This window comes from Mycobacterium ahvazicum (assembly GCF_900176255.2).
GTDB classification, from domain to species: domain Bacteria; phylum Actinomycetota; class Actinomycetes; order Mycobacteriales; family Mycobacteriaceae; genus Mycobacterium; species Mycobacterium ahvazicum.
Map to the genome: position 1 here is coordinate 1,071,487 of NZ_FXEG02000002.1, position 113,200 is coordinate 1,184,686.

The 113,200-nt window shown below is 65.2% G+C and carries 111 protein-coding genes and 1 pseudogene (2 of these 112 running past the window's edge); 58 read left to right on the forward strand and 54 right to left on the reverse strand.

The genetic code is table 11. The annotated features are described in order from the left end of the window. The 4 genes from MAAFP003_RS07380 to MAAFP003_RS07395 form a co-directional block, all read right to left on the reverse strand. A protein-coding gene (locus MAAFP003_RS07380) for an NDMA-dependent alcohol dehydrogenase (protein ID WP_096285727.1) crosses the window boundary here: on the reverse strand, window positions 1-276 show its start. It extends 840 nt beyond the left edge of the window; only the first 276 of its 1,116 coding nucleotides appear in the window; it begins with the start codon at window positions 274-276; its stop codon lies off the left edge, out of view. Further along, window positions 273-473 carry a ferredoxin gene (locus tag MAAFP003_RS07385; RefSeq protein WP_096285729.1) on the reverse strand — a complete coding sequence of 67 codons (201 nt, stop codon included), beginning with the start codon at window positions 471-473 and terminating at the stop codon, window positions 273-275. Before MAAFP003_RS07385 ends, MAAFP003_RS07380 begins: the two co-directional genes overlap by 4 nt. A gap of 3 nt (window positions 474-476) precedes the next feature. Beyond that, a complete protein-coding gene (locus MAAFP003_RS07390) occupies window positions 477-2,825 on the reverse strand; it encodes a CaiB/BaiF CoA transferase family protein (protein WP_096285731.1) in 2,349 nt (782 codons plus the stop codon). Between the two features lie 209 nt (window positions 2,826-3,034). Beyond that, window positions 3,035-3,724 carry a TetR/AcrR family transcriptional regulator gene (locus MAAFP003_RS07395; protein WP_096290936.1) on the reverse strand — a complete coding sequence of 230 codons (690 nt, stop codon included), beginning with the start codon at window positions 3,722-3,724 and terminating at the stop codon, window positions 3,035-3,037. A 342-nt stretch (window positions 3,725-4,066) separates the two neighbouring features. On the opposite strand from MAAFP003_RS07395, the gene MAAFP003_RS07400 reads away from it, so the two are divergent. From MAAFP003_RS07400 to MAAFP003_RS07435, 8 genes are all read left to right on the forward strand, one after another. Continuing rightward, a complete protein-coding gene (locus tag MAAFP003_RS07400) occupies window positions 4,067-5,293 on the forward strand; it encodes a cytochrome P450 (RefSeq protein ID WP_207768478.1) in 1,227 nt (408 codons plus the stop codon). Window positions 5,294-5,513: 220 nt separating this feature from the next. Beyond that, window positions 5,514-6,719: an amidohydrolase family protein gene (locus tag MAAFP003_RS07405; protein WP_096285733.1), complete on the forward strand. Its 1,206-nt coding sequence runs from the start codon at window positions 5,514-5,516 to the stop codon at window positions 6,717-6,719. A gap of 23 nt (window positions 6,720-6,742) precedes the next feature. Continuing rightward, window positions 6,743-8,266, forward strand: coding sequence for an aldehyde dehydrogenase family protein (locus MAAFP003_RS07410; protein ID WP_096290938.1), 1,524 nt, complete (start codon window positions 6,743-6,745; stop codon window positions 8,264-8,266). A gap of 67 nt (window positions 8,267-8,333) precedes the next feature. Beyond that, on the forward strand, window positions 8,334-9,506 hold the full coding sequence (locus MAAFP003_RS07415) for a CaiB/BaiF CoA transferase family protein (RefSeq protein WP_096285735.1): 1,173 nt from the start codon (window positions 8,334-8,336) through the stop codon (window positions 9,504-9,506). A gap of 109 nt (window positions 9,507-9,615) precedes the next feature. Further along, complete coding sequence (locus MAAFP003_RS07420; RefSeq protein WP_096285737.1) at window positions 9,616-10,866, forward strand: MgtC/SapB family protein; 1,251 nt, start codon at window positions 9,616-9,618, stop codon at window positions 10,864-10,866. 191 nt (window positions 10,867-11,057) lie between these two features. Continuing rightward, the gene (locus MAAFP003_RS07425; RefSeq protein ID WP_207768479.1) at window positions 11,058-11,363 is read left to right on the forward strand and encodes a hypothetical protein; all 306 of its coding nucleotides are present in this window, start codon (window positions 11,058-11,060) and stop codon (window positions 11,361-11,363) included. A gap of 80 nt (window positions 11,364-11,443) precedes the next feature. Then, window positions 11,444-11,899, forward strand: coding sequence for a hypothetical protein (locus MAAFP003_RS07430; protein WP_133160829.1), 456 nt, complete (start codon window positions 11,444-11,446; stop codon window positions 11,897-11,899). A gap of 201 nt (window positions 11,900-12,100) precedes the next feature. Then, on the forward strand, window positions 12,101-13,027 hold the full coding sequence (locus MAAFP003_RS07435) for a DUF1295 domain-containing protein (protein WP_207768480.1): 927 nt from the start codon (window positions 12,101-12,103) through the stop codon (window positions 13,025-13,027). A gap of 6 nt (window positions 13,028-13,033) precedes the next feature. Here MAAFP003_RS07435 and MAAFP003_RS07440 read toward each other — a convergent pair whose 3' ends face one another. From MAAFP003_RS07440 to MAAFP003_RS07450, 3 genes are all read right to left on the reverse strand, one after another. After that, window positions 13,034-13,894 (reverse strand): pyridoxamine 5'-phosphate oxidase family protein, encoded by an 861-nt coding sequence (locus MAAFP003_RS07440; protein WP_096285741.1) that lies wholly within the window; start codon window positions 13,892-13,894, stop codon window positions 13,034-13,036. Window positions 13,895-13,941: 47 nt separating this feature from the next. Beyond that, window positions 13,942-14,634 (reverse strand): PAS and ANTAR domain-containing protein, encoded by a 693-nt coding sequence (locus MAAFP003_RS07445; protein WP_096285743.1) that lies wholly within the window; start codon window positions 14,632-14,634, stop codon window positions 13,942-13,944. Between the two features lie 150 nt (window positions 14,635-14,784). Continuing rightward, window positions 14,785-14,970, reverse strand: coding sequence for a hypothetical protein (locus MAAFP003_RS07450; protein WP_096285745.1), 186 nt, complete (start codon window positions 14,968-14,970; stop codon window positions 14,785-14,787). Window positions 14,971-15,157: 187 nt separating this feature from the next. Between MAAFP003_RS07450 and MAAFP003_RS07455 the strand changes: the two genes are divergently transcribed. The 3 genes from MAAFP003_RS07455 to MAAFP003_RS07465 all read left to right on the forward strand — a co-directional run bounded on the left by MAAFP003_RS07455 (window position 15,158) and on the right by MAAFP003_RS07465 (window position 17,219). Then, window positions 15,158-16,036: an HpcH/HpaI aldolase/citrate lyase family protein gene (locus tag MAAFP003_RS07455; protein ID WP_096285747.1), complete on the forward strand. Its 879-nt coding sequence runs from the start codon at window positions 15,158-15,160 to the stop codon at window positions 16,034-16,036. Continuing rightward, complete coding sequence (locus MAAFP003_RS07460; RefSeq protein ID WP_096285748.1) at window positions 16,033-16,839, forward strand: SDR family oxidoreductase; 807 nt, start codon at window positions 16,033-16,035, stop codon at window positions 16,837-16,839. The genes MAAFP003_RS07455 and MAAFP003_RS07460 overlap by 4 nt, the downstream gene beginning before the upstream one ends. Before the next feature lie 173 nt (window positions 16,840-17,012). After that, complete coding sequence (locus MAAFP003_RS07465) at window positions 17,013-17,219, forward strand: long chain fatty acid-CoA synthetase Faa4p (protein WP_096290940.1); 207 nt, start codon at window positions 17,013-17,015, stop codon at window positions 17,217-17,219. 46 nt (window positions 17,220-17,265) lie between these two features. Here the strand turns inward: MAAFP003_RS07465 and MAAFP003_RS07470 are convergent, their stop codons facing one another. Next, on the reverse strand, window positions 17,266-19,701 hold the full coding sequence (locus MAAFP003_RS07470) for a glycogen/starch/alpha-glucan phosphorylase (protein ID WP_243393941.1): 2,436 nt from the start codon (window positions 19,699-19,701) through the stop codon (window positions 17,266-17,268). A 423-nt stretch (window positions 19,702-20,124) separates the two neighbouring features. Here MAAFP003_RS07470 and MAAFP003_RS07475 point away from each other — a divergent pair, with 423 nt between their 5' ends. Next, window positions 20,125-20,958: an alpha/beta fold hydrolase gene (locus tag MAAFP003_RS07475; RefSeq protein ID WP_096285752.1), complete on the forward strand. Its 834-nt coding sequence runs from the start codon at window positions 20,125-20,127 to the stop codon at window positions 20,956-20,958. On the opposite strand, the gene MAAFP003_RS07480 is transcribed toward MAAFP003_RS07475, so the two are convergent. Beyond that, the gene (locus MAAFP003_RS07480) at window positions 20,955-21,665 is read right to left on the reverse strand and encodes a cysteine peptidase family C39 domain-containing protein (protein WP_096285754.1); all 711 of its coding nucleotides are present in this window, start codon (window positions 21,663-21,665) and stop codon (window positions 20,955-20,957) included. The two genes, MAAFP003_RS07475 and MAAFP003_RS07480, sit on opposite strands and share 4 nt — an antisense overlap. Window positions 21,666-21,860: 195 nt before the next feature. Further along, entirely contained in the window at window positions 21,861-22,199 is a 339-nt protein-coding gene (locus MAAFP003_RS07485; RefSeq protein ID WP_096285756.1) for a DMT family transporter, read from the reverse strand. A gap of 53 nt (window positions 22,200-22,252) precedes the next feature. On the opposite strand from MAAFP003_RS07485, the gene MAAFP003_RS07490 reads away from it, so the two are divergent. Further along, on the forward strand, window positions 22,253-22,672 hold the full coding sequence (locus tag MAAFP003_RS07490) for a DoxX family protein (RefSeq protein ID WP_096285758.1): 420 nt from the start codon (window positions 22,253-22,255) through the stop codon (window positions 22,670-22,672). 3 nt (window positions 22,673-22,675) lie between these two features. On the opposite strand, the gene MAAFP003_RS07495 is transcribed toward MAAFP003_RS07490, so the two are convergent. Further along, window positions 22,676-23,311 (reverse strand): HD domain-containing protein, encoded by a 636-nt coding sequence (locus MAAFP003_RS07495; protein WP_096290941.1) that lies wholly within the window; start codon window positions 23,309-23,311, stop codon window positions 22,676-22,678. 179 nt (window positions 23,312-23,490) lie between these two features. Between MAAFP003_RS07495 and MAAFP003_RS07500 the strand changes: the two genes are divergently transcribed. The 4 genes from MAAFP003_RS07500 to MAAFP003_RS07520 all read left to right on the forward strand — a co-directional run bounded on the left by MAAFP003_RS07500 (window position 23,491) and on the right by MAAFP003_RS07520 (window position 26,899). Further along, window positions 23,491-24,291 carry an SDR family NAD(P)-dependent oxidoreductase gene (locus MAAFP003_RS07500; protein ID WP_096285760.1) on the forward strand — a complete coding sequence of 267 codons (801 nt, stop codon included), beginning with the start codon at window positions 23,491-23,493 and terminating at the stop codon, window positions 24,289-24,291. Continuing rightward, window positions 24,291-25,250 carry a phosphotransferase family protein gene (locus MAAFP003_RS07505; RefSeq protein ID WP_096285762.1) on the forward strand — a complete coding sequence of 320 codons (960 nt, stop codon included), beginning with the start codon at window positions 24,291-24,293 and terminating at the stop codon, window positions 25,248-25,250. Before MAAFP003_RS07500 ends, MAAFP003_RS07505 begins: the two co-directional genes overlap by 1 nt. Window positions 25,251-25,782: 532 nt before the next feature. After that, the gene (locus MAAFP003_RS07515; protein ID WP_096285766.1) at window positions 25,783-26,421 is read left to right on the forward strand and encodes an MspA family porin; all 639 of its coding nucleotides are present in this window, start codon (window positions 25,783-25,785) and stop codon (window positions 26,419-26,421) included. 58 nt (window positions 26,422-26,479) lie between these two features. After that, window positions 26,480-26,899 (forward strand): nitroreductase family deazaflavin-dependent oxidoreductase, encoded by a 420-nt coding sequence (locus MAAFP003_RS07520; RefSeq protein WP_096290942.1) that lies wholly within the window; start codon window positions 26,480-26,482, stop codon window positions 26,897-26,899. 7 nt (window positions 26,900-26,906) lie between these two features. Here the strand turns inward: MAAFP003_RS07520 and MAAFP003_RS07525 are convergent, their stop codons facing one another. From MAAFP003_RS07525 to MAAFP003_RS07545, 5 genes are all read right to left on the reverse strand, one after another. Beyond that, window positions 26,907-28,199 (reverse strand): acyl-CoA dehydrogenase family protein, encoded by a 1,293-nt coding sequence (locus MAAFP003_RS07525; RefSeq protein ID WP_096285768.1) that lies wholly within the window; start codon window positions 28,197-28,199, stop codon window positions 26,907-26,909. Between the two features lie 3 nt (window positions 28,200-28,202). Further along, window positions 28,203-29,345, reverse strand: a complete 1,143-nt coding sequence (locus tag MAAFP003_RS07530) for a CaiB/BaiF CoA transferase family protein (protein ID WP_096285770.1) — start codon at window positions 29,343-29,345, stop codon at window positions 28,203-28,205. Next, window positions 29,342-30,136: an enoyl-CoA hydratase/isomerase family protein gene (locus MAAFP003_RS07535; protein ID WP_096285772.1), complete on the reverse strand. Its 795-nt coding sequence runs from the start codon at window positions 30,134-30,136 to the stop codon at window positions 29,342-29,344. The genes MAAFP003_RS07530 and MAAFP003_RS07535 overlap by 4 nt, the downstream gene beginning before the upstream one ends. Window positions 30,137-30,143: 7 nt before the next feature. Further along, complete coding sequence (locus tag MAAFP003_RS07540; RefSeq protein WP_207768520.1) at window positions 30,144-31,352, reverse strand: acetyl-CoA C-acetyltransferase; 1,209 nt, start codon at window positions 31,350-31,352, stop codon at window positions 30,144-30,146. 149 nt (window positions 31,353-31,501) lie between these two features. Beyond that, entirely contained in the window at window positions 31,502-32,521 is a 1,020-nt protein-coding gene (locus tag MAAFP003_RS07545) for an AraC family transcriptional regulator (protein WP_243393943.1), read from the reverse strand. 286 nt (window positions 32,522-32,807) lie between these two features. Here MAAFP003_RS07545 and MAAFP003_RS07550 point away from each other — a divergent pair, with 286 nt between their 5' ends. Next, complete coding sequence (locus tag MAAFP003_RS07550) at window positions 32,808-33,989, forward strand: acyl-CoA dehydrogenase family protein (protein ID WP_165796327.1); 1,182 nt, start codon at window positions 32,808-32,810, stop codon at window positions 33,987-33,989. Window positions 33,990-34,035: 46 nt separating this feature from the next. Then, a complete protein-coding gene (locus MAAFP003_RS07555; RefSeq protein WP_096285778.1) occupies window positions 34,036-35,619 on the forward strand; it encodes an AMP-binding protein in 1,584 nt (527 codons plus the stop codon). A 48-nt stretch (window positions 35,620-35,667) separates the two neighbouring features. Here the strand turns inward: MAAFP003_RS07555 and MAAFP003_RS07560 are convergent, their stop codons facing one another. The 5 genes from MAAFP003_RS07560 to MAAFP003_RS07580 form a co-directional block, all read right to left on the reverse strand. Then, window positions 35,668-36,495, reverse strand: coding sequence for an oxidoreductase (locus MAAFP003_RS07560; RefSeq protein WP_096285780.1), 828 nt, complete (start codon window positions 36,493-36,495; stop codon window positions 35,668-35,670). A gap of 52 nt (window positions 36,496-36,547) precedes the next feature. Then, window positions 36,548-37,426, reverse strand: coding sequence for a polyphosphate kinase 2 (gene ppk2, locus MAAFP003_RS07565; RefSeq protein WP_096285782.1), 879 nt, complete (start codon window positions 37,424-37,426; stop codon window positions 36,548-36,550). Between the two features lie 151 nt (window positions 37,427-37,577). Further along, the gene (locus tag MAAFP003_RS07570) at window positions 37,578-39,101 is read right to left on the reverse strand and encodes an Hsp70 family protein (protein WP_096285784.1); all 1,524 of its coding nucleotides are present in this window, start codon (window positions 39,099-39,101) and stop codon (window positions 37,578-37,580) included. A 37-nt stretch (window positions 39,102-39,138) separates the two neighbouring features. After that, window positions 39,139-41,406 (reverse strand): carbon starvation CstA family protein, encoded by a 2,268-nt coding sequence (locus MAAFP003_RS07575; RefSeq protein ID WP_096285786.1) that lies wholly within the window; start codon window positions 41,404-41,406, stop codon window positions 39,139-39,141. A gap of 36 nt (window positions 41,407-41,442) precedes the next feature. Further along, on the reverse strand, window positions 41,443-42,972 hold the full coding sequence (locus MAAFP003_RS07580) for an ATP-dependent DNA ligase (protein WP_096285788.1): 1,530 nt from the start codon (window positions 42,970-42,972) through the stop codon (window positions 41,443-41,445). Between the two features lie 112 nt (window positions 42,973-43,084). Here MAAFP003_RS07580 and MAAFP003_RS07585 point away from each other — a divergent pair, with 112 nt between their 5' ends. Further along, entirely contained in the window at window positions 43,085-43,843 is a 759-nt protein-coding gene (locus MAAFP003_RS07585; RefSeq protein ID WP_096285790.1) for an SDR family NAD(P)-dependent oxidoreductase, read from the forward strand. Window positions 43,844-43,979: 136 nt separating this feature from the next. Continuing rightward, entirely contained in the window at window positions 43,980-46,145 is a 2,166-nt protein-coding gene (locus MAAFP003_RS07590; RefSeq protein WP_096285792.1) for an acyl-CoA dehydrogenase family protein, read from the forward strand. Window positions 46,146-46,153: 8 nt separating this feature from the next. Here MAAFP003_RS07590 and MAAFP003_RS07595 read toward each other — a convergent pair whose 3' ends face one another. Then, window positions 46,154-46,828 (reverse strand): winged helix-turn-helix transcriptional regulator, encoded by a 675-nt coding sequence (locus MAAFP003_RS07595; RefSeq protein ID WP_096290944.1) that lies wholly within the window; start codon window positions 46,826-46,828, stop codon window positions 46,154-46,156. A 153-nt stretch (window positions 46,829-46,981) separates the two neighbouring features. On the opposite strand from MAAFP003_RS07595, the gene MAAFP003_RS07600 reads away from it, so the two are divergent. Beyond that, window positions 46,982-47,806, forward strand: a complete 825-nt coding sequence (locus tag MAAFP003_RS07600) for a class I SAM-dependent methyltransferase (RefSeq protein ID WP_096285794.1) — start codon at window positions 46,982-46,984, stop codon at window positions 47,804-47,806. Window positions 47,807-47,810: 4 nt separating this feature from the next. Here the strand turns inward: MAAFP003_RS07600 and MAAFP003_RS07605 are convergent, their stop codons facing one another. Beyond that, window positions 47,811-48,155, reverse strand: a complete 345-nt coding sequence (locus MAAFP003_RS07605; protein ID WP_096285796.1) for a Zn-ribbon domain-containing OB-fold protein — start codon at window positions 48,153-48,155, stop codon at window positions 47,811-47,813. A 132-nt stretch (window positions 48,156-48,287) separates the two neighbouring features. Here MAAFP003_RS07605 and MAAFP003_RS07610 point away from each other — a divergent pair, with 132 nt between their 5' ends. The 3 genes from MAAFP003_RS07610 (at window position 48,288) to MAAFP003_RS07620 (ending at window position 52,088) form a co-directional block, all read left to right on the forward strand. Continuing rightward, window positions 48,288-49,481: a thiolase family protein gene (locus MAAFP003_RS07610; protein WP_096290945.1), complete on the forward strand. Its 1,194-nt coding sequence runs from the start codon at window positions 48,288-48,290 to the stop codon at window positions 49,479-49,481. Between the two features lie 21 nt (window positions 49,482-49,502). Next, on the forward strand, window positions 49,503-50,966 hold the full coding sequence (locus MAAFP003_RS07615) for a FadR/GntR family transcriptional regulator (protein WP_096290946.1): 1,464 nt from the start codon (window positions 49,503-49,505) through the stop codon (window positions 50,964-50,966). A 156-nt stretch (window positions 50,967-51,122) separates the two neighbouring features. Continuing rightward, on the forward strand, window positions 51,123-52,088 hold the full coding sequence (locus MAAFP003_RS07620) for an anti-sigma factor RsbA family regulatory protein (RefSeq protein WP_096290947.1): 966 nt from the start codon (window positions 51,123-51,125) through the stop codon (window positions 52,086-52,088). 478 nt (window positions 52,089-52,566) lie between these two features. On the opposite strand, the gene MAAFP003_RS29885 is transcribed toward MAAFP003_RS07620, so the two are convergent. The 3 genes from MAAFP003_RS29885 to MAAFP003_RS29100 form a co-directional block, all read right to left on the reverse strand. Then, the gene (locus MAAFP003_RS29885) at window positions 52,567-52,698 is read right to left on the reverse strand and encodes a hypothetical protein (RefSeq protein WP_279304386.1); all 132 of its coding nucleotides are present in this window, start codon (window positions 52,696-52,698) and stop codon (window positions 52,567-52,569) included. Between the two features lie 94 nt (window positions 52,699-52,792). Next, the gene (locus tag MAAFP003_RS29890) at window positions 52,793-52,918 is read right to left on the reverse strand and encodes a hypothetical protein (protein ID WP_279304387.1); all 126 of its coding nucleotides are present in this window, start codon (window positions 52,916-52,918) and stop codon (window positions 52,793-52,795) included. A 217-nt stretch (window positions 52,919-53,135) separates the two neighbouring features. Beyond that, window positions 53,136-53,312, reverse strand: coding sequence for a hypothetical protein (locus MAAFP003_RS29100; RefSeq protein WP_165796328.1), 177 nt, complete (start codon window positions 53,310-53,312; stop codon window positions 53,136-53,138). A gap of 495 nt (window positions 53,313-53,807) precedes the next feature. Between MAAFP003_RS29100 and MAAFP003_RS07635 the strand changes: the two genes are divergently transcribed. Next, entirely contained in the window at window positions 53,808-54,317 is a 510-nt protein-coding gene (locus tag MAAFP003_RS07635; protein WP_096290948.1) for a 2-isopropylmalate synthase, read from the forward strand. Window positions 54,318-54,335: 18 nt separating this feature from the next. On the opposite strand, the gene MAAFP003_RS07640 is transcribed toward MAAFP003_RS07635, so the two are convergent. Continuing rightward, the gene (locus MAAFP003_RS07640) at window positions 54,336-55,817 is read right to left on the reverse strand and encodes a cytochrome P450 (protein WP_096285800.1); all 1,482 of its coding nucleotides are present in this window, start codon (window positions 55,815-55,817) and stop codon (window positions 54,336-54,338) included. 115 nt (window positions 55,818-55,932) lie between these two features. Between MAAFP003_RS07640 and MAAFP003_RS07645 the strand changes: the two genes are divergently transcribed. Continuing rightward, the gene (locus MAAFP003_RS07645) at window positions 55,933-56,574 is read left to right on the forward strand and encodes a TetR/AcrR family transcriptional regulator (RefSeq protein WP_096285802.1); all 642 of its coding nucleotides are present in this window, start codon (window positions 55,933-55,935) and stop codon (window positions 56,572-56,574) included. Window positions 56,575-56,611: 37 nt separating this feature from the next. Further along, window positions 56,612-57,517: an SDR family oxidoreductase gene (locus tag MAAFP003_RS07650; protein WP_096285804.1), complete on the forward strand. Its 906-nt coding sequence runs from the start codon at window positions 56,612-56,614 to the stop codon at window positions 57,515-57,517. Here MAAFP003_RS07650 and MAAFP003_RS07655 read toward each other — a convergent pair. Further along, the gene (locus tag MAAFP003_RS07655) at window positions 57,479-58,522 is read right to left on the reverse strand and encodes a DNA polymerase IV (RefSeq protein WP_096290949.1); all 1,044 of its coding nucleotides are present in this window, start codon (window positions 58,520-58,522) and stop codon (window positions 57,479-57,481) included. The genes MAAFP003_RS07650 and MAAFP003_RS07655 overlap by 39 nt on opposite strands. A gap of 10 nt (window positions 58,523-58,532) precedes the next feature. Next, complete coding sequence (locus tag MAAFP003_RS07660) at window positions 58,533-59,147, reverse strand: TetR/AcrR family transcriptional regulator (protein ID WP_096290950.1); 615 nt, start codon at window positions 59,145-59,147, stop codon at window positions 58,533-58,535. A gap of 82 nt (window positions 59,148-59,229) precedes the next feature. Between MAAFP003_RS07660 and MAAFP003_RS07665 the strand changes: the two genes are divergently transcribed. The 4 genes from MAAFP003_RS07665 (at window position 59,230) to nrdE (ending at window position 63,234) form a co-directional block, all read left to right on the forward strand. Next, window positions 59,230-59,796: an NAD(P)H-dependent oxidoreductase gene (locus MAAFP003_RS07665; RefSeq protein ID WP_096285806.1), complete on the forward strand. Its 567-nt coding sequence runs from the start codon at window positions 59,230-59,232 to the stop codon at window positions 59,794-59,796. A gap of 518 nt (window positions 59,797-60,314) precedes the next feature. Next, window positions 60,315-60,554 carry a redoxin NrdH gene (locus tag MAAFP003_RS07670; protein ID WP_096285808.1) on the forward strand — a complete coding sequence of 80 codons (240 nt, stop codon included), beginning with the start codon at window positions 60,315-60,317 and terminating at the stop codon, window positions 60,552-60,554. A gap of 65 nt (window positions 60,555-60,619) precedes the next feature. After that, window positions 60,620-61,099, forward strand: coding sequence for a class Ib ribonucleoside-diphosphate reductase assembly flavoprotein NrdI (nrdI, locus tag MAAFP003_RS07675; protein ID WP_096290951.1), 480 nt, complete (start codon window positions 60,620-60,622; stop codon window positions 61,097-61,099). Continuing rightward, a complete protein-coding gene (gene nrdE / locus MAAFP003_RS07680) occupies window positions 61,069-63,234 on the forward strand; it encodes a class 1b ribonucleoside-diphosphate reductase subunit alpha (protein WP_096285810.1) in 2,166 nt (721 codons plus the stop codon). The genes nrdI and nrdE overlap by 31 nt, the downstream gene beginning before the upstream one ends. 116 nt (window positions 63,235-63,350) lie before the next feature. On the opposite strand, the gene MAAFP003_RS07685 is transcribed toward nrdE, so the two are convergent. After that, on the reverse strand, window positions 63,351-63,965 hold the full coding sequence (locus MAAFP003_RS07685) for a dihydrofolate reductase family protein (protein ID WP_096285812.1): 615 nt from the start codon (window positions 63,963-63,965) through the stop codon (window positions 63,351-63,353). 164 nt (window positions 63,966-64,129) lie between these two features. On the opposite strand from MAAFP003_RS07685, the gene MAAFP003_RS07690 reads away from it, so the two are divergent. The 3 genes from MAAFP003_RS07690 (at window position 64,130) to MAAFP003_RS07700 (ending at window position 67,129) form a co-directional block, all read left to right on the forward strand. Next, complete coding sequence (locus tag MAAFP003_RS07690; protein ID WP_096290952.1) at window positions 64,130-64,876, forward strand: TetR/AcrR family transcriptional regulator; 747 nt, start codon at window positions 64,130-64,132, stop codon at window positions 64,874-64,876. 168 nt (window positions 64,877-65,044) lie between these two features. After that, entirely contained in the window at window positions 65,045-66,598 is a 1,554-nt protein-coding gene (locus MAAFP003_RS07695) for a flavin-containing monooxygenase (protein WP_096290953.1), read from the forward strand. A gap of 72 nt (window positions 66,599-66,670) precedes the next feature. Beyond that, complete coding sequence (locus MAAFP003_RS07700; RefSeq protein ID WP_096285813.1) at window positions 66,671-67,129, forward strand: universal stress protein; 459 nt, start codon at window positions 66,671-66,673, stop codon at window positions 67,127-67,129. A gap of 8 nt (window positions 67,130-67,137) precedes the next feature. On the opposite strand, the gene MAAFP003_RS07705 is transcribed toward MAAFP003_RS07700, so the two are convergent. Then, window positions 67,138-68,061 (reverse strand): SDR family NAD(P)-dependent oxidoreductase, encoded by a 924-nt coding sequence (locus MAAFP003_RS07705; protein WP_096290954.1) that lies wholly within the window; start codon window positions 68,059-68,061, stop codon window positions 67,138-67,140. 102 nt (window positions 68,062-68,163) lie between these two features. Between MAAFP003_RS07705 and MAAFP003_RS07710 the strand changes: the two genes are divergently transcribed. After that, a complete protein-coding gene (locus MAAFP003_RS07710) occupies window positions 68,164-68,736 on the forward strand; it encodes a TetR/AcrR family transcriptional regulator (RefSeq protein WP_096285815.1) in 573 nt (190 codons plus the stop codon). On the opposite strand, the gene MAAFP003_RS07715 is transcribed toward MAAFP003_RS07710, so the two are convergent. After that, complete coding sequence (locus MAAFP003_RS07715) at window positions 68,719-69,261, reverse strand: TetR family transcriptional regulator (RefSeq protein ID WP_096285817.1); 543 nt, start codon at window positions 69,259-69,261, stop codon at window positions 68,719-68,721. The genes MAAFP003_RS07710 and MAAFP003_RS07715 overlap by 18 nt on opposite strands. After that, complete coding sequence (locus tag MAAFP003_RS07720) at window positions 69,245-69,691, reverse strand: SRPBCC family protein (RefSeq protein ID WP_096285819.1); 447 nt, start codon at window positions 69,689-69,691, stop codon at window positions 69,245-69,247. The genes MAAFP003_RS07715 and MAAFP003_RS07720 overlap by 17 nt, the downstream gene beginning before the upstream one ends. A gap of 152 nt (window positions 69,692-69,843) precedes the next feature. Between MAAFP003_RS07720 and MAAFP003_RS07725 the strand changes: the two genes are divergently transcribed. Then, window positions 69,844-70,440, forward strand: coding sequence for a hypothetical protein (locus MAAFP003_RS07725; RefSeq protein WP_096285821.1), 597 nt, complete (start codon window positions 69,844-69,846; stop codon window positions 70,438-70,440). Here MAAFP003_RS07725 and MAAFP003_RS07730 read toward each other — a convergent pair. Next, window positions 70,427-72,037 carry a phytoene desaturase family protein gene (locus MAAFP003_RS07730; RefSeq protein WP_165796329.1) on the reverse strand — a complete coding sequence of 537 codons (1,611 nt, stop codon included), beginning with the start codon at window positions 72,035-72,037 and terminating at the stop codon, window positions 70,427-70,429. The genes MAAFP003_RS07725 and MAAFP003_RS07730 overlap by 14 nt on opposite strands. Window positions 72,038-72,129: 92 nt before the next feature. On the opposite strand from MAAFP003_RS07730, the gene MAAFP003_RS07735 reads away from it, so the two are divergent. From MAAFP003_RS07735 to MAAFP003_RS07765, 6 genes are all read left to right on the forward strand, one after another. Next, entirely contained in the window at window positions 72,130-72,741 is a 612-nt protein-coding gene (locus tag MAAFP003_RS07735; RefSeq protein WP_133160830.1) for a TetR/AcrR family transcriptional regulator, read from the forward strand. Between the two features lie 150 nt (window positions 72,742-72,891). After that, entirely contained in the window at window positions 72,892-73,899 is a 1,008-nt protein-coding gene (locus tag MAAFP003_RS07740) for a YncE family protein (RefSeq protein ID WP_133160831.1), read from the forward strand. A gap of 198 nt (window positions 73,900-74,097) precedes the next feature. Beyond that, complete coding sequence (gene nrdF, locus MAAFP003_RS07745) at window positions 74,098-75,072, forward strand: class 1b ribonucleoside-diphosphate reductase subunit beta (RefSeq protein WP_207768481.1); 975 nt, start codon at window positions 74,098-74,100, stop codon at window positions 75,070-75,072. A gap of 50 nt (window positions 75,073-75,122) precedes the next feature. Next, on the forward strand, window positions 75,123-75,611 hold the full coding sequence (locus tag MAAFP003_RS07750) for a hypothetical protein (protein ID WP_096285828.1): 489 nt from the start codon (window positions 75,123-75,125) through the stop codon (window positions 75,609-75,611). A gap of 63 nt (window positions 75,612-75,674) precedes the next feature. Then, window positions 75,675-76,451 (forward strand): pentapeptide repeat-containing protein, encoded by a 777-nt coding sequence (locus MAAFP003_RS07755; RefSeq protein ID WP_096285830.1) that lies wholly within the window; start codon window positions 75,675-75,677, stop codon window positions 76,449-76,451. Between the two features lie 339 nt (window positions 76,452-76,790). Continuing rightward, window positions 76,791-77,216: a DUF3349 domain-containing protein gene (locus tag MAAFP003_RS07765; protein ID WP_243393819.1), complete on the forward strand. Its 426-nt coding sequence runs from the start codon at window positions 76,791-76,793 to the stop codon at window positions 77,214-77,216. Here the strand turns inward: MAAFP003_RS07765 and MAAFP003_RS07770 are convergent. Together MAAFP003_RS07770 and MAAFP003_RS07775 are read right to left on the reverse strand one after the other, a co-directional pair. Continuing rightward, on the reverse strand, window positions 77,205-78,245 hold the full coding sequence (locus MAAFP003_RS07770) for an NAD(P)-dependent alcohol dehydrogenase (protein WP_096285834.1): 1,041 nt from the start codon (window positions 78,243-78,245) through the stop codon (window positions 77,205-77,207). The genes MAAFP003_RS07765 and MAAFP003_RS07770 overlap by 12 nt on opposite strands. A gap of 124 nt (window positions 78,246-78,369) precedes the next feature. Beyond that, window positions 78,370-79,449: an iron-siderophore ABC transporter substrate-binding protein gene (locus MAAFP003_RS07775; RefSeq protein ID WP_096290957.1), complete on the reverse strand. Its 1,080-nt coding sequence runs from the start codon at window positions 79,447-79,449 to the stop codon at window positions 78,370-78,372. A gap of 213 nt (window positions 79,450-79,662) precedes the next feature. Between MAAFP003_RS07775 and ctaD the strand changes: the two genes are divergently transcribed. The 6 genes and pseudogenes from ctaD to MAAFP003_RS30090 all read left to right on the forward strand — a co-directional run bounded on the left by ctaD (window position 79,663) and on the right by MAAFP003_RS30090 (window position 87,408). After that, complete coding sequence (gene ctaD / locus MAAFP003_RS07780) at window positions 79,663-81,405, forward strand: aa3-type cytochrome oxidase subunit I (RefSeq protein WP_096290956.1); 1,743 nt, start codon at window positions 79,663-79,665, stop codon at window positions 81,403-81,405. 13 nt (window positions 81,406-81,418) lie between these two features. After that, window positions 81,419-82,654 carry a phosphoserine phosphatase SerB gene (gene serB / locus MAAFP003_RS07785; RefSeq protein ID WP_096285836.1) on the forward strand — a complete coding sequence of 412 codons (1,236 nt, stop codon included), beginning with the start codon at window positions 81,419-81,421 and terminating at the stop codon, window positions 82,652-82,654. Window positions 82,655-82,712: 58 nt separating this feature from the next. Continuing rightward, entirely contained in the window at window positions 82,713-83,603 is an 891-nt protein-coding gene (locus tag MAAFP003_RS07790) for an ABC transporter ATP-binding protein (protein WP_423790862.1), read from the forward strand. Beyond that, complete coding sequence (locus MAAFP003_RS07795; RefSeq protein ID WP_096285840.1) at window positions 83,600-84,415, forward strand: NUDIX hydrolase; 816 nt, start codon at window positions 83,600-83,602, stop codon at window positions 84,413-84,415. Before MAAFP003_RS07790 ends, MAAFP003_RS07795 begins: the two co-directional genes overlap by 4 nt. Next, window positions 84,412-85,068 (forward strand): annotated as a pseudogene (locus MAAFP003_RS07800) (enoyl-CoA hydratase); the annotation flags it as partial. The gene MAAFP003_RS07795 and the pseudogene MAAFP003_RS07800, both read left to right, overlap by 4 nt. Window positions 85,069-85,239: 171 nt before the next feature. Further along, entirely contained in the window at window positions 85,240-87,408 is a 2,169-nt protein-coding gene (locus tag MAAFP003_RS30090) for a PPE family protein (protein WP_423790863.1), read from the forward strand. A 673-nt stretch (window positions 87,409-88,081) separates the two neighbouring features. On the opposite strand, the gene MAAFP003_RS07810 is transcribed toward MAAFP003_RS30090, so the two are convergent. The 4 genes from MAAFP003_RS07810 to MAAFP003_RS07825 all read right to left on the reverse strand — a co-directional run bounded on the left by MAAFP003_RS07810 (window position 88,082) and on the right by MAAFP003_RS07825 (window position 90,079). Further along, window positions 88,082-88,396, reverse strand: coding sequence for a hypothetical protein (locus MAAFP003_RS07810; protein WP_096285841.1), 315 nt, complete (start codon window positions 88,394-88,396; stop codon window positions 88,082-88,084). A gap of 76 nt (window positions 88,397-88,472) precedes the next feature. After that, entirely contained in the window at window positions 88,473-88,787 is a 315-nt protein-coding gene (locus tag MAAFP003_RS07815) for a hypothetical protein (RefSeq protein ID WP_096285843.1), read from the reverse strand. Beyond that, window positions 88,784-89,614 carry a hypothetical protein gene (locus MAAFP003_RS07820; protein WP_133160832.1) on the reverse strand — a complete coding sequence of 277 codons (831 nt, stop codon included), beginning with the start codon at window positions 89,612-89,614 and terminating at the stop codon, window positions 88,784-88,786. Before MAAFP003_RS07820 ends, MAAFP003_RS07815 begins: the two co-directional genes overlap by 4 nt. 165 nt (window positions 89,615-89,779) lie before the next feature. After that, the gene (locus MAAFP003_RS07825) at window positions 89,780-90,079 is read right to left on the reverse strand and encodes a hypothetical protein (protein WP_096285847.1); all 300 of its coding nucleotides are present in this window, start codon (window positions 90,077-90,079) and stop codon (window positions 89,780-89,782) included. An 81-nt stretch (window positions 90,080-90,160) separates the two neighbouring features. Between MAAFP003_RS07825 and MAAFP003_RS07830 the strand changes: the two genes are divergently transcribed. The 3 genes from MAAFP003_RS07830 to MAAFP003_RS07840 all read left to right on the forward strand — a co-directional run bounded on the left by MAAFP003_RS07830 (window position 90,161) and on the right by MAAFP003_RS07840 (window position 93,061). Next, on the forward strand, window positions 90,161-91,123 hold the full coding sequence (locus MAAFP003_RS07830; protein ID WP_096285849.1) for a class I SAM-dependent methyltransferase: 963 nt from the start codon (window positions 90,161-90,163) through the stop codon (window positions 91,121-91,123). Next, the gene (locus MAAFP003_RS07835; protein WP_423790887.1) at window positions 91,081-92,313 is read left to right on the forward strand and encodes a THUMP-like domain-containing protein; all 1,233 of its coding nucleotides are present in this window, start codon (window positions 91,081-91,083) and stop codon (window positions 92,311-92,313) included. Before MAAFP003_RS07830 ends, MAAFP003_RS07835 begins: the two co-directional genes overlap by 43 nt. A gap of 64 nt (window positions 92,314-92,377) precedes the next feature. Continuing rightward, window positions 92,378-93,061, forward strand: coding sequence for an esterase (locus MAAFP003_RS07840; RefSeq protein ID WP_096285851.1), 684 nt, complete (start codon window positions 92,378-92,380; stop codon window positions 93,059-93,061). Between the two features lie 5 nt (window positions 93,062-93,066). Here the strand turns inward: MAAFP003_RS07840 and MAAFP003_RS07845 are convergent, their stop codons facing one another. Continuing rightward, a complete protein-coding gene (locus MAAFP003_RS07845; RefSeq protein WP_243393948.1) occupies window positions 93,067-94,392 on the reverse strand; it encodes an outer membrane protein assembly factor BamB family protein in 1,326 nt (441 codons plus the stop codon). An 88-nt stretch (window positions 94,393-94,480) separates the two neighbouring features. Between MAAFP003_RS07845 and MAAFP003_RS07850 the strand changes: the two genes are divergently transcribed. After that, window positions 94,481-95,218 carry an acyltransferase gene (locus MAAFP003_RS07850; protein ID WP_096290960.1) on the forward strand — a complete coding sequence of 246 codons (738 nt, stop codon included), beginning with the start codon at window positions 94,481-94,483 and terminating at the stop codon, window positions 95,216-95,218. Between the two features lie 47 nt (window positions 95,219-95,265). After that, entirely contained in the window at window positions 95,266-95,574 is a 309-nt protein-coding gene (locus tag MAAFP003_RS07855; RefSeq protein ID WP_243393821.1) for a hypothetical protein, read from the forward strand. Between the two features lie 3 nt (window positions 95,575-95,577). On the opposite strand, the gene MAAFP003_RS07860 is transcribed toward MAAFP003_RS07855, so the two are convergent. From MAAFP003_RS07860 to MAAFP003_RS07875, 4 genes are all read right to left on the reverse strand, one after another. Further along, window positions 95,578-96,132 carry an anti-apoptotic protein gene (locus MAAFP003_RS07860; protein ID WP_096285855.1) on the reverse strand — a complete coding sequence of 185 codons (555 nt, stop codon included), beginning with the start codon at window positions 96,130-96,132 and terminating at the stop codon, window positions 95,578-95,580. Window positions 96,133-96,269: 137 nt separating this feature from the next. Continuing rightward, window positions 96,270-97,601: a cryptochrome/photolyase family protein gene (locus tag MAAFP003_RS07865; RefSeq protein WP_096285857.1), complete on the reverse strand. Its 1,332-nt coding sequence runs from the start codon at window positions 97,599-97,601 to the stop codon at window positions 96,270-96,272. After that, window positions 97,601-98,080 (reverse strand): TspO/MBR family protein, encoded by a 480-nt coding sequence (locus tag MAAFP003_RS07870; RefSeq protein ID WP_096285859.1) that lies wholly within the window; start codon window positions 98,078-98,080, stop codon window positions 97,601-97,603. The genes MAAFP003_RS07865 and MAAFP003_RS07870 overlap by 1 nt, the downstream gene beginning before the upstream one ends. Then, window positions 98,077-100,182, reverse strand: coding sequence for an MMPL family transporter (locus MAAFP003_RS07875; RefSeq protein ID WP_096290962.1), 2,106 nt, complete (start codon window positions 100,180-100,182; stop codon window positions 98,077-98,079). The genes MAAFP003_RS07870 and MAAFP003_RS07875 overlap by 4 nt, the downstream gene beginning before the upstream one ends. A 76-nt stretch (window positions 100,183-100,258) precedes the next feature. On the opposite strand from MAAFP003_RS07875, the gene MAAFP003_RS07880 reads away from it, so the two are divergent. Beyond that, complete coding sequence (locus tag MAAFP003_RS07880) at window positions 100,259-100,753, forward strand: MarR family winged helix-turn-helix transcriptional regulator (protein ID WP_096285861.1); 495 nt, start codon at window positions 100,259-100,261, stop codon at window positions 100,751-100,753. Here MAAFP003_RS07880 and MAAFP003_RS07885 read toward each other — a convergent pair. Continuing rightward, the gene (locus MAAFP003_RS07885) at window positions 100,739-103,015 is read right to left on the reverse strand and encodes an MMPL family transporter (protein ID WP_096290963.1); all 2,277 of its coding nucleotides are present in this window, start codon (window positions 103,013-103,015) and stop codon (window positions 100,739-100,741) included. The two genes, MAAFP003_RS07880 and MAAFP003_RS07885, sit on opposite strands and share 15 nt — an antisense overlap. 178 nt (window positions 103,016-103,193) lie before the next feature. Here MAAFP003_RS07885 and MAAFP003_RS07890 point away from each other — a divergent pair, with 178 nt between their 5' ends. From MAAFP003_RS07890 to MAAFP003_RS07900, 3 genes are read left to right on the forward strand one after another with little or no spacing between them, the layout of a single operon-like run. Further along, window positions 103,194-103,847, forward strand: coding sequence for an SOUL family heme-binding protein (locus MAAFP003_RS07890; RefSeq protein WP_096285862.1), 654 nt, complete (start codon window positions 103,194-103,196; stop codon window positions 103,845-103,847). Between the two features lie 2 nt (window positions 103,848-103,849). Beyond that, window positions 103,850-104,896: a type 2 isopentenyl-diphosphate Delta-isomerase gene (gene fni / locus MAAFP003_RS07895; RefSeq protein ID WP_096285864.1), complete on the forward strand. Its 1,047-nt coding sequence runs from the start codon at window positions 103,850-103,852 to the stop codon at window positions 104,894-104,896. Continuing rightward, window positions 104,893-106,194 (forward strand): glycosyltransferase, encoded by a 1,302-nt coding sequence (locus MAAFP003_RS07900; RefSeq protein ID WP_243393822.1) that lies wholly within the window; start codon window positions 104,893-104,895, stop codon window positions 106,192-106,194. The genes fni and MAAFP003_RS07900 overlap by 4 nt, the downstream gene beginning before the upstream one ends. On the opposite strand, the gene MAAFP003_RS07905 is transcribed toward MAAFP003_RS07900, so the two are convergent. From MAAFP003_RS07905 to crtI, 8 genes are all read right to left on the reverse strand, one after another. Next, a complete protein-coding gene (locus MAAFP003_RS07905; protein ID WP_207768482.1) occupies window positions 106,133-106,693 on the reverse strand; it encodes a MarR family winged helix-turn-helix transcriptional regulator in 561 nt (186 codons plus the stop codon). The two genes, MAAFP003_RS07900 and MAAFP003_RS07905, sit on opposite strands and share 62 nt — an antisense overlap. 210 nt (window positions 106,694-106,903) lie before the next feature. Beyond that, the gene (locus MAAFP003_RS07910) at window positions 106,904-107,899 is read right to left on the reverse strand and encodes a DUF5914 domain-containing protein (RefSeq protein WP_096285868.1); all 996 of its coding nucleotides are present in this window, start codon (window positions 107,897-107,899) and stop codon (window positions 106,904-106,906) included. Further along, window positions 107,896-109,425, reverse strand: coding sequence for an FAD-dependent oxidoreductase (locus MAAFP003_RS07915; protein ID WP_096285870.1), 1,530 nt, complete (start codon window positions 109,423-109,425; stop codon window positions 107,896-107,898). Before MAAFP003_RS07915 ends, MAAFP003_RS07910 begins: the two co-directional genes overlap by 4 nt. Continuing rightward, window positions 109,422-110,147: a class I SAM-dependent methyltransferase gene (locus MAAFP003_RS07920; protein WP_096285872.1), complete on the reverse strand. Its 726-nt coding sequence runs from the start codon at window positions 110,145-110,147 to the stop codon at window positions 109,422-109,424. The genes MAAFP003_RS07915 and MAAFP003_RS07920 overlap by 4 nt, the downstream gene beginning before the upstream one ends. Continuing rightward, the gene (locus tag MAAFP003_RS07925) at window positions 110,134-110,445 is read right to left on the reverse strand and encodes a lycopene cyclase domain-containing protein (protein ID WP_096285874.1); all 312 of its coding nucleotides are present in this window, start codon (window positions 110,443-110,445) and stop codon (window positions 110,134-110,136) included. Before MAAFP003_RS07925 ends, MAAFP003_RS07920 begins: the two co-directional genes overlap by 14 nt. Then, entirely contained in the window at window positions 110,442-110,765 is a 324-nt protein-coding gene (locus MAAFP003_RS07930) for a lycopene cyclase domain-containing protein (RefSeq protein ID WP_096285876.1), read from the reverse strand. Before MAAFP003_RS07930 ends, MAAFP003_RS07925 begins: the two co-directional genes overlap by 4 nt. Continuing rightward, window positions 110,762-111,727, reverse strand: coding sequence for a phytoene/squalene synthase family protein (locus MAAFP003_RS07935; RefSeq protein ID WP_096285878.1), 966 nt, complete (start codon window positions 111,725-111,727; stop codon window positions 110,762-110,764). The genes MAAFP003_RS07930 and MAAFP003_RS07935 overlap by 4 nt, the downstream gene beginning before the upstream one ends. Continuing rightward, a protein-coding gene (gene crtI, locus MAAFP003_RS07940) for a phytoene desaturase family protein (protein WP_096285880.1) crosses the window boundary here: on the reverse strand, window positions 111,724-113,200 show its 3' portion. 47 nt of this gene lie beyond the right edge of the window; only the last 1,477 of its 1,524 coding nucleotides appear in the window; its start codon lies off the right edge, out of view — the gene reads right to left on this strand; it ends in the stop codon at window positions 111,724-111,726. The genes MAAFP003_RS07935 and crtI overlap by 4 nt, the downstream gene beginning before the upstream one ends.

Genomic DNA, 113,200 nt, shown 5'->3' on the forward strand with positions numbered 1-113,200 from the left:
GCACGCCGGCAGGAAAGAGGTGACCACATGGTCTCCCACCGCGATATCGCCCACTCCCGGGCCAACCTCTTGGACTACGCCCGCCCCCTCATGTCCGCCGATCAGTGGAAAACTCACCCCGAACATGTCGCCGGTGCGGATGTGATGGTCGGAGTGGCATAGACCGGTGGCCTCAAATTCAACGAGTAGCTCCCCTTCCCGCGGCGCATCGAGTTCGATCTCTTCCACCGACCACTTCTCGTTCAGGCCCCACAGAACTGCTCCCTTGGTCTTCATGGCGACTCCTTGACGATATGAATGGCACGTTCGGGGCAGTTCGCAATTGCGTTGTGCGCCCGGTCTTCTATTCCTGGGGGGATATTCTCCACGACGACGAAGGCAATCCCGTCGTCGTCGATGTCGAACAGATCGGGATACGTTGCGTAACAACGGCTGTGGCCCTGGCACATTTCTGCGTCGACACGAAGCTTCAATGTTCAGTCCAATCCGCCGAGTCTGGTCCCGATAACGCCTTGCTCAGTCAGCGCTGCAATAGCTGCGGCGTCGAGGCCGAGGAGGTCGCCGAGGATGTCGGCATTGTGCTGCCCCAGCGTCGGTGCCGATGACCGATACCACTTATCCACGCCGCGGTACTTGAAGGGAAGCGCCGGCACGCGATGCCTTCCCACGACGGGATGGTCGAGGCTTTCGAAAAAGCCACGGGCGGCAAGTTGAGGGTGCATCGAACCGACCCTGGCATCTGCCAAATCCGCAGCCGGAACACCAAATCCAACGAGTAGCTCCGCCGCGGTTGAGGAATCGCGACCGCCGGCCCATTGCTCGAGATGCTTGTCGAGCACATCATGTGCCCGCACCCGCCCTTCGTGCGTGTCCAACGAGGGGTCATTCGCCCAATCCGGTTCACCCAGAGCGGATTTCAGTAGCCGCCACTGTTCGTCGGTCGCGACCGAAATCGCCAGCCACCGTTCGGTCCCCGCGCATTGATAAAGCCCTTGAGGGGCGGCGTCGCGGCTGCGATTGCCCATTCGCGATATCAGGTTTCCGTAGGCGGAAAATTCGACGACCTGTTCGGCGGCGGCGTTGAGCGCGGACTCGACCATCGATACTTCGATGAGGGATCCGTGGCCGGTTTCGTCGCGGCGCCGGAGTCCTGCGAGCATGGCGAATGCGGAGTGCATTCCTGCCAGTGGGTCACACGGGCCGCGCGGGATCCGCGGCTGGTCGTACTCGTGGCCGGTCACCCACGCCATTCCGGTCATCTGTTCCATCGTTTGCGCGAAACCCACGTTGTTGCGCCATGGCCCGTCGAGCCCGAACGCAGGCATGCGGACCATCACTATTCGGGGATTCTGCTCACTGACTACCTCCCAGGTGATACCGAAATTGTCGAAGACGCGAGGCGAGAAGTTCTCGACCAGGACGTCCGAGCGTTTGACGAGTTCGAACAGCAGTTGCCGCCCTCGGGGGCAGGACAGGTCGAGGGTGAGCCCTTGCTTATTGGTGTTGGTCGCGAGGTACATCCCCGACCGCTCCCACCACTGAGACTGATCGGCGAAGGCTGCGGCCGCCATCCGTGCGCCGTCAGGGTGATCTGTCGACTCCAGATGGATGACCTCAGCTCCCAGTGCGGCGAGAATATGGGTGGAGGAGGGGCCGGCCCACCATGCTGTCGCGTCGAGAATTCGTACGCCTTCCAGCGGAAGTTGCGGTACCGGGTCGGCAGCGCTCGCAATCCTGCTGTGGGCGGGCGCTTTTGTCATTTCGCCGAGCAAAGGAGCAACGTCGGTTGGGGCGGGACGCCGGCCATTGATCCGATAGGGAGCCAACGGGTGGCAAAAGCTGCCGTCGGCATACGTACCCCACACGCCGCGCGCCGCGAACTGAGGATGGTTCAACACCGTCTGGCCATTGTTGACCGGCGAGACGGGGATCCGCAGATCGGAGGCCATCGCCACGATCTCGTCCGTGGAACGGGCCATTGTCCATTCCCGCACGATCTGATCCCACTCCTCCCGGCGTTCCCACCGAGTCGTGGCGACGGCCCAGGCTGGGTCGTCGTCGAGCAGGTCCAGTCGCCCGATCATCGCGAGGAACGACTCAAATTGCTGGCGGGTATTGGTGTTGAAGCCCACCCATCCGTCCGCGCTCGGTTCGATCGAAGGTATTTCAACTTGGCGGGCAGGCACGTTCAGCGGGGGACGGCCGGCCAGCTCGTGGTACAGGTCGGCGAATCCGCCAGCGCTGAGGTGGCAAACCTCCAACAACGAGCAGTCGATGATTTCGCCTGGCCCGCCGAGTTGGGCCCGACGCAACGCGCCAAGCGCCCCGACCGCGGCATAACTGGCCATGACCCATTCGAAGACGCGACCACCCGCTTGAAGGGGTGGTTGGTCCGGACGACCTCGCAATGCCAGCGTTCCGCTCTCGGCCTGGATCGTGAATTCCGTTGCGGGCCTGTCCCGGTACGGTCCGGTCAATCCGTACGCAGACAACGCCACGATCACCAGATGTGGTGCGCGCCGTAGCAGGGCCTCGCGGTCGAGTGCCCCAGGGCCAAGAGAATCGACAAACACATCGGCGGAAACGATCAGGTCCTCCACGTCCGGCAGTGCAGTGCCGACAACTGAACGCTTACCGGCGTTCAAGAATCTGAACAACGCGTCGGTGCGCCTTGGATCGCCAAACGTTCTGTGGCGGAACGGATCCCCGTCTGGGGCTTCTATTTTGATGACCTCCGCTCCGAGGTCGGCGAACATCTTGGTGCAGTACGGGCCGGCAATTTCGGTCGCCCACTCCACAACCCGCACGCCGCGCAGAGGATTCATCGACTCGTTGTTTCCCGCGTCAATGTTGTTTGAAGTGCATTACCCGCACCGAGGAGCGCACACGCCATTTCTGTCCTCACGCTCGTGCCGACCGAGCGGCCGCTCTGCTCCGCACCGCTGCGGCCTGGCTGGCAACGACGCTAGTGACGGGAAAGCGGGGGTGTCAAGTGCGACTCGATAACAGTGATGTGGGTTGCGTTCGCGGATCTCTAGTCGGCCGCGCGCACTTTGGTGGCCGGCCGGGCCCGCCCGGGTCGCTTGGCGGGCGGCGTCCTAGTCGATGTGGTTACCCCTTTGGCGAAGATCTTCGAACCCAGTTCGATTTGCGCCCGGATATCTGCCTCGTCCGTACCAAACCAGCGCGGTCCCAAGCTTGTTGTGAAGATGATGAAGTTGGCCAGCAGCTCGGACAACAGGTCGGCGTCGACGTCGGTCCTGATTTGCCCGGCGGCTTGATAGTGGCGAACGCCCTCGGCGATGACGGCCGTACGGCGCGCGTGATTTGGTTGCAGCACGCGCACCGAGAAGTCGGGGTCTGACAACGCCCGACTGGAAATGTCCCAGCCCGGAACACCGCTGTTGCGGTCATCGATCCTCAGCCTGGCGAAGAAAAGCTGCTCGATATAGTCCTCGAAGCGTGCTGGTAGGGCCGCCACGACTTGCTCTTCGGCCTCACCGACGAGGTCCGCGATCTGTCGAGCAACAACTTGCTCAAAAATGCCTCGCTTGTCCCCGAAGTAGTGGAACAGCATCGCCTCCGAGCAGTCGGCGCGACGGGCGATCTCCTTTGTCGCCGCGGCCGCGTACCCCGCTTCGGCAAAGACCTCCGCAGCAGCTTCAAGGAGGGATCGTTGCTTGCCGTCCTTGTCGCGAACTCGCCGCCGCGCACCCGTAGTCATCACACATAGCTTAGCGAGCACGCGTGTTCTGAGCGGAAGCACGCAAGCGTGCCGAACCACTTCGTTTTGTCTGCCCGCCAAGCGGCGCGCGGGCAGTCAAGCACACGGCCAGTTATCGAGTGCGACTTGACTCCGCGCTGGCGACGACTTACTGTGCTGCCAAAGCAAATTTCGGCGTGTGCGAGAAATCCGAGGGCCGGTGCAGATGGCACGTGGACAGTGGCACGAGTGTGGTGTGGCTGGAATGGGGACGGCTCCTCGTTCGCGCCGGTCCGTCTGGGCTGACCGCCTGCCTTGTCCTGATCTCGGCCTGCTCGCGAGCGGGCGTGGAAAGGATTACCCATGGTGAGCAAGTCGCCGGAAGAACACGCCCTGAACCTCGATCTTCGCCACGACGATTTCAACGACCAAGAATTCCTCTACCAGGTCTACTCGGTGATGCGGGAGAACGGACCGTTCAGCCACCAGGACGTCCCTTTCTTGGGTCCCACGCCCGGGGGTGCGTGGGTGGCCACCCGCTACGACGACTGTTACGAGATCTTGCGCGATTGGCGCAGCTTCTCCAGCAAACCCGTTGGGCTGGAAGGTAACCCGATGTCGTTTGGCGACATCGTCATCACCCTGGATCCACCGCGGCAGCAGCAACTGCGCAAAGTTCTCAACCCGTATTTTTCGCCGGGCCGGATGAAAGACCTGGAGCCCCAGGTGCGCGCGGTCACCGATGGGCTGATCGACAACTTCATCGAATCGGGGCGTGGTGATCTCGCCGATGTCGCATGGCAGCAACCCGGGATCGTGTTCTTCCGGCATCTCCTGGGTATGCCCGTGGAGGACGTGCCGCTCTACATCGAGACGGCTGACCTCGCGATAAATGGTGAGAGCGAAGAGGTCCGAAACGGTTCGATGACCAAGCTCTACCTGCGCGTCCGCGAGGAGATCGACAGGCGTCGTGGTGAACCGCCGCGGGACGACCTGATCGATGTCTTGCTCGCCGCCGAAATCGACGGCGAGAAGTTGAGCTTCGACGACGTCGTCGCTAACGTAATGCTGCTGGTTCAGGCCGGGCTCGAAACAACCTCTAGTGCAATGTCATTCGCTTTCTTCTACTTGGGTACCCATGCGTCCGAGCGTGACCGACTCGTCGGCGATGCCCAGCTGATGCCCACGGCGATAGAGGAATTCATCCGTTTCGCTGGTTCGGTCCACGGACTGCACCGCTCAGTCGCCGAAGATGTTGAATTAAGTGGCCATAAGTTCTGTCCCGGTGAGACAGTCGTCGTGAACTATGCGGCCGCCAACCGCGACGCTCGCGAGTTTGACGAGCCGAACAAGTGCCTTCTCGACCGACAGGCGAACCGTCACCTCGGGTTTGGCGCCGGTGTCCATCGCTGCCTAGGCTCGAATCTCGCCCGACTCGAGTTCCGGGTGGGCGTCGAACAGACCCTGAATCGCGTACCCGACTACGTCATTCCCCGTGGGGCGAAAGTCGACTTTCACGGGAATTCGGTCACGCGAGGCTACCGCGCCCTACCCGTCGTGTTCACGCCGGGTGCCCGCGTCGCCGAGTGAGGACGGCGCAAGAGCGTCAATATTGCTGCGTACCAACGTAATAGCACATCGCGTTGTATGGTTGCGCCCTTATCAAGTACCACTTGACAATGGCCCGGAGCCCCTCCTAGCATCAAATCAGCCGGTGATCGGCACCCGTCCCGCGCGAACGCTATGGCTGCACCCTTAGCTCGTCGGCCGCGCCCGACACGAACCGGTCCTCAAATCAAGGAGGAACCCCGTGGACAAGCAAGATCTTCAATGGATGATCTCTGTCGATGACCACATCATCGAGCCGCCAAACCTATGGGTTGACCGCGCGTCGGCCGCCGATCGTGATCGAGTGCCACACGTCGAGCGTATCGACGGCGTCGATACGTGGATCTACGACCAAGCGCGCGCGTCGGTGTTGGGCATCTTGGTCGCGGCTCACCAAAAGCCTGCCGAATATTCCCCGCTGCCAGTGAATTACGACGAGATGCCACGCGCATACTTCGATCCGGTGGCCCGCATCCCCGACATGGACGAGGATCATGTGATTGCGGGATTGAATTTTCCGTTCTTCCCGCGGTTCTGTGGTCAGATGTTCGCCCACCTCGGTGATCGCGACCTCGGACTCAAGTGCGTGCGGGCGTACAACGACTTCGTCATCGACGAGTGGTGCGCCGCGGCGCCCGGTCGCTACATCCCGATGGTCATCATTCCGTTGTGGGATACCCAACTGGCAGTCCAGGAGACGCTGCGATGCGCTGACAAGGGCGCCAAAGCCATTGCCTTCTCAGAGAATTTGCATCCGTTGGGGTTTCCGTCTATCCATTCGGGAACGTGGGATGATTTCTTCGCAGTGGTGAACGAGACGAAGATGCCGCTGTGCACGCACATCGGATCGTCGTCGGTCAGTCCGACCACGTCGCCCGACGCGCCGTTTGGGGTTCAGGCCGTCAACATCAACCTCAATCTGGCGAACTCGACCACGGATTGGCTGTTCTCGGGCAAGCTGCAGAAGTTCCCTGACCTGAAGATTGTGCTGGCCGAGGGCGGCATCGGCTGGATCCCTTACCTCATTGAGCGTGCAGAACACGTCGCCGCCGACTACCAATACCTGCGCGCCAACAACTGGTCGGTTGATCCGGCCACGATGCGCTTGACCCCGGTCCCGACGGACCCCGAGATTTTCCCGGAGTCACCGCGTCAACTCTTCCGCGACCACATGTACGGCTGCTTCATCGAGGACGACTTCGGGGCGGCGAATCTCGACTCCATCGGGATCGACAACGTGATGATCGAGACGGATTATCCGCACACCGACAGCCTCTGGCCCAACTCCCTGCGGGCCGCGCACAAGGCGCTTGACGGCCGGTCCGACCTCGACAAGTACAAAGTCCTGCAGGGTAATGCCCGCCGCGTCTTCGATTTCGAGCCCGCCCCGTATCCGACGCTGACGTAGCCGGCGGCCGACGGAGTCGCATGATGCGTGAATACCAGAGCTACATCGACGGCCAGTGGTCGAGCGAAAACGCGGTCGGCACCATCGATGTCATCGATCCGGCCACCGAGGAGCTGATCGGGCGAGTCGTCGACGGTGGGCCAAAGCAGGCGGCCATGGCGATCGAGGCCGCCAGGCGTGCCTTCGACGAGGGGCCGTGGCCGTGGATGTCCGTTCGGGAACGGGCAAAGGTCATCAAGCGGTTCGCTGAAATACTCGATGAGCGCCAGGCGGAACTTCGAGAGCTTATCGTCGCGGAAATCGGCTCGACCGGCTTCATCACCGACCTGGTTCAGGTTGGGGGTGCCATCGAGGCCGCCCATTACTATGGCGAGTTCGTCGAACACGATGTGACATGGGTGGAGACACCGGGCGGGCCAATAGTGTCGCCGACTGGCCTGGGCGGCGTGACGGTGGTCCGCGAACCGGTCGGGGTGGTCGGGGTCATCACGCCGTTCAACTTCCCTTTCTCGATAAACATTCAAAAGTGCCTGGCCGCCTTGGCCGTTGGCTGCACCGTGGTGCTCAAGCCGCACCCGTGGACCCCGATGAACGCCTTGGAGCTGGCCAAGGTCGGTGAGGAAGCGGGCCTGCCGCCCGGCGTGTTCAACGTCGTCGTGGGCGGTGCGGGTGTCGGCGAGGAGCTGTGTACCCACCCCGGCGTCGACATGATCGGCTTCACCGGTTCGACGGCGACCGGCCAGCGTATCCGCGAAGTGTCGGCGGCGACGATGAAACGCGCACAGCTGGAATTGGGCGGCAAGAGTGCACATATCGTCCTTGACGATGTCAACGAAAGTGACGTTGCGGGAATAGGATTCGGACAGGTGCTGATGCACGCCGGACAAGCCTGCACCGTCACGTCGCGACTTCTGTTGCCCGAGCACCTGCTCGACGCGTATGTCGAGGGACTCAAAGCCATGGCTCCACTGATCACGGTTGGGGACCCGCGTGATCCCGCCACCGTTGTCGGTCCGCTGATCAGGGATGAGCAACGTCAACGCGTCGAAAGCTTTGTCGAGTCCGGGCGACAGGAAGGCGCGCGGCTAGTGGTCGGCGGCAAACGTCCCGAGCATCTCGAACGCGGCTTCTACTACGAACCAACGGTATTCGTCGCCTGCCGCAGCGACATGCGCCTGTGCCAGGACGAGGTGTTCGGGCCCGTGCTGGCGGTAATTACCTATCGCTCCGAAGACGAAGCCATCCGCATCGCGAACGACTCCGTCTATGGTCTGGCGGGACTGGTGATGACTCGCAACGCCGCAAAGGGTTTCAACGTCGCGAGGCGGGTTAGAACAGGCACCATCATGGTGCAGACCGTCGCACCCGGTGTTGATCTGGGAACCAATCCGGGTGGCGGACAGGGACCCGGCTGGTCGCTACCGGCGCGCGGCATGTTCAACGGAGGCGGCCCGTTCGGCGGCTTCAAGCAAAGCGGACTCGGCCGCGAGCAAGGGCGCTGGGGCTTCGAGGAATACACCGAGCTGAAATCAATCACCATGATGTAGTCGCATTTCGCTTCGAGGACGCGACGTGCCCGGTTGCGCCCGGTGTTCGGGTTGGAAAGGTCGCATTGTGGAACTTCTCAAGGATGTCCGAGTCCTCGAGGTGTCACTGTTCTCCACGGATGCGCTGGGCGGGCATCTGGCCGACTTGGGCGCGGAGGTGATCAAGGTCGAGCCGCCCGGCGGCGGTGGCTTTCGCGGTTCGGCGGTGTCCGGTGGCGAACTGCAGGACTCACACTGGAATCGGGGCAAGAAGAGCGTCGCGCTGAACCTGAAAACGGCTGAGGGCCAAGAGGCTTTCCGCCGTCTGGCCGCGTCGTCGGCGGTAGTGATCGACGGCCTCCGCTATGGAACCGCGCACCGCCTCGGTTTCAGCTATGACGACGTCGTCGCGGTCAACCCGACCGTTGTCTACTGCGTGCTCAACGGCATGGGCAGCTATGGTCCCTACACCCGCCTGGCCACCCACGGGTTGTCCTTCGACTGTTTCGCCGGTTTGAGCCCGCCGATCATCGACGCGGATGGAACGCCGCGCCTTTCGGGGGCGGCCACCGGGACGACAGGTGTTCTGGCGGGGCCGCTGTACGCGGCGATGGGCGTCCTGGCCGCGCTGCACGCCGCCGGACGTGACGGCGAGCCGCAATACATTGAGGTAGCTCAGGTCGATGCGGCGATCAACTGGAATTTCCAACACCTCTCGGCCTTGGCGAACGGGCAACCCTCCTACGGTGAGGGAATCCGCGCATCGCTGCGCTACCAGTACTACCGAACGAGCGACGGCAACTATGTGGTGTTCAACGCCCTGGAGGACAAGTTCTGGCGCAGATTCTGCGAGTCAGTCGACAGGATGGATCTTTACGAACCGGGGCGTCAACAGCCGGGCAAAGACCCCGAAGCAGAGGCCCGGCTGCGCAAGGAATTGACGGCGATTTTCGAGAGCCGCACCCGTACGGAATGGACGGACTTCTTTATTGCCACCAATATCGCCGGAGCCCCAGCATTTTTGGGAGCAGACCTGTTCGATGACGACCATGCGAAAGATCGACGACTCGTCTACGAGCAGGCTCAACCGGACGGGACGTTGCAACGATTGATTGGAACTTGCATCAAGACCAAACCCGACGAACGGTTTGCACCACCAGCAGCGCCGCACGTCGGGCAGCACACGGAAGAGTTACTCGGCGCCCTGGCCGGCTACGACGCGGCGGGAATGGAACGCCTGCGTTCGACCGGTGCGATCTGACGGCCAGGCTCCGCATCCGCAACGCCCCGTGGCGGGTTTCTTAGTTCGCGGGCGTCCGGTGTCAATTATTCTGGGCCGCGACGCACTGGTCTGCTGAACGGGAGTCCTTGTGAGCTGGCAGCAAATCCAGCCGTTCCTGGTGGCGCTGGCCATAGGGTTGCTGCTCGGTTTGGAGCGCGAGCGCAGCCACAGCCGCAGGCTCCCTGCTGGGACACGCTCGTTCGCGCTCCTGTCGTTGGTCGGAGCCATCACCGCCAGCTTCAGCGAGTGGGCAGTGCTGGCCGGCCTCGTGGTTGTCGGGGCGCTGATGACGCTCGCGTACTTTCGCAGCAGCGAACGAGATCCCGGAACTACCACAGCGATCGCCGCACTTGCGGCTTACCTGCTCGGCGCGCTCGCCTACACCCGCCCGGCGGTAGCCGTGGCCATCGCCGTGGTCGTCGCGGGCCTGCTCGTGTCGAAGACCCGCATCCACCGCTTTGCCCGCGAGATCGTCAGCGACGTCGAGGTAGAGGACGCCATCAAGTTCTTCGTGGTGGCGCTGGTGATCCTGCCGCTGCTCCCGGATCAGCAGCTCGGGCCATATGGCGTACTGAACCCGGCGAAGGTGTGGCTCCTGGTGGTACTGCTCACGGGCATCGGCTGGGTCGGCTACATCGGTGTTCGGGCCCTCGGGCCCGAACGGGGCGTGCTCGTCACCGGTTTGGCGGGCGGGTTCGTCTCGGCGACTGCGACGACGGCGTCGATGGGCCGGCTCGGCCGGACGGCGACCAGCATACGTGCCCCGCTCGCCAGTGCACTGCTCGCGAGCCTCGCGACCTTTGTCCAGTTGCTCATTGTGATCGCGCTCGTCGACATCGAAGTGCTGCGCAGCCTGTGGCCGCCCGTGGTCGCTGGAGCGGTCGTGCTGGTGGGCGCCGCCGCCTTCGTCTACCGGGGTGGCCCGCACCGGCAGAACGCTGCGCAGGACGAGGAAGCCGGGGCGGCGAAGGCGACCCGACCGTTCGCGTTGCGGCCCGCGCTCGTTCTGGCCGCGGTGCTGACCTTCGCCCTGCTCGTCGGTCGTTGGGGCGCCGACATGCTCGGCCCGAAAGGGGTGGTGCTTGCGACGTTCGCTGCGGGTCTCGCCGATGCCCACGCCGGCGCGGTCGCGGCCGCCAGCCTCGCCGCCAAGGGCGACATCACCGTCGACACCGCGCTTGTCGCGGTGGCTGCGGCGTTGGGTTCCAACCTGCTGGTTAAGGCGGTGTTGGCCTTCACCGCCGGCGGCCGCCGCTTCGGGCTCGGTTTTCTTGCTGCCATGGCCGTGCCGGCCGTGGTGTTCGGTGTCGCCTTGACCGCGACGGTAGCCGTGATTTGAGCAGCCCGCAAATCTCCTAGGCGGCTATCAAAAGACCCGTCCAGTCAGGACTTGCGACCCTGTCGCCGGTCCTTCTCCCAGAGCACTCTGAGCTGTGTGTCGCCGGTGCGGTACAACCCGGATCCACTGAGCCGCATAGCAATCGCATCGGTTGTGATCGAGGTGCTCTAGGTAGTGGAAGGAATGACAACATGAAGCGCGAAGTCTGCAAATTCTTCTCCGGAGCATTTGCCGCGCTGGCCTATGCTCACGCCGCGTATGCCGTTGCGACCGATCAGGGCATCGTCGATGAGCCGATCTTCCTCGACAGACGATGGGGTATCAAGTTCATGTGGACCGAGGCCGCTATTTACTCGGTGCTCGGTCTGGTGCTCGGGTATTTCGGCTGGATCTCCAAACCTCAAGAGCCACTAGAGAAGTCGTCTCTGATTGCGACAAACGGGCAAAGCGCGCACGTTGTGGGCTCGGGTGACGGGTCGCAGCTCGTAGGCCGCTGAGTTAGGTCGAATGCCCGGGTGCACCCACACAATCCCTTGCCTAGCCCAAAAAGACGACCCGACTACAGGCAGGTTCACTCATGGCCAGGCACAAGTATCACCGGCTGCGGGGTGGCGCAGCTTTAGCTGCCGCGGCTCTTCTCGCTGTCGGAACATCTGCCACGGCCAGCGCCGTCTATCCCGGCGTCCCAGAATGGTATTCACAAGCCAAAGAGCACTTCGACAATACAAGGAACTATATGCAGGCGGTGATCGATGCGATCGCCGCCAATGACATCAACGTTCTCCGGTCGGCATGTTCAGTGGCCCACGACGAACTGAGCGGCAACCTGCAGTCCCACCTGCCTACGCCGGACCCGGCCCTGACTACCGCGTTGCAATCGGAGATCGATGATGTGCACAGTGCGATGCACATTTGCATGTCACTCGGTCCGAACAGCACGCTGGCCGATCTAGAGCGAGCCGATTCGTTTATGCAGCAGGCGAATCTTCACATGAGAACCGTCGACGCCATTCTGGCCACCGACCTGAGTTGATGCCCCCGCGGCGAATTTACGGTCGGCCGCACCTCTTCGACGCCGTCACGGTGTTCGTGCCCAGTACGGGTCGTGACATGACTCTCTACCGTTGGGCGACTTCCTTATTGAGCTGTCAATGCGTTCGGCCCGAATCCCGAGCCAACGGCCGGATCACGCGCCGGAAGTCGTCGGCCGAGTCCCGCTAGCTACGCTGCGACCATGACGACGGTCAGTAAGGCGCGGTCCCTGGGGCTAGTCACGGTGGCGTACCTCGTCGCCCTCGCGGTGGCCGCGGTCTGGCTGACCTGGGGGCCGGACACCGGGCAGCTCTGGCTCGATACGTTGATCGCCGACGTGCTGGCTACCTTCGTTGTTTTCGCATTCAGCCGTGCCTACCGGAATTCGAGCTTCTACGACGCCTACTGGAGCGTCGTTCCGCCACTGTTGTTGTTCTATTGGTGGAGCCGCGTCTCGCCCGCGGTCGACCAGCTGCGGTGCTCGTTGTTGTCCGTTGTCGTGGTGCTGTGGGCGGTGCGGCTGACCGCGAACTGGGTCTATGCGTTTCCGGGCCTGCACCACGAGGACTGGCGGTATCCGATGTTCAAGCAGCGGGCCGGCCGCTGGGAATTTCTCGCCGATCTGTCGGCGATCCACCTGATTCCGACGCTGCAGGTGTTTTTGGGCATGGTCCCGGCATACGTCGCGGTGACCCGGCCCGGCCCCGGGTGGGTGTGGCTCAGCTGGGTTGGTTTCGTCGTCGGCGTGGCCGCCGTCGCGCTGGAGCTCATCGCCGATGTGCAGATGCATCGGTTCGTCGCGCGGCGACAGGTTGGTGCGGCGATGGACCGAGGCCTCTGGAGCTGGTCGCGGCACCCGAACTATTTCGGCGAGTTCAGTTTCTGGGTGGCGGTCGCGTTATTCGGTATCGCGGCGGCGCCCGCGGACTGGTGGTGGTTGATCCTGGGAGCGGTCGCGATGCTGGCGATGTTCCTGGGCGCGAGCATTCCGATGATGGAAGAGCGCAGCCTGCAACGCCGCCCGTCCTATCAGGACGTCATCGACCTGCAACGCCGCCCGTCCTATCAGGACGTCATCGACCGGGTGCCCCGATTCCTGCCCCGCCCGCCCCGAAAAGCGAAGACTTAAACGGGATTACGCGGTCGGCGAGGACGCCACAACCGAGCCGACCGTGAATGCGACGCGCCGTCCCACGCCGCCGTCGTCACCCTCGGCGCCGGGGCGGGTCCATTCCACCTGGGCGGTACCGGACAGCTGCAGGCTGGCGCCGGTGGCGACGTCGACGAACAACAGTGCGGCCTCGTCGTCGACCGCCAGGTTGCCGAAGCTGTTGAACATGTTGTTGCCGGGGTAATCCGGCCACCACAGCCGCTCGGCGCTCTCGACCCGTACAAATCCCGGTGGACCTCCGCGATGCGAGGCATCACTGCCCCGGGTGGAATGCGTGGTACCGAGGAAGAATGTGTCCGAGGCTTCGATGATCGCCCGTTGGGTGGCGTTCAAAGACATTGTTTGGCTTGGGTTTTCGGGAGAGTCGGTAACCGCGGCGACGTTGACGTTGTGCCGGTGGATGTATTGGGGGCAGTTGCCGTACGCCTGGTCGACGTGCACGGTCATGCTCACATCGTCACTCTCGGTGAGGCTGCCGTTGATGCGCATTCTGCGCCGGGCGGCGAAGTCGATGGCGATCAATCCGATCTGTTGGCCGATCGGCATCCGGTGCAGGGGATCACCCTCGCGCGGAACAGCCGAAACTCGCAAGGTGTCTTCGCCGCCGCGCAGGAACCCTGGCTGTCCCGACAACGGGGAGACCCACAGCACGCCCCGGCGGTCACGTCCGGTGATCGCGGCAAAACGCTGAGTTGTCAGGAATTGCGCCGCGCCGCTGGATAAGCCGTGCGCACCAAGCATGCTTTCCAGGCGTTTTGCGACGATCTCGACGCCGGCTCGGCGTTGGGTGGCCACCTCGCCCTCATGAAAACCCGTTTCTGTCACGCGCTGAGCAACGCGGCCGGCGCATTAGAACTTCCCGGTGTTCGGCCCTAATCGGCGCGACGCTGCGCGGTCATGAGCGCATGGTCGAAAATACTTCGATCGACCATCGCGCTTGCCGCTGCCGACCGCAAAGTGACACCGATTTGTTCGGCCAGGACGCGCAATTTGACATTGTTTTTCTGGGACAGCCAACTGAGTAAATTGAAGGCCGCCTTCTCATCGAGGTCGTAGACGAGCATCAGCATGCCTTTGACGTGCTCGATTGGCGCACGTTTGTCCGCTATCTCACCCAACCGCGCCGTGATGGTGGCCTCGCGTGAATGATGGGCGGGGGTGACGTCGAGGTAGAAGCCGTGGGTGCCGATCGCTTCACCGCGGCTGTCCAAGAACTGATCCCCGATGACGACCACCCAGCGCACCACGCCGCCGGTGTCGACGATCCGGTGTCGGCTGCACAACGCCCCACGGGTGTGCGTGATTGCGTCGATAGCCGCGGCGACTCGATCGCGGTCTTCGGGATGCTTGTGCGAAAGCACCAGCTCGGTCGTCGGCGTAACGGCTCCCGGCTCATACCCGTGCAACCGTTGCACTTGCTCAGACCACTCCCAGCGGCGGTCATCGAAGTAGAAGCGGAACCAGCCCACGCCCTGCGGAGAAAGCGTGGCGAGCTCAGCGGCGTCACCGGGGTCATCCGCATTCCGGGGTGCCGCCAGGTCGTCGGCACGCTGCAGTCGACTCATAATTCGGCATTCGGAGCCGTGCGACCCACGGATGGGTGATCCAGATCACGCTCTCGGGGGCTGGGCCCGCTGTCCCGGCCAAGGCCGGGTGACAAGCCGGAGGGATCGAGCCAAGGGGCCCGAAACCCGTTCTCCGGGTTCTGTATCGACTCAGTGCCTACGGGGCCGATGGCTGGTCACCGCGTCGTGGATCAACAATCCCACCAACGCCGCCACGCACAGTGGGACGTACAGCCTGAAGTTGGTTGAGGCTTGCTCGTAAAGCGCGATGTAGGCGATCGTTACGAGCGCCACCATCGTAAGCAAGATGCCGCGATTGACTTTGTCAGTGCTCATGCTTCGACCTATCTTTTCGGTCGGCACTACGCCGCGAGTACCAGCATAAACCCGTCAACGCGGATTCTCACTGCCCTATTTCGCGCGTCGCGAAAATGGCGCGAATGGTGCGACGAATTCGTCGATTTCACAATGCGGGCCGCCACCACGAACCGGGCCGGCTACGCCGGAGCTCTACGCTGACCCCATGGCAACGACGCCGCGCCCGCGCCGATCAGCTCTCTATCTCCCCGGCAACAAAGATCGCGCACTCGAAAAGGGGAAATCGCTTCCGGCCGACGTGCTGATCTTCGACCTCGAGGATGCCGTCGGCCCCGACGCCAAGGTCGGCTCCAGGGCGAAGGTGTGCGACGCGGTCTCCTCAGACGGCTATCGACCTCGCGAGGTCGTGGTGCGTATCAACGGGGTGGGCACCGATTGGCACGACGACGATCTCGCCGCCGTGGCCGGTTCGGCGGCCGATGGGGTGCTCGTGCCGAAGGTAGAGACGGGAAAAGACGTCCAAACGCTGGCGGATGCGCTCGATGCTCTCGATGCACCGCAGTCGATGCAGTTGTGGGCCATGATCGAAACGCCGCGAGCCATCCTGCGCGCGGAGGAGATCGCGTCGGCCAGCGATCGGCTGACCGTGCTGGTCGTCGGCACCAACGACCTGGTCAACGACCTGCATGGTCTGCATGTACCCGGACGGGCACCGGTGGTACCCGCGTTGGCGCTTGCGGTGCTGGGTGCGCGAGCGGCGGGTAAGGCGATCTTGGACGGCGTCTTCAACACCATCGACGACGAAGCGGGTTTCCGGGCCGAGGCACAGCAGGGCCGCGAGATGGGTTTCGACGGCAAGACCCTGATACATCCATCCCAGGTTGCCCCCGCCAACGAATTGTTCGGTCCGTCGGACAAAGAGCTGACCGATGCCCGCGAGATCGTCTCCGCGTATGAGCAGGCGCAGGCCGCGGGGAACAGCGTTATCACCATGAATGGCCGCATGATCGAAAGCCTGCATGTGCGTGACGCGCAGCGGATCCTCGCCCTGGCCGACCTCATCTCCGAACTGGAATCCCAATGACGTTCCGCCCGAGCCCATTTCGGGCGGACCTGCTGCAGGGCAGGGTGGCGCTGGTAACCGGTGGGGCCACCGGATTGGGTTTGGAGATCGCCCGGGTATTGGGCAGCCATGGCGCTCGCGTGGCCATCTGCAGCCGAAAGGAACCCAATCTTCAGTCCGCGGTTAGGACGTTGCGGGAAGAGGGGATTGAGGCCGTTTACGGCGTATGCGATGTCCGTAGCAGCGAGGAGGTCGCGGTCGTCGTCGAGGACGTGCTGGCCGCCTTCGGTCGACTTGACATTGTCATCAACAACGCCGCCGGGAATTTCCCGGTCCCGATCAGCGAGCTGAGCGCGGGCGGATTCAAAGCGGTGGTCGACATCGATCTACTGGGCACTTTCAACGTATCCAAAGCCGCGTACGACCTTTGGCTGCGCGAGCACGGTGGCGCCGTCGTGAACATCAGCGCGGCGATCCAGTACCGGGGCATGGCGCTGCAGGCGCACGTAGTGTCGGCCAAGGCCGGCGTTGACGCGTTCAGCCGCGCATGTGCGATCGAATGGGGGCCCGATGGGGTTCGGGTCAATGTCGTTGCCCCCGGAGCGATGTCGGGGACCGAGGGCGTCCGAAGAATCGCCGGCGACGATCAGCACCGGGCCACTCAGAACCCGCTGCGTCGCCCCGGCTCGACCACCGAGGTCGCCGAGACGGTGATGTTCCTGGTCAGCGACGCCGCGTCCTATGTGACGGGGGCGGTGCTGGTCGTCGACGGCGGTGGCTGGCTGACCGCCAGCGGTGTACCTGATCTGCCGGGCTATGGCTGATTAACGGTCACACAACGTTGCGGTCACGGGTGAGGTCCCAGCCGGTGCTGCCGATTAGGTGTTTCGCGCGGTTTCGCATTATTCTTGCCCGCGGCCCATTGTCGACTCAGGAAAAGCAGATGCTTATTCAGCCCACCCTGCGACGCGCGCAATCGCCGCGCAGCGCTGCGCGTGTGACCTTCCCAAAGGTCGGTCAGTGCTTCGACATCGAGATCACTCGCGACAGCGACGGATGGATAGTCCGGGTCCCCGAGATCGCCGCCGTCGCGCGCGCTAGCCGCCGCGCCGCGGTCGACTCGGTGGCGCGCGAATGCATCGCCGCGCGTACCGGCATCCCGGTCGGTTACATCATCGTCTACGTCTCGAAAGAGACCCGCTAGCGCCGCAATCTGCGTTGCGACGCCAGCGGTCGATCTCCCTGGCGACTTAGATCTTCACCGTCAGCGGCCAGACCTTCCAGATGTCGTCGCAGTACTCGGCGATGGCGCGATCCGACGAGAACTTGCCGCTGCGTGCGGTATTCAGGATCGACATCTTGGTCCACGACTCCCCATCCAGCCACGCGGCACTCACCCGGCTCTGGCACTCCACATAAGAGGCGTAGTCGGCGCACACCAGGAACGGGTCGTCGTAACGCAGGTTGTCCACCAGCGGCTTGAACACCTCGGTGTCGCCGTGCGAGAACGTGCCGTCGGCAATCAGATTCAGCACCGCGGCCAGCTCGTCATTGCTGTCGATGTAATCCGACGGGCGGTAACCGCTCGCCTTGAGCGCCTCGACCTCTTCGACGGTCAGGCCGAACAGGAAGAAGTTCTCCGCTCCGGCCTCTTCACGAATCTCGACGTTGGCTCCGTCGAGCGTGCCGACCGTCAGGGCCCCGTTGATCATGAACTTCATGTTGCCGGTTCCTGACGCTTCCTTGCCCGCAGTGGAAATCTGCTCGGACACGTTGGCGGCCGGGTAGATCAGGTGCGCGTTCTGCACGTTGAAGTTCGGGATGAAGGCGACCTTCAGGTACTTGTTGACCACCGGGTCGTTGTTGATCGTCTCCCCGACGGCATTGATCAACTTGATGATCCGCTTGGCCAAGAAGTAGCCCGGCGCTGCCTTACCGCCAAAGATGAAGGCGCGCGGCGGAATCGACAGCTCCGGGTTTTGCTTGAGCCGGTAGTACAGCGCGATGATGTGCAAAACGTTGAGGTGCTGGCGCTTGTACTCGTGAATCCGCTTGACCTGGATGTCGAAGATCCACTGGGGGTTCAGTTCGACACCGGTCGTGTCGTGGATGAAGTTGGCCAGCCGCGCCTTGTTGCTGCGCTTGATGTCGCGCCACTGCTCGCGGAACGACGAGTCGTCGATGAACGGCTCCAGCCCACGCAGCTTGCCCAGGTCCTTCAGCCAGCCGTCCCCGATGGTGCGGTCCAGCAGCTCGCGCAGACCGGGGTTGGACAGCGCGAGGAACCGCCGCGGCGTCACGCCATTCGTCTTGTTGCTGAACCGTTCTGGCCACATCTCGTAGAAGTCTTTGAGCACACTCTCTTTCAGCAGCTCCGAGTGCAGCGCGGCGACACCGTTGATGGCGTGGCTGCCGACGGTGGCCAGGTGTGCCATCCGTACGAACTTGGCGCCGTCCTCGCCGATGAGCGACATCCGGCGCACCCGCTCCGCGTCGCCGAGGAACCGGGTACGCACCTCGTTGAGGAAGCGTCGGTTGATCTCGTAGATGATCTCCAGATGGCGGGGCAGCGAGCTGCCAAAGAGGTCCAGCGGCCAGGTCTCGAGTGCCTCCGGCAGCAGCGTGTGGTTGGTGTAGGCGAACGTCGCGACGGTGATGTCCCACGCCTCTTCCCACTCCAGGTGCCGCTCGTCGATCAGCAGCCGCATCAGCTCGGCGACCCCGATGGACGGGTGAGTGTCGTTGAGCTGCAACGCGAATCGCTGGGGCAGCTCACGCACACCCGCGTCGGCCAGATCGTCCATGATGTGCAGCACGTGCTGCAGCGAGCAGGACACGAAGAAGTGCTGCTGTAGCAGACGAAGGCGCTTGCCAGCCTCCGGCTCGTCGTTGGGGTAGAGCACCTTGGTGACGGTCTCCGAGGTCACCTCGTCCTCGACCGCCTTGTAGTAATCGCCGGTGTTGAAGGCGTCCAGGGCGAACGACTTGACCGCCCTCGCGCTCCACAACGTCAGCACGTTGCAGGTGTTGACGCCGTAGCCCTGGATGGGTGTGTCGAAGGCGGTGCCCTTCAGCAGCAACCCTTGCACCCACCGGGAACGCTCGCGCCCGGCGTCGTCCGTGTAGCGCTCGACGTGGCCGCCCCACTTGACGAAGTAGTTGACGTCGGGCTTGGGGATCTCCCACGGGTTGCCGCGGTCCAGCCAGTTATCGGTCTGCTCGACCTGCCAGCCGTCGTGGATCTCCTGATCGAAAATGCCGAATTCGTAACGGATTCCGTAACCGATCGCCGGACGTTCGAGGGTGGCCAGCGAGTCCAGGTAGCACGCCGCGAGCCGGCCCAGGCCACCGTTGCCCAACCCCGGTTCTTCCTCGCAGGCCAGCACCTCGTCAAGCCGCTGTCCCATCGCGGCCAGCGCGGACTTCGCCGCACCCTCCAGGCCCAGGTTCAGCAGGTTGTTGCCCAGCTGCGGGCCCATCAGGAATTCCGCCGACAGGTAGCAGGTCACCTTGCGTCCGAGGTCGAGCGAGGTCTGCGTCGAGGCGACCCGGCGGTCCTGCATGCGGTCGCGCACGGCCAGCGCCAGCGCCCGGTAGTAGTGCTCCGGCCGCAGGGCCGCGGCCGGGCGGCCGATCGAGTAGCGCAGGTGATCGGTGATCGCGCGCTGCAGCGCGGGCGCGCCCATCCCAGTGCGAGAGTGCTCGGCCAGGTCGGCGGGCCGGGAAGGGGCGGCAGACAATCCGTCGGAGGGGGTCTGGTCGAGATCGGTCATAGTGATTCCTACTCCCTAGAGGTGGTGGCAGTATCGCACCGATCTGCCCAGCTTCGCGCAGTTCGTCAGTCTGGCAGCGGTGTTTGCACACCAGGCGCGAAATTGACGACCGTCACGTGAACGCAACCTCACGCACTGGCGACGAAACGGCGTTGACGGGGCAGCCGCCCGGACGCTGCCTGAGTCGGCGAGGATGACGACCGCGCGTCCAGCTCCAAAGACTCTTTGGCGCCGGTGAGGTCCTCCAGGTTTTCTGCACTTGCGCCGTCCGTAACGGAGCGCCGTCCGTCTCGATGTGCGGGGTCGGGTAGCGCCGGATTCGAATACGTTGTGGCCATGTGGAATGTCGACGGGCGCAAGGTGTTCGGAGTGGCCGCTGGCAGCGGAGAGCCGGTGCTGCTGCTGCACGGCTACCCGCAGAGCTCGTCCTGCTGGCGCCACCAGATCGCGGCGCTATCCAGCAGCCATCACGTTGTGGCGCCGGACTGGCCGGGCTTCGGCTGGTCCGATCCGCCGGCGACCGCACCCACCTATGACAACGAAGTGGAGCGGATCGAGCGTTTCGTGCAGCAGTTGGGGTGGCAGCGATTCAACCTGTGCGCCCATGACTACGGCGGCTTCATCGGACTCGGCTACGCCATTCGCCACCCCGAACGGGTGCTGCGACTGGGTCTGTTGAACACCCGCGCGCATCGCGTCTTCCGTCCGTGGTTCTACCGCTTCTCGCAGAGTCAACACTGGATCGCCGTCCACCCCTTGCTATCCGCGGGCGCGCGACATCTGCCGCTGGCCGCGATCCACCATCGGGCGCTGGCCCGCTATCGCGAAATCGGCTGCTTCGACACCGCGCTGGAAGCCGAGTACCTGGGCTGGATGAACAGTGCGCAAGGCAGGCGCACGTTTTGGGAATTCTTCGCGCACTATCGGGTGCCCGCGGTCCCATGGCTCGCCGACGGCCTCGGAACCATTGACTGCCCCGTCTTCGTCGTCTGGGGCGACCGCGATCCGTATGTCCCGTTGCGCACCGCACGCGAGCTGGCCGAGCAGATCCCGAACGCCGAATTGATCCGCCTGCGGGGTGCCGACCATTACGTCATGGAGGAGCGCCCCGTCGAGGTGACCGATGCCCTGACTCGGCTGCTGAGCACGCCGGTATCCAGTCGCACCTAGCCGGTGACCGTCATCTGTTCGTCGCTGCCATCCCAGGAGCGGATGAAGACGTCGATCGGCACCTGCTCGTCGGCGCCCTGCTCGCTGCCGCTGTCGTTGAGGTGCACGATGCCTGCCGCGGTGTCGACACCGGTGACGACCACGGCGTGGTTGGCCAGCGGTTGCCCGTGCGAGTCTTTGTCCTCGACGGGGTCGCCCCAGATGACTTCGGCGTTGACCCCGGCAATAACCTTGCGGCCCTTGACCAGATCCTGCTCGAGGGCCACCATGCCCGTCGGAACGTGGGTCGATGCGGCGCTTGACTTGTCGGTGCTCACGGCGCGGATTCCGTAGTGGGCTAGCAACGCCGGCTCATCGTCGAACGAGGTGCCCTCGCCGCTCTTGCGTCTCTTCGGCTTGTTGTAGATCGGCCCGGGGTGCACGCTGCTGGGCGTTGTTTGAGCCAGCGTGACGATCTCGTGCTCGGACGGCTGGGTGCCGGTCTGTTCCCCGACCACGTCGGCGACCGCCATCTCGACGCAGTCGTCGTCGTATTGCTGATAACGCCAGAATGGGGCGGCCGCGACGGGGTCGCCGTAAAGCGCGCCGGCACCACTGGGTGGATTGCCGGGGGCGGCCTGGGCTGTGCCCACCGTCGACCCGAGTGCGATCGCGCCGGTCAGCACCGCAATGGCAACGGCGCGGGCCACGGTCGCGATCCTGATCATGAGAACAGGTTCTCTTCGGAGCCTCTACGAATTCTTGGAGTCGTGATCGGGATGCCGGGTGCGCCGGATTCGCCACCGAGGACGGTTACCCAGTCCTCGCGATCGACCCGCCAGGCACCGGTGAAAGCGCAAAAGCGGCAATTGATTTCGGTTTCACCGATATCAGGCGCTTGCCCGCCCGGGTGGAAGTGGCCGTCAGTGGGCCCCGGACAGGTTCAACGTGACCACTCCGACGATGATCAGCCCGACGCCGACGACCTTCGTCACCGAAATCGGGGAGCCCAAGAACAGCACCGCGATCAGCACGATGGCCGCGGTGCCGATCGCCGACCACAACGCGTAGGCGACGTCTGTCTGCATGCCCCGCTGGATCGACCACGCCAGCAGTGCGAAAGAGGCGCCGTAGCCGACCAGGCACACCACGGTAGGCCAGAGCCGGGTGAAACCTTCGGTGCTCTTGAGCAGGCTGGTCGACACCACTTCCGCGATGATCGCGCCGAACAGGAGCAGGTATGTGAAAGCGCCTCCTTGCATACGGATGTGTCTACACCACGCTTCGCGACGACGGCCGTAACGTTGGCTGGGTGATGACGACGAATCTCGATCACCGCCTCGACGGCTACGCACCGGTGGGGGTGAGTCTGTTCCGGTTGGTCTATGGCTTGTTGTTCGCCGGGTACGGCTCGATGATCCTGTTCGGCTGGCCCGTCGCCACGCCGGGACCCGTTGAATTCGGGTCGTGGCCCGGCTGGTACGCCGGGCTCATCGAATTCGTTACGGGACTACTAATAGGTGCCGGATTGTTCACTCGCGCTGCGGCATTCGTCGCCTCGGGCACCATGGCGGTCGCCTACTTCTGGATGCATCAGCCGCATGCGCTGTGGCCGATCGGTGATCCACCGGGCGGCAACGCCGGAACACCGGCGATTCTGTTCTGCTTCGGCTTTTTGCTGCTGGTCTTCGTCGGCGGCGGCCGCTATTCGATCGACGCCCGGCGCCGACACTAGGGATCAGTCGCCCCAGCGACCATGCGTGGCCGCAAGTTCCAGCAAGGTGATGCCGTCGGTCTGGCGTTCGCGCAGCACCTGGTTGGGAAATGTGTAGGGCGGCGCCGCCTCGGGGCTGCGTTGTGCCTGCGCGACGATTGCATCCATCAACGTGCGCGCCATGGACAATCGCGGGTAGCGGGCGTGGATCCCGGCCGCGATGTCCTCGTCGATGAATTCGGCGTCGCGGCCGAAATCCACACCCACACCGCTGCGCACCAGATGACAGAGCGCTCCGCGCCGATCCGCGATGCCCATCGACGTGTGCAAGGCAATCGCCTCCCACACGCCGTCCACGAGTGGGCGCTTGCAGCCGTGTTCGGTCAGCAGCGCCGCCGCGAGGTCGGCGCCTTCGACCTCGAACCTCGCCTTACCGGGCGCCGCGGCCCCGGCTCCGAGATCGTGCATGACGCATCCGAGAAACAGGGCGTCCGCGTCGTAGTCGGCGCCCGGACGCATGCCCTCGTGCGCGGCGACCAGCTCACCGAACAGGTAACTGCGGACGCTGTGGTTGAACACTGACGGTGACTCGGTCGACTGTGCCAACCGAATGGCGGCTTGCGCGACGGAGGTGTCGGGGAGAGTGGAGATCACCTGCATGAAAGCCACGGTAGGCCCGCGGCTGCCATGTCGTGAGCGGCTAAAAAGACGCGAGTCCCACGATTTAGGCCACGGTGCTCCAGGCGGCGTGCTTGTCCTTAGGACGGATCGGTGATAATGACATTCTCTAGTTTGGAGAAGCCATTTCCGTTACCGGATCCCGCCAAGGAGCGCCGACGATGACCGCGAACCAACGATGCGACGGATTGGTGGCCCTGGTTACCGGGAGCAGCCGAGGTTTGGGCAAGGCGATCGCCACGCGGTTCGCGGCCCACGGTGCCACGGTCGCGCTGACCGCGCGGACGATGGACCCCGACCCCAAATTCCACGGGTCGCTGCGCGAAACCGCCGACGAGATCGTCGCCGCGGGGGGCCGGGCCATCGCCGTGCAGGCAGATCTGTCCCAGGCCGAGGAACGCGAGCGGCTGTTCGGTGAAGTCGTGGACACCGTCGGCGCTCCGGACATCCTGGTGAACAATGCCGCGGTCACCTTTCTGCGACCCCTCGACGGGTTCCCCGAGCGCCGCGCCCGTCTGATGATGGAAATGCATGTGCTCGGGCCATTGCACTTGAGCCAGTTGGCAATTCCCGCGATGCGCGAACGCGGGCGGGGCTGGATTCTGAACCTGACCTCAGTGGGCGGCGACCTACCGCCCGGCCCGCCCTTCTCCGAATTCGACCGGACCGCGGGCTTCGGCATTTACGGGACGGCCAAGGCCGCACTCAACCGGCTCACCAAAAGCCTTGCGGCAGAACTGTATGACGACGGAATCGCGGTCAACGCCGCCGCTCCGTCCAATCCCGTGGCCACCCCGGGTGCGGGCACCCTCGACCTTGCCAAGACGGACACCGAGGACATCGAACTGATCACCGAGACGGCGTTCCGGTTGTGCACCGGAGATCCGAAGACCCTGACCGGCCGGATTGCGCATACCCAGCCCTTCCTCGCGGAGGTCGGCTGGTTTCAGCCCGCCGGCTGATGGTGGAGGTCGATCTCGACGAGCTGCGCCGCCGACTCGCGGCCGCCGACGTCGCCGACGTCACCGCGCTGGCAGGAGGCGCCTCCAGCTTCACCTTTCGAGGAACGCGATCCGGTGAGCCCGTGGTGGTCAAGCTCGCACCGCCAGGGGTTGAGCCGATCGCGCACCGTGATGTGCTGCGGCAGGCTCGCATTCTCAAAGCGCTTGCCGCGACGCGGGTTCCGGTGCCCGAGGTGCTGTGGGAGGATTCGGGAGATCCGCCCATGGTCGCGCCGCTGTTCGTGATGTCGCACGTTGACGGTGACTGCGTCGAGCCGCTGTTCGACGGTTGCCCGCCCGCGCCGGAGCTGGCCGAGCGCTACCGCAACGCGTGCCGGGTCATGGCCGCACTGCACAGCCTGTCGCCGGGTGACCTCGGACTGGGTTTTGAACCGGTCATCGATGCGGTCTCGGAAGTCGAGCGCTGGTGTCAGACGTTGCAGACCGTCGATGCAGCACTGGTACCCGGCTGGCAGGGGGTACGCGACGCGTTAGTGCGTTGCGCCCCAAAGGCTATCGCGCCTAGCGTGGTACACGGTGACTTTCGGTTGGGCAACCTGATGGCGGCCGGGGCGAGTGTCAACGCGGTGATCGACTGGGAGATCTGGTCGGTAGGAGATCCGCGGATCGATGCGGGCTGGTTTCTGATCAACTGCGATCCCGAAACTTACCAACGTGTTTCGGACGCCGTCGGCGTGGCGCCGCCGATCGACGAACTCGCCGAGATCTATCAGCAGGAGCTGGGGCATCAAGTCGCCGATCTGGCCTGGTTTCGTGCACTGGCCTGTTTCAAGTCGGCGGCGACCTGGTCGCTGATCGTCAAACACAACCGCCGACGGAGGACACCGCGCGACGAATGGGAAGCCATGGCGCCGACGTTGCCGCGAATGCTGCAGCGGGCGCGGTCGATGGTGGACTGAGCCGCCCTGGACGTGGGCCGGTTAACCGCACCGGACGAAAAGATTCTGGCAATACATTCCGAAACCGTCCCAGTTTTTTTGGATGGGACGGCCGCGATCGGCCGGATTCGTGAAGATCGATGGCGCGTCGACCGTCTCCAACTGGTTTAGGGTGGGCGGCATCGGCGGCGGAGTGGGCTCTGGCGCCGCCTGAGCCGTGCCGGTCCCGCATCCCAGCGCCACGAGGCTGAACACACCGGCAAGCAGTCCACGAGCGTACGAACGAGGTTTCATCGCCGCCCTCTCTGCCCAGTCGGGTGCATCGTTGTTGCAATTCTAGCGGCGGGCCAATCCGCACAACGCAAAAATTGCCGACCATGCGGCACTGCCAGCGTGCCGGGCCTACATCGCGTATCCGTTACGAACGCAACACAACTTTGCCGGACCGGCCGGCAAATTCTGCCGATCGAATATCGCGACGCATACCTTGTTGCTCGTGAGGCCGATCGACCAGGTCGTACGTCGTGCTGCGGTAGTCGCTCTGTGCTTCGCGATGTCCGTCATCGTGGCTCCCGCAGCGGGCGGTGATCCGGAGGCTGAGCCCGTTGCCGCCTCGGCACCCAACGACGGTCGGGTGGCTTCGAATCCCCCGGTATCGGTCAATACACCCGATGGCTGGATCCTCGGGCTCGGGGCTAAGGACGAGATGCAGGTCCCGGTGGCACCGTTGACCACCGCGATCTCGTCTCGCGAATATCTCTCCAGCGGAACCTTCGTCGGTTCGCTGAGGGGACCCGAACAAGGGCAGGGCCTGCTCGAAGTGGGTTACGAGATCGGTTGTGGAATAGACATGAGCACGTCCAACGGCGTGGAGATAGGCGGCAATGCCGGCCTTGCCCCATCGCTCGGTATCACGGCCGGGCTTCCCATACCGGGAAACTTCCTGCCGGTGATAACCGCACCGGTGGGTGGCACGATCAACGTGGGCCTCAAACCCGGCTTCGTGATCGTGGTGCCGGTAACCAAGAAGCAGTTCAGAGGCTCCAATCCCTGGGTGATGATCAGCAATTTCCACGTCAAAATCGATGGTTGCGTGGGCCAGTCGTTCATTCGCTCCTACGCGACGCTGACCCGGATGACCGATCAGTCCGACGTGGTGCTGTCCTACGTCGGCGTGACCATGGCCGTCTAACTCTTTCGCCGGTCGCGGGCGCCGATAGAATCGAGCAACTCAATGGGTGGGAGGCATCGTGGCCGACGACGATTTCAACCGTCGCAATATCGAAGAGTTCCGCGCCAACCACGGCCGGCTCGGGGGACAGTTCGAGGGCGCACCGGTACTGCTGTTGCACAGCAAGGGAGCTCGCAGCGGCGAGGAACGCGTGAGTCCCATGATGTATCTGGCCGACGGGCATCGCTATCTGGTGTTCGCGTCCGCGGCGGGCGCCGACCGCAGCCCGGCGTGGTACCACAATCTGGTGGCTCACCCCGACGCGCGGATTGAAGTGGGGGACGACCTCATCGAGGTTCGGGCCGTCGAACTGCACGGTGACGAACGCGACCAGATGTATGCGATGCAAGCGTCGCGGTATCCGGGCTTCGCCGACTATGAACGTAAAACCACCCGAACGATTCCCGTTCTCGCGCTGATCCCGCAGCAAGCGCAGTAACGGTGGTTCAGCGGGGGATACCCGCCAGCTTGTCGGCGAACTTGGCCTCGGCGGCCGCGCGCAGCCGCAGCAGGTGCTCGGAGGGAAACAGATCGGGTGCGGGCTCGCGGTCTTTGAGCAGCATGCGGGCCAGCGTCACCTTGTGCACCTCCGTCGGTCCGTCGGCGAGGCCCAGCACGAAGGACTCCACCAGATATTGCACGAACGGCATCTCGTGAGTGGTGCCCAGCGATCCGTGTAGTTGCAGCGCCCGCGCCGACACGTCATGCAGCACCTTCTGCATCATCGCCTTGACCGCGGAAATATCGGCGCGCACCGCCTGATAGTCGTTGAATTGGTCAATCTTCCAAGCGGTTTGAAGCGTCAGCAGCCGGAACGCCTCGATCTCCATCCACGAGTCGGCGATCATCTCCTGCACCAGTTGCTTGTTGGAGAGCACCTCGCCCTGGGTGTAGCGCGACACGGCCCGCTCACAGAGCATGTCGAAGATTCGGCGGACCAAGCCGACCGTGCGCATCGCGTGGTGGATGCGTCCGCCGCCGAGACGCGTCTGCGCGACGACGAACGCACCGCCCCGCGGGCCCAGCATATGATCGGCCGGCACCCGGACATTCTCGTAGCGGACGTAGCCCTCGCGCCCGCCGCCCAGGGGCTGGTACCCCAGTCCGACATCGCGCATCACATTGATCCCGGGGGTGTCCCCGGGGACGACGAACATCGAATATCGTTGGTAGGGTGGCGCATCGGGGTCGGTCATCGCCATCACGATGATGAACGACGCCATCGAGGCAAACGACGAGAACCACTTCTCCCCGTTGATGATCCAATGCTCACCGTCGGGCACCGCGAAGGTGGTGAAGACCTTCGGGTCCGCGCCGCCCTGCGGTTCGGTCATCGAGAAGCAGGACACGATCCGGTTATCGAGCAGTGGCTCAAGATAGCGCGATTTGAGCTCAGGCGTGCCGTAGTGCGCAAGGATCTCGCTATTGCCGGAATCCGGTGCTTGCGAGCCGAATACGATCGGTGCACACTCCGAACGGCCCAGAATCTCGTTGAGCAGGGCTAGTTTCACCTGGCCGTAGCCCGGGCCACCCAGATGTGGACCCAGGTGCGTGGCCCACAGCCCACGCTGCTTCACGATCTCCTGCAGTGGCGGGATCAGCGCCTGGCGCACCGGATCGCCCAGATCATGTGACTCCTTGACGATCAGGTCGATGGGCTCACACTCGGTGCGCACGAAGTCCTCGACCCATTCGAGTTGCTGTGCCCATTGCGGATCAGTCGAGAAATCCCACGACATCTGTTATCCCTTCTTGCTCTGTGCCACCACGCCGGCGCCTTCCAGCTCGGTGATGGCTGTTGCGTCCAATCCCAATTCGCGCAGCACGGCACGCGAGTGATCGCCCGGCAACGACGGTGACGAGGGCGTATCGGGCCTGGTGCGCGAGAACCGTGGAGCCGGCGCCGGCTGGGTGATCCCGTCAACGGCGATAAATGTCGCGCGTGCGGCAAGATGCGGATGCCGCGGCGCTTCCGATAGCGAAAGTACCGGTGTCGCACAACATTCCGGCGAGTCGAGAAATGGTTCCCACTCGTCGCGCGACTTCTCGGCGAAACGGGCAGCCAGCGCGGCGCGGTGCGCCGGCCAGGCGGCCGGTTCGTCGTCGTCATGCGGAACGTCGACGCCGAGACGATCACAGAGTTCGGCGTAGAACTTCGGTTCCATCGCGCCGACCGCGACGTGCTGTTCGTCCGCGGTGGCATAGGCGCCGTAAAAATGTGCCGCGCCGTCGAGCAGGTTGTCCTGGCGGTGATCGCGCCAGGTACCGGCGGGCACCATGCCGAAGTACGGCGCCAGCAGGGTCGCGACGCCGTCGACCATCGCGACGTCGAGCACCTGACCTTCGCCCGACTCGCGGGCCTCGAGAATCGCGCTGAGCAGGCCCACCGCCAGCAGCATTCCGCCGCCGCCGTAGTCGCCAACCAGATTGAGTGGCGGAACGGGTGTTTCGGCAGTGCCGATACCGTGCAGGGCACCCGCGAGCGCGAGGTAGTTGATGTCGTGGCCGGCGTGTCCGGCCAGCGGCCCGTCCTGCCCGTAGCCCGTCATGTGGGCGTACACCAGACGAGGATTGTGCGTCCGCAGTGCGTCGGGGCCGATGCCCAGCCGTTCGGCCACGCCCGGTCGATACACGTCGACAAAGGCGTCGGCGTCGGCGACCAGCCGGTGCACGAGGTCGCGGCCGCGGGCATCCTTGACGTCGACGGCAACGGACCGCTGGCTCCGGCGGACCGTGTAATCGATCGGCTGCGGACCGTCCACGCCCGCTAACGCATCGACGCGCACGACGTCTGCGCCCAAGTCTCCCAACACCATCCCGCAGAAGGGGGCCGGCCCCAAGCCGCCCATCATCACGATGCGGACCCCGCGCAGCGGACCGCTCACTGGGTCTGTCCCGAAGACCACTTTTGCCGGCGTGCGCTCGCTTCGTCGCTGGCGTGCGAGATCACCTGATTGCGGTTCTCCAGCTCCAGCGCCGCGGACAAGCTCGCGGCATCGGTGTTGACTTGCAACGCACGCTTAGTCAGCTGCACGCCCAGTGGCGACAGGTCCGCGATCAGCGACGCCAACTGAACCCCACGGTCGGTCAGCCGATCCGGCTGCACAAGCTCGCTGACCAGCCCGCGCCGATCGGCTTCGGTCGCCGACACGGTGCGTCCGGTAAGCATCCAGTCCGCGGCGACGCTGGTCCCGACGATGCGGGGCAGGTGGTAGCTCATGCCCATCTCGGCGCCCGACAAGCCGAGCAGGATCGCGGCGTTACCGAACGATGCTGTCGTCGAACAGATCCGAATGTCGGAAGCCAGACACAAGGCCAATCCCGCGCCGACACACGGGCCATTGATCGCGGCGATCACCGGCGCGGGCAGCGCACGCAGGCCCTCGGCCAGCGCGGCCATCCTCTCCTGAAACCGCATCCGGTCCAGTGCGGGCGCGGTGGCCTCGAGCATGCTGGGGCCGAAGTCGCGCAGGTCGATCCCGGCGCAGAAGCCCCGACCGGCGCCGGTGAGAACGATGGCCCGCGCCGCGCTGTCGCCGGCCAAAGCGCTTAGCGTCTGCACTAATTCGGTTTGCATAGCCTCGTTGATCGCGTTGAGTCGCTCGGGTCGATTCAATCGCAGGACGACGACGCCGTCGCGCGGCCGGTCGAGAACGAGTGTGTCGGCCTGAGTCATATCCGGGTCACACCCGCTCGACGATCGTCGCGGTACCCATGCCGCCACCGGTGCACATGGTCACCAGTCCTGTTGTCAGGTCGCGACGTTCGAGCTCGTCGAGCACGGTCCCGATCAGCATCGCGCCGGTCGCGCCGATCGGGTGGCCCAGCGCGATCGCGCCTCCGTTGACATTGACCCGATCCGGATCGAGGTCGAGGTCGCGGATCGCCTTGAGTGGGACGGCGGCGAACGCTTCGTTGATCTCCCACAGGTCGATGTCCGCCACGGTCATGCCGGCGCGCTGCAAGCAGCGCTGCGCGGCCGGCCCCGGCGCGGTGAGCATGATGATCGGTTCGCTGCCGATCGTGGCGGCGGCCCGGATCTGCCCCCTCGGCTCTACGCCGTTGGAGCGCGCCCAGTTCGGCGACGCGAGCAACACCGTACCCGCGCCGTCGACGACCCCGGAGGAGTTGCCCGCGTGGTGAACGTGGTCGACGTGGTCGATGCTGGGGTAGCGCTGCAGGCAGATCTCGTCGAACGTGCGGTGCTCCCCGTCGACACCGGCGGCGCCCATCGCGGCGAACGCCGGCCGCAGCCGTGCCAGCGACTCCGGGGACGTGCCGGGGCGGGGGTGCTCGTCGCGGGCGAATGGACCTTCGGGCGTGGCGACTTCGACCAGGGAGCGATCGAATCTTCCCCCGTCGATGGCGGCGGCAGCTCGGTTTTGGCTCAGTGTGGCGTAGGTGTCGACGACCTCGCGAGTGAAGCCTTCGAGCGTCGCGATGAGGTCAGCCGAAATACCTTGCGGTACTGACGGATACAGTGCGCGAAAGTCCGCGTTGTTGCCATCGATCGTCGGCACTCCGGCCGTGACGTCCCAACGTGACATCGATTCGACTCCGCCCGCGATCACCAAATCGTTGATGCCCGCCGCGATCGACGACGCCGCGACGGTGACGGCTTGCTGACCGGATCCACAGAAGCGATTCAGTGTCATCCCGGGCACGGTCTCCGGCCAGTCGGCGAGCAGGACCGATAGGCGTGCGATGTCGTCACCGTGGTCACCGGACAGGATGCCGTTGCCGGCGATCACGTCCTCGACGTCCGCGGGGTCGAAACCGGTGCGCTCGGCAAGGGCGGTCAGGCAGGTGGCGAGCAGCGTCTGCGGATGCACGTTGTGCAGTCCGCCGTCGGGGCGGCCCCGCCCGCGCGGCGTGCGCACCGCGTCGAGAATCCAGGCGTCGATGGTGGGCTCCGATCGTTGGGCTAGGGGTTCGATGCGGCGAATCCCTAGTGATCGTAATTCGTCTCTCGACTTTGGAGAATAACCCTCTCCAAAACAGCGAAGCCATTCTCGGCACGGTTCGGCCATCGGTGCCGCGGCTACGCCGGGGCAGTGTCGCGTTGCGGCGTGGTGGTGGACCGCCCGGCCCGGCGCAGCGTGGCGGCCGGCGTCTCGCCGTACCGGCTCGCGTGCGCCGCGGCGAACCGCCCGGGGTTCGAGTATCCCCAGCGCTTGGCGATCGAGGCGACGGTTTCGACCGAGGGATCGGACTCGAGCAGCTCCTGATGCGCACGCCGCAGCCGCACCTGCCGCAGGTACGTCATCGGCGACATGCCCATGTGGCGAATGAAACTCTGCTGCAGTGCGCGTGAGCTGACGTGGCATTCGGCGGCCAGGCAGGCAATCGTCAGCGGGAGATGGGGCTCCGACTCGATGATGTCAACCGCGGGCCGAATAGTGTGCGGTGCAACATTTTTGGCTCTTTCTGCGAGCGCCTCCCGGTGCGGGTGGTCCGCGGCGAGCAGCAGCGCATGCAGCAGGCTGTCCACGAAAGGCGTTGCGACCAGCGGTTGTGTCAGGGCACTGTCGCTTCGAAAGAGCTCCTGGGCGAACACGGTGAACATGTGCATCCAGCTGCGTGCGGGCCCCTTGGTAGTGACCATGGACGTGCTGAATTCAATCTGTGTGGTCAGCGGGCGCCCGAGCGCCTCGCCGAGCGTGTCCTCCAGTGCATTGCGGCTCACCCGCAATGCAATCATTCGGCAGCCCGCTTGCCAGCGGGGAACGATCAGTTCACCTTCGGGGAGACAAATCGTGGCAAGGCCGGGCGCATAGGTAATCGAGGAACCGCGCTGAAATAACTCCATTCGGCCGGACGCGAGAATATTGACTTGGTAAAACGGCCGGTCGTGTGCACAGCGGATGCGGGCGTCGACGTTGAGAGCCAGGTCAAACACCGTAATCGGCCCGACCGCACCGACCCGCTGGCTCAGCGAAAACGGCTTGCGGCGGTCAACGGGACCGAGCGTTTGCAGGCACGGAAATAATTTGGCGACTTGTTTGAAGGCGTCGGTTGTTCTGAGTTCCGCAACCGTAGCCGGCTGGCTTTTCTCGTCCATTTCCAACCCCGCTTCTCCTGCGCCCGCTTGACCGCACTCCTCGGGCATTCGCGGCGACTAAGCGTACGGATCGCTTGTGTGGCGGACGTCACATCGATTGCGGATCCGGCACCTTCCGGGGTCCGGGCCTGCCGGACTCGGCAACAGGCCGACCCACATGCGCGCAGCAAAGTGTCTCAAACGTTGCGCGAACTGTACCGAGAAGAGGTATCGCGGCTCCAGTGGCTCTAATCTCGCTGTGAAAGCGTTATCCGACAACGGATTTCGCATACGTGATCGGAGTGACATGACAACATCGTCAGCGCAGTGTCCCACAGCGCACCAGGAACTGTTGGCCGATGCGGTGCGGTTGCAGCCGCTACTTCGCGAGAGCACGTTGGCAAGTGAGGCGACGCGCAAGCTGCCGGACGAAGTGATCAATGCACTGACTGACGCCGGTTTCTTCCGCTTGCTCAAGCCCCGTCGATTCGGCGGTGTGCACGCCCCGCAACGGACGGTGCTCGAGATCGTTGAAACACTCGGCCGGGCAAACGCATCGGCGGCCTGGCTGGTGAGCATCGCCGCCACCGCCGCGGTGGTGGCGCGGCATGGCTCGCCGCAGGCGCAATCCGAAATCTTCAGCGTGCCCGACTCCCGGATCGCCGGTGGGCTGACTCCCGGCAACGCGCGGCGGGTGGACGGCGGATTCTCGATTAGCGGAAGCTGGCCGTACGCATCGGGGGCCCCGCATGCCGACTGGGCATCGATCAGCGTCGCGGTACCCGACCAGGACAACGGGGGAACGGAGAACTTTCTGTGCTTCGTACCGGCCTCCGAAGTGCGGTTGCGCGACACCTGGCACACGGCCGGCATGCGCGGCACCGCGAGCCAAACATGGTTGGCTGAACATGTTTTCGTTCCGGAACACCGCGCTATCGGGTTGGACACATTGATCAGCGGGCGGATGTCGGGAAACCAATCCGGGTATCGGCTGCCATTGGCGCCGATGGCCGCTCTGCTTCTGGTGGGGCCGTTGCTCGGCCTTGGCCAAGCTGCCGCGGACCTGGTGCTTCAGACGGCTCCGTCGAAGTCATTGGCCAACACATTCTTTGCCCACCAAAGTGATTCGGCGGGCGTGCAGATACAGCTCGCCGAGGCGAAACTCAAGTTACGGACCGCCAGGCTGCACGCCTTCGAGGTCGCCGACGCGTTGGACGAGGGTCAGATCGTGAACGGCGAAGCGGGATACCCGCTTCGCGCCCAAGCGCGAGCGCAGTGTGGCTACGCCGCCCGTCAAGTGCTCGAGGCGATTCATACGCTGATCAACGTCCACGGCGCGGGCAGCTTCGCCGATTCCAGTGCGATGCAGCAATATTGGCGTGACGCCAACGTCGGGGCGCGCCATGCCGCATTGAATGCCTATGTCGGTTACGAGATCTATGGAAAGTCAATGCTGGGTGTGCCCGAACGCATCGCCCCGCTGGTGTGAGAAGGGAGCCGGCCATCGCGACTGGACACCCCGGTATGGAGGAATCATGAATTTCGGCAGCCCATTTCCCGACGTCGTCATCCCGGACGCCGGTGTGTACGAGTACGTGTTCTGCGACCTCGCCGACGCCGACGCCGATCGGGTAGCCCTGGTCGAGGCCGCAACCGGAACCGAAGTGACCTATCGCGCGCTGGTCACCCGGATCCAGTCCTTCGCCACCGCGTTGGCGGGGCGCGGTATCGGCGTGGGCGACGTGGTGGCGCTGCTCTCACCGAACAGTGCGGCGTTCGCAGCCGCGTTGCACGGGATCCTGCGGGCCGGCGCGACGGTGACGCCCATCAGTGTCTTGTCCACCGTGGACGAGATCGCACGCCAGATAGCGGATTCGGGTGCGCGACTGTTGATCGCGGCCCCGCGACTGCGGGAGCAGGCCGAGGAGGCGGCTTACGCGGCGGGGTTGTCCAGTGGCGATGTGTTGCCGCTGGATATTGGCGATCTCGCAAACTCAACGGGCAGTCGGGGTCCGGAGATCGAGTTTGATCCCGCAACACAGGTGGCGGTGCTTCCCTTTAGTTCCGGAACCACCGGAAAACCCAAGGGCGTGATGCTTACTCATCGCAATCTCGTCGCCAACGTAGCCCAATTACACCCAGTGTCAGGCGTGGATCCCGATGACACACTGATCGCGGTGGTTCCTTTCTTTCACAGCTACGGGTTGACCGGGCTCCTGTGCGCCGCGCTACGGAACCGAGCGCGGCTGATCGTCATGCCGTCGTTCGACCTGAGCGCGTTCTTGGCCGCCATCGAGAAGTACCGCGTCACCCAGGCTTACATCGCACCGCCGGTGGCGGTCGCATTGGCCAAAGACCCGCTGGTCGATTCCTTTGACCTGTCTTCCCTGCATACCCTGACATCGGCGGCCGCGCCCCTGGACGAGGGACTGGCCACCGCGGTCACCCAGCGACTCGGCTGCCGCATCGTGCAGGCATACGGGATGACCGAATTGAGTCCGGCCAGCCACGTCATTCCGCTGCACGGCCGGCATCCGGCAGGCGCCGAGGCACCGGTCAGTTCGTGTGGGTGGACGGTGCCTAACTCGCAGAGCAAGCTTGTCGACATCAAGACGGGGGACGAAATGCCGGTTCCCTCTTCCGGTTTGAGTGAGCCGGGTGAGCTGTGCTTCCGGGGACCGAACGTGATGGCGGGTTATCTCGAAAACGCCGCCGCGACGGCGGAGATCATCGACGCCGACGGGTTTCTGCATACCGGTGATCTGGCGCGGGTGGATGCCGCGGGCTGTGTGTACATCGTGGACCGGCTCAAGGAGCTGATCAAGTACAAGGGATATCAGGTCGCACCCGCCGAACTCGAGGCGCTGCTGTTGACCCACCCGGGGATCGCCGACGTCGCGGTTGTCGGTGTCTTTCATAATGTTTCGGGCGAGGAGATCCCGAAGGCCTTCGTGGTAAGGCAGGTTGGCGCCGCACTCTCGAAAGGTGAGGTCATCGACTTCGTCGCAGCGAAAGTGGCTCCCTACAAGAAGATTCGTCAGGTTGAGTTCGTCGAGAAGATTCCGAAGTCGCCGACGGGCAAGATTCTGCGCAGGGATCTGCGAGCGCGCCAACCGTGACGAGCACTTCGACAACACGTGCCAAACGCATCGCTGCCCAGGGTTGACTCAATCGAAGTCGGTGCCGCCGGTCAGCTGTTCCCATTTCGCGATCTCACTCGCGCGGGCGTCCGCGGTGTAGCGATACAAAGCCAGCGCGTCGGGGCCCAGGAGCAGGAATGCAGGCGGTTCGCTGGATTCGACGGCGGTGACGATCGCGGCACCGGCTTTGGCCGGGTCACCGGCCTGATTGCCGTGCATCGTGTCGTTTTCCTTGCGGCGCTGTCCGGCGGTCCCGGCGTAGTCGTCGATGACCGTGGCCGACTGCACGAGCGAGCGTCCGGCGAAGTCGGTTCGAAACGCTCCAGGTTCGACCACCGTCACAGAAATTCCGAGCGGGGCCAACTCGCCGCGAAGCGCGCCGCTCATGCCCTCGAGTGCCGCTTTGGCGGCTGAATAGTAGCCCGATCCCACCGGCATCACCTGGGCGCCGATCGAGGAGATGTTCACAATCGCGCCGCTGCGGCGCGCCCGCATGCCGGGCAGCACGGCCTTGATCATCGCGACGGCACCAAAGAAGTGCGTGTCGAACAGGGCGCGGACTTCGGTGTCGTCGCCTTCTTCGACTGCGGCTCGATAGCCGTATCCGGCGTTGTTGACCAGCACGTCGATGCCGCCGAACCGCTCGTCGGCCTGCTCGACGGCCGAAGCGATCTGGTCGGGTTTGGTGACGTCCAGCGCGACGGTCAGCACCCGATCCGGAGCGATGTCGGCCAGTTCGGCGACCTTCGCGGCGTCGCGTGCGGTGACGACGGCATTGTGGCCGGTGTCGATGACGGCTTCGGCGAGGGCTCTGCCGAGTCCGGTTGAGCAGCCGGTGACGAGCCAGGTGGGCATGGGCGATCCCCTTCGGTGTGGTGGCGCAATCAGCTCCGGCATCGTTTCTAGCTCAGTCGGTCAGTGCGCGGCCCACGATCAACGGATCCGGTTCGCTCACCACCTCGTCGTCCTTGTCGTCGTAGTCGGATTTAGCGAGCACATAGCGCATGGCGTTGATGCGTGCCCGTTTCTTGTCGTTGCTGCGCACCACGATCCACGGCGCAACATCGGTATCGGTGGCCTCGAACATTGCTTCCTTGGCCTCGGTGTACTGGTTCCAGCGATCTATCGACTCCATGTCCATCGGCGAAAACTTCCAGTTCCGGACGGGATCGACCAGCCGGATGGCGAAGCGGGTCCGTTGTTCGGCGGGGGAGACGGAAAACCACAGTTTGGTCAGGCTGATGCCGTTGGCGACCAGCATCCCCTCGAAAAGCGGTGCCTGTTGCATGAATTCGGCGTATTGCTCGGGTGAACAGAAACCCATCACCTTTTCGACGCCGGCCCGGTTGTACCACGACCGGTCGAACAGCACCATCTCGCCACCGGACGGCAGGTGACTGATGTAGCGCTGGAAATACCACTGTGTCTGTTCACGCTCCGTCGGCTTCTCCAGCGCGACGACTCGCGCCCCGCGCGGATTGAGATGTTCCATGAACCGCTGAATGGTGCCGCCTTTGCCGGCCGCGTCGCGTCCCTCGAACACGATGAGGTGCCTGCATCCGTTGCGCTTGCTGTGGTTCTGCAGCTTGAGCAGCTCGATTTGCAGGCGCCGTTTCAAATCCTCGTATTCGTCGCGCGGCATCCGGTGCTCGTAGGGATACCGTTCACGCCACGTCTGGATGTGATTCCCCTCCCGGTCGAGCAGGATCGGGTCGTCGTCATCGTCGTCCCTGACGGTGTAGCCGTGTTCGGGAGTGGACAGGGCCTCGAGGTCTATCTCTGCCATGTCATCCGACGCTAGTCCCAGGGACGGCGCCGATGGCCGGCGACGTACGCTCGGTGCCCGCGGCGGCGACTCCGGCTACCGGTTGCACGCCAAAGCCCATGGTGCACTGAATCATTCGATCCAGCGGCGCGTAGTCCCGGCCGTCACCCAGTTACGACACCGACGCGGCGCGCCGCTCCAGGCGATAGGTTCGCATGAATCCGCCCGGGTGCGTCGTGAGCGTCACCTCGACCGCGCCGCTGGGCGCGACGACGTAGCGCTCCTCGACATCCGGCCCGTTCGTGCACCGACCGACCGGCTGGCGCCCGAGGTCGTCGCGGTCGTAGAGCGCGGGGTCGAAGGGAAACAGAACCGGATCGTAGGGCGTCACGTCCCCGTCGGGGCGGCCGTTGACCAGGCGGCTGCACTCCACGAAGCGGAAGTGCCCAATGTTGTGCGCTGCCTGGTATGTCCGCCGGACGATGAGCGGCGTCTGGCCGTCGGCGGGCAGCGAGACGTCTTTGCCCACGATCGGATCGAAGACGACGCCGGCGCCGGCTTCGGCCTCGCGGAACACCCCGAAGTGTCGCGAAAAGCGTTCCGACAGCGCGAAACCCGACTCTTTGTCCAGGAAGACGGCAAGGCCGATGGCCGTGGCGGCAAACGGATGAGGGGAGCGTTTCACCCGCTTCTCGCCGAAGGTGCTGCGCAGCATCCGGGAGATCAGGGGGAAGCCGCCGGCCCCGCCCACCACGTAGATGCCGGCGACCTCGGACCACGCCACGTCCCCGCTGCCGTCGCGCAGGATGCGGTTGAGGAGTTCGATCGTGGGCTCGACGAGCGGCGCACAGGCCGCGTAGACGTCGTCGATGCCGCACGAAAACGGTGCCCGGTCGACCCCGTCGTCGATCCCGGACATGTCGACCAGGAAGCGCTTCGTCTGCGGCCCGACGGCCTCCTTGCGAAGCGCACACTCCTCACGGAGAAGGTCCAGCGCGGCGGAGTCCACGTCGCGAAGTTTCGCGCCTTCGGAAACGAGTCGCACAATCGCCTCGTCGAAATCGTCGCCGCCGAGTCGCTGAATGCCCTCGCTGATCACGACCTCATTGGAGTGCCCGGTCATCTTGAGCAGCGACGCGTCGAAGGTGCCGCCGCCGAGGTCGTAGATGAGCACGTATTCGCGTTTGGCGGTGATGGTGGAGCGGTATCGGTGGGCGTATTCGAGGCTGGCCGCGGACGGCTCGTTCAGCAGTGCGACGACGTGAAAACCCGCCGCCACGAAGGCGTCCAGCGTCAACATGCGCTGGGCGCTGGCGGCATTGGCGGGCACGCTGATGGCAGCCTCGATGGTGTCACCGGCCGTCAGGCTGCCATTCGAGCGCTGCAGAAGATCGCTTTTGAGCTGGGCCAGAAATCCGGTGAGCAAGTCGGTCAACCGATAGCTGCGGCCGGCCAGCGTCACCTCGGTCTGTGGCCCGGCGTCGTTGAGCAGGCGTTTGATCGATCGCAGCACCGACCATTCCGGATCGTGGCGAACGGCCGCGGCGTCGACCCCGAAGCGCAGTTCCCCGGCCGTGTTGGCGGCGATGAGTGACGGCCAGGCATCGACGCCGTCGAACGAGACGACCGGGTAGTTACCACGGTCGACGAGCGCGACGACAGTGTGGGTGGTGCCGAAGTCGATACCGACTCTCATTCCGCACGATCTTAGTGTGGTGCAGCGAACTTCGGGACTATCGATTTCCGGCGTGGCGCTCGCCGGACGACGCTGCCTGCGGTGTCGCCCATTGGCGTTGCACCTCTCGCTCCGCGGGGGTGGCTATCAGGCTCGACGGCGCGAACTTCTTCGACGGGATCGGGTCGTCCTCGGTCAACGGCCGGCCGCCGCCGCGAATTGCTTTGAGCGCGACGACAATTCCGATGACCAGCACGATGACCACCACGACCGCGAAAAGTATCGACAGCGTTCCCTGGATGAAGGTGTTCCTGATGACCGCGTCGAGCTGATGGACATTCTTGGCCGAACCGAACGCGGTTTTGCCCGCGTCCTTGGCCGCTGAGTACTGGAAGTGCTGGGACCAGTAGCCGATCGCCGGGTCGGCGGAGAAGATCTTCTGCCACGACGCGGTCAGGGTGACCGTCAGATCCCACAGCAGCGGGACGCCCGGGATCCACGCCCACTTCAGCAGGCCCTTCTTGACGACGATCACGGTGACGACCGTCAGCGCAATCGCGGCGAGCAGCTGGTTGGCGATCCCGAACAGCGGGAACAGCGTGTTGATTCCGCCGAGGGGATCGGTCACACCCATCAGCAGGATGCTGCCCCATGCCACTGCCACGATCAGGCTGCAGACCCAGACCCCGGGGCGCCAGCTCGGATTGCGCAGCTTGGCCAGCGGACCGCCCAGGTTGCCGAGCGCGTCGGAGAGCATGAAGCGGGCGACCCGGGTGCCGGCGTCGACGGCGGTCAGGATGAACAGCGCCTCGAACATGATCGCGAAGTGGTACCAGAACGCCTTGAGGCCGCCGCCGCCGAACGCCCGGTTAAGGACCTCGGACATGCCCACGGCCAGCGTCGGGGCTCCACCGGTGCGCGACACGATTGACTTTTCACCGACGCCGGCGGCGGCCTGATTGAGCTGGTCCGCGGTCGCCGGCGCCCCGGACAGGCCGAGTCCGTTGACGTAGTGTGCGGCCGTGACCGCGGTGCCGCCGGTCTGCGCGGCCGGGGCGTTCAGTGCGAAGTACACGTGCTGGTCCAGAATCGCCGCGCTGATCAGCGCCATGATCGCGACGAACGATTCGGTCAGCATGCCGCCGTAGCCGATGAAGCGCATCTGGCTTTCCTTCTCCAGCAGCTTCGGCGTCGTCCCCGAGGAGATCAGCGCATGGAACCCGGACAGCGCGCCGCACGCGATGGTGATGAACAGGAACGGGAACAGTGCGCCGGGAAAGACCGGCCCGTCGCCGGTGTGGGCGAACCGGGAGACGGCGGGCGCCTGAATCAGCGGGTGCGCGATAAAGATGCCGACGGCCAGCAACGCGATGGTGCCGACCTTCATGAAGGTCGACAGGTAATCGCGCGGTGCCAGCAGCAACCACACCGGCAACACCGACGCCACGAAGCCGTAGATGATGATCAACCACGACACCGTGACCGCTGACAAGTTCAACCAGGATGCGCCCCAAGAGGTTTCGCCGACCCAATTGCCGGAGGCCACGGCGATCATCAGCAGCATGAAGCCGATCACCGACACCTCGGCCACCCGCCCCGGGCGCAAGAATCGCAGGTAGCAGCCCATGAAGAGGGCGATCGGGATGGTCATCGCGATCGAGAAGACACCCCACGGGCTCTGGGACAGGCCTCGCACCACCACCAGCGCCAGCACCGCGACGATGATCACCATGATGACGAAGGCGCCGACCAGCGCGGCGGCCCCGCCTGCCGCGCCGAGCTCGTCGCGGGCCATCTGGCCCAGGGACCGGCCCCGGCGCCGCGTGGAGATCCACAGCACCAGGTAGTCCTGGACGGCGCCGGCGAACACCGCGCCGACGATGATCCAGATGCTGCAGGGCAAGTAGCCCATCTGGGTCGCCAGGACCGGGCCGACGAGCGGTCCCGCCCCGGCGATCGCGGCGAAATGATGGCCGAACAGCACCCGACGGTCGGTCGGCACGTAGTCGGTGCCGTCGTCGAAAACTTCGGCGGGCGTGGCGTGGTCGTCGCGCGGGCGGACGATCTTCGTCTCGATCAGCCGCGCGTAGAAGCGGAATCCGATGATGTAGGTGCAGATCGCGGCGACCACGATCCAGACCGCGTTGACCGTCTCGCCGCGCAGGAACGCGACGACGGCCCAGGCAAGGGCGCCGATTACCGCGATGATCCCGAACAAGATCTTGTGGCGGAAGCTGATGGGGGAGTGGTCGATGATGGCGACGGGGGGCAGGTCATCGTCCGTGTGGATGTAGCGGACATCGTTGTCGTGCACAGTCACGGTCAAACCCTACGACGACGAGGGGTTTGCCGCCCAGGCGAATCAGTACAGCGCACGGACGTTGTCGATCGTGTCGGCATCGGCCGGACTCTTGTCGTCGCGATAGCGCACGACCCGGGCGAATCGCAGCGCCACGCCGCCCGGGTAGCGCGTGGACTTCTGCACACCGTCGAGCGCGATTTCGACGACCTGCTCGGGACGCAGTTGGACCACGTAGCCGTCCATCGATCCGGCGGCGAGCTCGGTGAACCGCGCCGTCTGCCAGTCCAGCATCGCGTCGGTCATCCCCTTGAAAGTCTTTCCCACCATGATGAATTCGCCGGTCACCGAATCGCGTGCACCCAGATGGATGTTGGACAGCTTGCCGCTTCGGCGCCCCGAACCCCACTCGACGGCGAGCACCACCAGGTCGAGGGTGTGGACCGGCTTGACCTTGAGCCAGCCCGCGCCGCGACGGCCGGCAAGGTAGGGCGCACCCGGCGCCTTCGCCATCACGCCTTCGTGACCGGCGGCCAGCGTCGCCTCCAGAAAGGCCGTGGCCGCGGCGGAATCGGCGGTGGCCAGCCGGTCGACCCGCTGCCGGGCCGGCACCAGCGCGTCCAGCGCGTCCAGCCGCTCGATGGTCGGGGCGTCCAGCAGGTCGACGCCGTCGCGGTGCAGGAGGTCGAAGAAGAACACCGAAAGTGGTTGCGCCGCCCGTGCTGCGGCCACGTCGACCGATCGGCCGAACCGGGATGCGGTTACCTGGAAGCGGTGCGGCCGGTTGTCGGGCCGCAGCGCGATCGCCTCACCGTCGGCGATGAGGTCGGTGACGGGCAGCGCCAGCGTCGCCTCCACCACCTCGGGCAGCCGGGCGGTGACGTCGTCCAGGCTTCGTGTGTAGACGGTGACGACATCACCGGCGCGGTGGATCTGCACTCGCGCGCCGTCCAGCTTGGCCTCGAAAATCGTTGTACCGCTGTGCCTTTCAAGTGCGTCGGTCACACTCGTGGCGGTCTGTGCCAGCATCGGGCCGACCGGTTGGCCCACCTTCAGGGCGAAGGCCTGCAGCGCCACCGCTCCGCCGGACAGGGCGGCCGCCGCCGCCGAGGGCAGATCGCCGCCCAGCATCGCCGCGCGCTGGACCGCGGCGGCCGGAATCTCGGCGGCCTTGGCGACCGCGTCGGCCATGATCCCGGCCAGCGCTCCTTGACGCAGCTCGCCGGACAGCAACCGCACCAGGAAGGTCTGCTCGGATTCGGTCGCGGCGGCCATCAGCTTGGCGAGGAGTTCGGCGCGACGAGCCTGCGATCCCTTGCCCGCGACCGCGCCGATCTCGGTGAAGCTGGCGTGCACACCGGTCACCGTCAGCCGCGGCTCGGCCGCCGCCGGTGGCCGCGTCCGCAACGATGCCCAGCCCACGCCGATCTGGCGTTGCGGGAGCTCACCGGAAAGCCATGACACGACGATGGCGACCACTTCGGGGTCGGATGCGGCGCGGCTGAGCAGGTTGGCGATGCGCGCGACCTTGGTCAGCCGCGACGACGTGGCGCCGACGTCGATCGATGTGGCTACCACCTCGAGAAGGAGCACGTTTGTCAGCTTGGCACGGCTCGGTGACAACCCTGCCGGACGGACACGCTAGCGTTCCTGCGTAACGTTACAGATTGCACACGATCTGACAACCCGAAAAGGAGAGGCCCGGATGGAGATCAATGGGAAGAAGGCCGTCATCATCGGCGGCGCGTCGGGGATGGGTCGGGCCACGGCCGAACTGTTCGCCGAGCGTGGTGCGGATGTCGCCATCTTCGACCGCGAGGGTTCCGACGGTAAAGCCGTTGCCGAAGGCATCAGTGGCGCGTTCTACCCGGTAGACGTCACCGACTACGCGGGCACCGAGGAGACACTGCAGACCGCGGTCGACAAGCTGGGCGGCCTGCATGTCGTGGTCACCACCGCCGGCGGCGGTATCGCCAAGCGCACGCTGACCAAGTCGGGCCCCCACGACCTCGAATCCTTCCAATCGGTTATCGATCTCAACCTGATCGCCACCTTCAACATCAGTCGGCTGGCCGCCGCGCACATGGCCAAGAACGAGCCCGAGGACGAAGAGCGCGGCGTCATCATCAACACCGCGTCGATCGCCGCGTTCGAGGGCCAGATCGGGCAGGTCGCCTACACCGCCGCCAAGGCGGCGATCGCGGGCATGTGCCTGACCATGGCCCGCGACCTGGGCTCGATGGGGATCCGGGCGCTGGCGATCGCCCCGAGCCTGTTCCTCACCGGGCTGACGTCGATGGTTCCCGACGAGATGGCGGCGACGCTGACCCGAGACGCGGCGTTCCCCAAGCGGATGGGCCGTCCCGAGGAGTACGCCAAGCTGGCGTTGGCGATCGTCGACAACCCGATGCTCAACGGCCAGTGCCTGCGCCTGGACGCCGGACAGCGCTTCGCACCCAAGTAGCGACCCGCGAGGGGCCCGTTAGAAGTCTCAGCGCAATAAGTACACTCTTTAGGCAGCCGCCCCGCTCCCCCTCGGAGCGGGGCCGGCTGACCACCCGGCGACGCTGCGGGGCGGGTACTGGCGCGAGGAGGTCCCCATGGGTATCGCACTTACCGACGACCATCGTGAGCTCGCCGAGGTCGCCCGGTCATTCTTGACTTCGCAGAAGGCGCGCCCGGCGGCGCGAGCCCTGCTGGACAGCCCCGACGAGAGCCGGCCCACCTTCTGGCCCGACATCGTCGAACTCGGTTGGCTCGGCCTGCACGTCGACGAGGAACACGGCGGCTCCGGCTACGGATTGCCCGAGCTGGTCGTGGTGATCGAAGAGCTCGGTCGCGCCGTCGCCCCGGGCCCGTTCGTCCCGACCGTGATCGCCTCGGCCGTGATCGGCAAAGACGGCTCTGCCGAACAGAAGTCACGGTTATTGCCCGGGCTGATCGATGGATCCGTCACCGCGGGCATCGGGCTGGACAGCCGGGTGCAGGTCAAAGACGGTGTCGCGGACGGCGAGGCCGGAGTCGTGCTGGGCGCGGGGCTGGCCGACCTGCTGCTGGTCGCCGCCGGCGACGACGTGCTGCTGCTGGACCGTGGCCGCTCGGGCGTGTCCATCGAGGTGCCCGACAATCTCGACCCCACTCGCCGTTCCGGGCGCGTACACCTGAGCAACGTCAGCGTCGGTTCCGCCGACATCATCGCGGGCGCACGGGAATCGGCGCTGGCCCGGGCGCGGACCTTGCTCGCCGCCGAGGCGGTGGGCGGAGCATCCGACTGCGTCGACGCTGCCGTCGAGTACGCCAAGGTGCGCCAGCAATTCGGCCGCACCATCGCGACATTCCAGGCGGTCAAGCACCACTGCGCGAACATGCTCGTCGCCGTGGAGTCGGCGACGGCCGCGGTCTGGGACGCCTCGCGCGCGGCCTCCGAAGACGAGGAGCAATTCCGCCTGGTCTCGGCAGTCGCTGCGGCACTGGCATTTCCGGCCTACGCGCGTAATGCCGAACTCAACATCCAGGTGCACGGCGGCATCGGTTTCACCTGGGAGCATGACGCGCACCTGCATCTGCGCCGGGCACTCGTGGCATCCGCGCTTTTCGGCGGCGACACTCCGGCCCGCGACGTGTTCGAACGCACCGCGGCGGGAGCCGTCCGGGAGAACAGTCTGGATCTGCCTCCCGAGGCCGAGGAACTGCGCACCCGGATCCGGGCCGACGCCGCCGAACTCGCCGCCCTGGACAAGGAGGCGCAACGCGACAAGCTGATCGCGACCGGCTACGTGATGCCGCACTGGCCCAAGCCGTGGGGCCTGGCCGCCGATGCGGTGGAGCAGTTGGTCATCGAGGAAGAGTTCAAGGCGGCCGGCATCAAGCGTCCGGACTACGGCATTACCGGCTGGGTGATCCTGACCCTGGTCCAGCATGGAACTGATTGGCAGATCGAAAGATTCGTCGAGAAGGCGTTACGCAAAGACGAGATTTGGTGCCAGCTGTTCTCCGAACCCGAGGCCGGCTCGGACGCGGCGTCCATCAAAACCAAGGCCACTCGCGTCGACGGTGGCTGGAAGATCAACGGGCAAAAGGTGTGGACCAGCGGAGCCCACTACTGCGCGCGCGGCCTGGCCACCGTGCGCACCGACCCCGATGCGCCCAAGCACGCCGGCATCACCACGGTGATCGTCGACATGAAAGCGCCCGAGGTCGAGGTGCGGCCGCTGCGCCAGATCACCGGCGGCTCGGACTTCAACGAGGTGTTCTTCAACGATCTGTTCGTTCCCGACGAAGACGTGGTCGGCACTCCCAACTCGGGGTGGACGGTCGCCCGTGCCACGCTGGGCAACGAGCGGGTCAGCATCGGCGGCAGCGGGTCGTTCTACGAGGGATTGGCGACCGCACTGGTCGAGCTGGCCAAGCAGCACGCAGATCGGTTGGCGGGCGCCGACATTCGAGTCGGGTCCTACCTGGCCAACGAGACCGCGTTGCGCCTGCTCAACCTGCGCCGGGTGGCCCGCAGCGTCGAAGGCGCGGGACCGGGGCCGGAAGGCAACGTGACCAAGCTGAAGCTAGCCGAGCACATGGTGGAGGGCGCCGCGATCATGGCGGCCCTGACCGGCCCCGAGGTCGCGCTGGTGGACGGCGCCGGGGCCGCGCCGGGCCGGCTGATCATGGGCGCACGCGGCATGGCGATCGCCGGGGGCACCTCGGAAGTCACCCGGAACCAGATCGCCGAGCGGATTCTGGGTATGCCGCGCGACCCGCTGATCAACTAGCGGTCCCGTCAGGCCGGGCGGGGCACCGCCGCCAATCGTGATTGACCGATCCAGCCCTGCACGGCCCGGCGAGCCCCGGCGCTTCCGTGGATAGTCAGTGTGCCGCTCAGCATGGCGCGCGACCACGAGATGTCACCGCGCCACAACTCGGTCAGCGTGCGCAGGGGCGTCTCGACCGTCGCGGCGACCTCATACCCCGGGTCGAAATCGCATACGTCAGCAGATCCTTCGGACACCATCAGCCACCAGCGCGAGGCCTTGACGGGCACCTCGGTGAAGCGGAACGCCACCACTGTGCGCGCTCGCGGCCACTCGTCGATGGAGATCGAGCGATGGATATCCCACATCAACAGGTGCGGATCCAGATCGTCGTCACCAATCTCGGGCATCCAACGCAGCCCCCACTCGCCGAGTGCATCCACCACCGGCGCGAGTTCCCGCCCGCACGGTGTCAGTGCATACGAGGTTCGGCCGTCGACATCGGTGCGCTCGACAACACCGGCGCGGCTGAGCGACTTCAGTCGCTTGGACAACAGTGCCGGCGACATCTTCGGGACTCCGCGTCGTAGATCGTTGAAATGCGCACTGCCTTGCAGTAATTCACGCACGACAAGCAGTGTCCACCGTTCATCGAGCAATTCCATCGCCTTGGCGACCGGACAGAACTGACCATATGTCGTCATCTGGGCGCTTCCCTTCACGTGTGTCCAGTACACGCCATACCAGCGGGATTAACTAGTACAAATTGTGTACCTCAAGGGATTCAGATCTGGCACTTTAATCGGTTGATCGGTCAAGCAGACGATGGTGGCCAACGACCGGAAGGGAAGGCCATCATGACCGCAGCAGCGAAAGCTGACCGCATCGGCGAAGAAAGCAAGCACCGGGCGGTGTGGGCTTTGGGCGACTACAGCGCGGTAGCAGCCGCGGTCGCGGCGCCATTGGGGCCGATACTGGTGCAGGCGAGTGGGATCGGCGTGGGCGATCGGGTGCTAGACGTCGCCGCGGGCAGCGGCAATGTCGCGATACCGGCCGCGGAAAGCGGTGCCGATGTGGTGGCCAGTGATCTGTGCCCCGACCTATTGGACCGCGGTCAAGCGATTGCTCGGACCCGCGGCATCGAGCTGCAATGGCTCGAGGCCAACGCCGAAGCGCTGCCGTGCGATAGCGACGGGTTCGACGCGGTGCTGTCCTGCGTCGGTGTGATGTTCGCGCCGCGCCACCAGCGCGCCGCCGACGAGTTGGTGCGGGTCTGTCGGCCCGGCGGGACGATCGGGTTGATCAGCTGGACACCGGAAGGATTCGTTGGTGCGATGTTCGCGACGATGCAGCCTTACGTTGCGGCGCCACCACCTGGTGCGCAGCCCGCGACGATGTGGGGCGACACCGACTACGTGCGTGCCCTGCTGTCGGACCGCGTCGTTGAGTTCAGCGCGCAACGCCGTGTGCTGCAAGTGGATTGCTTCGCCGACGGGGCAGCTTTCCGCGACTTCTTCAAGGCGAATTACGGGCCGACGCTCGCCGCGTACCGCGGTATCGCCGACGAGCCGGAGCGCGTTGCCGCGTTGGACACGCAGCTGGCCGAACTAGGCAGCCGATACCTGGTCGGGTCCTCGAAGATGGAGTGGGAGTACTTGTTGGTGACTGCGCGCAAGCGCTGATCAACTAGAGCGGTGCGAACAACGGCGCCCCGCCGGCGCCCTTGTGCGGCTTGATGCTGACCGGCATCCCGCACGTCACCGAATCCGGTTCGCAGTCAACGATATTGGCGGCAACCCGCAGCCCGGCCTGTTCGGCGAGCTCGACGATGGCGATCACATAGGGGACGGGGATCTCCGGGTTATACGGATGGTGGTTGACGGTGTAGGTGAACACCGTGCCCTGTCCGGAAATCGGGCGCGCGACCAGCCTGGCGCCGCATTCGCGGCATTCGCCGGTCGCGGGATGCACCCAGCGCGAGCAATCGGCGCAATGCTCGATGAGCAGCGGTGATGTCGACTCGGCTGACACGGGCAATACAGTACACTCTATTGGTTCGGTTCGGTTCGGTTCGGTTCGGTTCGGTTCGGTTCGGTTCGGTTCGGTTCGGTTCGGTTCGGTTCGGTACTGGTTCGATGGGTTCCCCTCTGGCGGGCGGTGCAGATGACGTATTTCGAAAAAGACGCGATCGTGTCCGGTATCGGCATTTCCCGGATCGGCCGACGGACCGGCATCCCGGGACGGGATCTGACCATGGAGGCGGTGCGTGGTGCTATCGCCGACGCCGGCCTGCTGCCCGCCGACATCGACGGCATCGCGACCTTGGGCGATACGCCGGCCGAAGAGGTCACTGCCCAACTGCGTATCGAGGCGGCCGACTGCGGCAGCGGGTTCGGCACCGGCGGCCTGCTGAGTCCGGTGATGTCGGCATGTCGCGCGGTGTCCGAGCGGCGGGCCCGGCACGTGGTGGTGTATCGGACCATCCAGATGCTCGGCGGCACGGTGCCGGTCAAGCAGGAGGACAACGCCCCCGCCCCGCCCTTGGCGCGGATGTTCGAAACGCCCGAGGGTGAAGCCAAGCCGGCTGTCGGCGCGATGGACGATGTCAACGATCTGGTTGCGGCCCAAGCGTATTCGGCTGCGAACTGGTTGGCGCTGAACTGCCGCCGGCACATGGAGCTGTACGGCACCACCAAGGAGCAGTTGGGCTGGCTGGCGCTCAACGGCAGGCGTAACGCCGCACTGAATCCGCTTGCGGTCTACCGCGAGCCGATGACGATGGCCGACTACCTGGGGGCGCGACTGGTATCGACGCCGTTCGGGCTGCTGGATTGCGACGTGCCCATCGACGGATCGATCGCGGTGGTGGTCTCGAACGCCGAGTACGGGCCCGATTGCCCGCATCGGCCCGTGCGGGTGGAGGCGATCGGCGGATCCGACGGTGCTGGTGGGTGGTTCCACCGCGACGACTACCCGAAGATGGCGATGTCGGATGCTACCGCGCAGATGTGGTCGCGCACCGAGTTGAAACCCACCGACCTCGCGGTGGCCGAACTGTACGACGGTTTCACCTATCTCACCATCGCCTGGCTGGAAGCCCTGGGCGTCTGCGGTGACGGCGAGGCCGGCCCGTTCGTCGAAGGCGGCGCACGGATCGCCCGCGACGGGCAACTGCCGCTGAACACCTACGGCGGCCAACTTTCGGCCGGGCGCATGCACGGCTACTGGGCACTGCATGAAGGATGCCTGCAGCTGCGCGGCGAGGCGGGCGAGCGGCAGGTGGAGCAGCGTCCCGAGGTCGGCGTGGTTTCCGTGGGCGGGGGTCCGGTCGCGGGTTGCATGCTGCTCACCTGCTGAGAAGGCTTGTGGGAGTGCAGTATTGAGCTTCAGGTAAGCCCCGCGCCGCGCGCGGGCGGGACGAAAAAACTGGCTTCGACGATTGCCCGCGACATTGAGGCGGACATCGTGCGCCGCGGCTGGCCCGTCGGTGAATCGCTGGGTTCCGAACATGCGCTGCAACAGCGCTTTGGCGTGAGCCGGTCGGTGCTGCGGGAGGCAGTTCGGCTCGTCGAACACCATCGGGTGGCCCGGATGCGGCGTGGACCGGGCGGCGGGCTGCTGATCACTGAGCCCGATGCGGGGCCGGCGACCCGCGCCATCGTCATCTATCTCGAATACCTGGGCACCACGCTGGCCGATCTGCTCAACGCCCGACTGGTCCTCGAGCCGCTGGCGGCCTCGCTCGCGGCCGAACGCATCGACGAAGCCGGCATCGAGCGGCTGCGTGCAGTGCTGCACGCGGAGCAACAGTGGCGGCCGGGCCTACCGGCGCCGCGCGACGAGTTTCACATCGCGCTGGCGGAGCAGTCGAAAAACCCTGTCCTGCAACTCTTTATCGAGGTATTGATGAGGCTGACCACTCGGTACGCCCTGCGGTCGCGGACCGACTCGGCCAGTGAGGCCATCGAGGCGCTCGACTACATGCACAACGACCACTCCGACCTCGTTGCCGCGGTGACTGCTGGCGATTCCGCCCGGGCCAAGACGCTGTCCGAGCGACACGTTGAAGCGGTGAATGCCTGGCTGCACGAGCATCATCCGGGGCGCGCCGGCCGCCCCGGACGTAGACGGGGAACCGACGGGCAGGTCCCGCGCGGCAAGTTGGCAGAGGTGGTGGCGGCCGCCATCGGCGACGAAATCGGCTCAGGTGACTGGCAGGTGGGTTCGGTCTTCGGCACCGAAGCGGCCCTGCTGGAGCGCTACCGGGTGAGCCGCGCGGTGTTACGAGAAGCAGTCCGACTGCTGGAATACCACTCGGTCGCCCAGATGCGGCGCGGACCCGGCGGCGGTCTGATCGTCACCAAGCCGCACGCGCAAGCCAGCATCGACACGATCGCGCTGTACCTGCAATTCCGGAAGCCGAGCCGCGAAGATCTGCGTTGCGTGCGCGACGCCATCGAGATCGACAACGTCGCCAAGGTCGTCAAGCGGCGCACCGCACCCGAGGTGACAGCCTTCCTGCACACCCACCGGTCCGCGCTCGGCGCCGCGGTACACCTCGCCGACGAGGTGCGTCAGGCCACCTCGGAGGAAGCGCGGTTCCACATCGAGTTGGCGCGACTGGCCGGCAACGCGCTGCTGGACCTGTTCTTGAGGATCATCATCGAGTTGTTTCGCCGACACTGGTCCAGTACCGGGCAGGAGCCACCGGCCCGCGACGACGTCGTCGCGATCGAGCACGCGCACTCGCGGATTCTCGACGCGATCACCGCGGGCGACGATAGCTTGGCGCGCTACCGCATTCGGCGTCATCTGGACGCCGCCGCCTCGTGGTGGCTGTGACGAACATCCGCTTATCCGAGGCGCGTTTGTGACCACTTTCCTGCATAGGGAACGCGAGCGCTGGGTACTGGCATGGGTAATGGGGCGGGGGGATACGAAAAGGGGAGCCGGTCCGGCAGGGGGTTGGCATTGTTAATGGAAAGCGGGAGCGCCGAAATGATCAGGGGCACGGAGAACGAGCGTCAAGGCTTCGTTCATTCCGCGGTCCTCTACCACTCGCAACGCGAATACCTGGACGCCGTGGTGCCCTTCGTGCTCGAAGGGTTGGCGACGGACGAGCCGGTACTGGTAGCGGTGCCCGGTGACTATCTGGGATCGCTACGCGAGGCGCTCGGGGGTGAGGGTTCGACGAACGGGTTGCAGCTGGTCGACATCGTCGAGGCGGCGCGCAATCCGAGCCGGTTTCTCGCGCTGGAGGGCTCCTTTGTCGAGGAGAACGCCGGCCGGCGGGCGCGCATCGTCAGCCAGGTCTGCTGGCCGGAGCGCACGGCCGACGAGTTTCTGGCCTGCAAGCAGCACGAGGCGCTGGTCAACAGCGCCTTCGAGGATCGCCAGTTGACCGCGCTGTGCCTTTACGACGCGGCACGGCTGGACGACGACGTGTTGGCAAGTGCGCTTGCGACCCATCCGCTGCTGTGGAAATGCGGTGCGCTGCAACACAGCGCCGACTACGCGCCGGATGACGTGCTGGCACAGTGCAATCAGCCGCTACCGGCTAATCCGGGCGCCGTGACTTATATGGTCCGCGAATCCTCAGACCTGCGCCCAGCGCGGTCTTTCGCGGTCAACTACGCCGGCTGGGTTGGACTATCCCAGGACGGCATCGAAGATCTGCAACTGGTCGCCACCGAACTGGCCACCAATAGCTTGATGTACACCGACGGCGCCTGCCGGCTGGCCTTTTGGCGCGACGACGACCACCTGGTGTGCGAGGCGCGCGACAACGGCCGGCTCGACGATCCGCTGGTGGGGCGCCTGGACCCAGGCCCGACCGGCCCGGCCAGCCGGGGATTGTTCCTGGTCAATGCCATTTCGGACCTGGTCCGCACCCACACCGCCAGCACGGGAACGACGATTCAGGCGTATCTGCGGCTGAATTCGTCGCCCGGGCCCGTTAGCTGAAATAAGAGGCCCGCCAGGAACCGAGGTTCCCGGCGGGCCTCCTGCCCGAACGGTTAGAGACCTAGGCCGCCAAGTACTCCGCCCAAGAGCCCGCCGCTGGAGCCACCAACAAGACCGCCTCCGCCTGCGCCGCCCGCTGCGGTCGAGCACCCTGTCGGCAGTACTAAAACTGCGGCTACCCCGAGGGCGGCTGCGGTGGCTTTCAGCGTTTTCTTGGTGGAGTGCGACTTCATTGTCTTGCCTTTCCGTGAGGGGACAACCTAGCCGTTAATGGCCAATGCAAAGCCCGACTACCCCTTGTTAAACACATGTAAACCACGATTCGTGATATTTCTCACGTCAAGTTTCGTCATACCCGTACTGGCACAATGCAATTGAAGAGCTTTCCGTGGGCAGCGGGGCCGCAGCCAGAAAAATGACGTTCACGCAGGGGAAACCTTCCGGCGGATGGTTGCCGCCGGATCGCCGGTCTCGCCGGTTAGAGGGAGATGGTCAGCCCGCCGTTGCCACCCGTGCCGCCCACCGCTGTCGAGCATCCCGTCGGTACCAGCAACACCGCGACCAATCCGGCCGCGGCCGCGGCAACTTTGAAAGCGTTCTTGGCGGTCATCGACTTCATTGTCGGTTGCCTTTCATCTGAGCCGGTGGCGGCTAGGCGACGGAGGGATAGCCGCTATTGCACACAGGTAAACCGGTAGGACCGGTCAGTTCTCCGCGGCCGCTGCGCGTACCCAAGCCGACGACAAACGCGTCGGCACCAGCAACAATTCGATCAGCCCTCGCGCCACTGCCGCCGCGTCAAGCGCCTTCTCGGCTGCCGTCGACTTCATCGTCGTTGCCTTTCGCTCGGGGAAGGGGGTTCAGGCGACGACGGGATAACCACTATTGAACACATGTAAACCTGGGAGGTTCGATTGCTTCGCCGAGTGCGCAACCGATCGGGTAAGCGATTAACCGGCGCGATCGCCGGTACGGCATTCGGTGAACGCGACAAAATCGCGCTTCGCCTGGATCGATCGGTCGATGCCGATCGCGCGCAAGGGTGCGTCAGGGAATCATCGCCGGGGGCACTACGCCGCCCACGGAACCGCCGCCCGTGCCGCCGCTTACGGCACCGCCGCCGGCTGTTCCGCCGGCGGTTACCGAGCCGCAGCCTGTCGCGAACGCCATGAACATCAGCGCGATAGCCGATGTCGCCACTATTTTCTTGCTTCGTGCGGTCATCGGAAAACCCTTCGCCTGGCTGCTTTTATACTCGTGTCCAATATTAGCTGTAGCCAGGTGAACGACCACCGAACGAAGATGGAACACATCGCGCCAGGATGCCGATCGCGGTGGGTGGCGTCCGGCCGATTTCCCCCGTGCCAGGGCTTCAATCGAGTTCGCGGTGGCGAAGTCGCCGCAGCGCCGGCTCCGCTCACCCGAGCCTCGAAGGATCGTAAGTCCAGTAGCTGACGCGGTCCATTCCGGGTAGATGTCAAGAGGCTGCCGACCCCCGGTGGGGTGCGATATCCATTTGCACTATCGACGTCCGGCGCCTAATGTCGCGCTCGTGCGTCTTCTGAAGAGTGCCGTAGTAGCCAGCACCCGCAGCGGGGTCTGATCCAGACCGACCCCCCGCTGTGGGTCGGAAGCTACTACCGTCGGTCGCTCCTTTGACCAGAGAAGACCGACACCGTGACTCTTACCCAGCCTCTTTCCAGGCCTCTTTCCAGGCCGATCTCCCTTCCGGAGCACACTCCTGCCCGTGTTCCCGCCCGCCGGCGTGACGCCAACGCATGGTTCGGCGATCATTTCGGGGTTGCCGTGCCGCGCGGCCTGCGCGACCAGGCCAGCGCGATGACGTGGGAAAACTTCGTGTCGACCTACGGTCAGGCCGCGGGCCCACTGCGACTGGGGCAGTGGGTGTGCGCCGATACCGAGCGACCGACCGGGCGGCTTGGTCCGCAAGCCCGCAATTTCCGGGCGACGATCGCCGTCGGTGACTGCCTGCGCACCTCGACCGCTGCTGCCAGTGGGCCGATCGCCGCCCTGACCGCGATGCTGCATGAGCGCGGGATCGCCATCGAGACGTTGAAGTTTCACCAGATGGCTTCGAACGGATTAACCGCCACCTTCATCTGCGGCAGCGACGGCGTCCGCACCGAATGGGCGGTCGGTCTGTCGCAGGATCCGACTCAGTCGGCATTGCGCGCGCTGATCGCGTGCGCCAACCGGCTCATGGCCTGAGCACGCGGGTACGCGGGTTTACAGCGGGCGCAACACAATTGGCATGCCGTCCTTCGGCACTGGCATACCGCCGTAGTCCCACTCGCACTTGTAACCCGGGCGGGGCGGTTCCAGCCGGTAGCGGCGCAGTAGCCGGTGCAGGATCGTCTTGATCTCCAACTGCCCGAACGTCATTCCGATGCACTTGTGGGCGCCCCCGCCGAAGGGTGTGAACGCGTAGCGGTGCCGTTTGTGCTCGTTACGCGGCTCGGTGAACCGCTCCGGGTCGAATTTCAGTGGGTCCGTCCACAATTCGGGCAGCCGGTGATTCATGCCCGGATAGGCGATGACGTTGGTGCCCTTGGGGATGTAGTAGCCCAGCAGCTCGGTGTCGCGCACGGTCTGCCGCATGGCCCACTGCACCGGGGTCACCAGGCGGATCGACTCGTTCATCACCAGATCGAGTGATTCCAGCTTCTCCAGCGACTCGATGTCGACCGGCCCATCGCCCAGCCGGTCCGACTCCTCGCGGCAGCGCTGTTGCCACTCCGGGTGCTGGGCCAGGTTGTAGGCCATCGTCGTCACCGTCGAGGTCGAGGTGTCGTGGGCGGCCATCATCAGGAAGATCATGTGGTTGACGATGTCTTCGTCGGAGAACCTGTTTCCGTCCTCGTCCTCGGTGCGGCACAACACCGACAGCAGGTCGTCGCCCTGGGTGGCTCGCTGCTCCTTGACCCGCTCGCGGAAGTAGTTCTCCAGCAGCTCGCGCGCCTTGAGCCCCCGCCACCAGGTGAACGGCGGCACAGGGGTGCGGATGATGGCATTGCCGGCGCGGGTGGTGATCGCGAACGCGTTGTTGACCTTGGTCACCAGCTCGTGGTCGGTGCCCGGCTCGTGGCCCATGAACACCATCGACGCGATGTTGAGCGTCAGATCCTTCATTGCCGGGTAGAGCAGGAACCGCGCGTCGTTGACCACCCAGTCGTTGGAGACCGTCTGCGAGATGACCTTGTCCATCTGCTCGACATAGCTGACCAGCCGGGAGCGAACGAAGGCCTCCTGCATGATCCGCCGGTGGAACATGTGCTCTTCGAAGTCGAGCAGCATCAGTCCGCGGTGGAAGAACGGGCCGATGACCGGCACCCAGCCCTGTTGCGAGTAGTCCTTGTTGCGGTTGGAGTAGATGACCTGGGCGGCGTCCGGGCCCAGGGCGGCGATGCCCGGCAGCACGGGTGAATCCCCGAAGACCACCGGCCCCTTGGTGTTATAGAGGTGCATTAGATAGTCGGGCCCGCCCCGCAGCATCTCGATGATGTGCCCGATCACGGGCAGACCCGCGTCGCCGACGGCCGCCTTGAGGCCACTGTCCGGCGGAGGGTCGGCCAGCTTCCGCTCGGGGAACTGGGTGTTCAGCAGCTTGCGCTCGACCATCCCCATGCCGGGGAAGTTGTTGATCGACGGTGTGAACCGGCGTTTCGCCTGGTCGAGCAGGTAGTGCGGCGTGCTGATGGTGGCGGGCATGGACGCTCCTTTGCGGACCCAGGGGCAGGTGACATCGGTCACTGTTCTTAACCTTCGACAAAAAGTTGACGGCTGTCAAGTTTGCTTTTGGGACGGTGTGGTGCAAGGTCAGGGGATGAGCAGCCACGCGGAGCCGGGCGAGCCGGCGACGCGGCGACGCGGCGACAAGCACCGGCAGGCGATCATGCAGGCGGTGCGGGAGCTGCTGCAGGAACGGCCGTTTGCGGAGCTGTCGGTCAGCACCATCAGCCTGCGAGCCGGGGTGGGTCGGTCCGGGTTCTACTTCTACTTCGACTCCAAGTACGCAGTGCTCGCTCAGATCGTCGCCGAGGCCACCCAGGAGCTCGAAGAGCTCACCCAGTTCTTCGCTCCCCGTCAGCCCGACGAGTCGCCCGAGCAGTTCGCCAAGCGCATGGTGGGCAGCGCCGCCGCCGTCTACGCGCACAACGACCCGGTGATGGCGGCCTGCAACGCCGCCCGGTATACCGACGTCGAGATCCGGGGCATCCTCGAGCAGCAGTTCGAGGTCGTCGTGGGTGAGATCGTCGCGATCGTCGACGCCGAGATGAAGGCGGGGACCGCCAATCCGATCAGCGACGACATCCCGACGCTGGTGCGCACCCTGACCGGTACGACGGCGCTGATGCTCACCGGTGATCCGGCCTTCATCGGCCGCGCCGACGACGACATCGACCGCCGCGTCCGGCTGCTCGAGCAGTTGTGGCTGAACTCGTTGTGGGGCGGCCGCCGCGGATAACCGCGGATCAGGCGTTACCGACGGTATCGTCACCCTCATGGCGCAGAGGGGATCCGCGCGGTATTTCGCGGGAAAGCGCAGTCTGATCACCGGCGCGGCCAGCGGCATCGGCCGGGCGACCGCGTTGCGGCTGGCGGCGCAGGGCGCCGAGTTGTTCCTGACGGATCGCGACGCCGACGGGCTGGCCCAGACCGTGGCCGACGCCCGCGCCCTGGGCGCGCAAGTGTCGGCGCATCGGGTGCTGGACATCTCCGACTACGACGAGGTGGCCGCGTTCGCCGCCGATATCCATGCCGCGCATCCGAGCATGGACGTCGTGATGAACATCGCCGGAGTGTCGGCCTGGGGGACCGTCGACCGGCTGAGCCACGAGCAGTGGACCAAGATGGTCGCGATCAATCTGATGGGTCCGATTCACGTCATCGAGACGTTCGTGCCGTCGATGGTGGCGGCCCGCCGCGGTGGGCATGTGGTCAATGTGTCGTCGGCGGCCGGGCTGGTCGCGCTGCCGTGGCACGCCGCCTACAGCGCCAGCAAGTACGGTTTGCGCGGTCTGTCGGAGGTATTGCGCTTCGACCTGGCCCGGCACCGCATCGGGGTTTCGGTCGTGGTGCCCGGGGCGGTCAAGACGCCGCTGGTCGACACGGTCGAAATCGCCGGCGTCGACCGCGAAGACCCCAAGGTGAGTCGCTGGGTCGACCGCTTCAGTGGTCATGCGGTGTCGCCGGAAAAGGCCGCCGAGAAGATCCTGGCCGGAGTGTCGAAGAACAGGTACCTGATCTACACGTCGCAGGACATCCGCGCGCTGTACGCGTTCAAACGGCTGGCCTGGTGGCCCTACAGCGTGGCGATGCGCCAGGTGAACGTCATCTTCACCCGGGCGCTGCGGCCGGCCCCGGCGCAATTAGGCCGGCATCACCAATTCGAGCCGGACCCCGAGTAGCCGGACCGGGCGGTCGAGTTCGAACAGATCCAGGACCCGCAGCGCCGCCGTGACGATGACGTCGGCATCGGTGGTGGGTACCGGCAGCTTGCGAATTTTGGTGCGAGTGTAGAACGTCGCGGTGCGCACGGTGACCGCGACCCGTGTGACGATTCGGTCCGCCGCGACGATTTCATCGAGCGCACGTCTCGCCAATTCTGTTACCGCCGAGTCCATTTCGGCGCGTTCGGTGAGGTCGCGCGGGAACGTGACGACGTGGCTGCGTGAGCGCGGGACCCACGGTTCGGCGCTGACCTCGGTGTCGCCGCCGCCCTTGGCGAGCAGCAGCAGCCACAGGCCGGTGCGCGGTCCGAAGGCGGACGTCAAAAGCTCGGCGTCACAATGAGCCAGCTCTCGTATCGTGGTGATATCCAGCGCCGCAAGCTTTTTCGACGTCTTGGGGCCCACGCCCCACAGTGCGTCGACCGGGCGATCGGCCATTACGTCCATCCAGTTCGCGTCGGTGAGGGTGAAGACTCCGCCGGGCTTCCCGAAGCCGGTGGCCACCTTGGCTCGTTGTTTGTTGTCGCTGATGCCGACTGAACAAGACAGCCCGGTTTCCGAAAGGACAACGGTGCGAATGTGTTCCGCGACTTCGGCGGGGTCGGCCGCCGTGACTGAAACGTAAGCCTCGTCCCAGCCCCACACCTCGACCGGGTGCCCCAGATCGCGCAGCAGCCCCATCACCTCCTCGGAGGCCTCGTCATAGGCGGCCGGGTCCGACGGCAAGAAGGTGGCGTCCGGGCAGCGCCGAGCCGCGGTGCGCAACGGCATGCCCGCATGTACCCCGAATTCGCGGGCTTGATACGAGGCGCAGGTGACGACCTTGCGTGGTTCGGTGGGATCGCCGCTGCCGCCGACGATGACGGGCAACCCGTCGAGCTCGGGATGTCGGCGCAGCTCGACCGAGGCCAGAAACTGGTCGAGATCGACGTGCAGGACCCAGCTCGTCGTCGGCGAGGCCATGTCGGTCAGGTCACCGCCCACACAGCTTGCGCGCCAGGCTTTCCCAGGCGTCGCCCAGGCTCTCCAGCGTGTGGCCGCCGTAATTCAGTTGGTGCTCAACGTAATCCACATCGAGTAAGGCCAGTAACGCATCGGTCTGCACGTCGAGATCGCCGCTGGTGTCGGCCGTCTGCAACAACACTCGCACGTGCGTGCGCTGTACCGACGCGGCGCCGGCGTGGCGGGTCAGCGGATCACCCTTGGCCGCGGACAGCAGCGCATGGTGGGTGTGCACGAAGCACAGGCGCTCGCGGCCGAACGCCAGCAGTCGCTCCATCGGCGCGGCGTCCGGACCCAGCGGCGGGGGGCCGAACAGGAACGCCTGCTGGCTGGCGCGTTCGTCCTCGTCGAGCAGCACCATCATCAGGCCGGCTCGGGTACCGAACCGGCGGAACAGCGTGCCCTTGCCGACGCCGGCGGCCGCCGCGACGTCGTCCATCGTGACCGCATCCGCGCCGCGCTTGGCCACCAGGCGGCGTGCTGCCTGCAGTAACAGCTCGCGGTTGCGTGCCGCGTCACCCCGCTCCTGTGGCAGCTCCCGCGGAGCCGACACGGGCAACTCGCCCAATCTCTCGACACCGCTCACCACTGCACTTTAACGCGGCCGGAATAAAACGGACTATAGTCCGCTTAAGCCGTGCAAGGATGTAGACCATCAACCGAAGGGAATCGAAACAGTGTCAGAGATCAAAGTCTTGGCGTTGGTAGGCAGCTTGCGGGCGGCGTCGGTAAATCGCCAGATCGCCGAGCTCGCGGTTGACGTGGCCCCCGACGATGTCACCGTGACCGTGTTCGAGGGGCTGGGCGATCTGCCGTTCTACAACGAGGAGATCGACGACGCGATGAACGCCGAGGCGGCCGCGCTGGCCCCGGTGGCCGCGTTGCGTGCCGCGGCGGCGGATGCGGATGCGGCGCTGATCGTCACTCCGGAGTACAACGGCAGCTACCCGGCAGTCGTCAAGAACGCGATCGACTGGTTGTCGCGCCCGTTCGGCGACGGCGCGCTCAAGGACAAGCCGCTGGCGGTGATCGGCGGGGCTTTCGGCCGCTACGGCGGCGTGTGGGCGCACGACGACACCCGCAAGTCCTTCGGCATCGCCGGCGCGCGAGTCGTCGAGGCGATCAAACTGTCGGTGCCGTTCGGAACTTTGGAGGGCAAAGCGCCCGCCGAGCACGCCGAACTGGTGGCCAATGTGCGCGACGCGGTCGGCAAGCTCGCGGCGGAAGTCGGCTGAATTTGGCTCCTGAATTGGCAGAAGTCAACAAGCCGTTCGCCCGGTGACCAGCAGCGTTCGGGAAAGTTAATAGCTAAAGCCGCCAGCCATGTGCTGGCGGCTTTGCTAGCGGCGGGTGGGCGCCCCGATGTCGCTCTCGTTGTCGGTGGGCGCTGCTATACCTCTACCCATGGGCGTCCCCACCGGTGTTTGTGATCTGCGACACGCCGAGGCGTGTCCGCGCGACAGGGCTTACGACCAGGGAATTTCAGAATTGTTATTCAGAACATCTTGTATCTACGGATCTTGTCAGCCACTAGGTGTAGTGTTTGGCGAGCCGGCAGATCCCAGGTTCACCAAGCCAGCGCGGCGCGGTGAACCTCTCGGAATCGGCTTCGTCAGGTCGTCAGAGCTGACCGCCGCAGACGGGAATCTTGGGGCTTGACGGATCGCTGAACATATCGGCGATGCAGTGCCCCAAGTAGTTGCCAGTCCATAGCAAATTTTCCGACCTTCTTCCCCGCAGAGGAGCGGCTTCAATGAGCATCACCGTGTACACCAAGCCGGCATGTGTGCAGTGCAGCGCCACCTACAAGGCTCTCGAGAAGCAGGGCCTGGCGTTCGAGAAGGTCGACATCAGCCTGGACGCCGAAGCGCGCGACTACGTGATGGCATTGGGCTATCTGCAGGCGCCCGTCGTGGTGGCAGGAAACGACCACTGGTCGGGCTTCCGGCCGGACCGCATCAAGGCGCTTGCTGGAGCCGCGCTCAGCGCCTGATGCAGTAGATGAGCAAGTAAGGAGGTTGCGGTGCCATGGATAGCACGCAGCGCAACCTGGATTGGATGAGTGACGACCCGCACCGCCCGGCGGCGCCGGGCTTGCGATCGTCACTGGTCTATTTTTCGTCGGTGTCGGAGAACACCCACCGCTTCGTGCAGAAGCTGGGTGTTCCCGCCACGCGAATCCCGTTGCACGGCCGCATCGAGGTCGACGATCCGTACGTATTGATACTGCCCACGTACGGCGGCGGGAAGGCCACGCCTGACATAAACAACGGTGGCTACGTCCCTAAACAGGTCATCGCCTTTTTGAACAACGAGCACAACAGGTCGTTGATCCGCGGCGTCATCGCCGCGGGCAACAACAACTTCGGTGCCGAATTCGCCTATGCGGGCAACGTGGTTTCCCGCAAATGCGGCGTGCCCTACCTCTACCGCTTCGAACTAATGGGTACCCCGGACGACGTGGAAGCCGTTCGCGCGGGCTTGGAAGAATTCTGGAAGGACCAGACGTGTCACCAACCGTCACTGCAGAGCCTGTAACCACCGGCGCCCACGCGTTGCCGGGGGAGACCGACTACCACGCGCTCAACGCGATGCTGAATCTGTACGACAAAGACGGCAAGATTCAGTTCGATAAGGACCGCGAGGCCGCGCATGAGTATTTCCTGCAGCACGTCAACCAGAACACGGTCTTCTTCCACAATCAGGACGAGAAACTTGACTACCTGATCAAGGAGAACTACTACGAGCGCGAGGTGCTCGACCAGTACAGCCGCAACTTCGTCAAGACGCTGCTGGACCGGGCCTATGCCAAGAAGTTCCGGTTCCCGACCTTCCTGGGGGCCTTCAAGTACTACACCTCGTACACGCTGAAGACGTTCGACGGGAAGCGCTACCTCGAGCGCTTCGAGGACCGCGTCGTGATGGTCTCGCTCACGCTGGCCGCCGGCGACAACGCGCTGGCCGAGAAGCTCGTCGACGAGATCATCGACGGCCGGTTCCAGCCGGCGACCCCGACGTTTTTGAACTCGGGCAAGAAGCAGCGCGGTGAGCCGGTGAGCTGCTTTTTGCTGCGCATCGAGGACAACATGGAGTCGATTGGGCGTTCGATCAACTCCGCGCTGCAGCTGTCCAAGCGTGGTGGGGGAGTTGCGTTGTTGCTGAGCAACATTCGCGAACACGGCGCTCCGATCAAGAACATCGAGAACCAATCCTCGGGTGTCATCCCGATCATGAAACTGCTCGAGGACTCGTTCTCCTACGCCAATCAACTGGGGGCGCGTCAAGGTGCGGGCGCGGTGTACCTGCACGCGCACCACCCGGACATCTACCGGTTCCTGGACACCAAGCGCGAGAACGCCGACGAGAAGATCCGGATCAAGACGCTGAGCCTCGGTGTGGTGATTCCCGACATCACCTTCGAGCTGGCCAAGAAGAACGAGGACATGTACCTGTTCTCGCCGTACGACGTCGAGCGGGTCTACGGCATGCCCTTCGCCGACATCTCGGTGACCGAGAAGTACTACGAGATGGTCGACGACGCGCGCATCCGCAAGACTAAGATCAAGGCGCGCGAATTCTTCCAGACGCTGGCCGAGCTGCAGTTCGAGTCCGGCTACCCGTACATCATGTACGAGGACACGGTGAACCGGGCCAACCCGATCGAGGGCAAGATCACGCACTCGAACCTGTGCTCGGAGATTCTGCAGGTATCCACGCCGTCGTTGTTCAACGAAGACTTGTCGTATGCCAAAGTGGGCAAGGATATTTCGTGCAACCTCGGTTCGCTGAACATCGCGAAGGCCATGGACTCGCCGGACTTCGCCCAGACCATCGAGGTGGCGATCCGGGCGCTGACCGCGGTGAGCGACCAGACGCACATCTGGTCGGTGCCGTCAATCGAGCAGGGCAACAACGAATCCCACGCGATCGGGCTGGGGCAGATGAATCTGCACGGCTATCTGGCTCGCGAGCGCATCTTGTACGGCTCCGAAGAAGGTGTCGACTTCACCAACATGTACTTCTACACCGTGCTCTACCACGCACTGCGGGCGTCGAATCGGATTGCGATCGAACGCGGTAGCAAGTTCGGTGGTTTCGACAAGTCGAAGTACGCCTCGGGCGAGTTCTTCGACAAGTACACCGAGCAGGTGTGGGAGCCGGCCACCGCCCGGGTGCGGGAGCTGTTCGCCGAGGCGGGCATCCGCATTCCGACGCAAGAGGATTGGCAGCGGCTCAAGGAATCGGTGCAACAGCACGGTATCTACAACCAGAACCTGCAGGCCGTGCCGCCGACGGGGTCGATCTCCTACATCAACCACTCGACGAGCTCGATTCATCCGGTGGCGTCCAAGATCGAGATCCGTAAGGAAGGCAAGATCGGGCGGGTCTATTACCCGGCGCCGTATCTGACCAACGACAACTTGGAGTACTACCAGGACGCCTACGAGATCGGTTACGAGAAGATCATCGACACCTATGCCGCGGCCACCCAGCACGTGGACCAGGGCCTGTCGCTGACGCTGTTCTTCAAGGACACCGCCACCACCCGCGACGTGAACAAGGCGCAGATCTACGCCTGGCGCAAGGGAATCAAGACGCTGTACTACATCCGGTTGCGGCAGATGGCTCTGGAAGGAACCGAGGTCGAGGGCTGCGTCTCCTGCATGCTGTAAGCCCGTAAGCCCTAAAGCCGCGGCGAGTGTGAATCTGGCGACGGCTCAACGGCGTGTCGCGTGGTCAGATGCACACTCGGGGTGGGTAGCCCCCATCAGTTGTAACTGTCGTCTCGTCATCGGACGACGCGGTAGCGCAGATGCGCTACGCCGGGAGCCTCGAGCACCCGAACCAGTTCGAGTTGTGGCCGACCTGACGCAAAGCCATCGAGTAGGCGCTCGCCGGATCCGAGGATCACCGGGTTTACCTGAAGATCGATCTCGTCGACGATCCCCGCCTCGATCGCCTGTCGGGCGCAGGAAGCGCCTCCCGCGATGGAGATGGGTCGGTCGCCGGCGGCGGACCTGGCTTGGCCATATGCCGATTCGACCCCGTCGGTGACAAAGTGAAACGTTGTGCCACCGTCCATCTCGATGGGGTCCCGCGCGTAGTGGGTGAGCACGAACACCGGGCAGTGGTAGGGCGGGTCGGCGCCCCACCAACCCCGCCATTGCGAATCCCCCCAGTCGCCGCGCACCGGGCCGAACATGTTGCGGCCCATGATTGTTGCACCCATCCCGTCCAACATGTCGGCGACCACGCGCCGATTCACCGGATGATCCTTGGCGGAGCCCAGATGCCAATCGTGCAGGGCTCTGCCGCCAATGCCGAGCGGCTCGTCTTCGCTCTGCTCGGGTCCCGCAACGTAGCCGTCGGCGGAGATCGACATCGAAAGATTCGTTCTGGGCATACCCACTCCGACTCTGCCGCGCAGGAAAACTCACCGGTGAGGCGCGCCGAGTGTGACTCTGACGACGGTTTCACGGCGTGTCGCGTCGTGAGGTTCACTCTCGGCGGGGCGCGTACAAGGCAGTCTGCCCAGGTCAGCGGGCCCGGCGCGGTATGGGGCTTGATGTGGTGAGAGGGCCCCGACCTGCCAGACCCCACCCGAGCGTCAAGCCGGGAGCCAAGGTCGACGCGCGCAGCGAGCGGTGGCGTGAACATCGCAAGAAGGTGCGCGGCGAAATCGTCGAGGCGGCGTTTCGTGCGATCGACCGGCTGGGACCCGAACTGAGTGTGCGGGAGATCGCCGAAGAGGCCGGCACCGCCAAGCCGAAGATCTACCGCCACTTCCACGACAAGTCCGACCTCTTCCAGGCGATCGGCGAGCGGCTTCGCGACATGTTGTGGGCGGCGATCTTCCCCTCGATCGACCTGGCCACCGACTCGGCCCGCGAGATCGTCCGGCGCAGCGTCGACGAGTACGTCAACCTGGTCGACAAGCACCCCAACGTGTTGCGCGTGTTCATTTCGGCGCGCTCCGGAGCGACCACCGAGTCGACGGTGCGCACCCTCAACGAGGGCCGTCAGATCACGCTGACCATTGCCGACATGTTCGACAACGAGCTCAAGGACTTCAAGCTCGACCATGCCGCCTTCGAACTGGCCGCACACGCGGCCTTCGGATCGGCGGCGTCGTCCACCGAGTGGTGGCTGGGGGAACCCGGCAGCCCGCGACGCATGCCGCGCGATCAGTTTGTCGCCCACCTGACGACGATCATGATGGGGGTCATCGTCGGCACCGCCGAAGCGCTGGGCATCGCGGTCGACCCTGATCAGCCGGTGCACAGCGCCGTGCGGAGTAACCCCGCGGCCAGCTGAGGACTAAAGGCCCGTTGACATCAGCAGGGCTTTCGTCAAGACTCGGTCTCAATCGATACCGTCGGTACCGGGTATCCGCGTTAGCCGGCCCAAGGTAAACATGAGGTGCGGCGGCTAATGCACGAGCCGATAAGCCAATAGAAGGACCGATCCACTGTGACCGATGCATTGACACAAGCCGAAGCAAACCCAGTTTCGGGGCGTGAGGCCCCGGCACCGGTGCATACCCGCGCGCTGATCATCGGGACCGGGTTCTCCGGGCTGGGCATGGGGATCAAGCTGCAGCAGCAGGGCGTGGATTTCGTAATCCTGGAGAAAGCCGATGACGTCGGCGGCACTTGGCGCGACAACAGCTACCCCGGGTGCGCCTGCGACATCCCGTCACACCTGTACTCGTTCTCATTCGAGCCCAAGCCGGACTGGAAAAACCCGTTCTCCTACCAGCCCGAGATCTGGGACTACCTCAAGGGTGTCACCGAGAAGTACGGGCTGCGCCGCTACATCGAGTTCAATTCGCTGGTCGATCGCGGACATTGGGACGACGACGAACACCGCTGGCACGTGTTCACCACCGATGGACGCGAATACGTCGCCCAGTTCCTGATCTCGGGTGCCGGCGCGCTGCACATCCCGTCGATCCCCGAGATCGAGGGTCGCGACGAATTCCGCGGTCCCGCTTTCCATTCCGCCGAGTGGGACCACAGCGTAGACCTCACCGGCAAGCGGGTGGCAATGATCGGGACCGGCGCCAGCGCGATCCAGATCGTCCCCGAGATCGTCGGGCAGGTCGGCGAGCTTCAGCTGTACCAACGCACCCCGCCGTGGGTGGTCCCGCGGTCGAACCCCGACCTGCCGGTTGCGCTGCGCCGGGCCATGGAGAACGTGCCCGGGCTGCGCGCGCTGGTGCGGCTGGTCATCTACTGGGGACAGGAGGCGCTGGCATTCGGCATGACGAAGCGGCCGAACGCGCTGAAATTCATTGAGGCGTATTGCAAATACAACATCCGTCGCTCGGTCAAGGATCGCGAGCTGCGCCGCAAGCTGATCCCGAACTACCGCATCGGCTGCAAGCGAATTCTGAACTCGTCGACGTACTACCGTGCGGTCGCCGACCCGAAGACCGAACTGATCACCGACCGCATCACCCGGATCACGCCCGACGGGATCGTGACGGCCGATGGCACCGAACGCCCGGTGGACGTAATCGTCTACGGCACCGGCTTTCACGTCACCGACTCCTACACCTACGTCCAGATCAAAGGACGCCACGGTGAGGACCTGGTCGACCGCTGGAACCGGGAGGGCATCGGTGCGCACCGGGGAATCACCGTCGCAGACATGCCCAACCTGTTCTTCCTGCTGGGTCCCAACACCGGGCTGGGGCACAACTCGGTGGTGTTCATGATCGAGTCCCAGATCCGCTACGTCGCCGACGCGATCAAGAAGTGCGACAAATTCGGCGCGCAGGCGCTGGCGCCGACCCGCGCGGCGCAGGACAAGTTCAACGACGAGTTGCAGGAGCAGCTCAAGGGATCGGTGTGGAACAGCGGCGGTTGCAGCAGCTGGTATCTCGACGAGCACGGCAAGAACACCGTGCTGTGGGGCGGCTACACCTGGCAGTACTGGCGTTCCACCCACTCGGTCAAACCCGAGGAATATCAGTTCTTCGGCGTGCGCAGCGGGTCACGCGCACAGCGCTCCGCGGTGGCCGCGCAGGGCTGAACCCGCTGCTGAGACAAAACCGCAGTTCAGGACTCCCCAAAAGAAGTGGGCAGGCTTTAGACTCGGAGGTTTATGAGCGCGTATCAGACCGTCGTGGTCGGCACCGATGGCTCGGACTCGTCGCTGCGTGCGGTGGACCGCGCGGCCGCGATCGCGGCGGACGATGGGGCGAAATTGATCGTAGCGACGGCACATCCCCCCGTCGCTGAGGAACGCGGTCGCTACGCCATCCCGCCGGGGAGCGACCACGGTCAGGATTACCGGACCGTGGGCCAGGCCCCCTACTACGCGATCCTGCACAACGCCAGGGAGCGGGCCCACCAAGCCGGCGCCAAGAACGTGGAGGAGAAGGCGATCGTCGGCGCCCCCATCACTGCGCTGGTACAGCTCGCCGAGGAGGTCGGTGCCGACCTGCTGGTCGTCGGCAACGTCGGGCTCGCCAGCGTCGCGGGGCGGCTGCTGGGATCGGTCCCCTCCGAAGTCTCCCGCAGGGCCAAGATGGATGTCCTGATCGTCCACACCTCCGATTGAAGCATCGGCTAGGCGCCCACCGAAGTCGTTGCGGCGCTGGGCCTTTCGGTTGACTGCTTGGCGAAGGACCGAAGGTTCGAGCGCACGATCCGGTCCAAGACCCGGTCCGAGACGACGCGGCTGACCCGCACCAGGATCGCGGCGTCACGCCCGATCGTGTAGCGAGTCCGCGGCCGAGAAGCGGTGGCCGCCTTGGCGATGACTTTCGCGGCATGCCCGGCCGAAACGCCGACCTCGCCGAACGATCGGGCCTGTGCGGTGACGGCCGCGGCGAGGTCGCCATACCGGGCGAGTTGGGTGTCGGTCATGTTGGCCTGCAGCTCTTCGGCGGTGGCGATTCCACGTTCGGCCATTTCGGTCTTGACCGCGCCGGGCTCGACGACGACCACTTTGATGCCCAGTTCGGCGATCTCACGCCGTAGCGCGTCACTGACCGCCTCGAGGGCGAACTTCGAACCGGCGTAGGCGCCGTAAGTCGGCAAGACCACCTTTCCGCCGACGGAACTGATGTTCACGACGGTTCCGGCGCTGAGCAGTAGTGCCGGCAACAATGCCTGGGTCATCGCGATGTGACCGAACAGATTTACCTCGAACTGCTTGCGCCACTGAGTAATCGGCAAGGCTTCCACCGGGGCGTTGATCGCGATGCCGGCGTTGTTGATCAACGCGCGCAACGGGCGATGCAGTGGATCGTGGGCGACCCGCTCGGCGATCGCGGCCACGTCCGATTCCATGGTGATATCGAGAATCACGGGTTCTAACCCCTCGAGCCCGTCGGCCACTAACGCGTCGGCGTCGGCATCGCGGCGGACACCGGCCAACACATGAAAACCTCTGCAGGCCAGTTCTTTTGCCGTTGCCGCTCCGATGCCGGTGGAAGCACCGGTCACGACGACCAGTTCCTGACGGTCAATGCGGTTCGAGGAATTCATGACAATCTCCATCCGGTGGCGAGCCTTTGAGTTGACGTTGTCAACTGAAGTTAGGCGGTTGAGTTGACATTGTCAACTGGAGGGCTGGCTTATGCTCGGCGGGTGACGACACGCGCGGAGAGTGCTGCGGCGACCCGCCGCTCGCTGCTGGAGGCCGCCGAGGTGTTACTCGATCTCGGCGGAGTCGAAGCGGTGACGCTGCGCGAAGTCGGTGCCCGGGCTGGTGTTTCGCGCTCGGCGGCCTATCGCCACTTCGCCGACAAGGAGTCGCTGCTGGCGGTGGTGGCGATGAACGCCCTGAGCGAATTGGGCGACGCCCTGGAGTCATTGGTCAACAGCGACGATTCGCCCGAGGAGTGCTTGCGCACCGGGCTACTCTCGTTGATCGATATCGGCCGCACCCGGCCCCACCTGTACCGGTTGATGTTCACCCCGCCGGCGGGTGACCCGACCGAGGCGATGCGGGTGGCCCAGCGCGCGCAGGATTTATTTCTGGACATCGTGGGCCGCATCACCGGTCCGCAGCAGGCGAGCCGCTATGCAGCCCTGCTGTTGACCAGCGCCCACGGCATCACGGGTTTGGACCTGAGCGGTCACATGGATTTGGACAAGTGGCACACCGACGCCGCGGAGCTCGTCGACACTCTCATCTCGGTTCTACCCAAAGCGAAGTAAATCGGCGAAAGCCTGCGCGGCGGCGTCCACGCCGCGGTCGTCGTTGGTGGCGACCAGATCCAGCAGCAGACCCCGCGTGACGGCCAGGCCGAGCCTGGCCATCGCCGGGTCTGCCGTGCCTTTCGCGGCGGCATCCACCGCGCCCAACCAGTCGTTGACGGCATTGGGAACCATTCGGGCGAAGGGCTTTTCACCCTGGGCGGCGCGCGCGTAGCACTCGAAGAACAGGCGCTCCAGCCGGCGCAGCTCCGGCCGGCGCAGGTCGGCCCACATCGTGGTGAAGCCGTCGGCGGCGTCCGACGGCAACTCGGGGAGCAGCCCCATCTGGCGTTGCTCGACCTCCTCGACGACCGTCAGTAACAGTTCTTCTCGAGAACCGAAGTGGTGCAGCAACATTCGATGACTGGTGCCGACGGCGTCGGCTATCTGACGCAGGGAGCGGTCGCCGATGCCGCCGTCGGCGAATTCGTCGATCAGCGAGTTGAGGAGCTGCCGGCGCCGCGCCAGGTCAGGGGTGCGGGCCATGGGCCCGGCTGAGCTGCTCCGAGCGGGCCTTGAGTCCGTGGGCTTCCAGTTCGAGAAAGCGCTTGGTCTTCTTGGCCATCAGCCGCCCGACGAGCGCCCCGAGGACGCCGCCCTGGTCGAGTTGCTGGCGCACCAGCGTGCGGCCGTCCGGCTGACCGATGACATCGTGGCGGGCGCGGACCAGCACGCCAGGGGAGCGTTGCACCCACGTCCAGGATGACCCCGGTTCAAGCTCGGTAACCTGCCAGACCAGCTTCTGCATGCCGGGCTGCTTGATCGCGAACCGTTTGCCGATGGCCAGGACGGGTCCGTCCAGCCCGGTAAGCGAGGTCACGGACGCGGTCCAGTCGGGCCAGTGCTCGACATCGGTGAAGACATCCCATACCAACTGCGCCGCCGCATCGATCTCGATGCTGTCTTCATCAAACATGTACCAGATGGTACATAAAACAGCACGTGCTGCCTAGGGCGCCCCGACCTTTCGGCCGATCAAATGAGTAGTGCACTACGCTATCGCGCTTGCTGGCCGCGAGATAAACCTTTTCCACACAACGGATTACACCTCACGAGAGGAGCACGACAATGTCGGATGTCATTGCGGCGGCTTCGCTGCCGAAGACGCTGGTGGCTCGCCTGCGAGAGCTCGAGAAGCGGCCTGGCTTGCAGGTGAACCGCATTCCGGTGCTGACCACAACAGTCGGTCAACGCGAGATTCTCGACACCGCGGGCGACGCGGTGGCGGATTTAAATGCTGCCCCGCTTGCGACGCTCGCCGTGCTGAGCCCGCGCCGGCCCGCGGTCGACGGAGTCGCGTGGCTCGATTTCGAGACCGTCGCCTACTACACGGCCGGCGCCAATGCTTTCGCGTCGGTCGGGACGTTCACGGGCAACCCGCAGTTTCAGCCCTATCTGCGGCTCACGCTGGCGCAGGCCCCGACGGGCCGCGGGGTCTTGGTCACCTGTCGGGCGACAAGCATCGCGGTAGGACCGCACTACCCCGGGTACTACCGCGTGGAAGGCCCTGGTGTGGCGGCCAGTTTCGAGGACACCGCCAGACCCACCACGTTCACCTTCGTCGTCCCGGCCGGCGGCAGCGGTCCTGTCGAAATCAAGATCTACACCGACGCCGACCGGATTCAGCTCTGGGCTTTCTACGACTGCACGATCACTCAGATGTAGTCGAGACCGGTCGTACCGCGATCCGTGCGTTGAGGTGCTCGAGTGCCGCTTCGGCGCCGTTCCACCCGGGGATGCCGGTGACTCCCGGGCCCGGATGGGTGCACTGGCCGCAGAGAAAGAGCCCGTCGACCGGAGTGGCGAACTTGTCGGCTCCCTCGACGACGCGACCGGTCCACAACTGGTTGGGCTGCAACAACCCATGCGAGTAGTCGCCGGCGTGTGCGCTGAATGTGCTGCCGAAGTAGCGGTTGGAGAAGACGACTCGGTTGGTCACCGAGTCGGCGAACCCGGGCGCGAACTTGTCGAAAATCCCGACGCAGGTGTCGGCGTATTGCTCTTTCCAGCTTCGGTTTTCGTCGGCGTCGAGCCCGGTGGGGAAGTAGGGCGTGAAAATCGTTGCGCTGTGCTTGCCTTCGGGCGCCAGCGACGAGTCGACCATGCTCGGTATGTACAGGTAGGTGGGAGGTGCATCGGGCAGCATGCCCTTGCGGTACTGCTCCCACGCGTCACTGATGTATTCCGGCGACGGCGCGTAAGCGACTGTCGGACACCACTGGCCGTTGTCGTGCAGGTAGGGCTGTAAGCGCTCGATCCATTGCGGCGCTTGGTCGATGGTGAGATGGGCCTGGATGTATCCCAGGTTGAAGTTGATCTCCTTGATCTTGCGGATGTAGTCGGGCGGAAAGTTCTGCGCGCCGGCCAGATTGACGAAGGTGGTGTATGGGTCCAGCGACGACAGCACCGCATCGGCGGAAATCGTTGTGCCATCCCGTAATTGGACCCCGGTGGCGCGTCCGTTCTCGACCAGGATCTCCTTGACGTGCTGTTTGCACTGTACTTCGGCGCCCAGCGACTCCGCGCGCCGGCACAGTGCGGTGCTCAGTGCGCCGATGCCGCCGCGCGGCATGATGTATTCGACGTTGCCGCCGCCGATCAGGTAGTGGTATAGCGTCGACGCATTCGAGCCTGGAGTCCAGGGTCCGCCGTCGAACGCGTCGATCGACATCGCGGCCAGCGAACCCTGGATGCAGCGCCCCTGGTCGGGTGCAAGGAATCGCCGGACGGTGTCCATCGTGCTGCCGTACCACATCTGGGCGAAGTCGTGCCGGTCCGCAGGCGTGGGCTGCGAGGCGATCACTTCGATGATGTCCAGCGGCGGACCGAACGCCGAGTCGACGAAGTAGGGCGCGAATCTTCCTATGTGCGCGAATAATCCGCCGAGCGCGGTCGCGACGTCGGCCCCGTGATCCTCGAGGAGATGGCGCCCCATCCGCTCCAAGTCGTTGTACATCACGAACGGGGTGTCTTCGGCTTCAGTGCCGGGGCCGAACGTGCACGTCGACGTCCACTGATCCATCAGCTCGAAGCCCCACCGCGTGAGCTCCAGCCGTTCGGTCATCTCCTGGCGCCAGATCAGCACGGCCCAGGCACCGACGCTGTGCTTGTAGCCGTCGAAGAGTTCGCGGGTCGCGGCCATGCCGCCGAGGAAGTGGGCGCGTTCCAGGACCAGGACTTTCGCGCCGTTCTTGGCCAGCACATTCGCGGCAACTAATCCGTTGTGACCTGCTCCGATGACGATTGCGTCGTAGTCCGCCATGCTGACTCCTCGCTGCGTGATCCCCGGCTCCACGCACAATGTCATATCTGACATAGTTGCGTCAATGCTGACATTTGGTGTCTGCTTGCCTGGTGGAATCTCGTAGTCAGCGGACGCGGCAGGCCTTGATCCAGGCGGCGATGAAGCGCTTCGTCGCCGATGGCGTGCACCAGACCAGCGTGTCCGACATCGCCGCCGATGTCGGAGTCACCGAGCGCACCTTTTATCGGCACTTCCCGTCCAAGCACGCGGTGATCTTCGCGGACTACGACATCGGCTTCGAATGGTTCGCCCGCGCACTGGCTTTGCGTCCGCACGGTGAACCCGTCACCGCCTCGGTGCGAAAAGCCGTGGACGCCTTCCCTTTTGACTTCGCGATGGTCCGCGAGGCCGCCACCATCCGGTCGCGTGACCTCGACCAGGACATCATCACCACGCACATCGGGCGGATGCGCGATCAGGTCGCCGACGAGATCAGCCGGTTCATCCACGCGCGGTCGAAGCCGACCAGCTTGGCCGTTGAAGGCGCCATGATCGCCGACATCGCGTCGCACAGCCTGGCGACGGCGGTTTTCGCCTCGCTGGAGGCGTGGATGAGCAAAGCCGGCGAGGATATCGACGAGCTGAGCCGGCTGACCGACATCGCGCTCAGCGCGCTGGAAGACGGGCTCACGCACACCCTGCGCGAAGCCGGATTGGATTGACCAACGAAACCGCTTGCCGCCCAACACCGTCGGATTGATGCGGTCCGCTCGGGGTACCCGAAAACCGTGCAAGTGATCCGCAAGCTCTCATCGCAGGCCGTTGTCTGCCTCGCCACCGCGATGATGGCAGCCTGCGGTCACGATGCGGCCGTGCCGACGTCCGCGGGATCCACGACCACCGGCATGCTGCCGCCGGGGGTTGCGACCGAAGGCACCCGCCCGCCCGCGACCGGGCTACCGCCGGCGGCCGAACCGCTCAAGGGGCCACCCATTCCCCCCGACGGGCTCGTTGGGCGGACCATCCCGGTGGGACACCAGCCCGAAGGTGTGGTCGTGGACGCGTCAACGCGAACCGTCGCGGTTGCGACGCGCGACCCCAATGAACTGGTGCTGATCGATGCGGACTCGGGCGACATCACCGGCCGGGTTTCGCTGCCGGGGACGGTCCGGCATCTGCAGCTCGCCGCGCCCGGCGGTCCTGTGCTGGTCCCGGTCGAGACCGCCAATGCGTTGGTGCAAGTCGGCTTGCCGCAAGGGAAGCTATCGCCGCCCATCGTCACCGGCACCGCGCCGCATGATGCGGCTGAGGCGACCAATGGCACCGTCTTCGTCGCCAACGAACTCGGCGGCACCGTGGCGGTGTTGCGTCATGGCCAGATCGTGAAGGTCTTCACCGACAGTGTGCAGCCGGCCGGCACGGCGGCAGCTGGGACCACGGTGGGCGTGCTCGATGTGCGGAAGAACGACCTGACCGTGTACGACGCCGAGCGGTTGACCATCGTGGGATCCACGCCGGCCGGCGCGGGTCCTACTCATCTGGTCGTTGACCAGCACGGACGGATGATCGCGACCGATACCCGCGGCAACACGGTGCGGGTGTTCGCTGCGCTGCCCGCACCGCATGAGGTAGCGAGCATTGCTCAGCCGGGCGGACCGTACGGCATTGCCTACGACGCTGTGCGCGACCGGCTTTGGGTTGCCTCTTCGGGCACCAACGAAGTGATCGGCTACGACATGAACGGGCCCACTCCCGTTGAGCGACAACGAATCCGGACGGTACCGGACCCCTACACCGTGGGCGTCGACCCGAAAAGCGGTCGTCTGTTCGTGGCCGGCGTTTCCGGTGGAGTACTGCAAGTCATCGACACCGCGCCATAACCACGGCCTTGTGGGTTTGAAGGCGCCACCCGGAGCAGACGGCACAATGGATCTCGGAGGCGACGCGAACACTCCAACGTGGCCCGGGTTGCGACACGCAAACACAACTTCTTGTGTTACGGCAGGATGTCCGACCCCAGGGGTAGTGTCTGGAGCCTGACGTCCCTCCGGCAAAACAGTGTGTGAAGTGGGGTTCTGGTGACCGAAAACATGAAGCTGATCGACCGTGCTTCGGCGATCAACTGGAACCGGGTGCAAGACGAGAAAGACGCCGAGGTGTGGGACCGGCTGACCGGAAACTTCTGGTTGCCGGAGAAGGTGCCGGTGTCAAATGACATCCCGTCATGGGGGACGCTGACCGCCAACGAGAAACAGCTCACGATGCGCGTCTTCACCGGGCTGACGTTGCTCGACACCATCCAGGGCACCGTCGGCGCGGTCAGCCTGATTCCCGATGCGCTGACGCCGCACGAGCAGGCCGTCTACACCAACATCGCGTTCATGGAGTCGGTGCACGCCAAGAGCTACAGCTCGATCTTCTCCACGCTGTGCTCCACGAACGAGATCGACGACGCCTTCCGCTGGTCCGAGGAGAACCCCAACCTGCAGCGCAAGGCCGAGATCGTCATGGAGTACTACCGCGGCGACGAGCCGCTCAAGCGCAAGGTGGCCTCCACGCTGCTGGAAAGCTTCCTGTTCTACTCGGGCTTCTACCTGCCCATGTACTGGTCGAGCCGGGCCAAGCTGACCAACACCGCCGACATGATCCGGCTGATCATCCGCGACGAGGCGGTGCACGGTTATTACATCGGCTACAAGTTCCAGCGCGGGCTGGCGATGGTCGACGAGACCAAGCGCGCCGAGCTCAAGGACTACACCTACGAGCTGCTCTTCGAGCTGTACGACAACGAGGTGGAGTACACCCAGGACCTCTACGACGAGGTCGGGCTGACCGAGGACGTCAAAAAGTTCTTGCGCTACAACGCAAACAAGGCGCTGATGAACCTGGGCTACGAGGCGCTGTTCCCGCGCGACGAGACCGATGTGAACCCGGCTATCCTGTCGGCACTATCGCCGAACGCCGACGAGAACCACGACTTCTTCTCCGGTTCGGGGTCCTCCTACGTCATCGGCAAGGCCGTCGTCACCGAGGACGAGGACTGGGACTTCTAGATTCGCAGGCCGCGATGCCAGGGCCCGACAGATCCGGGCAGGATGGACAGGTGAGCGATGACGAGCCCGTCGGCGCGGCCGACTTCCGACGCGCCTTGGCGCTCATTCAGCACGGGGAGCGCGGCGACGAAGCCGGCATGCGCGTCGTCCTCGACGACGAGGTCATTCCAAGTGAACGGCTTCCGCAGCTGATCCGCGCCACCGTGTCGATCTTCTGGCAACTGGTGGCTCAGCTGTGTGAACCGCACGAAATCGCGGAGATCGGCCAAACCCTGACCCAGGCGTCCGGACTCGACGAGGTCGAGCTCGAACGCGACAACCGGTTGGTGGCCCGGATGGCGATGGCCCAACATGCGGGAGATCCCGGCGTCGAATACGAGGTGCTGGGCGACGCGGACGCCACGCCCGACGGTCTGGTCCGCCTCGCTCTGACCGCCGCGGGTGTCGTCTCGGCGATGCTGCCGCAATTGCGCACCGAGGTCGGCCGGCAATTGCTCAACAACCTGGCGATGCAGGCCCTGCGCGAAGAGAACCGCTAACGCGCAACTATCTCGATGCCCACATTTTGTGTGGTCTTCGGTGCTCGCCGATAGCCTGCGCCCATGGCACAGGCTGTGGTCGTCACCCATGCGCAAAGGCGGGCGTTATCCCTTAGCGGCGGATCCCGCAGGCCGCGGTGCACACGACCCGCGGTCGCGGGCCGCCCACGAGCCCGGCGCGTCGCACCGGCGACGCCGCCGCCCGTCTCGAATCCGCCACCTTCCGGCAAGCCGCGCAAACACCGCGAACTGCCCTGGTTTTTCAGCGAGCTCGTCATTCCCACCGTCGTCGCGCTGGTTACCGGCGCCATCGTGGCGGTGGGGACAATCAAGGGCCAGGCCCTGCTCGACGATGCTCGAGAGGACCGGGCATTGCGGCTGGAAAATCTCCGATTCGTACGCGACCACTCTGCCGTCGACCCCTATCAACCGCGGCCATTCGGGGGTCTTGATCTGCGCGGGCAACATCTGCGCGGACTTCAGCTGGCGCACGCCAACTTCGACGACGCGCAACTCGAGGGAGCGATATTCAATAACTCGAATCTGTCCGGCGCGAGTTTCAATTTTGCCCGTCTCGACCACGCGGATCTCGTTGCTGCGGATCTATCGGAAACTGAAATGAAAGGCACCAATTTGAGCGGCGCCGATCTGGACCGCGCCAATCTCACGGGGGCAATGTTCGATCAGACGGTGCTGTATCGCGCCAACCTGAAAACCGCCAATCTCAATGGTGCGGTGTTCAGATGCGTCCACTACGACGGTTCGACGTCGTGGCCACCGGGGTTCAACCCTCCGCCGCGCGACCAACCATGTGCGGCGGCCGAAGAGGTCCGCCGCTAGGCGTAGGAGCTTTCAGCTAATGCCGCAGACCCCGAGGCCGTCTGGGCAGTTGATGGTGCACCCCGCGGTCGTGACGGCGGCGAAGGTGAGAACCAGTGCGACGACGAGTTTGCTCGTGCGACGAGACATGACCACTCCGTTCTTCCGGGCTGGGCCCGGGCCGTTGTCGGCCCGCTCATCTTAATTCGCTGGAGCGGCAACGAGCACTGATTCGCCGGACGGCTCGTCGGCAGCCCGGCATTGGCGGGCTCCGGCACTAGATGTTCAGGTCGTGAACGGCATATGAATAGTCGCCATGGTCGTAGGCCACGGCACCATCCGTACCACGAGACTGAGGGGGTGTCGGAACATCACTCTCACAAGCACGCGAAATTTCTCAAGTCAGTGATCCGCTGGCTGGACGTCGGCTACCCGCAAGGCGTCCCCGGCCCGGACCAGGTGGCATTGTTCGCCCTGCTGCGGAGCACCCCCTTGACCGAAGAGCAGCTCGAAGAGGTCGCTCACAACATTGCCGCGAAGGAATCGCAGCCGGGAGCTGACGGCGTCGTTAGCAAGGACGAGATCGCCGAGTTCATCACCAAGACGACCCACCACGACCCGGGCAAAGAGAACATTCAGCGCGTCGCCGCCACGCTGGCAGCCGCCGGCTGGCCGCTGGCCGGTATCAGCGTCAGCGCGGTCGCGCCCGACGACGAGCACGCCGCCGCGGCCGAAGAGATCGCGTGCCGCCACGACGACGTGCCCGAGGGCGTCTCACAGGGTTGAGATGTCGATGACGAAGCGGTAGCGCACGTCGCTGGCGAGCACCCGTTCGTAGGCTTCGTTGACGTAAGCCGCTTCGATGACCTCGATTTCGGGGGTCACATCGTGCTCGGCGCAGAAGTCGAGCATCTCCTGGGTTTCGGCGATGCCGCCGATGTTCGACCCGGACAGGCTGCGGCGCGCCAGCGCCAGCGGGAACGCCCCGATTTCCATGGGGTGCTCGGGGATGCCCAATTCGACGAGCGTCCCGTCGACGTCGAGCAGGCCCACGTAGTCATCGAGCTTCAGGTTCGCCGAGACGGTGTTGAGAATCAGGTCGAAACTGCTGCGCAGCTTCTTGAAGGTGTCGCGGTCGGAGGTGGCGTAGTAGTTCTTGGCGCCCAGCCGCAGTCCGTCCTCCATCTTCTTCAGCGACTGCGACAAGACGCTCACCTCCGCACCCATCGCCGCGCCGAGCTTGACGCCCATGTGGCCGAGGCCACCCAGGCCGATGATCGCCAGCCTCGTGCCCGCCCCGGCCTTCCAATGGCGCAGCGGTGAGAACAGCGTGATGCCCGCGCACAGCAACGGTGCGGCTTTGTCCAGGGGCAACGACTTCGGAATGCTCAGGACGAAGTTCTCGTCGACGACGATTGCCTGGCTGTAGCCGCCGTAGGTCGGGGTGCCGTCCTTGTCGGTGGAGTTGTAGGTGAAAGTCGCGCCCCGCTTGCAGTACTGCTCCAGCCCGGCCTTGCAGCTGCTGCACTGGCCGCAGGAGTTGACCATGCAGCCCACGCCCACGTGGTCGCCCACCTTGTGCTTGGTCACCTCATCGCCGACGGCGGTGACCACACCGGCGATCTCATGGCCGACGACGACGGGGTAGTTCGGCACACCCCATTCGGATTTGGCGGTGTGGATGTCGGAGTGGCAAATGCCGGCGAATTTGATGTCGATTGCCACGTCGTGTGGCCCTGGGTCGCGGCGGGTGATCGTGGTCTTGGTCAACGGTTCCTTGGCCGACGTGGCGGCATACGCGGAAACAGTGCTCATTAGCAATTCCTCTTCGATTCGATTGCGTCCTAGAAAAGCTTAGCTAGGGTAAAGGTTTCAGGCCAATCGGACTGGACCCACGCATGAGCTTATGGCCATGTGTGCGTACACCGACCGGGTGGAGCTAATTGATCGCGGCGTTGACCAGGCGCAGGTCGTCGATGATGCCCCGGGCCGCGATCACGCCCTCCCCGGTCTGCCATACCTCGTCGTTGACGATGTAAACGCGGTTGTCGCGGTTCGCGGACAACTTGCGCCACGGGGCGCTGTCCAAGATCGTCGCGGCACGGTCGGCGGCAGCGCGGTTCGCGCACGACATATAGATCACGTCGGCCTCGGCCGCCGAGAAGTCCGCACCCTTGGCCAGGTCGGCGTCGCTGGCCCCGATCTCGAGGTAGGGCTTGTCGGTGAACCGCTGGGACGCCGGCCGGTCCACCCCGACCGCGCTGAGCACACTGGCCGGAAAGTTGTTGGCGCCGTAAATCCGCAGGCTGTTGACCGTCAGCTGGACGACCGAAGCCTGGAAGTGGGCCGCGTCGTGGGAGGCGCCGATCTGGTTGGCGCGCTGGGTGAAACCGCTGATCAACCCGTCGACGGCACCGCTGCGCGCCGTCGCGCCGCCGACAATGCGCAGGTTGTCCTGCCAGGCTCCGCCCGGTGCGGCGGTGAACACCGTCGGGGCGATCGCTGCCAACTTTGGATACGTCCGCGGTGTCAGCGCTACCGAGCCCAGGATCAGATCCGGGTGCAGTGCGGCGATCGCGCGCAGGTCGGGGTTGCTGCGGGTCCCCACACCGGGCAATGCGTGGACGGCCTCGCCCAGATAGGACGGCTGACTCGAGGAATCGTCCGGCAGGGCGGCGGCGACCACCCGCGACTGCAGGCCCAGTGCGCAGACGGCATCGAGCTGATCGCCGGTGAGCACCACGATGCGCTGCGCCTCCGCGGGCACCTGGACCGAGTCGGGAGTGACCCCCGCGGCGTTGTGGGCCTGCCGGGTCGCCGGCCCGGGATCGGCCGGTGCCGCATCCCGCGCGCACGACTCGTCGGGCTTGCGGTCATTGCCCAGCACCCCGGCCCCTGCGATTTGTGTGGTGGGGGTGACCAGCGACCGCGTCGACGATCCCTTGGGGCCGGGCTGCCCGGACCCGCAACCACCGCACGCCACGACCGCGGCCGCCGCGATCGCTGCGACGGCCACCAGACGTCGGTCGACGGGCCTCGGGGTGGGTCGCCTACCGCCTGATTGCACGCGTTCGACGCTAACATCCGGCCAGTTGGGAACCGGTCTGCCGACGCGGCCCGGCGTCCGCGATGAGCCAATTACGACAGTTTGTAGGACCAGCACTGCCAGCGGCTTGATCGGGCGCTAAGATTCGGGGGAACCCCTGTCTGGGATGGATGTTTGGAGGAGCTGTTGACAGCCGAAGCGCCCCCGTTGGGAGAACTCGAGGCCGTGCGGCCGTACCCGGCCCGGACTGGTCCCAAAGGGAACCTGATCTACAAACTGATCACCACGACCGATCACAAGCTGATCGGCATCATGTACGTCGTCACCTGCTTCGCCTTCTTCTTGATCGGCGGGTTGCTGGCGCTGCTGATGCGTGCCGAGTTGGCCGCGCCGGGTCTGCAGTTCTTGTCGAATGAGCAGTACAACCAGCTGTTCACCATGCACGGCACGATCATGCTGCTGTTCTATGCGACCCCGGTCGTGTTCGGTTTCGCCAACCTGGTGCTGCCGATCCAGATCGGTGCGCCCGACGTGGCGTTCCCGCGGCTGAACGCCTTCTCGTACTGGCTGTTCTTGTTCGGCGCCACGATCGCGATGGCCGGTTTCATCACGCCGGGCGGCGCCGCCGACTTCGGCTGGACCGCCTACACCCCGCTCACCGACGCGATCCACTCTCCGGGCGCGGGCGGGGATCTGTGGATCATGGGCCTGGCCGTCGCGGGTCTGGGCACCATCCTGGGCGCGGTCAACATGATCACCACCGTGGTGTGCATGCGGGCACCCGGCATGACGATGTTCCGGATGCCGATTTTCACCTGGAACATCCTGGTGACCTCGATCCTGATTCTGATCGCGTTCCCGCTGCTGACCGCGGCGCTGTTCGGACTGGCCGCCGACCGTCACCTAGGTGCCCACATCTATGACTCGGCCAACGGCGGAGTTCTGTTGTGGCAGCACCTGTTCTGGTTCTTCGGGCACCCCGAGGTGTACATCATCGCGCTGCCGTTCTTCGGCATCGTTTCGGAGATCTTCCCGGTCTTCGCCCGTAAGCCGATCTTCGGTTACACCACGCTGGTCTACGCGACGTTGTCGATCGCCGCGCTGTCCGTCGCGGTGTGGGCCCACCACATGTTCGCCACCGGAGCCGTTCTGCTGCCGTTCTTCTCGTTCATGACGTACCTGATCGCGGTGCCGACCGGAATCAAGTTCTTCAACTGGATCGGCACGATGTGGAAGGGCCAGTTGACGTTTGAGACGCCGATGCTGTTCTCGGTCGGCTTCATGGTCACCTTCCTGCTGGGCGGCCTGACCGGCGTGCTGCTGGCCAGCCCGCCGCTGGACTTTCACGTGACCGACAGCTATTTCGTGGTCGCGCACTTCCACTACGTGCTGTTCGGCACGATCGTGTTCGCCACCTACGCCGGAATCTACTTCTGGTTCCCGAAGATGACCGGCCGGCTGCTCGACGAACGCCTGGGCAAGCTGCACTTCTGGTTGACGTTCATCGGCTTCCACACCACCTTCCTGGTGCAGCACTGGCTGGGCGATCAGGGTATGCCGCGCCGCTACGCCGACTACCTGGCCACCGACGGCTTCCAGGGCCTGAACATCGTCTCGACGGTGGGCGCATTTATTCTGGGCGCCTCGATGTTCCCGTTCGTGTGGAACGTCTTCAAGAGCTGGCGCTACGGCGAAGTGGTCACCGTCGACGACCCGTGGGGTTACGGCAACTCGCTGGAGTGGGCGACCAGTTGCCCGCCGCCGCGGCACAACTTCACCGAACTGCCCCGAATCCGTTCGGAGCGGCCGGCTTTCGAGTTGCACTACCCACACATGGTGGAGCGCATGCGCGCCGAGTCGCACGTCGGCCGGGCGCACGGAAAAGAAGGCCACGACGTCACACGACTCGACGTCGAAGTCCGCAGCTAATGGCCCGTCTCGGGTGAAGACACCACCTAAGGTGTCGGTGCTCATCACCGTCACCGGAGTGGATCAACCGGGTGTAACGTCGGCGCTCTTCGATGCGCTTTCCGGGCACGGAATCGACCTGCTCAACGTCGAGCAGGTCGTCATCCGGGGCCGCCTGACGCTCGGGGTGTTGCTCTGCTGCCCCCCGGAAGTCGCCGAAAGCATCGTCCTGGGCGACGACGTGGAGGACGCCATCCACGCGGTCGGTCTCGACGTCACGATCGAGCGCAGCGAGGCCGTGCCGATCATCCGCGAGCCGTCGACGCACATCATCTACGTGCTGGGCCGACCGATCACGGCAGGGGCGTTCGGCGCGGTGGCCCGCGAGGTCGCAGCGCTCGGCGTCAACATCGAACTGATTCGCGGCGTCTCCGACTATCCGGTGACCGGTCTGGAGCTTCGGGTCTCGGTGCCGCCCGGAGCCGACGGCCCGTTGCGGACCGCGCTGAACAAGGTGTCCTCCAGCGAGGGCGTCGACGTCGCGGTCGAGGACTACAGCCTGGAGCGGCGGGCCAAACGGCTCATCGTGTTCGATGTCGACTCGACGCTGGTGCAGGGCGAGGTCATCGAGATGCTGGCGGCCAAGGCCGGTGCCGAGGGTCAGGTCGCCGCGATCACCGAGGCCGCAATGCGCGGCGAGCTGGACTTCGCCGAGTCGCTGCTGCAGCGGGTGGCCACCCTGGAGGGCCTGCCCGCCACCGTGATCGACGAGGTCGCCGACCAGCTCGAGTTGATGCCCGGCGCGCGCACCACCGTGCGCACATTGCGGCGGCTGGGCTATCACTGCGGCGTGGTCTCCGGCGGGTTCCGGCGCATCATCGAACCGCTGGCCGAAGAGCTGATGCTGGACTTCGTCGCCGCCAACGAGCTCGAGATCGTCGACGGCAAGCTCACCGGGCGGGTCGTCGGCCAGATCATCGACCGGCCCGGAAAGGCCAAGGCGCTGAGGGACTTTGCGCAGCAGGCCGGGGTGCCGATGGCGCAGACCGTCGCCGTCGGAGATGGCGCCAACGACATTGACATGCTGTCCGCGGCGGGGCTGGGCGTGGCGTTCAACGCCAAGCCGGCGCTGCGGGCGGTCGCCGACGCGTCGCTGAGCAGCCCGTACCTGGACACGGTGCTGTTTCTGCTCGGCATCACCCGCGGCGAGATCGAGGCCGCCGATGCCGTCGACGGCGAAGTGCGCCGCGTCGAGATTCCGCCCGAGTAGGTGCGCACTGGACCGACCCGGCAGCCATCACACACTCGCGGTACGGCACGATGATCGGGTGCCCGAAACCGGTCCCGAAAGCTCCGAAACCGGCCCCGAAACTGGCCCCGAAACGGGCACTGCCGTAGCCGATCCCGATCTGCTGATCGACTTCAGAAACGTCTCGCTGCGCCGCGGCGACCACGTCATGGTCGGGCCGCTGGATTGGGCCGTCGAACTCGACGAGCGCTGGGTGATCATCGGCCCCAACGGGGCGGGCAAGACGTCACTGCTGCGCATCGCCGCGGCCGCCGAGCACCCGTCGACCGGCATCGCCTTCGTGCTCGGTGAGCGGCTGGGCCGCGTCGACGTGTCGGAGTTGAAGGCCCGGATCGGGCTCAGCTCTTCGGCTTTGGCGCAGCGGATCCCCACCGACGAGGTGGTGCGCGATTTGGTCATCTCGGCCGGATACGCGGTGCTGGGCCGCTGGCGCGAGCATTACGAGGAAGTCGACCATCAGCGCGCCCTGGACATGCTGGAGAGCCTGGGCGCCGAGCACCTGGCCGACCGCACCTACGGAACGCTGTCCGAGGGAGAGCGCAAGCGGGTGCTGATCGCCCGCGCGCTGATGACCGATCCCGAGCTGCTGCTGCTCGACGAACCCGCCGCCGGCCTGGATCTCGGCGGCCGCGAGGAGTTGGTGTCCCGGCTGACCGACCTGGCTGCCGACCCCGACGCGCCCGCCCTGGTGTTGGTCACTCACCACGTCGAAGAGGTTCCGCCGGGCTTCAGCCACTGCATGCTGCTGTCGGAGGGACGGGTGGTGGCGGCGGGGCTGCTGGCAGATGTGCTGACCGCCGAGAACCTCTCGACCGCTTTCGGTCAGTCGATCGCCCTGGACGTCATCGATGGGAGGTACTTCGCGCGGCGTGTCCGCGCCCGCGCGGCCCATCGGAGGAGGCTGGAATGACCACCACCCCCGCGCCGCCGCCGACCCGGCCGGCGGCCCCCGTGATGCTGATCCGCGGCGTGCCCGGCGGCGTGAAGACCTTCCTGATGCGACGGCACGCCAAGATGGAGTTCGCCCCCGGCACGATGGTGTTCCCCGGCGGCGGGGTCGACGACCGCGACCGCACCGCCGATATCGCGTGGGCCGGCCCGGCGCCGCAGTGGTGGGCGCAGCGGTTCGGCATCGACACCGAGCTGGCCGCGGCGCTGGTGTGCGCGGCGGCCCGGGAGACCTTCGAGGAGTCCGGGGTGCTGTTCGCCGGGCCGGCCGATGACCCGGACGGGATCGTGCGCGACGCCTCGGTCTACGCCGATGCCCGCCGCGCTCTGGACGACCGAACGTTGTCGTTCGCCGACTTTCTGCGGACCGAAAACCTGGTGCTGCGCTCCGACCTGCTGCGGCCGTGGGCCAACTGGGTCACCCCGGAAGCCGAGCGGACCCGCCGCTACGACACCTATTTCTTCGTCGGCGCGCTACCGGAGGGCCAGCGGGCCGACGGGGAGAACACCGAATCCGACAGTGCCGGCTGGTCGACGCCGCAAGCCGCGATCGACGACTTCGAGGCTGGACGCTGCTTCTTGCTGCCGCCGACCTGGACCCAGCTGGACTCACTCGCCGGGCACACCGTCGCCGAAGTGCTGGCCGTCGAGCGCCAAATCGTCACGGTGCAACCGCATTTGGAGATCCAGGGGGACAACTGGATCTTCGAGTTCTTCGACTCCGACCGCTACCACCAGGCCCGGGAAAAGGGCGGCATGGGGTGGCGGCATTGAGCGAGTTCGTCCACGTCGTAGTCAGCGACGGCTCGCAGGACGCCGGCCTGGCCGTCCTGCTGGTGTCGCGGCCGCCGACCAACACGATGACCCGGCAGGTCTATCGGGAGATCGCCGCGGCGGCAGCCGAGGTCGCCGAGCGCGACGACGTCGCCGCGGTGATCTTGTTCGGCGGGCACGAGATCTTTTCCGCCGGTGATGACATGCCGGAGGTGGCGACGCTGAGCGCCGCCGAGGCGGACAGCGCGGCCCGCGTGCGTGCCGACGCCGTCGAGGCCGTCGCGGCGATCCCGAAGCCGACCGTTGCGGCGGTCACCGGCTACGCGTTGGGCGCGGGTCTGACGTTGGCGCTGGCCGCCGATTGGCGGATCAGCGGCGACAACGTGAAGGTCGGGGCGACCGAGATCCTGAACGGATTCGTCCCGGGCGGATTGGCCCGGTTGACCCGCGTCGCCGGCGAGAGCAAGGCCAAGGACCTGGTGTTCAGCGGGCGCTTCGTGGACGCCGAGGAGGCCCTGCAGCTGGGCCTGATCGACGAGATGGTGGCCCCCGACGACGTGTACGACGCCGCGGCGAACTGGGCGCGGCGATTTCTCGACGGCCCCCGCGATGCCCTGGCCGCTGCCAAGGCCGGCATCAACGCCGTTTTCGATTAGCCGGCGGGGCGGGTGGACCTAGATCGCCGGTCGCGTTTTGGCACGCGCTTCCGGCTACACAGCGGCAGCTAGGCGACTGCCGTGTGAAAATCCCGTTACATGGCGACAACCGTGCTGACAGCCCGGCGTTCATCACTGAAAATCCTCTGAAAAAGGAAAGAGATCGGTATGGACTTCGCATTGTTGCCGCCGGAAATCAACAGCGGTCTGATCTATGCCGGGCCCGGATCGGGGCCGATGTTCTCGAACGCGGCAAGCTGGTCCGCGCTGGCTGCGGAGCTGGAGTCCACGGTGACCGGCTACTCCTCGACGGTTGCGCAGCTGACGGGACAAGCGTGGACAGGGACGTCTTCGGAACTGATGACGGCCGCGGTGACCCCCTACGTGGAATGGCTGCAGGCCAGTGCCGCGGCGGCCGAGCAGACCGCCACCCAGGCCTACGGTGCGGCCGCGGCGTATGAGGCGGCCTACGCGATGACGGTGCCACCGCCGTTGATCGCGGCCAACCGCGCGCGGTTCATGGCGCTGGTCGCCACCAACTTCCTCGGGCAAAACACCCCGGCGATCGCGGCCACCGAAGCCGAATACTCGGAGATGTGGGCCCAAGACGCCACCGCGATGTACGGCTACGCCGGTGATTCGGAGACCGCGAGCACCCTCACCTCGTTTGACGAACCGCCGCAGACCACCAACCAGAATGGGCAGCTCGACCAGGCGCGCAGCGTGACCCAATCCGTCAGCAACGCCGTCAGCCGTCGCGGCGGGGGCCCGATACAGCCCGTCTCGCCCACCACCCCCACGGACGGCACGAGTGGCACCGTCGGTACCACTAATGGCACCGTGAGCGGCACCACCAATGGCGCCGTCGGTACCACCACCAATGGCCCCGTCACGACCACCTACATCACCAACACCGTCAATGTCACGAGCACCAGCCCCTACACCGTCGGAGCCAATCAAATCGTCATCGTCCAAAGCGGCGGCGCCTTCGACGTCCAATCCGGTGGCACATTAACGATTAACTCCGGCGGCACCCTCGAAGTCGCCTCCGGTGGCGCCATCAACGTCGAATCCAACGGCGCCCTCGCCAACGCCGGCACCCTCTCCGTCGACGGCACGCTCACCAACGCCGGCGCCCTCACCAACACCGGCACTCTCACCGTCCAATCCGCCGGCACGCTCACCAACACCGGGACCCTCTATGTCAGCGGCACCCTCGCCAATGGCGGTACCCTCACCAATTCCGGCACCATCACCGTCCAGTCCGGTGGCACCCTCGAAATCCAAGTCACCGGCACCCTGACCGACAGCGGTGCCCTCAACGATTACGGCACCGTCACCCTCGACTCCGGCGGCTCCCTCGAAACCGGCGGTACCGTCAACCTCGACTCAGGCGGTTCCATCACCGTCGAACCCGGCGGCACCCTCACCGACTCGGGCACGCTGATCCAGTCCGGGGGGAACCTGACCGTCAGCCCTAACGGTACTTTTGAGGTCAGCCCCAGCGGCTATGTGTCCCTTGACGGTGGCACGTTCAGCAACGGCGGTACTTTGAACGTCGACTCGGGCGGTTATCTGGCCGTCAGAGAAGGCGGCACCTTGATCGACTCCGGCCACATCACTGTCGAGGCCTACGGCGGCAACATCACCAACGCCGGCACCGTGACCGTCAACCCCAGCGGCGGTATCACCGTGCAGCCCGGCGCCTATATGACCACCGAATCCGGTGCCACCCTCACCAACTACGGCGCCATCACCGTCCAGGACAGCGGCACGTTCAACAGCTACGGCGTCGTCGCCGATTACGGCACCATCAACGTCCAGTCCGGCGGCAACGCGTTCCTCCTCGACCATGGGTCCGTCGTCGTCGAGTCCGGTGGCTCCCTCACCGACCAGGTTGGTGGTGGCATCACCCTTTACGACAACAGCGCCCTCGATGTCCTATCGCATGGCACCCTGACCGATTCCGGCACCTTCACCGACTGGGGAACCGTGACGGTCCACTCCGGCGGCACCCTGACCGAGAACGGCTCCCTCTACGTCAATTACAGCCTCGTCGATTCGGGCACCGTCACCATCAACCCCGGTGGCACCCTCGAAGTCGCCTCGGGCGCCACCCTCAACGTCGACCCGACCGGCACCCTGACCATCTCCACCGGCAGCGGCCTCACGGTCGACTCCGGGGGCAGCGTGCCCGTCGCGTCGGGGGGCATCCTCAGCCTGGGCTCCGGCGAAGTTGTCTCCGTCGGTTCCGGTGGCTCTTATGGGCCTGGCGGCATCATCGGTCAAGTCGTCGTGTCGCAAGCGACCGACCCAGCGTGGCACAACACGTCGTAGCCGAACCGTATGAGTTGCGCCGTTTTCGATTAGCCGTGCCAACAGGCCGTTAGGGTCTTGGCATGTGTGTACCCTGCCGACTCGATTGATCATCGTTCGTCAGCATGCGCATTGAAGTCGAACCCAGGCCACAACACACTGCTGTAGCTGAGCGATCTGGCGTCTTTGTCAGGGATGCGTAATAGCGCTTTTACGTCCCGAAATCGCGACGTCTCTTCGGTCAAGGCAGCGGTACTCGCTTGTGAATACGCACCGCGTCTTCCAAAGACAGCCCTACCCTGCTCACCCTGTCGTCCAGTAGGCCTCTGGTGTCGGCCAGAGACCGTCGCGGCTTAATCGTCATTAAAAGAAAAACTTCTAAGTCGACTATCGCATTTGTATCCATCGCTCACTCCACTACTTCGGCAAGAACTGAAGGCAGGGCTCAGTCCCAGTACATTGATGACGATAGAAACAGACCCCAGATGAATCGCGCGCCGTAACGCTCTCCCTTCCATGGAGATTCGTATTCTTCGTATCCAGGCGTATATTCATCGAACAGGGGCCACTTGCCGCGGAGGGTCAGGGGCGAAAATGCTTCGCGAACTCTGCGCTGTACACGCTCCAGGTGGGCATCTCAATTGGGGAAGCGACGCTCAGTGAATCATGCCGTGTATGCGAGTACCCCGAAGACTCAATCAGTTCCGTCTTCGCCCGCGGTAGCAGTAAAGTCAAATCCGGGCCACAAGGCGCTGCTGTATTTTAGTGACGAAGCATCCGGACCGACGATGCCCAGCAGCTTCTTCACGTTCTGAAAACGAGAGGCCTCGTCGCCAAGAGCTTCGGCCACTCGCTCATGAATATTCTTCGCCTGCTCGATTGTGAGCTTGTTTTCGGCGAGCTTGGCTTCCAGTAGAAATTCCTTACCAGCCATTGACATTCGCACTTTCATCGTCATAAGCAAGTGGATCTCGAAGTCAATTACCGGCTGCATAGAAATCGCTTTCATTTCCTATTTATTCACCTGCCGATGGGTCAAACTGCTTGTGATTAGCACCCGTGGCGACGGCCCCAGAACTCCATCGCTAAGGAGATGAGTCACGGAAGGCAGTGATTAGCTCCGCCACGATGCCTTGCACGTCGGTCTCTTCTTCAGGGCTCAGCTGGAAGCGTCCTTCAGCAAGCGCCAACGCATAAATAATTTCAAGCTGACCCCACTGTTGGCGCAATGTTTTCGTCCAGGATGGATTCGCGATGTCGCTAAGAGTGCGGATTATCGACTTGAGATCTCGATCTAATTGCTCGAGTTCTGCGAAACCTCCGACGTAATTCTGTAGACATTCTGTCGCCAATTGCCGGAGTAGGGTAACGCGGTCACCTGAACTCGCCTCAGTCGTCATCGCAGATCTCCATAGCTTACTGTGACAATCGACCCACTCGGAGCTTGTACGACACTAATATTGTTGGTGGGATCATAAAACACAGTTGTGCCTCCTCTGCTGGGCGCCGACAAGCCGGTTCGAAGAACGTTGTTGACGACACTCGCAGGAATGCCATCACTTTGCATTTCGTCGAGTGCGTGTCCGCTGAAGGATCTTCCATCAATCACCGCGGGAGCGTTTGTTCCGCGCGGGACATCCATCGGGCTGCCGCGCTTGCCGGTAGGGGCGGACGGTTGTGGTGGACCTTTTCCGCCGATGGGACCGCCGCCGCCCTGGACCGTTCCCGTTTTCGGATCGAACTGCGTCGGACCCGGCGAGACCGGCTCGAATGGCCCGTGCGCGGGCTGATCGGTGTAGGGGTCCCATTCGTGGTCCAGCTTGAAGCCGGCGCCGAGCGCCCGAGCCACGGCCGGCGCTTGCGATTCGGCGAAACTGACAGCACTCAGAGGTGCGCTGGCGGTGGTGATTTTGGCGGCGATCGCTTGGTCGTGGGCGACGAGCTGTGCGGCGCGTTGTCGGAGGTCGGCGGCGTACACCTGCGCTTGCGCCTGAGCGGCCACACTGGCTCGTGGTGGCGTTACCGAAAGATCTTCGCCCACAACGTATCCGGCACTGCTGGCTTCCTCGACCGCATCGAGAACGCTGCGCTTGGCGGAATCGAGGCTCTCGGCTCCTCGGCGCGCTATCTCAGCGGATTCGTGCAGGACATCGGCCAGTCCTCGTACCTTGACCAGATCGGCGAATGCTCTCTCCTGTGCGGCCTCGGCGGCGACGCCCTGCCACACCGTCCCGCCCGGCGACACGGTAACCCGATGAATCGAACTGAATGAGGACTCCCAATGCTCGGCGGTGGCTTTCCAGTCCGTCGCCGCACTTTCCAGGTGGGCGACATCCCAGGCCTGGATCTCCGAGAGGGACGGAACCCCCACGCCGCCGGCCCCCGCCACCGGTCACACCCGGGGTATCGAGGCGGCGATTGCGGCGGCCTGTTGCGCACCATCGGTGTCCGTCATGGCAAACTCGGCGCCCGCCATGGCCGATTTGACCGCGCTTGTTTGCGCTCGTTGGGCTAATACCGCGATCACGCCACCAACGGCCGCATGGGTAGCGCCGACGGCACCCGATGTCGCCTGGATCGGTAGCCCAACTTTGGGCAGCCCAGTCGCGGCCACCAGCTCCGCCGACACCGTCTCGCAGTGTGCCGCCAATACCTGCAGCCCCTCAGCACTGACCCGAAGAACGTCAGCCACGGTGCTGAGTTTAGGCCGCTGCCGCCGATTGGCACTTCACCTCGTGCCGCGCCAATCCGCCAGGCAGTTAGGCTGCCCTGCATGACCGAAGTAACTCCGGCTGCGCAGGTGACGGCCGACCAGGTCGAAGCCGCGCGGCGCGACACCAAGCTGGCCCAGGTGCTCTATCACGACTGGGAGGCCGAGACCTACGACGACAAATGGTCGATCTCCTACGACCAGCGCTGCGTGGACTATGCCCGCGGACGCTTCGACGCGGCGGTGCCCGATGAGGTTCAGCGTGAACTTCCCTACGATAACGCCCTCGAATTGGGTTGCGGCACCGGATTTTTCCTGCTCAACCTGATCCAGGCCGGCGTCGCACGGCGCGGGTCGGTCACCGATTTGTCTCCGGGCATGGTCAAGGTCGCCACCCGCAACGGGCAATCGCTGGGCCTGGACATCGACGGCCGGGTCGCCGACGCGGAGGGCATCCCGTACGAGGACAACACCTTCGATCTGGTGGTCGGGCACGCCGTGCTGCACCACATCCCCGACGTCGAGCTGTCGCTGCGTGAGGTGATCCGGGTGCTCAAGCCCGGCGGACGGTTCGTCTTCGCGGGCGAGCCGACCAAAGTCGGCGAGGTTTACGCCCGGTCGTTGTCGACGCTGACCTGGCGGGTGGCCACCAACGTCACCAAATTGCCCGGCCTGGGCGGCTGGCGGCGCCCACAGGTCGAGCTCGACGAGTCCTCGCGCGTCGCGGCGCTGGAAGCCATCGTCGATCTGCACACCTTCGCTCCGGAAGATCTCGAGCGGATGGCGACCAACGCCGGCGCGGTAGAAGTCGGCACCGCCAGCGAGGAGTTCACCGCCGCGATGTTCGGCTGGCCGGTGCGCACTTTCGAGGCATCGGTGCCGCCGGGACGCCTGGGCTGGGGCTGGGCGAAATTCGCCTTCAACGGCTGGAAGACGCTGAGCTGGGTCGACGCCAATTTCTGGCGGCACCTGGCACCGAAGGGCTGGTTCTACAACGTGATGGTCACCGGGGTCAAACCCTCCTGAGTGCTGGCCTGCGCTTCACCACCCGCGACGTCGATTACCTGCGCTCGGATTCGGGTGTCGCGGCGCTGGCGGTGGTCGCCGAATTAGCGCTGACCGACGCCACCCGGATCGCCGATATCGCCGCCGCGCGGGCCCGCTTCGGTGACCGGACACCCGTGCTGGTGGAGACCACGTTGCTGCGCCGCCGCGCCCCCGAAAAGCTGGGGAAGTTGGGTGACGTGTCGACTTGGCTCTTCACCGACGAGGCGTTGCAGCAGGCGACCGCGGCGCCGGTGGCCCAGCACCGGGCCAGGCGATTGAGCGTCTCCGGGGCAGTCGTCCACGATGCGACCTGCTCGATCGGCACCGAACTGGCCCCGCTGCGCGACGCGGGCGTCGCCGCGGTAGGTAGCGATATCGACCCGGTGCGGCTGGCGATGGCGGCCCACAATCTGGGGTCCGGCACGATTCTCTGCCGCGCCGACGCGCTGCACCCGGTGACCCGCGACGCGATCGTCGTCGTCGACCCGGCACGCCGCAGCGGCGGGCAACGCCGGTTCAACCCGGCCGATTACCAACCGGGACTGGGCGAGTTGATTGACTGCTACCGGGGCCGCGATCTCGTCGTAAAGTGCGCTCCCGGAATAGATTTCGAGTCATTAGGACGGCTCGGCTTCGACGGCGAGATCGAGGTGACGTCGTATCGCGGCTCGGTGCGGGAAGCGTGCCTGTGGTCGGGCGGGCTTGTCGAGCCGGGTGTCCGCCGGCGCGCGACGGTCCTGGACCGCGGCGAACAGCTCACCGACGCCGAGCCCGACGAGTGCGCAGTGCGCGCAGCCGGGCGCTGGATCGTCGACCCGGACGGCGCCGTGGTGCGGGCCGGGCTGGTACGCCACTATGGCGCACGGCATGGCCTGTGGCAACTCGACCCGGACATCGCCTACCTGTCCGGCGACAGCCTGCCGCCGGGCGTGCGCGGCTTCGAGGTGCTCGAGCAGCTGGACTTCGACGAGCGCCGGCTGCGGCAGGTGCTCTCGGCGCGCGGCTGCGGTGTGCTGGAGATCCTGGTGCGTGGTGTGCAGGTCGACCCCGACGCGTTGCGGCGACGGCTGCGCCCGCGCGGCAGCCAATCTCTGTCGGTGGTCATCACCCGCCTGGGTTCCGGGTCCGCCGCCCGGGCGACGGCGTATGTCTGCCGCCCGTCGTATTAGCGCCCTGTACGCTGTCGGCGGTCACTTTCCGGGGGACCTTTTCGTCGACGGGGACAATCGAGTTATGCGCTATCTGATCGCGGCCGCGGTGCTGGTCGGCACTGTTCTGCTGGGCTCACCCGCAGCCGCCGACCCGCCGTCGTGTGCCAGCGTGGGCGGCACCGTCGGGGACGGACAGCTGTGTCACATCCGCGCGAACGGGCCGAACTACACGCTGAACATGACGTTTCCGGCCGACTACCCCGACCCGCAGCCGTTGATCGACTACATCACGCAGAACCGGGACGGATTCCTCTCCGTCGCGCAGACGTCCGGGCCTCGCGACCAGCCGTACCAGCTGGAGGCGACCGCGGAGCAGCACTTCGCTGGTCAGCCACCGCACAACACCCGCAGTGTGGTGCTCAAATTTTTCCAGGACGTCGGCGGATCGCACACGTCCACGTGGTACAAGACGTTCAACTACAACCTCGGGACCAAGCAGCCGATCACCTTTGACAACCTGTTCGCCCCCAACACGCCGGCGCTCGAGGCGATCTTCCCGCTGATCCAGCGCGACCTGCAACGGCAGAACGCGTTGGGTGCAGCCATCTTGCCGTCGTCGGGCCGCGACCCGTCGCACTATCAGAACTTCGCGATCACCGACGATCAGCTGATCTTCTACTTCGCACCCGGGGAGATGCTGCCCGCATTCGCCGGCCCGTGCCAGGCCCAGGTGCCGCGCAACGCGATCCCGCCGCTGGCCATCTGACGGGTTCAGGCCGGGACGAAGCCGTATACCTGACCGTCGCTGGTGGCTGCCACGACCCGCCGATCGTTGCCGATCGCGAGGCCGACGGGATAGCCGGTGGCCGCGGGGAGCGGATAGCTGTTGATGGTATGGCCGTTGCCCGGATCGAACACCAGCAGCGACATGCCGGGAGCATCATCGTGCGGCGGCCCGCTCACCACCGCGTAGCCGACGCTCGGACCGGCCAGGCCCGCGGCCGACAACGGCGTGACGTCATCGCGCCGCCACACCTGATCGCCGTGATCGCCGGCGTCCTTGAAGGCCGTCAGCTTGGTGTCGGGTCCACCGCCGGAGACGATCAGGCCCTGCGGGGTGATCGCAGGCGGCGTCTGCGCCAGGAAGCCCAGCGGCGCCGACCACTTCGGCTTCCCGTCGGCGGAGTTGAGCGCCCACAACCGTTGGTCGCGGCCGTTGACGTAGACGGTTGATCCGTTGGCGGACAGCACCGGGCTGCCGATCACCCCGGCGGCAACGGCGTCGCTGGTCCACTCGCGGGTCATCAGGGGCGTCTGCCCTCGGTGGTATTTAAGCCCGACCAGTCCCGCCGCCGGGGCGGCCGGCTGCCACACACCGAGTACCGCCATGCCGCTGGTTGCCGAGAAGGCGGGGGCCGCCGCGACCGGGCAGCCCTGCCGCGCCGGGGCGCAATCGGCCAGCCCGCGCGTCGCGTCCGTCGGGTCGATCCCCTCGACCAGGTCCAGCGGACTGCCGACCACCATGCCGCGGTGTGCGTCGAAAACCAGCACCTGTCCCAGGTGTGTGCTGACCAGAAGTTGGCCGTCGGCGAGAAACCTTGGGGTGGAAGGCATTCCGATCACTGGCTGGCGCCAGCGCGTCCACTGCGTCACCGGGAACGACAGAAAAGCGCCCGGCTGGCCGACGTAGAGGTTGTCGAAACCGTCGAACAGGGGACCGCCGACGCCGCCGCCCTGGAACAGCCGCACACACCAGCGTTGCCGGCCGTTGTCGTTGTTCTCCCATTCCATCAGCGAGCATCCGGCCGGGGTCTGCGCATTCAGGGCGAGGTAGTTGCTCGAGCCCAGTGCGGGTCCGGCTCCGAGGCTGCCCTTGACCGACCGCGTCCATTGCAGCGACAGCTTGGTGGCGCCGGCGGTTGTCGTGTAGCTGCTGTTGGCCGCGTCGGCGTATTGCGCCGACCAGCCCGGCGCCGCCGCCGCTTCGACCCACGAGTCGGTATTGCCGCAACCGGCGAGCCCCGCCGTGAGCACGGACGCGAGCGCCGCAGCTGACCAATGCCGGAGTTGTCGGGCAAGCACCTCGATTTTCCAAATCCTTTCGGCACGCGGGTCGCTCGGTACAGGTGAGGGTAACCCGTGGCGGTTCGCGCACTGTCGATTGACCGGGTTAGGCTTTCCGGCTGTGACAAGCATGTGGGGAGCCCCGGTACACCGCCGCTGGCGGGGCCATCGGCTGCGAGACCCACGTCAGGCCAAGTTCTTGACGATGGCCTCGCTGAAGTGGGTGCTGCGCAACCGTGCCTACACGCCGTGGTACCTGGTGCGCTATTGGCGGCTGCTGAAATTCAAGCTGGCCAACCCGCACATCATCACCCGCGGCATGGTGTTCATCGGCAAGGGCGTGGAGATCCACGCGACACCCGAGTTGGCGCAGTTGGAGATCGGCCGCTGGGTGCACATCGGCGACAAGAACACGATCCGCGCGCACGAGGGCTCGCTGCGGTTCGGCGACAAGGTCGTGCTGGGCCGCGACAACGTGATCAACTGCTACCTCGACATCGAGCTCGGGGATTCGGTGCTGATGGCCGACTGGTGCTACGTCTGCGATTTCGACCACCGGATGGACGACATCAACCTGCCGATCAAGGATCAGGGCATCATCAAGTCCCCGGTGCGGATCGGCCCGGACACCTGGGTCGGGGTCAAGGTGACCGTTTTGCGTGGCACCTCGATCGGGCGGGGCTGTGTGCTCGGCTCGCACGCGGTGGTGCGCGGCGTCGTTCCCGACTATTCGATCGCGGTCGGTGCGCCGGCCAAGGTGGTCAAGAACCGGCAGTTGTCCTGGGAGAGCTCCGCCGCGCAGCGGGCCGAATTGGCCGCGGCCCTGGCCGATATCGAGCGCAAGAAGGCCGCGCACTGACCTCACCGGGCCAATACGGTCCCGCGCCGACGCGTCCCGGCTGGGACGTGGCACTGTCCGTCGTGCTGATGGTCGTCGCCGTCGTCGGCTGGGGGGCGACCGCAGGCATGGAATTCATGTTCCTGGCCTTCACCGATTACTGTCCGCCCGAACACTGCAGCACCGACCGGGCAGCCACCTCCGTCCTGCTGTCGGTTTCGGTGGTGGCCGCGGCGACGGTGCTCGGGTGTATCGCCACGGTCATCCGGCTGGTGCGCCGACGGTCGGGCTGGCCGTACGCCGTCGCGACGCTGGCCATCTCCGCGCTGGCCGAATTGCTGGGCGTGGTGGGGTACTTCGCCGCGGTCGGTTACTGACCCCTAGGGCGAGGACGGCGCGTCGTCGACGACGAAGTGATAGTCGACCGTGCCGGCGTCAACGCCGGTGACGGAAACATTCACGCCGTAGTTCTGGCCTCCCGTGACAAGGCGGCACCGCAACGTCGCGCCCTGCACGCCCTTGAGGTTGTCGGGACAGGTCACCGATTCGGGCTTGGTCCCGACCTGTTGGGTGATGTTGTCGCTGATCGCTTTCTCGACCTGGGACTTGTCGACGGTCTCCACCATGTCGAATTTGACGTTGCTGCCTTCGACGCTGGTCACGGTGACGTTGACGCCGTAGGAGGCGCCCTTGACCATCATCGAGCAGTTCAGCTGCGCACCGACCTTCGCGGGCAAATCGCCGGGGCAGTCGACCGAATCGGGCTTATTGCCCTGAGCGTCGGTCAACTTCTGGGTGATCTGGCTTGCGACGTCCTTCTTGTCCACCGCGTGCGACGACGACGAACCCACCGAGCACGAGCAGGCGCCGGCGGTGGCCATCAGACCCGCCGCAGCAACAGAAATCAGTAACGTCCGAACGATCGAGTGGGCCATATCGCCTCCCTGGCGCTTTGACTTGACGACTGTGAATCGGCTGATGATTACATGCGAAATAGGTATGGGAAGCCGATTTCGGCAAAAGATTGTCTCGGCCTGCCCTACAGTGCGGACGCCAGATCAGAGCGTGGTGGCTAGGAGCCGATGTCCTGGTACCGGCGCAGCGCCTCGGCACGCTCGGTGCCGTGGTCGACGATCGGTTCCGGATACCCTTGTGGCCGTTCGCCTTTGCGTAAGTGCACATCCTCCGCGCCGCGCAGTTCGGGCAGCCAGTACCGGATGTAATCGCCTGCGGGATCGAACTTTTGGCCCTGGGTGGTCGGGTTGAAAACCCGGAAGTACGGCGCGGCGTCGGTGCCGCAACCCGCGCACCACTGCCAGCCGTGCTGGTTGTTGGCCATGTCGCCGTCGGTGAGCTGGTCCAGGAACCACTCGGCACCCCATTGCCACGGCAGATGCAGGTCTTTTACCAAAAACGACGCGACGATCATCCGTACCCGGTTGTGCATGAAGCCGGTCTCGTGGAGTTGGCGCATGCCGGCGTCGACGATCGGGAACCCGGTCCTGCCGGCCTTCCACGCTTCGAGCCGACGTTTGGCTTCCGCGCCCGTATCGGTCTGGATGCCGTCGAAGTCGCTGTTCCAATTGCGCCAGGCGCTGGCCGGCCAATAGTGCAACACCCCCGCGTAGAAGTCACGAAAGGCCAACTCCCGCAAGTATGTCTGCGCTCCAGCTGCACCCAGGTTCATCGCCGCCACCATGGTGCGGGGATGGATGGTGCCGAACTTCAGATGGGCCGACATTCGGCTGGTGCCCGGCAGGTCCGGCCGGTTCCGGTCTTCGGCGTAGCGCTGCAGCCCGTCGTCGGCGAACTGCTTCCACTGCGAAAGTGCCGCCGCCTCACCGGTTTCGAGACCCAGCTCGACGCCGGGGTCGGGGATCGCGCACTGTTTGACCACGTGGGCCGGGTCGAGCCAGCGGGCCGAATCGGCGCTCGACTGTGCGGGTTTGCGCCATCCTTCTTCTCGCCACTTCCGCAGAAACGGGGTGAACACCTTGTAGGGCTCACCGTCGTCTTTGGTGACCCGACCGGGAGACACCAGATACGGCGATCCGGTCGCAACCAACGGCACCGAACCCAGTGCGGCGCACACCTTTTCGTCGCGGCGTTTTCCGTAGGGCGCGAAATCCTCCGAAATGTGCACCGCCGTCGCGTCGATCTTCTTGGCGATGCGGGGAATCTGCTCCTCGGCGCGGCCTCGGGTCACCAGGAGCCGGCCGCCCAGGTCGTCTTGCAGTCGTCGCAGCGTGTCACCCAGGAACTGCAGGCGGCGCTGACCCGACGAGTTCTCGAGCCGGGGGTCGACCACAAAGCAGGCGAGCACGTCCTGCGATTCGGCCGCGGCGAGCAGCGCGGGATGATCGCGCAACCGCAGATCGCGGCGAAACCACAAGAGGGCAGGCACTATCGGTTCAGCCGCCAGATGTGGGTGGACAGCACAGTGGCGAACGCACACCACAGCGGGTAGGGCGCCAGGGCCGCGCCGGCGCGCGGGTCGGCCGCGGCGGCGCGACGGGCGAGATCGGCGCTGCTGACCGTCAACGCGGCCGCACCGAGCACCGCCGCCCCGAGTTTGTGAAAACGGAAGAACAGCCAACTCCATCCGGCGTTGAGCAGCAGGTTGACGGTGAGGGCGGCGGCATAGCCGCGCGCCTTGTCGTGTTGTCCCGCTGCGCGGAACTTGTCCACGGTCACCGCGGACGTGGTCGCGATGTCCGCGTAGAGCGCGGTCCACACGATAGGGAAGGCGACGCTGGGCGGCTGGTATGCGGGTTTGCGTAGTCGCGTGTACCACCCGGGCACGCGTCGGGGGCTGGCGATGCTTCCGGTGCCCGCGGCCACGGCTACGGCAAGCGATGTCACGGCCAGAGTTGAGCGCTTCACAGCGTACTCCGTTCATATTGGATCGAATTGCGCTGTTGCGCAATGACTGTCGTTTCAGTTGGCTTTGCAGGCCACCAGATGCGATCGCCCATGAGGGCGAACAGAGCGGGTATGACCAGCGTGCGCACCACAAAGGTGTCGAGCAGGATCCCGAGCCCGACGATGATCCCGAGCTGGGTCATCACGATCAGCGGCAATACTCCCAGCACACAGAACACGGCGGCTAGAACGATTCCCGCGCTGGTGATCACGCCGCCGGTGGCCGACACGGCTCGAATCATGCCATCGCGTGCCCCGTGCCGCGCCGATTCTTCACGGGCGCGGGTGACCAGAAAGATTGTGTAGTCCACGCCGAGGGCGGCCAGGAACAGGAACGCGAACAAAGGGGTGCTGTTGTCCAGGGCCGGAAATCCGAAGACGTGCTGGCTCGTCCAGCCGCCGAGGCCGAGCGCCGCCAGCGCGCCGAGAATCGTCGCGGACAGCAGGTTGGGCGGGGCGAGCACCGAGCGCAGCAGCACGAACAGGACGACGAGTATCACGATGAGGATCGCCGGGATCAGCGTCAGCCGGTCGTGCAGGGCGGCGTCGCGGACGTCGAGGGCTTGCGCGTCGGATCCGCCGACCAGCGCAGCGGGGGAGGCGGATTTCGTCGAATTGCGCAGTGCGGCAATGGTGGCGAATGCTCGGTCCGACGAGGGCGCGGCGCTGATCACCACCGACCATTTCGTCAGGCCGGAGTTCGACTGACCCGCGTCGGTCACCGACACCACACCGGGAGTCGCGGCGATCGCCGTGCGCACCTGGGCTGCCTGGGAGCGGGGGGCCACGACCAGCGTGGGGTTGGCCAAGCCGGCGGGAAAATGCGCGGCCACGATGTCGTAGCCGGACACTGAGTCGGCTTGCACCCGGAATTGTTCGGTCTGCGACAAGCCGATTCGAGTCCCCAGCAGCCCGCTGGCCAATGCCGCCAGCACCGCTATCGCCACGACGGCGACGACGGCGGGACGACGGGCCACCTGTTCGGCGACCCGGTGCCACGCTCCGGCTTCCAGAGTGTCGGCGCCGTCGGGCCGGGGAATCAGGGGCCAGAACAGTCGCCGGCCGCACAGCGCGAGCAGCGGAGGCAGTACCACCAGGACCGACAGGGCCGCGATGACCAGGCCGCAGGCTGCCAGCGCGCCCAGGCTGCGGGTGCTGGGGGTCGACGCGAACAGCAGGGTGAGCAGCGCCAGCACCACGGTCGCATTGCTGGCGAGGATCGCCGGTCCCGCTCTGCGCACCGCGAGGCGCAACGCGTCGCGGTGGTCGGGGTGGCTCCGAAGTTCTTGCCGGTATCGGGAGATCAGCAGCAGCGCGTAGTTGGTGCCCGCCCCGAACACCAGCACGCTGGTGATCCCGGAGGTCGCGCCGTCGAAGCTCAGGCCCGTTACTGACGACACCGAGGTCCCCACCGCCGCCGCCACCCGATCCGCGAAGCCGATCACCAACAGCGGTGCCAGCCACAGCACCGGTGAGCGGTAGGTGGCAATCAGGAGCAGCGCCACCACGGACGCGGTCACCGCCAGCAGCGTGATGTTGGCGTCGGTGAACGCGTTGGCGATATCGGCGCCGAACGCCGGGCCTCCGGTGACGTGGTCCCGCAGATCGGCGGGCAGGCCGTCGTTTGCCGCGGTGCGCAGCGCTGCGACTCCCTCGTTGAGGACCATGCCGGATAGATCCGCGCGGATGGTCACGAGGCCGATGGCCGCCTTGCCGTCCGCCGACACCATCGGCGGCTGCATGTTTGCCGCCGCGAACGGTGCGACGACGCGCTGCATCCGGTCACGGGCGGCCCGGGTCGCGGTCACGTCGGCGGAGTCCAGCGGGGCGCCGTCGACACGGCTCACCACCAACAGCAGGGGAGCCTGATCGCCGCCGGGGAATTGCCTGGCCAGGGCGTCGACTTTGGCCGAGTCCGAGTCGCTGGGTAACGACAGCGGCGCCTGCCCGGCCGATGCATTTGCGCCGATCAACACGATCAACCCCATGCCCAGCAGGGCCGCTGCCAATCCCAGCCGCCACGAGCGACGGTTGCTCACCCACGAGGCGAGAGTGTTCGACATCGGCACCATTATTTCAGTCGATTAATCATTAATCAACTTAACATTCTTGGTAGGAAAGCGCTATGCTGCGATTCTGATGTACCCCAACGAGGGCTCCCCCGAACGTGTTCGGCTCGAAGCACTGATTGCGGCCGACGCACGTACCCTCAGCGCAGAGTCCGACCAGATGGGTCGAGTGTTCGCGGCGGTACACCGGTTGCATCCCAATGACTTTCGCGCCCTTTTGCACATCCTGGTGGCCGAGACTTCCGGGGCGCCACTGACATCGGGGGAGTTGGGCCAACGGATGGGCTTGTCCGCGGCGGCCATCACCTACCTGGTCGAGCGCATGATCAACTCCGGTCACATCACCCGAGATTCGGACGCAAACGATCGTCGCAAGGTCATCCTGCGGTACTCCGATCCCGGTATGGCGACCGCCCGCTCGTTCTTCAGCCCCTTGGGCATCCATACTCGTGCGGCGCTCGATGACTTACCTGATGCGGATTTGGCTGCGGCACATCGGGTCTTCACGGCAGTTATCGCGGCAATGCGCCACTTCCAGGGTGAGTTGGGCTCAGCCCAGCCCTAGCCGCGCCGCACGGTCGCCGAAGGTGCGATCGTGCCATCGTGCCAGCGGCGCGGGGGCCCACCAGTTCAGGCCGCCAAGCACATGCATGAATGCCGGCACGAGTAGCACGCGCACCACAGTCGCGTCCATCAAGACGGCGATCGTCAGTCCCAAACCGAACATCCGCATGAAGGACACCCCGGCGGAGATCAGCGCCGCGAAAGAGATCGACATCAGCAGCGCCGCGGCGGTGATGATCCGGCCCGTGCGCGCCAGACCCAGGGCGATACTTTCGTCGTTGTCCGTCCGCGTGCGCGGTGAGCTGAGCCAATACTCGCGGATCCGGGCAAGCAGAAAGACCTCGTAGTCCATCGACAATCCGAAGGCGATGCAGAACATCAGCACCGGGACGTTGACCGCCAGCGTGCCCGTCGACGTGGTTCCTGCCGCCCCCAGGTGGCCGTCTTGAAAGATCCACACCAAGGCACCGAACGTCGCGGTCAGCGACAGCACGTTGAGTAGCACCGCCTTGACCGGAAGTATCACGCTGCCGGTAAGCAGGAAGATCAGCAACATTGTGACGACGGCGATGAACGCGAACACGAACGGCAGCCGGGAGGTGATGCCGTCGATGCAATCACGATTCGTTTGTGCCAGACCGGTGATCAGGACACGTCGGTCTTGCGGCGGGACGACCGCGTGCAAGCGAGCCAGTTGTGCCTCTGACGCTCGTGTGAAAAGCGGTGCCGTGCTTTCAACGGTCAGGTACGCGCTGCCCCCCGCGATCCCGGCCGGAGCCGACGGCGGACCCTTGGCCTCACCGGCGACGAAGGTTCCGGTCGGAGAGGACACCGCAGAGACATCGGTGACTCGGGACAGCCGCATCGCGTAGTTGTCCAGCTCGGTCGTTGTCAGACCGTCGGATTCGGGAAAGACGACCTTCACTCGGGTCTCTGAATTTGTGCCGAATTCGGTACGGACTCGATCGTTGACGATTCGGGCCGTCGACGATCTCGGCAGTACTCGGTCGTCGGGATAGCCCCATCTGACGCCGAGGAACGGCGCACCGAGCACCAGCAAGACTGCCGTGAGGGCCATCCCAACTGGGATCGCGCGACGCATAACCAATTTCGCGGTTCGGTACCAGAAGCTCTGTTGCACCCCCCGTTGTGCTGACGGGCGAGGGAGGAGCCGACGACCCCATTGCCAGACGTTCAGCGCGTCGAGCCGGTCTCCGATCAGCGCGATCGCTGCGGGCGCCACCACCACCGCCGCCACGGCGGCGAACACGACCACTGCCGTCCCGGCGTAGGCGAAGGACTTGAGGAAATACATCGGGAACAGTGCCGTAGCAGCCAGTGCCAGCGCCACCGTGCTCGCCGAGAACAACACGGTCCGGCCGGCCGTGGTCACGGTTTTCACCAACGCCTCGTCGGGACCCACCCCGTCCGCACGCTCGTCGCGGTAGCGGCTGATAATCAGCAACGTGTAGTCGATGGCCAGGGCGAACGCCAGTGCCACCGTCACGTTGAGGGCAAAGACCGATACGTTCGTCAGCAACGCGATCGCGCGCAATACCGCGAGTGAACCCGCGATCGCCAAAGCGCCGACGGCCATCGGTAGTGCCGCGGCCGGTATCCCGCCGAACACCCAGACCAGCGCGATGAAACTCAGCGGTATCGCGATGACTTCCATTCGCAGCAGGTCTTTTGCGGTCTGCTGGTTGATCTGTTCAAACACCAATGCCGATCCACCCGCCCGCACCGTCACTCCTTGCCGGTCACCTACGTAACGCTCTGCGAGTGACTGGGCACGCTTGGGAGCGCTGTTCTCATCCCCGTTGAGAGCGACGAGGATCATCGCGGTGTTTCCGTCCGCGGTGAGTAAGCCGGGCGCAGGTCGGGAGTCCCACGGGGATGCCACCTGAGATACGAACGGAGATTTCACAAGTTGCCCGACGATCTCGGTCCCGACCGTCCTTGCTGAGCCGTCCCGGGCGCCGTTGGGCGAACTCACCAACAGAATGAGTTCGAGCTCACCCTGATTGAACTTTCCGGCGATTATTGCCGCGCCGCGCGCCGATTCGGAAGTTGGGTCCATGAATCCGCCGGCCGACAGGCTGTTGGCAGCGGGCAGGCCAAATACGGTGGTGGCCAACAGGACTAACAGCGCTATTGCGATAACTCGCTTGGGGTGTTTCACGCACAATCGCGCCGCTCGCGCCAGGGGGCCGCGGCCTGCATCTTCCCTCGGCGGGCGCCGGCGGGCGAGCACGCGCCCCATGCCGCGCGATGACTTCAGCGATTTCTGACGGGCGGCGGATCCCAAGGCGAGTGTGACCTCCAACCGTTGGTTCCCGCGGCTTCGGTGGCGGCGATCGATGCCGAGATTACGTTAAGTAACTGAAACATTCAAGTATTTAACTAAAACCCATCTTCCGATAGGCTGGCGTGTATTCCAAATGAGTGAGGTTGCTGTGTTCGGGTCGATAGCAAGCATGGTCGGGCAGCTGCTCGAGGCGGCGGGTTCGGTGGTCGGGTACCGTCACGGCACCGAGGAGCCCGACCATAGCGTCGAGAAGCTGACTGAGAACGTGGAAATCCGCCGCTACGGTGCACGGATCGCCGCGGAAACAACGGTGCGAGCCGACGAAGAGAGTGCCCGCAACGCGGGCTTCCGGCGGCTTGCCCGGTACATATTCGGTGCCAACCGCGACAGCCAGAAGATCGCCATGACGGCACCGGTTGAACAGCGCACCGGCAAAGGCGAGAAGATAGCCATGACTGCACCGGTGGCCCAAGTCCGAGCCGGCGACCAGGAATGGGTGATCCGGTTCTTCATGCCTGCCGACAAGACGCTGGAGTCGTTGCCGGTGCCCGACGACGCGGAAGTCAGGCTGGTCAGCGTGCCGCCGGAGACGATGGCGGTACGTCGGTTCTCCGGCAGCCGAAGTGCCCGCGCTGTTGCCGCGCAGACCGCTGAGTTGTTCAATACGTTGCGCGACAACGGATTCAAAGCCACCGATGAGCCCGCAGCGTGGTTCTACGATCCGCCGTGGACAGTTCCGCCGTTGCGGCGCAATGAAATTGCGGTGCCGGTCAAGCGGACCGGATAACAATGACGGCCGACCGCGCTGAATTGACCACACGTAAACGCCGGCACATCGACGTTTGTCTGCACGATGACGTCGGGTATCAGGGCACGACGACCGGTTTGGAACGCTACACGTTGCCCTACAACGCCTTGACCCAGACCAACCTCGACGACATCGACTTGTCCACCGAATTTCTCGGGGTGCGGTTGCGGGCGCCCGTGCTGCTGGGCGCGATGACCGGCGGCGCGCAGTTGTCGGGCACCATCAATCGGCATCTGGCCGCAGCGGCGCAGAAACTCGGCCTCGGGATGATGCTGGGGTCACAGCGGATCATGCTCGAGAGCGCGTTGGGCGAACGTGCCGCCCCCAGCTTCACCGTGCGTGACGTGGCACCAGACGTGCTGCTGTTCGGCAACATCGGGCTGTCGCAGTTCACCAAGGATACGATAGGCGACATCGCGCAAGCACTTGACCGGGTGGGGGCGAATGCCCTTGCCGTGCACACGAATCCGTTGCAGGAGGCAATGCAGGACAACGGCGATACCGACTTTGCCGGTTCACTGGACCGACTCCATGACCTCACCGATAAGCTCGGCTACCCCGTACTGTTGAAGGAGGTCGGCCACGGGATCGGCGCCACAGCGATCGCCGAACTGCTACGGCCCACCGGTGCGGCGCCGGTGGCGGCCATTGATGTGGCGGGCGCGGGCGGCACATCATGGTCGCGCGTGGAGCAATTCGTCCGTTACGGCGAGCTGCGCTATCCAGATCTGGCGGACTGGGGCATACCCACCGCGCAGGCGGTGCGCGAGGTGCGTGCGGCCCTGCCGGACATACCGTTGGTCGCCTCCGGTGGAATACGAACCGGCACCGATGCCGTCAAAGCGCTGTGTCTGGGTGCCGACGTCGTGGCCGTTGCTCGCCCGCTGCTGTCGGCTGCCGTCGAATCAGCCTCTGCGGTAACAGACTTCCTGCAGGGATTCATCGACGAGATGCGAATATGCCTGCACGGATGCGGTGCACAAGATCTGGGTGCAATCCGACAGATCGGCGTGAGCACAGTCCCGTGAGGCAGGCGCGAGTTCTTGCGTACGGGTCGCCCGCGCTAGGCCACGTGTATCCGCTGGCCGCGCTGCTGCGGGAAATGGCGGCGCGCGGCCATCAGGTGCACCTGCGCACCCAAGCCGCGCAGGTGCAAGCCATGGCGGCCATCGGATTTCGCGCCGAGCCCGTCGATCCGCGGATTGAGGCGATCACCGGGCAGGACCGGCTGGCCACCAACCCCTTTGGGATGTTGAAGTCCACCATCGACGTGCTGTGCCGGCGGGCAGTCGTTGAAGTCGACGACCTGCGCCGTGCTATCGAGTCCGTGGCACCCGACGTGATCATCGTCGACGCCAACTGCTGGGGGGCTATCTCGGCTGCCGAGGCCAGTGGCGTTGGGTGGCTGGTGTTTTCCCCCTTTACGCCGTACTTGAGTTCACGCGCAGCCCCGCCGTTCGGCCCCGGTTTCCGGCCCATGAGTGGTTTGGCCGGACGCATCCGCGACGCACAGGTACGTCCAATGGTCCACCATCTCTTCGATCGCCGGATACTGAAGAGCGTCAACCCGATTCGGGTAGCGTTGGAGGTGAGCCCGGTCGGCTCGGTGGACGAACTGATGAGACGCGCGCCGCTGCTGTTGGCGGTGGGGGGTGAACCCTTCGAATATCCGCACCCCGATTGGGACGACTCGGTGCATTTCCTTGGTGCGTGTTTTTTCGAGCCCACCCCGGCGGTGGTGCCCGAGTGGCTATCGGCCATCGACGATCCGATCGTATTGGTGAGCACGTCCTCGATCCCGCAGGCCGACGCCAAGCTGGGGCAGATGGCGTTGCGCGCGTTGGCCGATCAGCCCGTCCACGTAGTCGCCACCTTCCCGGCCGGGGTGCCCGCGGAGCTGCCGCGGACAACCAACGCCACCGTGTGCCAATTCGTGCAGCACAGCGTGATACTCGACCGTGCGATCTGCGCGGTGACGCACGCGGGGATGGGGGCCACGGTGAAGGCGCTCAGCCGGGGTGTGCCGGTCTGCGCCGTGCCTTTCGGGCGCGATCAGGCTGAGGTCGCCCGCCGCGTTCAGGTAGCGCGGTGCGGCACCCGGCTGCCGGCTAGAAGGCTGACACCCACCCGGCTCGCCGAAGCGGTCCGCAGGGCGTCGGCGATGACCGATGGTGCGCGCCGGGTGGCCGCGGGTTTCGCCGCTACCGGGGGCGTGGCACGCGGTGCCGACCTGATCGAGCAACGCTTGTTGGGCACCGCACGGCTTACTGCGCAGGGCCCTGACGCCGGTGCGGCTCCGCGGGTTCGGAGTTCGCAGACGAGTTAGGCACCGAGGTGAGGACTTCCTCCTCGAACGTCGACATCGCCGTGATCATCGCGGTGAAGACACGGTGCGCGGCCATCAAGTCGTCGTCGCTGAGATCGGCCATCGCGGTGGTGAAATGCGCACCGAGAGGTTTGAAGAAGGAATGGGCCATGGTCATACCGGTGACCTCGTAGCGCAATAGCCACTTGCGCCGGTCCTTCGGGTCGGGTTCACGCCGGATATGTCCGGCTTCGATCATCCGATCGACGAGATAGGTGATCGCCGCGGGGGACACGTCCATTCGCTGCCGTAGCTGCGCCAACGTCAACGGCTCCCCGGCCGTCTCGGCGACCATGATGTGCAGCAGCGCGTGGAAGTCGCTACTGCTGACTTCGTTCATGCGCGCGAAATGACGGCCAACCCGGTCGGATCGCGCGGTCATGGCCCGCAGATCGGCCGACAGCGATCTCTCCAGCTCAGCACGGCTGAGTTGCGGGTCATGCGCGCGGCTGTTGGTCACTTACCGGATCCTTCACTAGTTACACCAGGGTATCCGCGCGCTTTGCCGAGAACGACTCGAGCAGGCGCGTCAGAGGTGAACCTAGCGGAGCGGTCGAGGGAAAAGCGTCAGGCTCGGGTCGGGTCGTGGCCCTTGTCGGTCAATACCTGTCGCCTTTCTGTCGGTCGCGGGCCGGGTTCGGCTACCGGGCGAACGCCGCTGAAATCGCGGTCAGCTGCCGGAGCGGATCCGATATCGGCGTTCGGCGTAATCGATGTCGTCGCGCCACAGCCGCTTGGTGGCGAAGCGCACCAGGCGGGTGATGATCGGCGCCGCACGCCCGGCAAATCGGAATCCCGGTCGCTCCGAATGCGCGACGACGGCTTCAATGACGGCAACCCGCGGACGTCCATCCGGCCCCGGGCCCAGCGGCGTGGCGTGAGTTTCCACGACGCTGCCGGTTCCTTCGCCTTCGACGATGCGCATCACGACGGTGCGGGCCTCCGGGCTGGTGAATTCCGCTATCACCGGAACGCCGATTGGGCCCATCCGGAACGTGACCGCGACGATGAAGCGGTCGTCCTGCTCCGTCGGGGCGGTGAGCACCTCCAGCTCGGTGAACGAGTAAGGGTGAAACCATGCGCCGTGCCAGGGGTCGAGCCGGTTGGCGATGATGTCGGCCGGCTCGCAGTGGCCGACCAGGTGAGCGACGGTGTGCACCGTTTCGCCGGTCGGTCGGGTAGGGATGTTCGGCGCGTCCAGTGGTGCCTCGCCGCCGACGGAGTCGAGGCGTACCCAGGCCAGCACGCCATCGTCATGACTGGGATAGGGCCGCCAACGCATTTCGCATGTCTGGCCGTCCAGCGCCAGGCCGTGCCACCGACAGAACAACACACCCTCGCGCACCACCCCGGTCGAAAGGTCGGCGCCCAGATGTGGACAGCCCGCCGGCCCGACGCACAGTCGGTCGTCTTTGTCGCGCCAGGCGACGAGCTCGATGCCCGCGACGCACGCGCCGAGCGGGCGATCGCGCCGGATGTCTGCGCTTGCGGCAAATGCGTACCAGTTACCGGTCGGCCTGGACTGGGACCGAGCCAAGGCGGCCTCGATGAGGGCCGGGTTCGCGTCGCGGTAGGTCGGTCGCTGCTCGGACCACGGGCTGCGCGGCATGATCTCGACCGGCCAGTCTTTCGGCAGCCGGCGGCGTAGCTGGTCGCGGACGTTCATAGCGAGCGTCCTTGCCGTTCGGCCAGCGACCGAAGCAACCTCGACCGGCCACGGATCGGAACCGTGCACAGCTCGTGGCCGGCCAGTCCCCATCTCGCGAGCAGCCGGTTAGCGGCCACCCAGCCGGTCGTGGCGGCCCGCTCCATCAGTGCGACAGGCAGATCCACCCGAACACCGTCACCGGCCAGCATCAGGGCGGGTTGTGGTGTGGTGACGGTCGGCCGGCGCGCATAGGTGCCGGGGGCGAACAGGGGGCAATCGCTTCGGCGCAGCACACGTTCGCGCACCACTCGCGCAGTTGCGGTCTCGGGGTACATTCGGTGCAGCTGTCCAATCGCCGCTTCCTGCGGGGTATCGCTATCGATTGCATACGAATGTAATTCGACAACGGAGCCGCCGGTGCGGCGGGTCCATTCGGCCGCTTCGCGCTCATAACGCTCGAGCACGCTGATGTTGTCCAACGGGGGATGGCCGGCGGTGCCGAGGAAGGGCGCTCGCGCCGGGTCCACCGGCCGGTCCAGCCAGAGGCGATGAACCACGAATGGCGGCGCGGTCCGTAATTCGCGAATCCTGCTGTACCACTCGTCGTCTCCGAGGCCTGGGGACGCGGCCACGACTTGCTGCAGACCGCGCGTGTCGAGTGCGAGTACCACGGCATCGGCGTCGAACCGCTCGGCCGAATTCGTCTCCACCCGCAGGCAGCTGTTCGCGCCGGGGGCAACGCGGCGAACCTCTGTTCCGAGGTGCACCCGAACGCCCCGATCTTCCAGGTATTCCCGCAGCGGATCCCACAGGCTCACATTGAAGTTCGCGTTCGCAACGTCGAAGAGCAGACCTTCATTGGAACCCAGGAAGTAGATGTGGAACATCGTCGCCAGTTCCGCGGCCGACAACTGGTCGGGCGCCGCGAAGAAGCTGCGCGAGAACACCTCGAACGCGAGGTGACGCGCCGACTCCGGGAAGTTGAGGCTTTTCAGGAATGATTCGGCGTCGATGTGGTCGAGCTGCCAGTAGATGTCGGGCACCGAGACCGCAGCCAGCGGTGCCGCGGTGCGAGCATCGATGCGGGCCAGGTCGCCGAGTCGAAAAGTCGGGCTGCGCAAGGCGAATGCGAGCGCATTCCACGGCGGTGTTCGCGGCAACCCTTCGAAGGTGTCACGCCGGCCCGCGCCGTCAACCAACGGATAGTCGTCGACGCCGACGAGCATCCGCAGTTGTGGATCGACGCGGCGCAGCAGTGCGCGCAGGTTGTAGTACTGTCGGAAGAACGCGTGAAACCCGCGGTTCATCGCAAAGTCGTTGCCCGGCTGAGGTTCTCCAGGCTCGGTCCAGCCGCCGACCCGGCCGCCCAGGTAGCCTTCGCGTTCGACGATGTCGACGGTGACACCGCGTTCGGCCAGGCCGGCAGCGGCAGTCAGGCCGGCGATGCCCGCTCCGACGACCACGGCACGGGGCGGCGACGGCAGTGCCCGTGCGTCGGGCAACCCCGGCGGTGCCGGGTGAAGGTGGCGGCGGCGGTCGGTCATTGCGGCGCATCCCCCCGGAAGGTGTGGACGATGTTGCGTTGCCAGCCGGGGACCGTGTCGCTGCGCACCGAGGTGAAACCCGCGTCACGCATCCGGAGCTGGAACCGCGCGGCCCCGTCGAAGGTCAGCACGCTGCGCCACAGGTGGCGGTACAGCACAGTGTCGCGCGTTTGCAAGCCGCCAGCGGGAATGATGATGCCCCAACATACCGCATGCCAAATCCACCGCGCCACAAGCGAATCACGCACCGAGTACTCGTGCGCCACCAGAGTGCCGCCCGGACGCAGCAGGTCTCGAAACGCTGACAGCGCAGCGTCGGGATCGGCGAGGTTTCGCAGCAGATATGCCGCCAGGATGCCGTCGAATGGTCCGTCGACACCGTGCTCACCGAGCGTTTCGACGCGCGAAAGCACAAACCGCACGGATGGCGGCCATCGCTTTTTCCTTGCGGCGTCCAGCATTCCGTTCGCCGCGTCCACCGCGACGATCTCGGCTTCGGGCGCGACCTTCAGCAGCGCCGCCGTGGATGCACCGGTACCGCAACCCGCGTCCAGCAATCGCAGACCCCGGCCGCGGCCGGGAAGTTGCATACGGTGTGCGGACAGCTCCAGGGCTGAGTGGTAGCCCGGGTTGGCTCCGACCAATCGGTCATAGGCGTGCGCGCCGACGTTGAACGCCGTCGGCACGTCGTCGCGGGGCAGACCCCTGTCATCTATGCGCACGCTGGTACTCCCAGAGCAATAATACGGCCGTGACCATGGCGAACCCGAACAGGAAATCCTCGATCGGGATGTCGAACGGGAACCGAATCCCGCTGGTGTCGCGGTCGTTGTACAACACGATAGGCGCGCTGCGTTTGGTCAGCCAGCCGTCGACCGGTACTTGGAAACCGAGCACGATCACCATCGACAACCAATAGGCGAGTCGCCTGAACAGCCCGGTATGCAGCAGGGCGAACTCCAGCCCGATCACCGCCAGCACCGACACGACGGCGGGCACGGTGTAGCCCAGGCCGATCATCGGCGCCGGCCTCGCCCCAGCATGGCGGTGACCGCGTTGTAGGTCAGCAAGGCGCACAACGGAATCACCACGAAGAACAGCAACTCTTCCACCGGGATGCGAAACGGAATGTGCATGCCGCTGAGGTAGGCCGCGTTGTACGTCCAGACCCCGGCGGCGATCGCGACCGCGTCCCACACCAGGAACACGGCGGCAACCGGGAGCACCGCGCGCAGCAGGCGCAGCGGCTGGCGGTAGACGCCGGGCCTAAACAGCTCCAGCGGCGCCGTGATCGCCAGGCACAACCCCAGCACGATCAGGTACTGCCAACGGTCGCTCACACGCCACCGCGCTTCCGGTGTTCGGTGTCGGCGCCGGACTCGGCGAACCGGAGCCGCCAGGACCACAGCAGTCCCTTCGCGGCGACCTGGAGTCGTCGTGGCATCCCGACCGTCGCCCGGCCGGCGAATACCGAGAAGTCGGTTTCTTCAATGCGGTCCAGGATCTCGGAATAGAGCGTCAACGCGGTCGCGACGCAGGGCCGGGACCTGGGTGCCAGCAGCGAGATCCCATTGGCGGCGTAACGATAGATGTTGCGGGTGATGTCGTGCTGCGCCGCCAGTGCCGCGCGCACGCGCGGATCGGTTTGGCGGTGGCTGTGACACCACATCAGCAGGTCGCGATCGACACCGTGACTGGCGAGTTCGTCGGCGGGCAGATAGACCCGGTTTCGCTGCAGATCCTCGTCGACGTCGCGCAAGAAGTTGGTGAGTTGAAAGGAGCGGCCCAGGGCCGCCGCACATGACGCTGCCTCTGTCGGGTCCCCGACTATGCCGAGTATCGGAAGCATCTGCAATCCAATGACTTCCGCGGAGCCGCGCATGTAGACATCCAGTGCGTCACGGTTCGGGTAGTCGGTGACGGTGAGATCCATCCGCATGGAGGCGAGGAAGTCCTCGAACAGATCCGCGGCGATGCCGTAGCGAGCGATGGTGTGGTTGACCGCGACGAGAACGGGTTCATCCTCATGCGGGTCGGCCGAGAAAAACCGATCGGACAGCCGCTGCAGCCGCTCTGCGCGCGCCTGCGCGTCCAGGGCCGCGTCGAACTCATCGAGGATGTCGTCGGCGTGGCGGGCGAAGCCGTACAACGCGTGGACAGCCGGACGCTGATCCGGCGCCAGCAGGCGCGTCGCCAAGAAGTAGGTGCGGCCGTTGTTGGCCGCGATCTTCCGGCACTGGCGATAGGCGAGCCGAAGCCGCGGGTCGTCGACTCCGGCTGCATCCAATTCGGTGCGGATCATCGCAGCGGCGCCTTCATATCGAGAACTGTTGCGGTCCGGTTCTTTTCGATGGCAACCCCGGTAATCCGGTCGGCAGCCAGCCGCCCGGAGATCAGCGTGGTGGGCACACCCACGCCGGGCACCGTCGACGAGCCGGCCAGCACGGCGTTCGCGATTCCGCGCACGGTGTTGGCGGGCCGGAAAGGACCGGTCTGGGCGAAGGTGTGGGCCAGCGCGAACGGGGTGCCGGCCGCCATGCCTTGACGTGCCCAATCTTCGGGGGTGACGACGCCGAGGATTTCGGCGCTGTCGCGCAGCCCGGGCAGCAGGCGTTCCTGCACCGTATCCAGCAGGGTGTCCGCGTATGCGGGACCGCGGCGCGCCCAGTCGATGGGTCCGTGCGCCAGGTTCGGCGCCGGAGCCAACACATAGAGCAGATCGCGTCCGTCGGGGGCCAGACCAGGGTCGCTGACGGTGGGCCGAGTCACCAGCAAGGACGGGTCTCGCATGGTGCGTCCGTCGCGGATGATGTCGGTGAACGTCTGCTCCCAGGACTCGCCGAAAAGTATGGTGTGGTGCGCTTGTTGAGCCGCAGCGGCGGCGTGACAACCCACATGCATGACCACCGCGGACGGGGCCGGGCGTGGCGGCAATAGCCGGCGTGGTCGCCGGCCCAACAGCTGATAGGTAAGCGGCAGTTCGGTGGTCAGGACGATCGCGTCGCACTCAATGCGATCGCCGTCGGCGGTGCGCACCGCGGTGACCTGCTCACCGTCGCGGTCCAGCGCAGAAACCGTTGACCCGTAACGAAACTGGACTCCGGCCCCGATGGCGGCCGACGCGAGGGCGTCGGGCAGCGCGCGGACGCCGCCGCGGGTGAAGAAGACGCCGGCGACCGTGTCCATGTAGGCGATCACCGCGTACACGGCCAGCGCCTGCTGTGGCGCGACGCCGGCATACAGGGACTGAAAGGTGAAAATCCGCCGTAGCCGCGGGTCACTGATGTGACGCCGGACCATGGTTTCCCACCGCCGGAACCCGCCCATCGCCGCGAGTTGCACCAGCCTGCGGTTCACCAGGGACAGTGGAGAGTTGAAGTTGGATCCGATGAAGCCGTCGAATTCCGTGCGGTACAGGCGATCCAGCCAGTCGCGTAGCTGTAGGTAGCCCGACGCCTGCTGTGGGCCGGCGAACTCGCGTATCGCCGCGGTCATCGCCACGGCGTCGGTGTGGACGTCGATGCTGCTGCCGTCGGCGAACATGGCTCGGTAGGCCGGGTCGATCGGCATCAGGTCGACGAATTCCGAGCGGTCTTTACCGACCGCGGCAAACGGCTCGTCGATGATGTCGGGCATGGTGAGCACCGTCGGCCCGGTGTCGATCCGATAGCCGCCGACGTCGAGTCGGCCCGCTCGTCCACCCGGCCAAGCCTCACGCTCGACCACCGTGACCTCGCGGCCCCGTCCGGCCAGATGCAACGCTGCCGACAGGCCC

Bases quoted from the DNA above. Each gene is read 5' to 3' on its own strand.
- MAAFP003_RS07590 (WP_096285792.1), top strand. From the start codon at position 43,980: ATGGGTATCGCACTTACCGACGACCATCGTGAGCTCGCCGAGGTCGCC.
- MAAFP003_RS07390 (WP_096285731.1), bottom strand. From the start codon at position 2,825: ATGAATCCTCTGCGCGGCGTGCGGGTTGTGGAGTGGGCGACCGAAATT.
- MAAFP003_RS07475 (WP_096285752.1), top strand. From the start codon at position 20,125: ATGTGGAATGTCGACGGGCGCAAGGTGTTCGGAGTGGCCGCTGGCAGC.
- MAAFP003_RS07685 (WP_096285812.1), bottom strand. From the start codon at position 63,965: ATGCCCAGAACGAATCTTTCGATGTCGATCTCCGCCGACGGCTACGTT.
- MAAFP003_RS07840 (WP_096285851.1), top strand. From the start codon at position 92,378: ATGCGCTATCTGATCGCGGCCGCGGTGCTGGTCGGCACTGTTCTGCTG.
- MAAFP003_RS07770 (WP_096285834.1), bottom strand. From the start codon at position 78,245: ATGAGCACTGTTTCCGCGTATGCCGCCACGTCGGCCAAGGAACCGTTG.
- MAAFP003_RS29100 (WP_165796328.1), bottom strand. From the start codon at position 53,312: ATGACCGCACGAAGCAAGAAAATAGTGGCGACATCGGCTATCGCGCTG.
- MAAFP003_RS29885 (WP_279304386.1), bottom strand. From the start codon at position 52,698: ATGACCGCCAAGAACGCTTTCAAAGTTGCCGCGGCCGCGGCCGGATTG.
- MAAFP003_RS07435 (WP_207768480.1), top strand. From the start codon at position 12,101: ATGACGACGGTCAGTAAGGCGCGGTCCCTGGGGCTAGTCACGGTGGCG.
- MAAFP003_RS07670 (WP_096285808.1), top strand. From the start codon at position 60,315: ATGAGCATCACCGTGTACACCAAGCCGGCATGTGTGCAGTGCAGCGCC.
- MAAFP003_RS07880 (WP_096285861.1), top strand. From the start codon at position 100,259: ATGTACCCCAACGAGGGCTCCCCCGAACGTGTTCGGCTCGAAGCACTG.
- MAAFP003_RS07585 (WP_096285790.1), top strand. From the start codon at position 43,085: ATGGAGATCAATGGGAAGAAGGCCGTCATCATCGGCGGCGCGTCGGGG.
- MAAFP003_RS07410 (WP_096290938.1), top strand. From the start codon at position 6,743: ATGCGTGAATACCAGAGCTACATCGACGGCCAGTGGTCGAGCGAAAAC.
- MAAFP003_RS07485 (WP_096285756.1), bottom strand. From the start codon at position 22,199: ATGCAAGGAGGCGCTTTCACATACCTGCTCCTGTTCGGCGCGATCATC.
- nrdI (WP_096290951.1), top strand. From the start codon at position 60,620: ATGAGTGACGACCCGCACCGCCCGGCGGCGCCGGGCTTGCGATCGTCA.
- MAAFP003_RS07495 (WP_096290941.1), bottom strand. From the start codon at position 23,311: ATGCAGGTGATCTCCACTCTCCCCGACACCTCCGTCGCGCAAGCCGCC.
- MAAFP003_RS07885 (WP_096290963.1), bottom strand. From the start codon at position 103,015: ATGGGGCGCGTGCTCGCCCGCCGGCGCCCGCCGAGGGAAGATGCAGGC.
- MAAFP003_RS07645 (WP_096285802.1), top strand. From the start codon at position 55,933: ATGAGCAGCCACGCGGAGCCGGGCGAGCCGGCGACGCGGCGACGCGGC.
- MAAFP003_RS07460 (WP_096285748.1), top strand. From the start codon at position 16,033: ATGACGTTCCGCCCGAGCCCATTTCGGGCGGACCTGCTGCAGGGCAGG.
- MAAFP003_RS07470 (WP_243393941.1), bottom strand. From the start codon at position 19,701: ATGGGCGCGCCCGCGCTGCAGCGCGCGATCACCGATCACCTGCGCTAC.
- MAAFP003_RS07535 (WP_096285772.1), bottom strand. From the start codon at position 30,136: ATGACTCAGGCCGACACACTCGTTCTCGACCGGCCGCGCGACGGCGTC.
- MAAFP003_RS07720 (WP_096285819.1), bottom strand. From the start codon at position 69,691: ATGTTTGATGAAGACAGCATCGAGATCGATGCGGCGGCGCAGTTGGTA.
- MAAFP003_RS07655 (WP_096290949.1), bottom strand. From the start codon at position 58,522: ATGGCCTCGCCGACGACGAGCTGGGTCCTGCACGTCGATCTCGACCAG.
- MAAFP003_RS07505 (WP_096285762.1), top strand. From the start codon at position 24,291: ATGGTGGAGGTCGATCTCGACGAGCTGCGCCGCCGACTCGCGGCCGCC.
- MAAFP003_RS07640 (WP_096285800.1), bottom strand. From the start codon at position 55,817: ATGCCCGCCACCATCAGCACGCCGCACTACCTGCTCGACCAGGCGAAA.
- MAAFP003_RS07480 (WP_096285754.1), bottom strand. From the start codon at position 21,665: ATGATCAGGATCGCGACCGTGGCCCGCGCCGTTGCCATTGCGGTGCTG.
- MAAFP003_RS07705 (WP_096290954.1), bottom strand. From the start codon at position 68,061: ATGAATTCCTCGAACCGCATTGACCGTCAGGAACTGGTCGTCGTGACC.
- MAAFP003_RS07570 (WP_096285784.1), bottom strand. From the start codon at position 39,101: ATGAGAGTCGGTATCGACTTCGGCACCACCCACACTGTCGTCGCGCTC.
- MAAFP003_RS07550 (WP_165796327.1), top strand. From the start codon at position 32,808: ATGACAACATCGTCAGCGCAGTGTCCCACAGCGCACCAGGAACTGTTG.
- MAAFP003_RS07620 (WP_096290947.1), top strand. From the start codon at position 51,123: ATGATCAGGGGCACGGAGAACGAGCGTCAAGGCTTCGTTCATTCCGCG.
- MAAFP003_RS07610 (WP_096290945.1), top strand. From the start codon at position 48,288: ATGACGTATTTCGAAAAAGACGCGATCGTGTCCGGTATCGGCATTTCC.
- MAAFP003_RS07715 (WP_096285817.1), bottom strand. From the start codon at position 69,261: ATGGCCCGCACCCCTGACCTGGCGCGGCGCCGGCAGCTCCTCAACTCG.
- MAAFP003_RS07860 (WP_096285855.1), bottom strand. From the start codon at position 96,132: ATGGCCCACTCGATCGTTCGGACGTTACTGATTTCTGTTGCTGCGGCG.
- MAAFP003_RS07730 (WP_165796329.1), bottom strand. From the start codon at position 72,037: ATGGCGGACTACGACGCAATCGTCATCGGAGCAGGTCACAACGGATTA.
- MAAFP003_RS07595 (WP_096290944.1), bottom strand. From the start codon at position 46,828: ATGACGACATATGGTCAGTTCTGTCCGGTCGCCAAGGCGATGGAATTG.
- MAAFP003_RS07810 (WP_096285841.1), bottom strand. From the start codon at position 88,396: ATGAAAGCGATTTCTATGCAGCCGGTAATTGACTTCGAGATCCACTTG.
- MAAFP003_RS07815 (WP_096285843.1), bottom strand. From the start codon at position 88,787: ATGACGACTGAGGCGAGTTCAGGTGACCGCGTTACCCTACTCCGGCAA.
- MAAFP003_RS07430 (WP_133160829.1), top strand. From the start codon at position 11,444: ATGGCCAGGCACAAGTATCACCGGCTGCGGGGTGGCGCAGCTTTAGCT.
- MAAFP003_RS07555 (WP_096285778.1), top strand. From the start codon at position 34,036: ATGAATTTCGGCAGCCCATTTCCCGACGTCGTCATCCCGGACGCCGGT.
- MAAFP003_RS07650 (WP_096285804.1), top strand. From the start codon at position 56,612: ATGGCGCAGAGGGGATCCGCGCGGTATTTCGCGGGAAAGCGCAGTCTG.
- MAAFP003_RS07830 (WP_096285849.1), top strand. From the start codon at position 90,161: ATGACCGAAGTAACTCCGGCTGCGCAGGTGACGGCCGACCAGGTCGAA.
- MAAFP003_RS07545 (WP_243393943.1), bottom strand. From the start codon at position 32,521: ATGGACGAGAAAAGCCAGCCGGCTACGGTTGCGGAACTCAGAACAACC.
- MAAFP003_RS07490 (WP_096285758.1), top strand. From the start codon at position 22,253: ATGACGACGAATCTCGATCACCGCCTCGACGGCTACGCACCGGTGGGG.
- MAAFP003_RS07910 (WP_096285868.1), bottom strand. From the start codon at position 107,899: ATGAACGTCCGCGACCAGCTACGCCGCCGGCTGCCGAAAGACTGGCCG.
- MAAFP003_RS07395 (WP_096290936.1), bottom strand. From the start codon at position 3,724: ATGACTACGGGTGCGCGGCGGCGAGTTCGCGACAAGGACGGCAAGCAA.
- fni (WP_096285864.1), top strand. From the start codon at position 103,850: ATGACGGCCGACCGCGCTGAATTGACCACACGTAAACGCCGGCACATC.
- MAAFP003_RS07755 (WP_096285830.1), top strand. From the start codon at position 75,675: ATGGCACAGGCTGTGGTCGTCACCCATGCGCAAAGGCGGGCGTTATCC.
- MAAFP003_RS07925 (WP_096285874.1), bottom strand. From the start codon at position 110,445: ATGATCGGCCTGGGCTACACCGTGCCCGCCGTCGTGTCGGTGCTGGCG.
- MAAFP003_RS07600 (WP_096285794.1), top strand. From the start codon at position 46,982: ATGACCGCAGCAGCGAAAGCTGACCGCATCGGCGAAGAAAGCAAGCAC.
- MAAFP003_RS07795 (WP_096285840.1), top strand. From the start codon at position 83,600: ATGACCACCACCCCCGCGCCGCCGCCGACCCGGCCGGCGGCCCCCGTG.
- MAAFP003_RS07450 (WP_096285745.1), bottom strand. From the start codon at position 14,970: ATGAGCACTGACAAAGTCAATCGCGGCATCTTGCTTACGATGGTGGCG.
- MAAFP003_RS07400 (WP_207768478.1), top strand. From the start codon at position 4,067: ATGGTGAGCAAGTCGCCGGAAGAACACGCCCTGAACCTCGATCTTCGC.
- MAAFP003_RS07525 (WP_096285768.1), bottom strand. From the start codon at position 28,199: ATGTCGTGGGATTTCTCGACTGATCCGCAATGGGCACAGCAACTCGAA.
- MAAFP003_RS07425 (WP_207768479.1), top strand. From the start codon at position 11,058: ATGAAGCGCGAAGTCTGCAAATTCTTCTCCGGAGCATTTGCCGCGCTG.
- MAAFP003_RS07915 (WP_096285870.1), bottom strand. From the start codon at position 109,425: ATGACCGACCGCCGCCGCCACCTTCACCCGGCACCGCCGGGGTTGCCC.
- MAAFP003_RS07700 (WP_096285813.1), top strand. From the start codon at position 66,671: ATGAGCGCGTATCAGACCGTCGTGGTCGGCACCGATGGCTCGGACTCG.
- MAAFP003_RS07515 (WP_096285766.1), top strand. From the start codon at position 25,783: ATGTCCGTCATCGTGGCTCCCGCAGCGGGCGGTGATCCGGAGGCTGAG.
- MAAFP003_RS30090 (WP_423790863.1), top strand. From the start codon at position 85,240: ATGGACTTCGCATTGTTGCCGCCGGAAATCAACAGCGGTCTGATCTAT.
- MAAFP003_RS07455 (WP_096285747.1), top strand. From the start codon at position 15,158: ATGGCAACGACGCCGCGCCCGCGCCGATCAGCTCTCTATCTCCCCGGC.
- MAAFP003_RS07935 (WP_096285878.1), bottom strand. From the start codon at position 111,727: ATGATCCGCACCGAATTGGATGCAGCCGGAGTCGACGACCCGCGGCTT.
- MAAFP003_RS07445 (WP_096285743.1), bottom strand. From the start codon at position 14,634: ATGAGTCGACTGCAGCGTGCCGACGACCTGGCGGCACCCCGGAATGCG.
- ppk2 (WP_096285782.1), bottom strand. From the start codon at position 37,426: ATGGCAGAGATAGACCTCGAGGCCCTGTCCACTCCCGAACACGGCTAC.
- MAAFP003_RS07560 (WP_096285780.1), bottom strand. From the start codon at position 36,495: ATGCCCACCTGGCTCGTCACCGGCTGCTCAACCGGACTCGGCAGAGCC.
- MAAFP003_RS07500 (WP_096285760.1), top strand. From the start codon at position 23,491: ATGACCGCGAACCAACGATGCGACGGATTGGTGGCCCTGGTTACCGGG.
- MAAFP003_RS07890 (WP_096285862.1), top strand. From the start codon at position 103,194: ATGAGTGAGGTTGCTGTGTTCGGGTCGATAGCAAGCATGGTCGGGCAG.
- MAAFP003_RS07725 (WP_096285821.1), top strand. From the start codon at position 69,844: ATGTCGGATGTCATTGCGGCGGCTTCGCTGCCGAAGACGCTGGTGGCT.
- MAAFP003_RS07875 (WP_096290962.1), bottom strand. From the start codon at position 100,182: ATGTCGAACACTCTCGCCTCGTGGGTGAGCAACCGTCGCTCGTGGCGG.
- MAAFP003_RS29890 (WP_279304387.1), bottom strand. From the start codon at position 52,918: ATGAAGTCGACGGCAGCCGAGAAGGCGCTTGACGCGGCGGCAGTGGCG.